The organism is Botrimarina hoheduenensis, assembly GCF_007859815.1.
Lineage (GTDB): Bacteria > Planctomycetota > Planctomycetia > Pirellulales > Lacipirellulaceae > Botrimarina > Botrimarina hoheduenensis.
Genome location: NZ_SJPH01000011.1, coordinates 1 through 110,110, shown reverse-complemented (window position 1 = coordinate 110,110; position 110,110 = coordinate 1). Strand labels below are relative to the sequence as shown.

The window sequence follows — 110,110 nt, the reverse complement described above, 5'->3', positions numbered from 1 at the left end:
TCTCGATGATCTGCTCCGTCGAATGCTTCGTTCGCTTCATCAAAGAACCTCCATGCCGGGGGACCGCCCAGCTCGGGATTCTCTCATTCAGCATGGCTCAGTTTCAGGGGGGAAGACCAGTCCCGTCGCCCACTCGCCATCGGCCTGCTCTCCAATCGAGAAAGCCAAAAGCTTCCGCCGCTAGCGATCGCGTGGCGAGGTGCGGTTCACCGGTCGGACACGCCGCGGTGGCCTACGTGGCGACGCTCCGCGCCCTGGGGCTCAACATCCGCCGCGTCGCCGCCTATCGAGCGGCGATTGGGTAAGCGGGGCGGTGTGCGTTGCAATCGACCCACTCATCGCCCCCAACGCCGCCACCCGCCTTGTAAGGTCATGCCAACACCAACCACAATCGCGATCGACCCAGGGCAGAATCGTTGTCGATCGGCTTCCGAACCGGCCCTTTTTGCCGACGCATCAACTCTTGACGATATCTCCTAGCCGAACGCAGAAGCTCGGCCCGGACTTCTCTTTTCGCACGATTTTGCTGCGACAGGTTCTATCGATCGTTATGGCCACGCGATGATTGCCTCACGGCAGCCATTAGGCCGAGGACAGCTAGCACGACCGTTGAAGGCTCCGGTACGCCCGCCGATCCACTAACCGGAGCAACGGCGCCGAAACGGTTCCTCCAGTGCTGGTAGTCGAACTGGAACTCGGTCCCCGACAGATCGCGGATGACGGTGTAATCGGCGGCATCAACCGCGCCATCGCCATTGAAGTCGCCAGTCGGCGTCGCGACCCCCCGAAGCTGCTCTGACCAGAAGCGGACGTCTTCGGCATCGACCGTGCCGTCGGCGTCTAGGTCGTAACGGCTGCCCGTATCGGCGGGACCGAACTCGCCGAACAGCATCGCGAGATCCTCCCCGTCAAACGCGCCGCTTCTGTTGAAGTCGCCCACGGAGTGCGTAATCTCCAAAGTAGCGGAGATGAGATAACCGCCGGTGCTATCGAAATCGGCAAACACGGTGTTGGCGCCGTTCTTCAGCAAACTCAGGGGGACATCGACCTCTCGAGCGACGTAATGGTTGTCCTTCTCATCGAACTCGAACAATCCGGCAGGCACTGAAAGGACGTTACCATTCACTATCAGAGAGAAGGCCTCTCCCCGTGACGCCCCCGAAACACCTTCTCGGTTGTACGAGACGCGGATCTTCGCGGAGAGAGCGTCTTGGGTGCTGGCGGCGATGTTGATCGCCTTTGACTGTCCGCCGGGAAGGTTTAGCGGCGCAACAACGTCGTCGCCATAATAAGTCCGGATGTCGGTCGCGTAGTCATAGAGAGCAGCCTCGCTGAGGGTTAGCGTCAGCACGGCGCCCTCGTCCGGCATCATCTGCAGCGTGCTCCAATTTGCGGTAATGTCTACGTTCGACTCGTAGACACCTTTGGCACCGTCCCAATAGATGCGATCAATAGATGCTGTGGTAACCGCAGCCGCGCCTGTGACGGCCTGGAGATTGACGGACGTTAGCGCATTCTCAAGATTGTTAAGCATAAGGTAGAGCTTGTTCCCATTGCGAAAGGCATGTGTCTGCACATCAGGATTGCTGCTGTCCACCACGACATACTCGCCGCTCAGGTCGTTGTGCATGCGGTACATTCCGGCGACGATTGTCTCATGCCAGACACCCTGAGCGTCTCTCTCCCAGAAGACGTTGTCTCCGGCAGGACTTGTAGGGGTCTGCAGCTCCCACCAGATGGGCGCGAGGAAAGGCGTCGCGTTGACGATTCGGTCGGGCCTACCCATGAACACCATGAGCTTCTCACGTACGTCGCGGACCAAGTCCCACTGTTGCTCAGCCCGCGTATAAGTGCCATAGTTGTCATCCGCGGTGCCAGGACCATTCTTGATGGCGGTCTGATTGAAGGACCCGTACTCAGTAATGGCGAACGCCTTGGGGTCTCCGAACTTGATGTTGCTGTAGGTCTCGAAGAGGTCCATGGAAGCCCCGACACGACCGGGCGACGTATCAACTTGCTGTTCCCAAGAGCCATCGCTCAAGACGTTGTAACGCTCGTACGGGTGGAGTGTCCAGAAGTCGAGTTCCGCAGGCTGTCCGCTCGGCGTCCGCCAAGTCGCCATGTCGTCCATGAGCGCCTTCGCGCGGTCCCAGTCGTTCAGCGGGTTCTCGTTGAATCCGTCGCAGCACGATGGGCCGCCGAGTTGGGCTTGTGGATGCTCTTCTTTTACCAGTTCAGTCACCACGCGGTGCATAGCGATCACGTCCTGCCATGCGGAGGAGTTCGACGCTTTCCAGTTTGGCTCGTTCATGATCTCGACGTAGAATCGGTCTTTGTCGAACGGTAGGTAACCCTGCCCAGGCCCCTCGCCGTAGACAACCTCTTCGAGAAACACATTTATAAAGTCGGCGTAGCCAGGGAAGTTAATGACCCGATCGGTCCCTCCGTCAATGAAGTCCGGATAGAATCCCCCTTCCCTGCCGCCAGTAACGTAGATCGGATTTGGCGTGTTCCTTAGCGATCTCCAAGCGTCGCTCTGCAATGCACGGTACTTGAAACCCCAGGTGTTTGTGTTGTTCTGGAGCTTGCTCACCAACGCCGCATGGTCGAAGTAGCCCGGTCTGTTGGGGTCTTCTGGGAGATCGACTCCCCATTGCCGATACATACCGATCGTAAAGTCGTTGGTCTCGCGGCCGGAGAACGAGTGCAGATCCGTTGGCGAGTGGACCGCGGTCTGCAGGTCGCCTAGATTGGTGTCCGCGCCGGGGGTCAATTGCCCCCAATGGTTAAAGAATTGAGCTCGGTCCAAGCTCATTGTGCCGCCGATAAGGCGAAGCGTATTCGCGTCAATCTCTACGTTCGTCTGCGCTACTGCAAAGGCGCACAGACTCAAGATGGCGCAACAAGACGGGACACATAGTGGGGCAGTGGTGAGATGCATTGCAATATCCGAGAAAAAGGTCCATCCGGGAATATCGTGGGTGATTTGCCGAGCGATCTCGGCTCGGGCTCGGCAGAAGGGGGGCCGCCCCTGCCGCTCTCACCGTCGCTTCGACCCCCAAGGCGGGGGGAGGGTCGAAGCGACGGCGAAAGCGGAAGGGGCTCGCGTGTCCGGTGTTTTAGGCGTTATTCCAAGCCGCGCGGTGAAGCCCCTCCGCCGTCGCCCTCGCATCGGCCCTCGCCCCACATGGGGCCGGTGCGAGGGCGTCGGCGGGGGGGCGGCCCCCTCTGTCGAGCCCGAGCGGAGGTCGGTTTCCGCCGGCCCCGACGGCTCGACCGACGATAATCCCGGATGGACCCTTTTTTGCCGACGCATCAACTCTTGACGATATCTCCTAGCCGAACGCAGAAGCTCGGCCCGGACTTCTCTTTTCGCACGATTTTGCTGCGACAGGTTCTATCGATCGTTATGGCCACGCGATGATTGCCTCACGGCAGCCATTAGGCCGAGGACAGCTAGCACGACCGTTGAAGGCTCCGGTACGCCCGCCGATCCACTAACCGGAGCAACGGCGCCGAAACGGTTCCTCCAGTGCTGGTAGTCGAACTGGAACTCGGTCCCCGACAGATCGCGGATGACGGTGTAATCGGCGGCATCAACCGCGCCATCGCCATTGAAGTCGCCAGTCGGCGTCGCGACCCCCCGAAGCTGCTCTGACCAGAAGCGGACGTCTTCGGCATCGACCGTGCCGTCGGCGTCTAGGTCGTAACGGCTGCTCGTATCGGCGGGACCGAACTCGCCGAACAGCATCGCGAGATCCTCCCCGTCAAACGCGCCGCTGCCGTTGAAGTCGCCCACGGAGTGGGTGACAACGAGAGTGGCGGTGACAAGGTCGCCGCCGCTCGAACCGAAGTCGACGTACACCTCGTTGCCGACCTCGGTGAGCAGCTTAACCGGGACTTCAATCTCGCGCGAGAAGAGGGACGTGTCGGTCTCGTCAAACCCATTGACTCCCTCCGCGGCGACGAGGTGCGACACGCCGTTCACCACCACGTCGAACGACTCATTGAGGATTCCGGGGCGGTCTGAGATCGCCACGCGGACGACGGCCGACAGCGCGTCTTCGAGGTCCGCGTCGATCGTGATGGCGGCGGAGCGAGAGCCGGCAAGATTGATGGGCGTTTCCGTGATGTCGCCGTAATACGTCTGCCGGTTGGTCGCGAACTCGTAAGCAGCGGCGCCATCCAGGGTGAGCGTCAGCTTCACGGCTTCCCCGCCCGACAGGTTGAGACTCTGCCAGTCTCCAAGAACGTCGAGGTCGTCCTGGAAGACGCCGACCGATCCGTCCCAGAAGACTCGGTCCAAGTTGGCCGCGAGCACGGCCGCGTCACCGAGAATCGCACCCACGTCAACCGTGCGAGTCGATTCCTCCAGGTTGTTGAGCACGACGTGCAGCTTGTCGCCATCGCGGAACGCGGCGGTCTGAAGCGAGGCGTCGCTCGACTCGACGTGGACGTACTGGCCACGCAGGTCGTTCATCATACGGTAGAACCCGGCTGCGATCGTCTCGGTCCACGTTCCGTCAGCGTTGCGGTCCCAGAATGCGTTCGCCGAGCCGTTCGGCTCCGTGGGGGAGCTGCCCGTCCACCATTGCGGCGCGATGTAGGGCGTCGCGTTGATGATCCGATCCGGGCGATCAAGAAACGTCATCATCTTCTTCTTGACATCCGTTAGCTCGTCCCACTGGATCAACCGCCGGTCGTATGGGCTGTAGTCACCACCGGGCAGCCGCGTGTACTGGATTGTTCCGTACTCGGTAATGGCGAACTGCTTCGGATCTCCAAGGCGTTGATAGCTGTACGACTCGAACAGGTCGAGGATCCCGTCGAGGTGGCCCGAGGACTCGGGTGCGTGGGCGATCGACCCATCGCTCTCGACGCCGCGAGCGTCGTATGGATGGAACGTCCAGAAGTCGAACTCCGCTCGCTCTCCCGAATCGGTTTGCCAGTTGACCATGTCGTCCATGAGCCGACGCTTGAAGTCCCAGTCGTAAAGGATCAACCCAGGTGCGGAGACGAAATTCCCTACCGAGGCGCCACCGATCTGCGCTTGTGGGTTTTGGCTCTTAACCCGCTCGGTGACGATGCGATGCATCTCGATCACCCCGTCCCAGTCGAGTCCTCCAGGCCCGAGCTCCCAGGAGGGCTCGTTCATGATCTCGTAGTAGAAGTTCTCTGGCGCGACCGGGAGGTAGGCTTCGCTCTGAGTATTCCCGACGGCCGGGCCATTACCAAAGACGACCTCCTCGAAGTAGGTGTTGATGAACTCCGCGTACGCCTCACCGTTGTGACTCATCGGCAAGTTCGTCCCGTCACGCAGCCAAGACGGCCACCCTGACTCGGCCCGACCCGAATGCACTAGAACGTGGTTCTCGTGCCGCCGGACGGATTCGTAGCGCGTGCTGGTATTCAGATGGGACCGGAAGGTCTGCCCGAACTGGTTCGTCCCGGTCCGTAGGAACGTACGCAGGTCATCCAGGTCGTAGTACCCCGGACGGTTCGGGTCTTCCCCGGCGTTTTTACCGACGAAGCTGTCCGTGATCCAGACATCCCGCCCGGTCGCACTGTTGAGCCCATCCTCGGCCCAAACTTGCGTTGCAAGATCACCGAGGTTGGTTGGGCCTTGGATGACGAACGTACCCCAGTGGTTAAAGTACTTCGTCCGGGAGAGGTCGCGCTCCCCACCAATCAGATTCAGGTGGTGCGGACGTGCAACGACCGTGACTGGCTGCGCCAGCACCGGCGCCTGCAACAGCAGCACGCAGACGAACGCGGTCACTCGTCGCGGAGAGCACTTTCGATCCGGCTGCTTGGCCATTGAATGAACTGTTCCGGGCGAAGAGGAAAGCGGACCGCCGGCGCCGCGTGGAACTTGACTTGCGCAAACAGTGTGGAACCAGTCGCAGCTCACAGCCCCACCGCGTGATGACGCTCCACGGACCGGACTGGCTAACTGCATAGTGTATACAACCGCCGCGGGCGAAGCTAACTCTTGACGGCAGCATCGGCTTGGCACGCGTCGCCCCGAGCGCACGTCACAGCTCGCGCAGCTCTAGCTCCAGTGGCCAGCCGTCGAACTGCCGGTATGGGGTCATCCGGGTCCCAGTCTTGTCTGGCCAGCACTCGAGCGTAATCCGGTCATTGGGGATATCGATCTGAATCACCGCGAATCCCTCCCCCTGGTGGATTCGGCTCTGCGTTCCGACTCCAGCGGCTCGCTGCTGAGGTGACAGGATGTGCCTTCTCGGACTCGTGTTCTCGTAGAGCGGCATTGCCTCACGCGGTCCCGGATTCGCAACGGCAAGAGCCTCGAAGCGATTGCCGAAAGCGTCCACAAACCGGCCCAGGTGCGGTTCATCGCTGCCGGTCGCAACGGACCCACGACGCTGCGCCTCATTTGGGTAAAACCAGCGCCACCAGATGCAACCCCCGGGGGGCTGGCTGAACTGGTAGACGCCGTCTGCGGATGTCGGCGTCTCCATCCGAGTCACCGACGCGAGATGCTGGTCGCCAGTAAACAGCAACGCTCCCGCCTTCTTAAACAACCGAACCGCTTTGTCGCGGGCCGGCCTCGGCCAGCCGTTGGAGTCCTTGTCGGCGAACATGCCACCTTGCTTATTCGTGTTCAACGTGACGTAGTTCGTCTGGCTGACTACTAGGCGTACGGGTGATCGGTCCGATGTCGTAGCCCACTCGGATAGCATCTTGAGTTGGGCGTCGCCGAGCATCGACGGTTCCTCGCCTCGCTCGATGCTGGAGGCAGCCGACTTGAACTTGCGATCTTCGAGCAACGCGAAATCGACACCACCGTAGCGGAACGTGCAGTAGTAATTCGTGATGCCGCTGTCGCTGGGGCCGGGATCGAACGGGTCTGGGTTGTGGCCGCACATCGTGCGCTGGACCAGATTGACGAAATAGCTGCTCTTGATAAACCCACCGCCGCTGTCGCCGCCGGCCGTCATGAGCCGAGGACCGTCACCCCAAAGGTTTGGGTGCCAGACATCGTGATCGTCGGTCTGCAGCAAGCACGGAACCCGCGATGTCACGTCCTTGAACGACCGGTGCCAGATCAGCCATTTGTAGAGGTAATCCTCGAAAGGAATGGCGTCGGTCGGGTCGGTTGGCGTGGGCCACCACTCGTACAGCTGGTCGCCCGTGAAAAATACGATATCCGGATCGCGGTCGATGAGCGGTTCAGTAATGCCGCTAAAGGGCGCCCACTGATTCGCGGGACTCCATAGACCGATGTAAGACTCGCCGGCATTAAGCAGCGACCGATTCGCCAAGCCTTTGCGGCCCATCGTTCCGGTGCATGAAATCCCACCGATCACCAGCTCGCCGTCGTTCGGCTCGGCGGGAACGAGAAACTCGTACGGCACGGCGTCTTTCGGGCCGTTGACCATCACGACCCGGAATTCCCCGGAACGTTCGCTATCGTGCCCTCTTACCCGGATCAAGGCGTAGTAGTCGGGCTCGCTGATGCCGACCGTTTGGCCGACGGGCTCCCAAGAACCGTCTGTTCGCCGCTTCTCAAGACGCACGCCGATACGATTGCCTTCGCCAAGGATCGTCCTGCCGACCGAGAGACACTGGACGCCGACTTTCAGATCACCGTTGGCGACCGAGTACAGAACCCCGGCCACCGGCCCGTACGCACGCTCGGCGTGCGCCGCAACGCGATCGCCTGAAAGCCGCCACCCGGAGAAACGGTGCGGGTCTCGATCCGTAGAACCACGGCTAACGAGTGCGGCGTTGCCAACTAGCCGCTCGGCGTCGACTCGGGTGCGAACCGTGGCCAACTCATCGCCCTGAGCTGTAAGCGTGGCGATCAACAGAAGACTTTGGGTATCGATGCGTTGGGCTTCGACGGCTAGCGTTAGCGGAATTTCAGGGCTGAGCTTATGCCTGAGCATGGCCTCTGCTATCGGCAGTGGTAAAGCGACTTCGGCGTCCGAGCCGAAGTCGCGAATACAGAGCTTGCTCGCCTTGAACGCCACATCGACCAAGTAGCCGCCGCCGAGCCCCGGGGCTCCCTGGATGAGAGACGCCTGCCTGTAGCTGAGCCGTCCCTCGCCGCCACCAAGCAGAACGCCCGCGTGGCCACCAGAAGCCGAGTCTAGGTCAACTTCGACATTGAGGAGATCTCCAGAGCTACCGAGATCATGCGATAGCAGGTGGGCTGTGCGCCAATCGCCTCCCCCTTGCTGATGGACGCATTTCAGCCGACCTTCATTGACCGACCAGTCTTGCAGCCGATTTGCCCAGATCGCCGGTCCCGGCCAGCGTCGGTCTTCGATCCCGTTCCAGTTGATGCGGGCAGTCGCCGCATCCGACGCAACACTGGCTAGCAGGCATCCCAACAACACTCCTGACTTCAACGTGTGCCGACACATCACGCGCTGCTCTTCTAGTCGATCTACCATTGTCTGCTCCTGACGCTCATTGATCCTGTACAGCCCCTCGACGAATACTCGCGAATCAAGCAGGATTCGGATCGTGAGACCTCTAACGGCATACGAAGACCTCGAGATCATGGGGCTCAAAACGCACCCCTATTACCGGTCGCATCACGAATGAACCCCTTGGTGTCGTCAGCACCGTACTGAGGTGCATGCAACTTACAGGCAGTGCGACGAAGCTGGAAGCGCGACGCCGTCGCGCTTCGGCGTGCTTCCAAGCAGGGAGTCCGTTCGCACGGTGGCTGAACGCTTTGGGTTTGATCCGAGCAGCGCGAAACGGTGGCGTAGCGCTTGGCGAGAAGGGGGTGAGGACACCCTGGCAGCCAAGCCGCCCCCCATTGGCAAGTGCATGCTCACCGACGCACAGCTCGACGAGTTGGTCGAACTGGTGGTCGCCGGGCCACACGAAGCACTCTTCCCGACCAACCTGTGGACCTGCACGCCGGTCGCCAAGCTGACCCGCGATTGCCTCAGCGTTGAGTACAACCGCCGGCTCCTCGCGAAGCTGCTCCACCAACTTGGATATCAAGACCGCAGAACCCCCGGAAGGTCGCCCGCGAACAAGACCACGAGGCCATTGAGCCCTGGCGTAGGTCGAGTGGGCGAGGATCAAACAAGAGCCCGCCGAGAGGGAGCGAACATCATCTTTCTCGATGAAACGGGCTTCATGCTCCAGCCGGTCAACCGCCGGAGCCGGACTCCATGTTGCTCCACGCAGGTGCAGAATGCGTGGGACCGAAGTGATAGGCTCAGCGTGATCGGGGCGTCCGTTCTCTCGCCAACAATAACCCGTTTCTTGTGCTGCTTCGACATAGCACGGGCGAATGTGAAGGCCGGCGACGCGGTTGAACTCTTGCGTCCGCTGCGTCGGCTGCGGCGGAAGAATGTCTGTCGACCGCGGATCGTCGTGTCGGTCCGTTGGAGCGTTCATCGCGCGGTCGCGAAGAAGATTGCCAGGCTCGGCTGGAAGCACATTGCGTTCGAATCGCTGCCCGCCTATTGCCTGGAGCTCAACCCTGTCGAGGCGCTGTGGTCTCACGCCAAGTATGCCGACTTGGGTAACATCGTCCCCGACGCCGTTTGGCAACTCGACGAAGCAGTGAACACCTCGCTTAACGCCCAGGCACACAACCATCGCCGCAAACTCTCCTTCTTCCTTGAAGACCGCTCAACCCAGGCTATGCAATCGATCCATTGGCGATGCGACCGGTGAAGGTGCACACCACGCAGTGACCGGCATCGATTTCCTTTACCACATATTATGTAGGTACGGGGTAGGTAGTCCACTGCTCTGTTACTCCAGCCGCCAAACTCGGATCCAGTCGTACTGGGTCGTACGCTGCTCCTGGGTCCCAGTCGCGACGAGCCCGCCGCCCTCGGGCAGCGGGTTCCAGTCGTAGGTCTCGATCGCCATTTGGAGATAGGCTGGCATTTCCCAGGCAACGTCAGGGCGCAGAGAGTATACGTACTCGCCGTTTAAGAAGAACTGCACTTCGGATGACGACTTCCACCATGCCGCGTAAACATAGAATCGTTCGTGATTCTTGGTCGGTGTATTAATGAAGTCTTGGATCTGGACTTTTCCAGGGGCGCCGGTCTCGGTACGAATAAGGTTCGAGTGAAATATTTGATCCCACTCGCGGCCCCACTTCTGAGTCAGATTGCTTGTGTCCCCGACGCACTCCTGGATGTCAAGCTCTTGGCGCATACCCTTCCCAGGCTTGGTAATCAGCCAGAAGGTTGTTGACATACCGGTCGCGTTAGCCTTCATCCGGGTCTCGAAGTACATGCCCGGACCGCCCGGTGAGATCGAACGGATGATGGCTCCTTGATACTTGTATTCTTTGCCCGCGTGAGTAACCGGTTCAGCGAGTACGCCGACGGTCACTTTCATCTTGCCGTCTTCAGCGCGGACGTTCTCAGCGCGGAACAAACCCGGCGCACGCCCGAGCCACTGCCAGCCGTTTCCCACGGGTTCAGTCTGCCACTTAGTGTTGTCGATTTCTGGGCCGTCAAACTCGTCAGACATCGCCTCAACCGGAACCCACCGCTTGCCGGCAGGTCTTGGATCAGCACCCTCCACGAAAAACGGCGAGGCCGGAGGAGTTGTGGCGGACGCACTTGTACCGGCGGCTAGGACACTTGCCAGCAATGCAACGAGTAGAGCGAATCGCGAAGTGGGCATGGATGGGGCTCTTTGGGGAGAACATCGGCGATTGCGTCGATTGGGCGATCGCTAGGTAGTTAGGGACCGCCCGACTCCTCGTAATCTAACCGCAACACCACCGACGCGACCTTACCACCCCCGTCGGGGTAAACGACCTCGACGACGCTTCCCGGCCGCACCAGCTCGGCCGGAGCCGGAACCTCGATGGTCCCGAAGTAGTTCTTCCGGCCCGCTTGGCTGTCGCCTGCCCAGTTGTCGGGAACCTCAAGGGCCTCGCCGTTTAGAAGAACCAGAGTCGGCCTCTTGTGCAGTCCGGGTGGGCGTCCTGTCGAAACGCGGACCGTCGCGTGTCCCCTGCCCGACGGCGCGTCGGGGAAGGTGAATCGCGCAGGACGCTTGGCCCGGATGTCCTGGAGGCACTCCGAGGCGTATACACGCTGTTCTCGTACGGTGCCTCGGGGCGTTATCGGCTCATCTAGCTCGACAATGACCATTGCCGAGGCTCCGGGTCGCAATCTCAACTTGCTCGGCAACTGAGGCAACACACGCTCACCCAGTACCGGCTCGCCGCCGTCGGTGTGCAGGAATCGACCGATCACCCGCTTGGGTTCAATGCCATCGAGCCCTGAGACGACCACACGGTGCTGCGTTTCGTCGAGGTTTGTAAGAAGCAAAAGCAACCGGTTGCCATCGGCCAACAGTTGCACACGGACATCGGGGTTGCTGCTGTGGGCGGCTCGCCACTCGCCTCCCAGGTCGCGGAGAAACTCGTAAAAGAGGAACAAGTCGGTCTTGACGTAGTCGCCGTTGGGTGCACGCCTCCAAAGCAAGAAGACGTTTGCTGCGCCGGGTTCCGTGTCGCTCGCGTAGGTCCACTCCGCCTTGCCAAGGATGAAGGGGATGACTTTGGCAAGCCGGTCCGGGTGGTCCATGAACATGACTAGCTGACCCATCAGACCATACAGCATCTCGGCGCTGCGTCTCGCGCTGTACGGCGCGGGGTTCATGCTCTCGGAGGGGATCTTCCCAAACTCGGTTATAAGAATCGGCTTCGCGACACCGAATCGCTGGTGGCTGTAGCTGTCGATCAGGTCCATGATCGCCTCGGCGTTGCTGCCAGTTCGATTCCTTTCTGTCCCAGTGACGTTCACTCCGTCGTAAATGTGGTAGGACCAAAAGTCCATCTCTGCGCCGGCGATGTCCATAAAGCGCTTCTGACGCGATTCGAAGTGGCCGAAGTTGTTGACTTCCAACTCGACCCAAGCCGCGGAGTAACCGCCGATCAGGACGTCGGGGCAGAGCTCGCGGACACGGCGGGCCACGACGTTGTGCTGCTCCGAGAGTGCATCGATCGTCGTGCCGATTTTCTCCGCCTTGACGAACGGCTCGTTGAACACCTCGAGATAGCGAGGCCGCGAAGCTTCGGTGTAGCACGACCGCAAGAATTGAGCAGTGAACTCCGCGACGCCTTCGAAGTTCCGCGGCCCCCAGGACGTGTGATCATTGCCCGGGATCCCGTGCATCAGCTCGGGGTGCGTGCATAGCACCGTCTGCCGGACATCGGCATTCCATCTCGAAGTGACTTCGCTACGCCCGCTCTTCGGTTTCGCCGCCTTCATAACCTGGATCGCGTCAACACGCGGCATGTCCGCATCTGCAGGGTCCGCAGGCACCTGTTTCGCCTGCCATGAAAGGACCCCGCCGTTGCGGCCGTACCTTACGTCGAGTTCCTCACGCAGCAGGCGGTGGTCCTCGGGAGTCATGTCCGAGCTGTCGGGCCCCTCGTGGATCGTCACGAACTGGTCGCGATCCAACCGGGTGACCCCGCCGATGTCTCGGATAATGTCTGGGCGTAGGTGTACCTGGACGTCTTCACTCGCGCGAGCCATGCCGCCCAGAACGGAGGAGAGCCCAATAATCGCTGAGGATAATGCGGACAGGTACCGCAGCTCAAAGAAGCGACACGCGCGATCCCTATTGCACATTATTCTGTGAGCTCGAAGTTCGCCGCGTTGGTCCCCCTGCGGCTCACAACGCACGTAAGACCGGAAGTCTCAAAAGCGTCGTACTTTTGAGGAACCAAGTAGCGGACTTTCACTTCCTGCCCGATTTGGGCGAGCGAGCCTAGGTCCGATTCAGCTCCCTCTTTGTTAGACGGCTCCGCGACGGCGGTAACTTTGACGCGGTGTTCGCCCACAACTGCGCCTGTATGCCCACCCGCTCCGGAGACGACGAGTTGATAGGTTCCGTCCTCGCTTGTAACGGCGTAGCTAAACTGCCTGCCGTCAACGGGCCTAAAAGTTACTGTCGCGCCGCCGAGCGGCGAACCGTTGTAGGTAACGACGCCACTCACCGGCGCAAAGTCACTCTGCCCACAACCAGCCAGCACAGCAGCGACCAGGCAGTAGAACCAAATGATCTCATGTTTGCTCACGCTGATCGCCATCGTCAGAAGAGGTACTCAGAAAGCACCGATGGGGAACCCATCTGCCTTGTCGCCGAGGTACTGGTAGACGGTCTCGAATTCGATATCATCATTCAAAAGCTTTGCGCTGCCATCTCCAAACCCGAAGTGGGCACCACCCGGATGTGGCGACTTGAATCCCCACTCCGTAACCCAATTGTTCCACTGGGCGCAGTCGTCGGGTGAGTCTGTAGCGCAAGTATCGAAGTTGATCGGAATAGTAGTTCGAGCCAGACCGCAGAGATTGTTCGAGCTGTTCCAGCCAGACGAGACGTGAACAGAGCAACTGGGGCGAACTTCTCCGAAGAAGATAGTTTTCGACAACCCGTCAGTAATCTGCTTCAACTTTACCGGCACGTCGTGCCTAGAAAACACTCCGGAAATGTCGTCCGCCCGCGTCGGAACGTCCGTAGTTGTGTCTAGGGCCACCCTGTTGTACTCCGAGAAGCCAAGCGTACACCTGGCAGCAGGGTTGCCCGATCCCACGAACTTCTCGGACCCCATGGACCCAACGTAGTTGGTCTTGGCCCGGGGGAATCTTACGCCACCATCGTTACCGTCATTGTTGCCGGTAAGCGGAGTATCGTCACTCGGGCAGGCGTACATAGCGATTGGAATCGACGCGATATAGGTCTCCGTGCCCTCGATCTTCTGCAACTCCGTACCGTTCGGATCGTCGAAGTCGAGCAGGCCATGTATTGTTGCGTCTTCCGCGTAGGGGAGGATTTTAGCGAGCAGGCCGACCTTACGCTGGAAGCCAGCGCCGCCCGGCAGCCAATGTATAGCTCCTGCTGGAAGTGTCTGGTTGGTTGCTTCATAGTTTAGGGTGGCGAGCACGATCTGCTTGCAGTTATTTAGGCACTGCGACCTACGCGCTGCTTCGCGGGCCGCTTGAACGGCGGGCAGCAGCAGGGCGACCAGGATCCCAATGATCGCGATGACGACGAGGAGTTCGACGAGCGTGAACGCGCGCCGGTGTGCATTGGCTGGCCGGCCGGCGTCCGTCAGCGAGATATTGGCCATGGGGGGGGCTCTGTGTTAACGATAAGAGAGAGAAAAAGAGCGGCAGCCGGCTCGCTCCAATCGAGCCGGTTGCCACAGTCGCTCTGAATGGCGCCAAAACCGAAATTAACTGCAAAGGTCTATTCAGCCTCGAAGCGACGGGCCACCCCAGCCCGACGCAACGAGGCCGAAGCAAAGCCGACGAGTAGCAGCAGCCCTGAGGCTGGCTCGGGGACAGCGACGCCGGCCGATGCCGGTGCTGCGCCGTAGCCATTGGCCCAAACAAGGTAGTCGTCTTGAGTTACTCCATTCATTCCGTCGCCAGCGAAATTGATGGATCGCTCGCCCGTAAGGTTGATCGCGTCTCCCCGAACGTACGGCTCGGCAGGCGGGGCGGCGCCGAGGTTATCTCGCCATAGCGTGTAATCAGCGGCATCTACCAATCCGTCGTTGTTGTAGTCGCCCTCCAACACCTCGATGGCCTCGAAACGGACGTTATCGATGAACATCCCCGAGCCGAAGGTGTCGGGATCGGCGCCGGGCAAGTCATCGCGGAAGACAACCAGCATGCTGGCCCCGGTGCTGTCGGGGGGAATCGTCCCCGTAATCTCTAGAGTTCTCCACTGGCCGTCGTTGAGGGTGCCGATGTCGGCAAAGCCCGCCGAAACCGTGTTTCCCCCGCCCTGGGGAAGCGATGCGCTGATCGGGTCATTAAAGCCCAGCTGGAGAAAGAAGACATCCTCACCAGGCTCAAGAGCGGTGTCTGCCGGAATCAAATAGTCAAACGAGGCCCGAAACTTCTGCCCTTCGAAGGCTGATACTTGAACCTGCGGACCGATGTTCACATTCGAAAACTTCGCCACGCCGCCGAAGATCACCTCCCCAACATCGTTGGACGCATCCAGAGGATCAACCGCCGGCTCAAACAGAACACCGGACAGGCCCATCGTTGCGCTAGAAGGAGCGTCGTTCTGGTAGAACAACGGGTTTGGCGGCGGCAGCTCGGAGATCGTGTAGCTGAAATTATCGATCAGTGCGAAGGCGCCTGGTCCCGAATCGTTTGGCGTTCCACCAGCAAAACCGCCGTCGGCGATGACAACGCTCACGGCGGCGCGATCGACCGGATTACCGTTGTCCGTCATCGCGGGCACGATCCCGTCGAGGGCAAGTGGCAACCAGGTGTCGCGCGCTGCCGCCTCGGTGTAAAAGCCATTCGTCGACCGGACGAAATTCCCGGCGCCGGCTGCACCAATAGCGTCGTTAAAATAGTCGATCTGCAGGTAGACCGAGTCGCCTGTGTTGATTGTTGAGGAGGCGGGAATAAGGGTCTCCGCGAACCCCGAGAAGGCTTTACCCACGTACGAGCTTACGTCAATCTGTGCTGGGCTGGTCAACAACGACATGAAGGGCGAGGTCCCGGCGCCAACGTCGACTTGGCCGACATTGGGCCGTCCGGCATCAAAAAACAGGTCCGTAATTGTTAACCCGTTCCCGACCGGCGACGTGGCATCGGGATCGAGGTCTTCGTAGGAGAAAAGGACCTGCGAATGTGCGGTGGTCGCTGTCAGCGCGACGACGAGCAGCAAGAGTCGAGCGTGGGTCATTGGGGGTTAGTCCTGAAGGGAAGCGGGGAGGAGTTTCGTGCAACCACATGCCGTCCGACGCGCTTGCCGCGTCGATTCTTTGGCGAAACCAGCACCGATTAGCGAGTCGCTAAGAAGCAGTTGATGAGAGATCTCAGCGCCGACGCGGCCTATTGCCCATTGTCGACAATATCGTCGACAATATCGATGATAGCCGTCCCGACAAGCTCGTCAAGCGATCTTTCGCCGGTTTGTCGAGATTCGCGACGACGCGATCTCGGCGACTCATAATCGCCCAGCCGAGACCCGCCGGTGCGCGGGTCTCGGCGATCGGGCGACAGATCATTTCTTGCGGTCGAGGAACGCGAACAAACCGGTCAGGGCGATCATCGACTCAGTCGTTGGTTCGAGTATCGAGAACTCTCACAGCGATGAAATCGCACTTAGCAACAAGTTGCACCGTACTTCGTTGCTTTAGCGTCGCCGGCATGCGGCCAGGCCGCATGCCACGAGGCCCAAGAGCACAAACGTCGATGGTTCAGGGATTGCACTTGCACTGAATTGCAGGTCGTAGTGACGCGCAACGATACTGCCACCAGTACCGCCCGAGTTGTCGAACCGCACAGTCGGTACCGGCAGAAAATCTAGCGCTGCGATGGGAAACTCGAATCCGGCACCGGTGGTGCTTAGGTTGACGGTCGTGCCATTGATGTCCACGTTTCTGGTGAAAGCAGCTCCAGCCCCCATTCCGGCAGCGGCTCCGGTGAAACCATCGAAAACGATAGGGGCTCCGAAGTCGGTCGTTGTTCCTGACCAGCTGAGCATCGAGACCTCAACATCGTTCAGGTTCCCAAAGCCCGTATCGACACCTTGGTTGAAGGCTCTTAGTGCCCCGCCATCCGTTCCAAACTTTGCCACTCTTAGCGTGAAGGTAACGGTGTCGTTAGGGGTGCTGTCTCCATCCAGGTCCAGGCCCGAGTAAATCACCTGGATGTCGAGGGGATCGGCAGGTATGGCCGCGGCAGTTGGGTTGCCGCCGTTGATCAAGACCGTGCCGCTACCTCCTTGCTGGCTAGCGGCTGTGCCGACGTTGGCATCGTGGCCGAAGACGCCGTTGGAGCGGACATCTAGGGCCGAAATGGTTAGCGTGGCGCCATTGGCAACACAGCCGGCGCCCAAAAGCGCCGCGAAACAGAGAGTACGGGTCATCGCAGTAGTCGCTCCTAGGAAGCAGAGAGAGAAGAACAGGGGTCTGACGAGAGTTGCATACGTAAAACAAGTAGACGCCGACTTGACAGGCGATTGTCTACAATCGACGATAGTCAGTTCATTTTGATGCGTCAAGCAATCAACCGCAGTCCCATCAAAAAAGTTCTCGGATCAGCCGGAAACCTACCGCGCTGCTCGAGCCAAGGGGGCAAGAGCCCAGTTCTGCCCCCCTTCTCCACCTATCAGTCTGCTCATTCTGCCTGCTCTAGCCGGACAAGCCGCTATGCCCACGATCACGTTTACTTCGCAAAACGGCGAGTCAACCACTATCGATGACGCGGAAGGAGACCTGATGAGCCTGGCCGTCAAGCATGGGGTCCAGGGGATTGAGGGAGATTGTGGGGGCGTTTGCTCTTGCGGCACCTGCCACGTTCAAGTCGACCCCGCTTGGATCGACAAAACAGGGCCGGCTACCGATGAAGAACGCGAAGTGCTCGACTTCGAACAAAGCGCCACGGCGAACAGCCGACTCTGCTGCCAGATCGAGATGTCTCCGGAACTCGACGGCCTCGTCGTCCGCGTGGTGCGTTCCTAGCGGCGCACGCCGAATCCATCTTGCAACGATCGAGCGAGTCCATGACCGATCCAGCCGACCCGTTCAGCGAACAACGAAGACACGATGGCGTCAAGCTCGTCCGGGCCGAGGGGCAAGACGTTCCGCTGCTGCTCCGGCTGCGCGACATCAAGGATGTGTGCAACGACACTCAGTCGTTTAGCAACGATAATCCGTTGATGATCATTCTGCACTCAGAGGCCGCCGTCCGCGACGTTCGACAGCTGCCGATCGAGAGCGACCCGCCGGACCACACCGAGTACCGCGCCCTCGTTGAGCCGCGTTTCCGACGCCCTAAGGCGCCCGAGTACCAGGCCGGGATCGGTGCGATCATCGACTCCCTGCTCGACGACTGTTTAGGCTCCGCGGAGGTCGAGGTCGTGCGCGGCTTCGCGTTGCCGCTTCAGTCGCGCGGGCTTGCTCAGTTGCTCGGCGTTGATGAGTCGGAAGCGGATCTGTGGATCAGTTGGGGCATCCATGTCTTCCGCGACAATGAGTTGGGGCCGAAGGGATCGGAACTGGATCGCTACCTGCTCGCCAAGATCGAGGAGGCTCGCGAATCGAAGGGGGACGACTTCTTCAGTGAACTGAACCGCGCCGAGTTCCGCGGACGCAAGCTCACCGTCGAGGAGAAGCACGGGTTCGCCAACATGGCGTTCGCCGGGGGCCGTGATACGGTCATCCACACCGTGAGCGGCGTCATCGCTTACGTCGCCCAGCACCCCGAAGCCCTCGAGTTCCTCCGTGAGGACGCCAACCGCATCAACACGGCAGCCGAAGAGTTCGTACGGTATGTCAGCCCTCTCACCGTGATTACTAGGACCTGTCCGCACGCCACCGAAGTGCTAGGCCACGAGGTCGCTGCGGGCGGGCGGATCGGCCTCTGCTGGCCGTCGGCCAACCGCGACGAGACCGTTTTCAGGTCCCCAGATCAAGTGATTCTCGACCGTAAACCGAACCCGCACATAGGCTTCGGTTTCGGTCCACACAACTGCCTTGGGCAGCACCAAGCCCGGGCTATCCTGCGCGGATTGCTTCGCGCGGTTTGCGATCGCGTGGAGCGTGTAGATCTGATAGCCGCGGAGCCGGAGATTGAGCAGGAGTCGTCGTACTCACGACAGGTGGGATACAAGTCGCTCCGCGTTCGCTTCTGCGGTCGCTAGTTAATTAACTCCAGCGGCCACTCGCACCCGGACGGTGTCCTGGGGGCCTGCTCGGGAGTACTCGGAGCCGCCGCCCGTGGCGACCGGCGCGGCGGCGTCCCATGCGTACGCCGTGACTGTGACCTCGCCCGAAGCGTGGGCGGTAAGGTCGCCGAACTTGTTGACCGAAGCGACGGCGGGGTCGCTCGACTCCCAGATCAGGTTGCGGCGGATAGCGTTGGCGGGGCTCACTTCGGCCCGGAGCGGCCGGGTCTCTCCGACCTTGACGGATGCGATCGACGCCTCGATCCGGACTGTTTCCACGGGCACTAGCGTATTGGCGTCGAGAACCGCGCCCAGTCTTGCGTAGGCCGATCTCTGATCCTTGTTGAGCAGGGCCGGGTCGAGGCCGCTTCTGCGGCGATGCCCCCACGCCACGCGCTCTTCGCGGTTGCCCGCTAGCTCAAGCAGGTCGGTGCGCAGGTCGAAGAACCGCCCCTCTCGGAACCGCTGGTTTTCGGCGTAGCGCTTGAAGCTGCGATCGAACGCGTAGCGCAACAGGTGCTGTGTCTCGGTCCAGGGCGTGTTCGCGTTGTACCAAGCGTAGATGTGGTCGCGGTGCTCGCCACCGCGTCCTTTCACTTGTGGCCAAAAACTGACCCCGTCGATGGACAGCTGCTCAGCAATCGGCACTTCGGCCGCCTCACAGAGCGTCGGCAAAATATCGACCACGTCAACCAAGCCTTTGTAGACGCCTTCCCCTGCCTCGATCTTCGTCCCTAGCGACTTCCCCGGCGCCAAAATCAGCGGTACGTGCGTGCCGTTGTCCTTGGTGTCGCCTTTGCCGCCGGGGTAGACCGTCCCGTCGGCTAAATGATGACTGAATGGCTCTTTGGTGCCGTTGTCCCCCATCACAAGGATCAGCGTGTTGTCCCTTACGCCTAAGCGTTCGAGCTCGTCCACCACTCGCCCGATAAGCTTGTCGGTGTACGCCAGCATGTCGGGGAAGTAACTTCGATCGTCACCGGGGCATGGCTTCTGGTAGCACGGTTTGTCCGAGAACCTGTCGAAGGCAGACGACGGATGGGTGTCAGGAGTTGGGGTGTGTTCATCATGCACCAACAGCATCGGGTAATAGACGAAGAACGGCTCGTCGCGATGCCGTCGGACGAAGTCGAGCAACTGCCGATTGCAAATGTCGGGCCCGTACCATCGCCGCCCCGTATCCGGGTCGATGCTACCTTTCTTGCCGAAGTCGATCACCTCGCCGTTGATGACTAAATTCGGATTGAGATAGCGACTGCCCTGATCAACAACATCGAAGCAGCAGAACTCGTCCCAGCCGAACTCATAGAGGTAGTCCTTGCCGGGGATCGACGCCGTGCCACGCGACTGCTTCCACTTGCCGAAGATGCCGGTTGCGTAGCCGGCCCGTTTGAACAGATCCGAGATCGTGATCTGCGAGGCGTGGAGCGCTTTGGGTTGTACGAAGTTTCGGCTGTTGTACTGGCCCGTGAGTATCGCGACGCGAGTTGGCTCGCACAGCGGGTAGACATGCGCATAGGTGCATCGGAGCCCTTCAGCCGCTAGGCGGTCAATCCGCGGCGTTGAGACGAACTGCTCCTTGAACAGGCCCGTCTCTTCGCTGACGCGATTGGAGCCGTAGGCGGTCACACCGTAGTGGCTCAGGTCGTCAATCAAAATCAGGACGACATTGGGCCGGGTTGGTTGCGCAGCGAAACCCACCAGACCGCTGCACGCCAGCGCTAGCGTTAGAGCGAGTGTCGCCCTTCTGTGGCGGCCGCACCGGATTCGGTCAATCACCGGAGGTCTCCTATCTCAATCGGGTCCATGTCGTCGAAACGTTGGTTCTCACCGCCCATCGCCCAAACGAACGAGTAAGATGAAGTGCCAACGCCACAATGAATCGACCACGGCGGTGACAGAACAGCTTGACAATCGCTCACCCACAGCGGCCGGGTCTCGCTAGGCCTACCCATGAGGTGCATGACGCGTTGGTCGCTCGCTAAGTTGAAGTAGAGGTACGCCTCACACCTACGAAGGTGGGTGTGAGGCGGCATCGTATTCCAGACGCTGCCGTGAGCGATCTGCGTCCACCCCATTACGAGTTGACAACTCTTGACGCCCGCTGGGTGGATCGCCTGATAGATCGTGCGGCGATTGGCCGATTCGTCCGCCCCAAGGTCCAGCCGATTCGCTTCTGCCTTCCGCAGAAGACGTGTCGGATGCTCTCCGTGGGCCGGAAAGCTCACCAGGTAGTAGCGGGCGGGTGCGTCTGTCGATCGGCTCATGAACCGGACATCTTGGCTCCCGCGGCCGACATACAGCGTGTCGTGTTGATCGAGGTCGAACTCTACTCCGTCAACTCCGACACAGCCGGCGCCCCCCAAGTTGAAGACTCCTAACTCTCGCCGATCGCAGAAAGCAGAGCATCGAAGGTCTTCCGGCGGCGAAAGCGGCAATGCGGCATCAAGGGGAATCGCAGACCCGAGAATAAGCCGATCGAGTTCCGTTGAGTGAGCTAAGCGAACGCATCCCGCTTGAAACAAGTCACTAACAAGGAAAGACTCGCGCAGCCCTTCCGAGGTCAGCGCCGGATAGCGCGCTGCGTCGGCGGGACTCTTGAGTTGTAGCGATTTCCGGTCCATGCGTGTCCGTCAGTGCCTGGAATTCGATTCCCGTTCGCTGTGCCAGTCTGCCTCACTTGCCGTCGCGGTGCTCTGGAAGAAGTCGGCTTGCAGGCGTTGGTAGTCGTGAGCGGGCACGATCCTGTTACCCGTGTTGGCCGCGTCCCAAGTCCGCCAACATGCCCGGAGACGAGCAACCTCATGGCCGACTTCAGAAGATCGATCGGTCGTTTCACCGATGTCGTTGGGAAGGTGATAGACCTCAGGGGCTCGCCTCGGATCGTCGACCACGCACTTCGTTCCCTCGCCGGTGAGGATTGCCCACCGAGCCCCGCCAAGGTCGCGCCAGTAGAGCAAATCATGCGGCTTCCCGAGCGATTCGCCTCGCAGAAAGGGCGCCAAGTTGACGCCCTCAAGTGCAGGCTCCGAATCGGCGTCGCCGCCAGCTAATTCGACTGCGGTGCGAGCGATGTCGAGCGCAATGACCGGTTGGTCGAACTTCTTACCTGCCGGCAAACCCACTGGCCACGACGCAACGAACGGCACGCGAATGCCACCATCGTAGAGGTTTGTCTTCCCGCCCCTGAGAGGCGCGTTAGAAGAGCTATTGCCGTAGTTCGGGTTCCAGCTCATCGGCTGGGGGCCGCCGTTGTCGCTGAGAAAGAAGACGAGCGTGTTGTCGCGTACGTGTGTTCGCTCGAGCGAGTCGATCACCATCCCAACGCCGCGGTCCATCTCGTCGACCATCGCTGCGTAGACACGACGCTTCTCATCGACGATATGCCCATACTTGGCGATCGTCTCGGCTGGTGCTTGCAACGGCGAATGCGGTGCGTTGTAGGCCACGTACAGAAAGAATGGCTCACCGCAGTGCCGTTCGATAAACTCGACGGCGTCGCGACTCAACGCGGTTGTGAGGTAGCCCTCGAAACCGGCCGGTTTATTGTTCCGGACGAGGCCGGTGAGGTAAGCCGTGTCGAGCGGTGCACTCAGGTCGATCCGGAAGTAATCGTGACCTCCCCCTAGGAATCCGTAGAAGTAATTGAAGCCGCGATTCAGCGGATTGAAAGGGGCGGCCGCTCCAAGGTGCCACTTGCCGACGCCCCCGGTCGTGTAGCCAACCTCCTGGAGACGCGCTGGAAAGAGCTTCTCGTTCGGGTCGATCCCGAGGTGTGGGTTGCCGGGGTCGTAGTGAGGATTGTGTTCGAAGCCGAATCGATGCTGGTAGCGACCCGCGAGCAACGCCGCGCGGCTCGGTCCGCAGAAGGGATGGTTGCAGTAGCCACTCGTGAAAACCACTCCCGACTCGGCGAGCCGATCGAGGTTTGGGGTCCGGATGTCGGTCGCGCCGTTGAAGCCTGCGTCGGCGTATCCCATGTCGTCCGCGAGGATCACGACGATGTTGGGACGTGTCTCGGCTACGCATTCAGCCACGACACACGCGAGCAGTGAAGCGAGAAGGAACTTCTTGGTCAGAGCTTTCACTAGATTCCTCGGGAGGTGCGATGCGTCTATCGATCGACGCGGGCCGAACCGCCCGCGACTAGCTTTTCTACTTCCGCCAAGGTCGACATGGAGGTGTCACCGGGCGTCGTCATCGCCAGGGCGCCGTGGGCGGCCCCGTACTCGAGCGCCTTAGCGGGCTCGAAGCCCTGGAGCAGCCCAAAGATCAATCCCGACGCAAAGCTGTCCCCGCCGCCAACCCGATCAAGGATCTCAAGGCCTTTCCGGTGAGTGGCCTCATGACACTCTCCCTCTGCCCAGCAGAGTGCGCCCCAGTCGTTCACCGTCGCCGAGTGGACCGTTCGCAGCGTCGTCGCAATCACCTTGAAGTTTGGGTATTCTTCCGAGGCCCGGTCGATCATACGGCGATAGGCCTCAACGGGTAGGTGAGTGAGGTCGCCGTCGACTCCTTCTACCTCAAGTCCAAGACAAGCGGAGAAGTCCTCCTCATTGCCGAACATCACATCGATCAACGGCGCTAGACGACGATTCACCTCGCGGGCTCGATCAGCTCCGCCAATCTCCTTCCACAACGAGGGTCGGTAGTTGAGGTCGTAGGAGGTCACAACGCCATGCCGACGCGCGGCTGTGAGGGCCTCTTCGACGGTGTCGGCGGCCGACTCCGAGAGGGCTGCGAAGATGCCGCCGGTGTGGAGCCACCGGGAACCAAGCCGACCGAAGACGTCATCCCAATCGATATCGCCGGGCTTGAGTTGGCTCGCCGCGGTGTGGCCTCGGTCACTGCATCCGACTGCGCCGCGGACTCCGAATCCGCGCTCGGTGAAGTTGAGGCCGTTTCGTGCGGTGCGACCCACGCCGTCGAAGGGTAGCCAACGGACGTGATCGGTGGCTACGCCACCCTGAAGCATTAAGTCCTCGACTAGGCGTCCGACTTCGTTGTCGACCAGCGCGGTCACGATCGCCGTTCGCTGTCCAAAGCAGCGTCTGAGGCCTCGCGCTACATTGTACTCACCGCCCCCCTCCCAGACGCGGAACTGCCTCGCCGTGCGCACGCGCGTTTCGCCCGGATCGAGACGGAGCATAACTTCGCCTAGGGAGACGAGGTCGTAGCGGCAGCTGTCGGCATCGCGCAGATTGAGATGGGCCATGGAACGACTCGGACGGGAAGACACTAATTCAATTCGGCGACGAGGCGGACCGCTTCGCGGGCTGCGGATTCAACGCGACTGAATCGGCCGTCTTCGTAGAGGCTGGGCGAAACCATCCAACTGCCACCGCACGCGATTACGCAGTGAAGCGCGAGATAGTCCCGAACGTTGCCCGGCGATATTCCGCCAGTTGGCATGAAACGCACCTGTGGGAACGGACCGGAGAGCGCCTTGAGCATGGCGATACCGCCCACCGCCTCTGCGGGAAAGAACTTCAGGTTGGCAACACCGAGCGACAGCGCCGCCTGCACCTCTGTCGGCGTAGCCACTCCAGGGCAAACGGGGAGCTGGAGTTCGAAGCAACGCTTTACGACGACTTCGCTGAGACCCGGTGAAACGATCATCTGGGCGCCCGCATCAGCGGCTTGGTCGACTTGCTCCGCGGTCAGCACTGTGCCGGCGATCGCGATGACGTCTCCACGTCGCGCAATGGCCCGTAGCGCCGCCATGGCCCCTTCGGCTCGAAGGGCGAGCTCGACAACAGGCAACCCCGCACTCACCAAGGCGTCGGCGACTCGCAACGCGGCGTCTGGGTTCGGCTCGGATACGACCGGGACCAACCGTCGCCGTGCGAGTTCCTCGAAGACGCGATCCGCTGAGTCCATGGCTGCCATCCGGGTTACGCCAGTGAGTCCGCGAACGGCGTCTGTTCGTAGCGTATCCCGTTGCTCACGGATCGCCGGCTGACAAGGTGGCTCTCGATCTTCTCCCAGTCGATCACGACACCGTGCCCGATTCGATCCGAGGCATAGGCGTATCCGTCCACAATCTGAAGCGGGTAGACCAAGAAGTCGTCGATTCGGAAGGCGTGGATTTCCAGCAACGAGGCGTTCGGGATCGCCGCGAGGCAGCTGACGTGGAGGTCTTGGATGCCGTGGGTGGTGACAGGCCGATTGAACGCCTCGGCGATGTGGGCGACCTTCACCATCGCCGTGATTCCGCCGACGTTCGAGATGTCCACGTCAGGGAAAGACACGGCGCCGTCGGCGATAAGGCTTTTGAACTCGTAGATCGTGTGCAGATTTTCACCCGAGGCCACCGGCGTCGGGCCTTCGGTCTCGATCCGCCGATTGCCCTCGATGTCGTCGGGGGTTGTCGGTTCCTCGATCCAGTAGACATTGTAGTCCGCGAACGCGCGGGACGCGCGGAGGGCCTGCTCGACACTCCACTTCATGTTCACGTCAACCATAAGCTTCTTATCGTCGCCAATCAAGCTTCTGACGGCGGCTACGCGCTGGCACTCTTCGGCGATCGATTCACGACCAACCTTGATTTTTACTGCCCGAAGACCTTCGTCTAAGAAGCCTTCCGTCTGACGGAGGAGCTCGTCGATCGAAAGGTGAAAGTCGATGCCGCCGCCATAGGCCTCAGCCTTGCTGTCGTAGCCGCCTAAGTAGCGCCAGAGGGGTTCGCGCGCGAGACGTGCCCGCAAGTCCCACAACGCAATGTCGATCGCTGAGATGGCAAATGAAGCAATCCCACCTCGCCCGATGTAATGCGTAGCCCACCACATCTTGTTCCAGAGGTGTTCGGTCCGCCGCGGGTCCTCGCCGATGACGAGCGGCGCGAGGTTGTCTTCCAGCAGCGCGGCGACAGAAGAACCTCCCGTCTGACCTACTGTGTACGTGTACCCCATCCCGGTCGCACCGTCGTCGGTCGTCAGGCTCACGACGATCAAAGAAAAGTCGCGTTGGACGCCGTGGATGGCGTCTTGGAGCGGCTGCTTCAGCGGTACGTGGTACAGCTTGATATCGACTTGTTGAATCTTCATCCCGTGACACCCGGCAGATCTTTGTTCGTTGCAAAACTGAAAAGCAAGTAGCGTTATTGATGGCGCTGCTATCCAAAGTTGACGTACATAGTCTTCTTCTCCAAATAGTTGTCCATGCCGTACCTTCCGTCCTCTCCACCGATCCCGCTGAGCTTGTGTCCGTTGTGGAAACCTTGGCGCTGCTCGCCCATCGGGCGATTCACGTAGATCTCCCCGAACTCAAGCTCGGCCACCGCTCGTTGCACTTTGACTAAGTCTTTGGTGAAGAGAAATGCCGCCAGCCCAAAGTCGCTGTCGTTGGCGAGTGCGAGGGCTTCCTCGAAGCCCGACACACGCATGAACGGGCTCACGACGCCGAAGACCTCGTCACGCATCACCGCCATCTCGTGGGTGCACTCCGTCAAGACGGTTGGTTCGTACCAGTGCCCACGCTCGAATTCCGCTCCGCTTGGTCGTTTGCCGCCAATCGCCACCCGCGCGCCCGCCGCAACAGCGTCATCGACCATCTGCTCCAGCCGCTGGGTCTCTGCCGCGTTCACCTTAGGTCCAATGTCGGTGGTTGGTTTCATGGGGTCGCCTAGACGAAGGGCCCCGACCCGCGCGGAGTACTTCTCTACGAACTCGTCGTAGACAGCATCTTCGATATAGAATCGTTCAGGGCATGTACAGACTTGACCGCTGTTGAGATGGCGGGAGACAACGGCCGCCTCGACCGCCTTGTCGACATGCCCGTCGGCCAGCAGGATGAACGGCGCCTTACCGCCGAGCTCGAGCCGGACGGCGGTAAGCCGTTCAGCGGCCTTGCGAAAGATTTGCTGACCGGTCGAAGTCGACCCGGTCATGCTAATCAGTTTGGTGAGAGGATTGGTCACCAGTTCTTCACCCAGAGTCGATCCGCCGCCGGCGACTAGGTTCAGCACACCCGGAGGAACTCCAGCCTCGAGCGCGAGCTCGCCGAGACAGAGCACCGCGACCGGGGTAACCGTCGGCGGCTTGACCACCATAACGTTGCCCGTCGTCAGCGCCGGTCCTATCTTCCGGCAAGCCAAGGCGAGAGGGAAGTTCCACGCGGCGATACCCACAGTGACGCCATAGGGAACTTTGTGGATCTGGATATGTTCATTCGGTAAGTCAGACGGCAGGATGTCGCCTTCGATCCGTCGTGCCGACTGAGCCGGGAAGTTGATGAAGTCGGCCGAGACATCTACCTCCCCAAGCGCTAGCGTGTACGTCTTGCCCATTTCGCGAACTAGGATTTTGGCGAGTCGCTCGCGGTTCTTGCTGATCAGTCCAGCCAGTCGCGACAAGATCTGCCCCCGCTCAACGGCGGGCGTAGCGGCCCACTGGGCCTTTGCCCTGTCGGCCGACTCAAGCGCCGCGACGGCGTCGGCGACACCGCCGTTGGGAACCGAGTAGATGACCTCCTCGTTCGCCGGGTTCTCGACATCGACGGACTCACCCGAGCGGGCGTCGACGAACTCGCCGTCGATGAACATCCGATGATACTTGCCGTCGTCGCTGAAATTTGTCATGGCTTCGCCTTTGCTATCACTGTTCGCCGTCGTTTAGCGGCCCATCCAGCCGCCATCAATCAGGATGGTGGCCCCGTGCATGTAGTCGGATGCGGCCGATGCAAGGAACACAACGGGGCCCTTGAAATCGTCCGGTGTCCCCCAACGGCCCGCCGGAATGCGGCTGAGTATCTGCGCGCTCCTCACCGGGTCGTCGCGGAGCGCCTGCGTGTTGTCGGTTGCGATGTACCCGGGGGCGATCGCGTTCACGTTGACGCCGCGAGGGGCCCACTCGTTGGCCAAGGCCATCGTGAGCTGCCCAATCCCGCCCTTACTCGCCGCGTAGCCCGGCACGGTAATCCCGCCCTGATACGTCAGGAGTGAAGCGGTAAATATGATCTTGCCGGCCCCACGCTCGACCATCGCCCTTCCGATCTCGCGAGAAAGCACGAACTGTGAGCTCAGGTTGACCTCGACGACCTTGTCCCAGTACTCGTCGGGATGCTCCGCAGCGGGACGGCGGAGGATCGTTCCTGCGTTGTTTACCAGGATGTCGACCTGTGGTCCCGTGTGGAGGACCTCTCTTGCGAAGTCTCGAACGGCTTGGCGATCGGAGAAGTCGCAGGCGAAACCGCGGAACTGGCGGTTGATCCGTCTGATGTCCTTGCCGACGGCCCCTCCATCGGGAGGCAGCGTTGCGGAGACGCCCACGATATCGGCACCGGCTTCGGCGAGACCCAACGCCATCGCGCGACCGATGCCGCGCGAGCACCCCGTGACCAACGCGGTCTTTCCAGCGAGTGAGAACGATTCGAGTGCAGACATTCTCTAGGAGCCTTTCGCGGAAATCGTTGGCACACCAAGACCTTTTGATGTGTTGGGGACTAGCAGAATCTTTCGGAACCGGTTGCTAGCGGCAATCGATGAGGTACTTGACGCCATCTGGGGAAGCGTCGATCGCCTCGAACACGCTTTGCACATCACCGATCGGTGTTATCTGGGTAATCAACCGGTCGAGCCGGAGTTTGCCACTCGCCGCGAGCTGAATTGCCTCGTTGAAGTCTTGCGGCTCGTAGAGCCGCGCTCCGATCAATCGCAGTTCGGACCAGAAGAAGCGGAAGAGGTTAACCGGCTTCGGTTCCGGGTGGACTGCGACCATCACGATTCGCCCACGTCCGCAACCGAGCTCGGTCATGGCTTCGGCGCCCTGGGCCGACCCAGACACCTCAAAGACGCAATCGGCCATCGCACTATCGGTCAGGTCCGTCACCGCACCGACGAGATCGATGGAGCGTGGATCGATCGTTTCAAGGCCGAGTGACTCCGCAAGCCCCCGACGCGCCGAGTTAACCTCTGAGAGGAGGACCCGGGCTCCCTTGTCGGCCGCCACCAACGCGATCAACAGCCCGATCGGCCCGCCCCCGATCACAACAACCGTTTCCCCGGGCGCGACTTCGCCAAGGCGGACATCGTGGCAGGCGACCGCTGCAGGCTCGATCATTGACCCGTGAGTCATTGGCATGGACTCTGGAAGCCTGTGTAGCGTGTAGTCGGGCACCGTCCAGGAGGACTGCATACCCCCCGGTGCGTCAATACCGATGAATTTGAGGTTCTTACCGATGTGCGAGTGTCCGCGGTCGTATGCGGCGGGTCCGCCAAAGAATAGTGGCCGCACAGCAACCCGATCGCCTGGCTTAACCGCAGTGACCCCCTCGCCAACTTCGGCGACAACCCCCGAGGCTTCGTGTCCAATTATCTGCGGCGGCGCCACACGAGCATCCATGGCGCCGTGAAAGATGTGCATGTCCGTGCCACAGACGCCGCAGTACGAAACGTCGATGCGTACCTCTCCTGAGCTCGGCTGGACTGGAACGGTGTCGCAGACTGAGATGGTTCGATTGCCGTCATATCTCGCCGAGGCCATGTGGTGCTCGCTTCTCGCTTCTTGTACTGGGGGTGAGTAGGAGTCGCGTCAAATGATGTTGGCGCGGAGCCCCTCTCGCAGGGCGTCAGCGTCTCGCGACTCCAAGTCGCGGAAAATCTTTTCGTGTTCGGTGTAGACATCTTTGTAGCCCGAAAGTCGCTCGTAAGAAAACGCCATGCGGGAACAGAGCTGCTTCCACGCCGGGATAAGACTCTGGCCGCCACACGCGGTCAAAATCGCTTCGTGGAAAGCGAGGTCGCATCGCCGTACGGCGGCGGTGTCGCCTCGGTTACAAGCGATCTGCAGGTCTACGAGCAAGGAGCGAATATCCTCCAGAGAGGAGTCATCGATGCTCGGCACCCCGCGGGCGGTGACGTGCCCCTCGATCTGGCGACGTAAGGCCGCGATGAACTCACGATCGGCTTGGTCGGGCGGGTGCCGGACCGTTACGCCGCGATTCGGCTGATAGGCGAGATACCCCTCGTTGGATAGCTGCAAGAAGGCGTCACGAATTGGCCCGCGACTCACTCCGAACCGCGCGGCCAGCTCGGCCTCACGGAGCACGGACCCGGGCGCGAGCTGGCCGCCGACGACTTCATCGCGTAGCTGTCCAGTCACTTGTTCGCGGATCGTCCGAGATATCGGCACAGCCTACCCTTGAGACTTTCCGGGCCTGGGAGGAGAGCGATTCAACCACGGATGGCCGAATTGCGTACTGTCGGATGTTAACAATAGACACATCAGGCCTTCGCACGCAAGGGTTCCACACTGCCTTCGAGCCAGAAATTTAGGTCCATCCGGGATAATCGTGGGTAGGGCCCGGAGATGCGAGGTTCCGCACCTCGGCTCGGACAACGGCGAGCGGGGGTTCGCCCCGACGCCGACGCCCTCGCATCGCCCGCGGCCCGAGGGTGGGGGCGAAGCCCCCTCCCGAGGGCTATCTCTGCTTCCCCCGGCGAGCGAGGCGCAAGGAGTGCTAACCGACATGGAGCTGTGGGCCGAGGTCCGTCGCCGCGTGCTGACGGGGGAGCTGAGCCGCCGTCAGGCGGCCAAGGAGTACCAGCTGAACTACCGAACGGTCGAGAAGATCGTTGGGAACGTCGAGCCGCCCGGCTACCGACGCGCCCAGCCGCGTCAGCGGCCCAAGATGGAGGCTTTCTTACGTGCAGGCCTTCCCACGCGAGTGCACGGAGGCGTTCCAAGAGGGCCACAAGCGGGCCTTCGAGTTCTTCGGCGGCGTCCCCAAGAGGGGGGCCGCCCCACCCGACTCCGCCGCCGCGTCGGCCCCAGCGGCGGGCGAGGACCGACGCGACGGCGAAGCCGGGTGGGGCTCACCGAGCCGCTGTTCGTGGGGTTTCTTTCCGATCTAGAGTCCGGTTGAGCCCCGTCGTCGTCGCCCTCGCGTCGGCCGTCACCCCACGGCTAATCAGCTTCCCGCTAACGGCTCACTCGGCACAGCGGCGCGCTGCACAATTCGGGCGCCCCAAGGGGCCCGCCGGGCGCTGCACTTTTCGGCTGCCGATCACAGTACGCCCAATCTCCGCCGCTTCCGCTTTTTCCGAGGCACTTTCAGGCCCTCCTTCCGCCACCGACGCAGCACCCGCGACTCGTTCGCCCGGAAGCCGTCGGCCCTGAGCAACGCCGCGATCCGCCGGTAGCCGTACCGCGGCCGCCTCCGCACCAGCTGCAGCATCCGCTTCACCAGCCGCGGCTCGTCGCCACGCGGCTTCGCCTGGTATCGCTGACTCGATCGCGGCTGGCCGATCGCTCGGCACGCCCTCCGCTCGGAGAGACCCAGCTGCGATCGCACCCGGGTCACCGCCGCCCGCTTCCGGGAAGGGCTCAGAAGTTTCCCTCCGCGACGATCTTCAAGGCCTGGTTGTCCAGCGAGAGGTCCGCCACCAGCTGCTTCAGACGGTTGTTCTCCTCCTCTAGCTTCTTCAGGCGGACCGCCTCCTCGGACTTCATCCCGCCGTAATGCTTCCGCCAGCGGTCGAGCGTCGATTCGCTCACCTCCAGGGCCTGTAGTACGGCCGCTTGGTCCTTGCCCGCCGACAACATCGCGTCCGCGTCACGCGGCTTCCTGACGATCTGCTCAGGCGAATGCCGCTTCCTACGCTTCTCGCTCATCCTTCGGTCTCCGTGCCCTTCGGGCGGTTGAGACCTTCATGAGTGGTGGATCAGCTTTTCGATAGCAGGCCAGGGGGGGGGCGTGCGACTGCCGGCCAAAAAGCTGCCCTACTGAATATTCACCAACAGGGCATCCACCGCTGCCTCTTCGTCTCCGGATCGGATGGCATCGACGATACGGGCGTGCTCCTGATGGCTCTCCAGCATGTTGTTGTGACGCTCGTAATGGAGCATCATCCGACTTACGATCGGTAGCCAAATCGCTAGAAGGTCGGGGTTTCCGGTCGCGTCGATGATCAGGCGGTGCAGAGCCATGTCATTCTCAACGACAGCCCCCAGGTCGTTCGCCACGCAAGCGGCCTCTAGCCGATCGACTGTCCGCTGAAGTCGTTCTACGTGGTGCTCGTCGAACTTCTCGAATGCGTTTCGCAACGCGGTTACCTCAATCTGCCGGCGTAACTCGACTAGGAGCCCTTGGGTCTCTTCCTTGACGGCGGCGACCCGAACGCCGCAGTTTGGCTTGGCGACGAGCAATCCTTCTTGCGTCAGTTGCAGCAAAGCGTCTCGAATCGGCGCGCGACTTACGCTGTACTGCTTCGCCAGGGCATGCTCTCGCAGGCTAGTCCCCTCGGTGATTTTCCCGGAGAGAACGTCGGCTCGGATGCGGTCTGCTACCTGCTCGCGGATCGTGCGAGCAACGGGGATCTCGGTCATCTTGGCTCACCGAAAAGACGGAGCGGCAGTTGTGGCAGCAGCCCAGATTGTCTACAATAGACAGTCGTCTGTAGCTTGTTTACCCATGGCAGTATACCTCCTTCCGTAACCGATGCCACTCGGCAGCGGACGCAGATCTCGTCTCCTGAAACCAACGACTTTGCCCTCCGAAGGTCGCTGGAGCGGCGTGCGTGGGGGGTTCCGTCCAGCTAGAAACAGCTAGGGGCCAACAGGCCGGCTAGCATCAAGTTCGTCTAGAACGGACTCTTAAGCCAACGATCTCCTGGAAACTTCCGATCGCGATTGCCTCTGTGCACTTTTCTCCTTTGATTACCGCTCATCCTCAAAGCGTCGCCATGACCAATAGATTTCTTGTCCCGACCGTGTTTCTGGTCACAGTGTCGGTGCTTGTTCTACCGGTGGCCGCTGAGGAGGCCGCGATCGCTGTGCACTCGTTCGAGGAATCGACGCTCCCGACGGGGGTGGAAGTCGTTGCCGCATCAGCGCGGTTGACCCATGACGGGGGCGTGACCGATGGTCGGCAGGCGCTAGCGGTAACGCTGCCCATCGACACGGGCTGGTCGGGCATCCGAATCACGCCCGACGAGCCATGGGACGTAAGCGAGCTTGGTGACTGCCGTTTCTCTTTCGACGCCGCGAGCACCGGCCCGACCTCGATCAACTTGCAATGCGTCGTCACCAGCGCGAACGGCGGCTCCGTGCGAAGGATGACCGCAGTGCCAGTTGGTAAGACGAAGACCTATTACTACCCCCTATCAGGACCGGATATCGGAGAGGGCAGCGGTCTTCGCGACGACCCGCCATCGCTAGACGGGGTAGGCACTAAGCTAGTAACCAACAACCCTCGATACAAGGTTGACTATTCCCGCATCAAGTCGATCGAATTCTACGTGCAAGATACCGCCGATGAGGACACGTTGGTTATCGACAACTTGCGGTTCGTCTCGAACCCGCCGATCAATGAAGACTACCTCACCAACCTCGTCGATCAGTTCGGCCAAAATGCCAAATGCGACTTTGAACAGAAAGTCCACTCGGAGGAGGAACTGAAGCGGATTGCGAAGGAAGAACTCGCCGAGCTTGCTTCGGAGGGGCCGATGCCCGATCGCAGCCGCTTCGGCGGGTGGAAGAGCGGCCCCCGGTTCGAAGCAACCGGCTATTTTAGACCGCAGAAGCTTGGCGACCGCTGGGCGCTAGTCGATCCGGAGGGCTACCTCTACTTCGCGACCGGCATCGCCAACGCCCGGATGGCTAACACCTCCACCTTTACCGGCGTCGATTTCAAAGACGAGTCGGTCCGCTATCGCGACCCGGAAGAAGTGACGCCCGAGGACTCGCTGGGGATCGTTCCCTCATCCGACGAGGCTCGTAGAACAAGCTACATCGCCTACGACTATCGGCGCCGCTTGTTTGAGTGGCTTCCGGTCTATTCTGACCCACTGGCTAAGTACTACGGATACCGTCGATCCGCCCATATCGGCCCGACACCACACGGCGAAGTATTCAGCTTTTATCTGGCGAATCTCGAACGTCGCTACGGTCTGCCCGAGAGCGGTGATATCCAAGAAACGTGGCGTGCGATCACAACCGATCGGATGCTCAACTGGGGCTTCACGTGCCTCGGAAACTGGGCCGATGCGGCGTTCTACGAAGAGCACCGGATCCCTTTCTTCGCCAACGGTTGGATCATCGGCGACTTCAAGACTCTCAGCGGAGGCTACTGGGGGGCGATGCCCGACGTGTTCGACCCAGAGTTCAAACGGCGAGCCGAGGTTACCACAAAGGTAGTTGCCGATGAGGTGAAGGACAGCCCGTGGTGCGTCGGGGTCTTCATCGATAACGAGAAGGCGTGGGGCAACACCGAGTCAACACGCAAGCGCTATGGAATCGTGCTTCATGCTCTGACACTCGGTGCGGCCGATTCGCCTGCCAAAGCGGCGTTTGTTGAGACGCTCAAACGCAAGTACACCACGATCGAAGAGTTCAACGAGGCTTGGAACAAGCAGTTCAACTCATGGGGAGAATTCGCCTCCGGCTACGAATGGGAAGACGGTGATGAGGGCTCAAAACTCCTCGCAGACCTCTCTTTGCTGAGCGAGCAGTATGCTGAGCAATACTTCCGGATTGTCCACAATGCCCTGCAAAGCGAGCTGCCCAACCACCAGTACCTGGGATGCCGCCTTACCCCATGGGGAGGGACGCCCGAGGTTTGGAAGGCGGCCAGCAAGTTCTGCGACGTGATGAGCTTCAACTTCTACCACGAGGCGATCGGCGAGCGCAATTGGAAGTTCTTGCCGATGATCGATCGGCCGACAATTATCGGCGAGTGGCACATCGGCTCGACCGACTCGGGCTTGCCCAATCCGGGACTGATCCACGCGGTCGATCAGAATGACCGGGCCGAGATGTACAAGAAGTACATGCGGTCGGTGGTCGAAAATCCTTACTTGGTTGGCGCCCACTGGTTCCAGTACATCGATTCGCCGCTCACTGGCAGGGCCCACGATGGAGAGAACTACAACGTTGGTTTTGTGAACGTCGCAGACGTGCCCTACAAGCCGATGGTGGAGGCTGCTAAGTTGATCAACCGCGGCCTCTACCCGGATGCCTACGGCAAGGCCGTGTCAAAGTTCCCTCCATCGCAACCCGACTAGTTCGGCACGAAGGTATTGGTTGCATCTTCCCTTCTGTTGATCGAAGTGTATGACCTCTCTTCCGAAGCGGGCCTTGGCGATAATCGCTGCGCTGATCGCCTCGGTGTCGATTGAGGCCGCCGAAAGATCAATCTACGATCGTCCGGCTATAGATCGTATCGCTTTCGCCCTGTACACCGTCCACAACAAAACACTGAAGCTCACCGCGCAGTTCTATCCGATCCACGACCACGAGCCCTTTCGGGCTGAGCTACAGGTGCTGCGGAATACGGACTGGATCACGGTCGATGCGGCCGATATAGCTTACCCGGGCCTCACGGCTGCTTTCCGCGTCGACGATTGGGACGATCGTCGTTCGCATCCGTACCGCGTACGGCACAACGGGACGGCTTTCTACAAAGGAACCGTCCAAGCCAATCCGCATGAGCAAGACGAGTTTGTCGTTGCTGCGTTGTCGTGCAACTCGACGAAGCCCGCACATGGCGGCGACCTCTCGAAGGCGGACATCGTCGCCAATCTAACCAAGGTGAAGCCGGACCTCTTGTTCTTTGCCGGTGACCAAGTCTACGACCACAGCCTCCACTACTACTATTGGTTGCAGTTCGGCCGCGACTTTGGCGATCTGCTCCGCAACACACCGACCGTCTGCTTGCCTGACGATCACGATGTCGGCCAAGCCAACCTGTGGGGAGCTTCGGGCATTCGGTGCGCCGAACGCGACGGTCAGGCCGGCGGCTACTACATGCCGCCAGAGTACGTGAAGGAAGTCGAGCGCGCCCAAACAAGCCATCTGCCCGACCCCTTCGACCCGACTCCGGTCCACCAGGGCATCGGCGTCTACTACACACATCTCAACTGGGGTGGGGTCAGCTTCGCGATCCTTGAGGACCGGAAGTTCAAGTCGGGGCCCGGGCCTTTCAAAGGCAATCGGAAGGGGCGAGCTGACTCGATCACTGAGCCTGGGTACGAGCCTCGCGACCTCGATGCGGAGGAAGCCGTCTTGCTCGGCGACCGCCAGCTGCGCTTTCTTGAGCACTGGGTAACCGACTGGCGGAACGCCGACATGAAGTGCGTCCTCTCGCAAACGGCGTTCGCCCAGACGTGCAACTACTCGGGCAGCCAAGAACGCGAGCTGCTTGCGGATTTCGACTCAAATGGCTGGCCCCAGTCGGGCCGCAATCGGGCATTGTCCGTTATCCGCAAAGGGTTCGCGTGCCACCTAGCGGGCGACCAGCACCTCGGAACGGTGGTGCAGCACGGCCTCGATGAGTGGGGAGACGCCTCGTACGGATTTGCCACGCCAGCGATCGCCAACTACTGGCTCCGCTGGTGGGACCCGAAGCAGCCTGGAGGCAACCGCCGGCCCGGCGCTCCCTGGCACACGGGTGATTTCCTAGACGGCTTCGGCAACAAGATAACGATGCACGCCGCGGCCAACCCGACGGCCACTGAGCGCCAGGCCGAAGGCAAGGAGCTTTCGACCCGCGCCGCCGGATTTGGGTTGATTCGCTTCAACAAGCCGAAGCGGACCATCACGTTCGAGTGCTGGCCACGCAACGTCGATATCACCGACCCGTCGGCAGAGCCGTACGAGGGCTGGCCGATCACAATTTCACAGGCCGATAACTTCCCGCAGCGAGGCAAGCCGGAGTTGCCCAAGCTGCGCTTCCGTGAGCCGTCGCAGGTGGTGAGCGTCTACGATAAGGCCGGTAGAGTCGTCTCGTCCTTGCGGACCCAGGGCGACACCTACCAGCCCCGAACGCCCGAGGTGGACAGCTACCGTGTGGTCATCGGTGAGGAACCGGACGGGCAGTGGAGCCGCACGCTCACGAGCACGTACGGCAACCGCACCGTGATCGACGTCGTACGAGAGGCCCCGTAGGTCTCCCAGCAATTGTAGCGAACCAGGAAGTGTTTATGGCCCCATCGAACTCAAGAGCCATCGTCTACTCGGCAATCGTTGCCCTGGGAGGGCTGATCTTCGGGCTCGACGCAGTCTTGATCTCCGGCGGCGTGGACTTGATCCGTGAGGAGTTCTCCCTCAGCGACTGGGGGCTCGGCTTTGTCGTCAGCTCACCGGGACTCGGCGTTCTCTTCGCGTTGCTCGCGACCGGCTGGTTCTGCAACGCTCTAGGCCGCAAGAAGACGCTTCTCGGCATTGCGTTCATCTACGTGCTGTCGGCAATCTGGTCGGCCGTCGCTCCGAGCTGGTGGCAGCTCGCCGCCGCTAGGTTCCTCGGCGGTTTGGCGTTCACGTCGCTGTCGCTCGGGCCGATGTATATCGGTGAGATCGCTCCTAGCAGGTGGCGTGGCAAGCTGGTCACGCTCAGCCAGATCAACACGGTGATCGGACTCTCGGGGGCGTACTTCATAAATCTCGGTATCGTGGCCGCGAGCCAGTCCGACGCCCCGTGGATACGCTCGATCGGCCTGGAGCCCGACAACCTGTGGCGCCACATGCTCGGGTCGGAGATCCCCCCCGCATTGCTCTGGTTCGGCTTGCTCTTTTTGATCCCGGAGAGCCCTCGGTGGTTGATGTTCCGAGGTCGCGACGCGGAAGCCGAGGCAGCCCTGCGCCGGATTGCTCCGGAGAGCGAGTTTGATGAGCGGCTTGCTGAAATCAAGCAGGGGCTCGACGCGGAAAGCAAGAACCTGCCCGTCCTCGACCAGGTCTACAAGCTGCTGAAGCCTGGCCTGCGCACGGCGGTGATCATCGGTTTGACGATAGCCATCGCCCAGCAAGCGACCGGCATCAACGCGATCTATTTCTACGCCCCGACCGTCTTCAAGCAGCTCGGATTCGATACGAATGCGGCGTTCGTCCAGGCGGCAGTTATGGGCGTGATCAGCGCCGTCTTCGCGGTACTTGCTCTGTTTGTCGTCGATCGGCTCGGCCGGAGACCGGTCGTCTTGCTAGGTTTCTTCTGGATCATCGCGAGCCTTGGACTCTGCGCCTACGGCTTCAGCCAAGCGAAGTACCGGCTGACCGAGACGGGCGTCGCGACCCTACCGGCGGGGCTGGATGTCACTCTGTTGAGCCCGCTGCTCGGAAAGCCGTTTGATAGCGACATGGCATTCAAGTCGGCGCTGGCGGAAGCGATCGGCGAAACAGAAGCCCGCCGGCACGAAAACCTGCTTCTAGAGAGTTCCGTGGACCTGCCAGCCGGACTGATCGTCGGCGGCATCCTCAGCTTTATCGCAGCGTTCCAGTTCTCGGTCGGGCCCGTGATGTGGATCCTGCTGTCGGAGATATTCCCGACTTCGGTGCGTGGAGTCGCGATCCCGATCTTTCATTTTGTCACGGGGATGACAAGCTACGTTGTGCAGTTCCTCTTCCCGGTCGCGCTCTCGACCTTCGGTGCGGCAGCGGTCTTCGGTTCTTTTATCGCGATCCCGCTGCTCGGCTTGATCGTCCTCCACTTCTGCTTGCCTGAAACGAAGAATCTGTCGATCGAAGAGATCCAAGCCGCCTTCGCGGGCAAGTCGGCAATTCGGTCTGTTCAGGCCTAGCCGCGGTTTGTATCGGTCCTCAATAAAGGTATTTCGTCGGTGCCTAAGAAAGAAAGTGCCGCCACCAAGCGGGCCAAGAACTATCTGAAGGGGCCCGAGTGGTACTGCGAGATCATATCCAAGCCCATCACCGGCGACCTCGCTGAAGAGCGCAATGGGATCGTTCGGCGTGACCCGAGCGCCGTGATCTACGCCGGCGGCAAGTATCACGTCTGGTACAGCCGCTCGACCGGGGTGAGCCACGGTTTCGGTTCGGGCGACCTCGACGCAAAAACCTTCCCGTGGGACCACTGCGACGTGTGGCACGCCACGAGCGACGACGGATGGCATTGGACCGAACAGTGTGTCGCGATTGCACGCGGCGAGTCGGGGACCTACGACGACCGCAGCGTCTTCACACCCGAGGTGCTCGCCCACGACGGCAAATACTACCTAGTCTATCAGGTGGTACAGTCGCCTTACCTGAGGCGTTCGTACGAGAACGTGTCGATCGCCGTGGCCAACAGCCCCGACGGGCCATGGGAGAAGCTCCCCGGGCCAGTGCTCTCGGCGGCCCAGGACGGCGAGTGGGACGGCGACTTCGACAACCGGTTTCTCGTAAAGGCCAAGGGGAGCTTCGACAGCCACAAGACCCACGACCCGACCCTGATGGCGTACCGTGGCAAGTTCTACTTGTACTACAAGGGCGAACCGATGGGTGAGGAGATGTTTATGGGCGGCCGCGAGACGAAGTGGGGCGTCGCGATCGCCGATCGGCCCGAAGGCCCGTACGTCCGCAGTGATTACAACCCGATCACGAACTCGGGCCACGAGGTGTGCGTTTGGCACTACGACGGCGGGATCGCCGCAATGCTGACAACCGACGGCCCGGAGCGGAACACGCTTCAGTGGGCGCCCGACGGTCTGAACTTCGAGATCATGGCGTACATCAAAGGCGCGCCTGAAGCGAACGGCCTCTTTCGCACGCCCGACCACGATAAGGGGCCGCTGGAGGGTTTACGCTGGGGTCTCTGCCACGAAGTCGCCGAGCACTCCGGGTACATACGGCGTTTCGAGGTCGACGAGAGCCTGAAGGGCTACTTCCTTCGCCGCGAGACGTACGAGTGATCTGCGGAGCCGGGTCAGCCCGGAGTTTTATATGATCACCACCAAGGCGGCGATCAGTGACACCGAGGGCGGCTTCTCGATCCGCGAGATCGAAGTCGGCGAGCCCGGACCGGGTGAGGTCTTGGTCGCGCTGAAGGCCTCGGGCGTTTGCCACACCGATCACGACTCGCTCCGCTGGGACCGGCAAGTGGTCGTCGGCCACGAGGGAGCGGGTGTCGTCGCCGCGATCGGTGACGGCGTAACTGCGTGCGCGGTCGGCGATCGAGTTCTCCTGAACTGGGCGATCCCGTGCCTAGCATGTCCGATGTGCCTGCGCGGCCACCAGAACCTCTGCCAAAGAAACAACACGGTCACCGCCCCCGCCCCTGCGGGCGGACACGCCCACGATTCGGCGACCCGACTCAACGGTGTTCCGATCGAGCGCTCATTCGCGCTCGGGACCATGAGTGGCGCGACCGTCGTCCGTGAAGCCGCGATCGTACCGATCACAATCGACATCCCTTGGGCGTCTGCCTGCGTGATCGGGTGTGGCGTCATGACCGGTTTCGGGTCCGCCGTCAAAGCGGGCGGAGTGCGTCCGGGTGACAACACGGTCGTGATCGGCTGCGGAGGGGTCGGGCTCAACGCCGTGCAGGGCTGCCGGATCGCCGGCGCCCGCCGGGTTATCGCGATCGACCTGAGCGAGACCAGGCTAGAGTTGGCGCGGCGATTCGGCGCTACCCACACGATCCTCGCTGAGCGTGACGATCGCGGCTTACTTCGCGCCGCCGCCGAGGTGGAGCGGCTGTGTGGGGGTCTTGGTGCTGATGTGGCGATCGAAGCGACCGCTGTCCCGGAGCTTGGCGCCTCGCCTCTAGCTATGATCCGTTCCGGGGGCACCGCCGTTCAGGCGTCGGGGATCGAGCAAGAGATCTCGATCGACATGAATCTGTTCGAGTGGGACAAGACCTATATCAACCCGCTCTACGGTGGATGCCGACCCGCGATTGATCTGCCCGTTCTTCTCGACCTCTACGCCAGCGGACGACTCCTCCTCGACGAGCTGATCAGCCGCGAGTACGCGTTGGAGGACCTCGGCGCCGCCTTCGATGACATGCTCAACGGCCGCATCGCCAAGGGCGTCTTGCGCTTAGATTGAACCCCGACGCCACACTAGTGTCACGATTCCGCACCATCGAAGTCTCCGATCCGGCCTACGAGTCGGCCGGTCTGCGTTTCTTGACCGTCAAGACGCCGAGCCTGCAAGGCCGCGGTGACATCTGCGTCTTCGTGCCGCGAGGTGTTCGGTCCGATGAGGTCCTTCCGATCGTGATCCTGCTGCACGGCGTCTACGGCAGCCACTGGTCTTGGTCACAGAAGGCGGGGGTTCACCTCACCGCCCAGCGGATGATCGACGCCGGGCAGCTCCCGCGGATGCTCCTGGCGATGCCGTCGGACGGACTCATGTTTGACGGGACCGCGTACTTGCCGCACAACGGGCGCCGTTTCGACGACTGGATTGTCCGCGACGTCCCGGCCGCAATGGTCGAAGCCGGACTGCCAACGTCGCTTGACGCGATGCGCTTCATCGCCGGCCTGTCGATGGGAGGCTACGGCGCCCTGCGGCTGGCTGCCAAGCATCCCGAGTACTTTGCCGCCTTCGCCGCCCACTCGGCGATTACCGAATTCGTGCAGATGGGCGAGTTCGTTGAAGAAGACCTCGACGACTATGGGTGTGGCGACGATGAGCGATCGGCCTTCGGCGCACTTGCCGCCAGCGCGATTCGATTGCCCCCCTTTCGATTCGATTGCGGAATCGACGACACGCTGATCGACGCGAATCGAGCGCTCCACCAACGACTACTCGACATAAACCTACCACACATCTACGTGGAGCACCCCGGCGGCCACGACTGGGCGTACTGGGCAACGCACGTCGCCACGACGCTGCGTTTCTTCGGCGACCAGCTAAAAGCCTAAAACCACGAAGGGAGCTTCGCACCAGCTTGGTTCTCAACTCACTTGGAGAACGCTGAGGAGCCGGCGGACTACTTGCGTCGGGTGAACCCGCTGAGTAGACTGATTTTGTCGACAAAATACAATAGGGTTTCGAGACGCACTGCTTCCCAGGCACCCGCCCGCTGGCCGATGCTGGCCATTGGTTCTCGCCAGGGCGGATCGCCGCCGGCTCGATGGTTCGATCCAAACCTCATCATGTCCGCGTTGGCCACCATGAGCCGCATCAGACTGAACGCTGACTCGGCCGCCGGCCATTCGCCACTCGTGTCGGTTCCAAGCCTCGCAGCGACTGTTGTGCTCGCCGTGACGGCCGCGGCGTGCGCGGACGAGGCGATCGACTTCAACCGCGACGTCCGACCGATCCTGTCGGACAAATGCTTCTTCTGCCATGGGCCAGCTGAAGACAGCCGCGAAGCGGGGCTTCGACTGGACCTCCGCGACGAGGCGATCGACTACGGGGCAATCGTTGAGGGGGACGCCGAGTCGAGTCTCGTGATCGAGAGGATCCATGAGGCCGACCCGGAGTTGCTGATGCCGCCGCCGGAGGCCAAGAAGCCTCTCACCGAAGCGGAGAAAGAGACCCTACGCAGGTGGATCGAGTCGGGCGCGGCCTACGCCCAGCACTGGTCTTTCCGCCCACTTCCTGCCGAAGTCGAGACGCCCAAATCGGGCGACGACTGGGCCCGCTCGCCCATCGATCGCTTTGTGCATCGGCGTCTCCAATCCGCGAAGCTACGCCCCAATCGTGAGGCGGACCGCCGCACTTGGCTCCGCCGCGTGACCCTGGATCTGACCGGACTGCCACCTGCACTCGACGAAATCGATGCTTTTCTAGTCGATAAGTCTCCCGACGCGTACGAGCGAGTTGTCGACAGACTCCTCGAATCCGACGCCCACGCCGAGCGGATAGCGAGCGAGTGGCTCGACGTTGCCCGTTACTCGGACTCGTACGGGTTCCAACGAGACGACGAACGCTTTGTGTGGCCTTACCGAGACTGGGTCATCGAGGCGTTCCGCCGCAACCAGCCTTACGACGAGTTCGTGACCTGGCAGTTGGCCGGCGACCTGCTGCCGGAGCCGACGCGTGAGCAACGCCTGGCGACGGTCTTCTGCCGGCTACACTCGCACAAGAAAGAGGGCGGTAGCGTGGTCGAGGAGTTCCGTGTCGAGAACGTCGCGGACAGGACACACACCTTCGCGTCGGCGTTCCTCGGCCTGACGATGGAGTGCGCGCGGTGCCACGACCACAAGTTCGACCCCATCACGATGAAGGATTATTACGGCCTAACGTCGTTCTTTGCGAATGTGGACGAACGCGGGCTGATCTCATACTTCACTGACGCGACGCCCACACCGGCGATGCCTCTGCCGTCGGTGGAGCAGGAAGCCGCGCTCTCCGTGGCTGAGCGCGGCGTTCGCAAGGCGGAAGAGAAGCTGAAGGAAGCCGAACATAAGGCCTCCCAACGCTTCGTCGCGTGGGAGGCGAACGTCGTCCCGGGCGAACTGTCGATCCCAGGAATCGTTGCTCGGATCGACTTCGACGAGCAGGACCCCTCGCCCCCCGAGGAGCTCTTGTTCGAGGAGGACGGCGGCTTCGTCGAGACGAACCAGAAGCCACTCAAGCCTGATACGGTAAGGGCCTTCGTCAATCGAATAGATCAGTCGCGGCCGGCAATCACTAACAAGTTGAACGAAGTCGTTGAGGGTGTCGCCGGTAACGGGGTTCGGCTTACTGGCGACGACTCCGTCGTTGTGCCGGGTGTGGGTCATATCGAGCGACACGAACCGATCAGTGTCTCGATCTGGGTTCGGCCAAATGAGGTCGACGAGCGCGGCGTAATCTGGCGTCGCTCACGCGGCTGGGACGACGCGGGGAGCATCGGCTACGCCCTGGTCCAACGGGGCGCCCACCTGAGGGCGAATATCGCCCACTTCTGGCCCGGCAACGCGATCGCTATCGAGACGGGCGATGTCCTCTCGTCAGGACAGTGGACGCACATCACCGTCACTTACGACGGCTCCAGCCGAGCGGATGGACTACGCATTTATGTCGATGGCGAAGCAGCCGAGACAAGTGTTGTCCAGGACTCGCTGACGCGAACGATCAATGACTGGCGGGCGGGTTACTATGACCTCGCGATCGGTTCGCGATTCCGCGACCGTGGGTTCAAGGGCGGCGTTGTCGATGACTTCCGAGTGTACGACCGGACACTGACGCCGATCGAGGTTCGACACGGGTTCGACGGCGAGGCGCTGGCGTTCGCAGACGAGGGCGACCTCCTCTCTTACTACGTTTCCGCGATCGATCCAGCGGTTCGCGCAGCCAGGGACGAGCTACGCGACGCGCGGACACGCTGGAACGAAGTGATGGACGGCATACCGGCCATCACCGTGATGCACGAGCGATCGGAGCCCCGGCCGGCGTACATCCTTGAACGCGGCGCTTACGACAATCACGGTGAGAAGGTCGTGGCCTGCTCTCCCCACTTCCTGCCCGCCTTTCCAGAGGACCAGCCGGCCGATCGACTCGGGCTAGCGCGCTGGCTCTTCGAGCCCAATCACCCGCTCACCGCCCGCGTGGCAGTTAATCGCTACTGGCAGATGCTCTTCGGCGCCGGACTCGTGCGGACCCCCGAGGACTTCGGAAGCCAGAGCGAGCCGCCGAGCCATCCCGAGCTTCTCGACTGGCTGGCGAGAGACTTCGTCAACGGCGGCTGGGATGTCCGCCGGCTGCTTCGAACGATGGTGCTGTCAGCGACCTACCGGCAGAGCAGCGTAGTCAGTCCTGAGGTGCGAGAGATCGACCCGGAGAACCGCTTACTGAGCCGTGGGCCGAGCAATCGCCTGTCGGCGGAGATGGTCCGCGATAACGCACTAGCTGTCAGTGGGCTGTTGGTCAATCGCGTCGGTGGTCCACCGGTGAAGCCGTATGACCTCGCGCTTGCCTACACCCCGCTCGACACGGGCAGCGGTGAGGAATTGTACCGGCGGAGCCTCTACACGTTCTGGAAGCGCACGTCGCCCTCGCCGGTGATGATGACGATGAACGCGAATCGTCGTGAGGTGTGCTTGCTGAAGCGCGACATGGTCAGCTCGCCGCTTCAGGCGCTCGTGCTGCTCAACGGCACGCAGTTTGTCGAAGCCGCTCGCGTGTACGCTCAGCGGCTGATTCAAGAGCACGGGCACGAAATCGAGCCGCTGATCGGTGAAGCGTTCGAGTCGCTCACGGGCCGCCCCGCCGAGACCGAGGAGATCGGTGTGCTCGTTGCGGCGTACGAAGAGCAACTGGCGGTATTCCGTGCTGACGCACAAGCCGCCGAAGAGTTCCTCACCGTCGGGGCTGCTACCTACAGCGACTCGGTCGATTGCGCCCAGCTCGCCGCGGCGACCGTGCTGATTAACTCCATCATGAACCTCGATGAGGCGATCCGATGTCGGTAAGCCACTCTTGCGGCGCCTCCGCGCTGTGCACGGGTCACGAAGCTCCCGAAGATTTCAGCCGCCGCGAGTTCCTCTCGCGATTCGGCCACGGCGTCGGAGCAATAGCGCTCGGGCACCTGATGGGACAAAGCGCGAGGGCGGCCGCTTCGCCGCTCGACTCGGGGCTCCACCACGCGGCGCGGGCCAAGCGGGTCATCTTCCTGTTCCAATCCGGCGGGCCCTCGCAGATGGACCTGTGGGACTACAAGCCGCGTCTCAACAAAGACCACGGCCAGGAACTGCCCGACTCGGTCCGCGGCGGTCAGCGGCTCACCGGGATGAGCGGAAGCCAGTCGAGCCTCCCGCTGGTCGGGTCGCCGTTCAAGTTCGATCGGCACGGCCAGTCCGGCGCTTGGGTGAGCGACCTTCTCCCGCACACGGCCGGCGTCGTCGATGACCTCTGCGTGATCAAGTCGGTCTACACCGAGGCGATCAATCACGGCCCTGGCGTCACGATGATGCAGACCGGGTCCCAGTTTCCCGGCCGGCCGAGCATGGGGGCGTGGGCCTCCTACGGGCTCGGCAGTGAAAACGAGAACCTGCCGGCGTTCGTCGTGCTGGTCTCGAACGACCGTGAGGGTCAGCCACTGGTCTCTAGCTACTGGGGCAGCGGGTTCTTGCCGGGACGCTACGACGGAGTGCTGCTGCGCGCCGACAAGGACGCGGTGCTTTACCTCAACAGCCCTCCTGGCGTCTCGCGGGAAGCTCGGCGGAAGGCGATCGATCGCATCCAGCGGCTCAACCAGATGCAGCTCGCCCAGACCAAGGACCCCGAACTCGAGACCCGGATCGCCCAGTACGAGATGGCGTTCCGGATGCAGGCCTCGGTGCCGGAGGTGACCGATCTCTCTGACGAGTCCGAAGCGACCCTCGCTCGCTACGGTGAAGACGTCAACACGCCCGGCACGTACGCCGCCAACTGCCTCCGCGCCCGCCGGCTCGCGGAGCGAGGGGTTCGCTTCATCCAGGTGTATCACCCAGACTGGGACCATCACTCCAGCCTGCCCAGCGGCATCAGGGCAAAGTGCAAGCAGACCGACCAACCGACAGCGGCCCTGCTGACCGACCTGAAGGAACGCGGCCTGCTCGACGACACGCTCGTGATCTGGGGCGGCGAGTTCGGCCGCACCAGCTACTGCCAGGGCAAGCTCGAGGGCGAGAATTTCGGGCGCGATCACCACCCACGCTGCTTCACTATGTGGATGGCCGGTGGCGGCGTCAAAGCGGGCCACACGCACGGCGAGACCGACGAGTACAGCTACAACGTCGCCTCCGACGGAGTCCACATCCACGACCTACACGCGACGATCTTGCACCTCTTGGGCGTCGACCACGAGCGGCTCACCTACCACTACCAGGGCCGTGAGTTCCGCCTGACCGACGTGCACGGATCGGTGGTCAGCCCGATCCTCGCGTAGCGTGCTATACAACAAGGTTGTCAAACGATTTCGACCGGCATTTGCTGATCGATCGCAACTTGCAGCCCTGTGTCCGAGTGTTGGATTGTCACATAACGCGTATGGTCTGTGATCGGCAGCCGAAAAGTGCAGCGCCCGGCGGGCCCCTTGGGGCGCCCGAATCGTGCAGCGCGCCGCTGTGCCGAGTGCGGTAGCCCAGTACTTTCGGACAGCGGGCGGGTCGAGCTAATCTATCGCCAGGAGGTCCGAGATGATCGAATCGAAGAAGCGTCGGAGTTACGACGAGGCGTTCAAGCGAGAGGCGGTGCGTCTGGTCGTTGAAGAGAAGTACTCGTTCGCCCGGGCGGCCGAAGCGGTTGGGGTGAGCGAGCAGTCGCTGCGTGAGTGGCGTACCAGCCGCAGGTCCGACTCGATGAGCGATCGTTGGTCCGTCGGCAATTCGCAGTCGGCCAACCACAATAATCCGGCCTGGCTGAACAGCGTCTTCACCGGGACCGGAACGAGGCGGCCCGCCAGCACACTCTGGACACGGTTCTTCAGCCGCGTTCGCTCGGAGACGAGCCGCTCGCGGCGACTGGTCAGCTGGCGGAGCGACCGGGTCGCCGGGTCGGGGACCCAGACGCTGGGCAGGTAGTCGCATCGCAGGAGCTGGGCCAGCACCTCGGCGTCGACCTTGTCGGTCTTCGCCTTCGCTTCGGCGATCGCCTTGGTCTTCATTGGGTTGCTGACAACGAGCCGGCCAACCAGCGGCTGGAGCAGGTCGGCCACGGCCCAGGCGTTGGTGGTGACTTCCAACGCGACGCTGTCTTCCGGCGTCAATTCCTGTCCGAGCCGCAGCAAGGCTTCGCGGGTGCACTCGATCCGGCGTCGGAAGAGTCGCTTGCCTCCCGCGTCGATCACGCACGCCTCGACGACCGTCTTGTGGACGTCCAGGCCGATGAACCGCTTCATGGCTTGGTCCTCGGGATGCGTGACGGACGAGCCGGGCCGCTCGGCAACTACCTCTTCGGGCTCGGAGCCCATCCGGGTGGGCCGTGGGGGCGGCCAGGTAAAAAAGCGGGCTCAAGGCCCATAGGATCTCTCGGCCGGCCCCGGAATGAGTGGCCCGTCGCGTCACTGGGATTCCGTGGATCAACATTCCGTCCCCTGACCCGGTCCCGCTATCGGACCACGGCCAGCAGACCGACTCAACGACCCCCATCCATACCCGATAAAAAAAGCAACCGCGTACTTCGCGAAGGAGTCGCAGTGAAGTACGCCTGGATCGCAGCGAACCGCGACTCGTTCCCGATCGCCCTGATGTGCGAGGTGCTCGACGTTTCGAGGTCGGGCTACTACGACTCCGTGGACAGGCCGCCGAGCCCGCGTGCTCAGCGGCGGGCTCGGATCGACGCGTCGGTGCGGCAGGTCCACGCTGATTCGCATGGGGTCTACGGCAGCGGCAAGGTCGCCAAGAAGCTGGCCGAATGCGAAGGGCTCGAGCGGGCGTGCCGCAACACGGTGGCGCGTTCGATGCGAGAAATGGGCCTGAGAAGCCGGGTTTCGAAGGGTTTCACGCCGACCACCACGCAGGCCGACCCGTTGAAGCAAGCGGCGCCCAACCTGCTGGACCGTGACTTCGACGCGACGCGTCCCAACCAGAAGTGGGTCACCGACATCACCTACCTGGCGACCGCACAAGGCTGGGTCTACCTGGCCGTGGTGCTGGACCTCTTCAGCCGCAAGGTGGTTGGCTGGTCGATCAGCGAGTCGCTGGCGACGCCGCTGGTCGGTGAGGCGCTACGGCGTGCGATCGAGTCGCGGAGGCCGGCCGGCGAGGGGCTGCTGCTCCACAGCGACCGCGGCTGCCAGTACACCTCCGACGCGTACCAGAAGACGCTCCGAGGGCTGGGGGTCACCTGCTCGATGAGCCGGCCTGGCGAGTGCTACGACAACGCGGTGGCCGAGCGGTTCTTCTGGTCGCTCAAGCACGAATGGACGGGCCACGAGAGCTACGCCGACCTTGAGGCGGCTCGCCTGAGCGTGTTCAAGTACATCGAGACGTTCTACAATCGCGAGCGGCTTCATCAAGCGATTGGCTACAAGAGTCCCGATCAGTTCGAAACCGAATACGCCCCGGTCCTAGCGGCGTAGAGCCCCGCCCCGCCGCTGTCCGAAAGTCGTGGGCTATCGCACTTGGTGAGCGAAGCGTTGCACGACGCAGTGAAGAAGCGGCGTCCCGGGCGAAGCGAGCTGCTGCACCACAGCGACCGGGGCTGCCAGTACACCAGCGACGACTACCAACGCACGCTCGCGACGCTCGACATCAAGGTCTCGATGAGTCGGACCGGGAACTGCTACGACAACGCCGTGGTCGAGCGCTTCTTCTGTGAGCCTCAAGCACGAGTGGACCAACCACCGGGCGTACGCGAGCTTGGGCGAGGCGCGTCTCAGCGTCTTCCGCTACATCGAGACGTTCTACAACCCACGACGCCGGCACCAGACGCTCGGCTACAAGAGCCCCGAGCAGTTCGAAGCCGAACACGCCCCGGCGCAAGCGGCGTGATTCAACAACGCCCCGCCGCTGTCCGAAAGTACTGGGCTACCGCACTCGGCACAGCGGCGCGCTGCACGATTCGGGCGCCCCAAGGGGCCCGCCGGGCGCTGCACTTTTCGGCTGCCGATCACAGACCATACGCGTTATGTGACAATCCAACACTCGGACACAGGGCTGCAAGTTGCGATCGATCAGCAAATGCCGGTCGAAATCGTTTGACAACCTTGTTGTATAGCACGCTACGCGAGGATCGGGCTGACCACCGATCCGTGTACGTCCGTCAAGCGGAAGCGGCGGCCTTGGTATTTGTGCGTGAGCCGCTCGTGGTCGATGCCGAGCAGGTGCAGCACCGTCGCGTTGAAGTCGTGCACGTGCACGCCGTCCGAGACGACGTTGTACCCGAACTCGTCGGTGGCTCCGTGCGTGACGCCCGGCTTGACGCCGCCGCCCGCCAGCCAGGTGGTGAAGCACCGCGGGTGGTGGTCGCGGCCGTAGTTGTCGGCGGTCAGCAGGCCCTGCGTGTACGAGGTCCGGCCGAACTCGCCGCCCCAGATGACGAGCGTGTCGTCGAGCATGCCGCGTTGCTTGAGGTCGCGCACGAGCGCCGCGGAGGCTTGGTCGGTCTCCTTCGCTTGCCCGCGGATCTGTTCCGGCAGGTTGGCGTGCTGGTCCCACCCCTGGTGGTAGAGCTGGATGAAGCGGACGTCACGCTCCGCGAGCCGCCGCGCCAGCAAGCAGTTGGCGGCGAACGTCCCCGGCTTGCGGGCGTCTTCGCCGTACAGCTCGAAGGTCGATTCGGGCTCGTCCGCGAGGTCGGTCACCTCCGGCACGCTGGTCTGCATGCGGAAGGCCATCTCGTACTGGGCGATGCGCGACTCGATCTCCGGGTCGAGCTCGTTCTCGAACTGGCGTCGGTTGAGGTCGTTGATCGTGTCGAGCTGCGCGCGGCGCCGCGAGCTGCAGACGCCGTCGGGGTTCGACAGGTAGAGGACCGGGTCGGCGCCCGAGCGGAGGCGGACCCCTTGGTGACGCGAGTCGAGGAAGCCGCTCCCCCAGAGCCGGGCGTAGAGCGGCTGGCCGCCCTGGCCGGCCGACGCCAACACGATGAACGACGGCAGGTCGGCGTTCGCGCTGCCCAGCCCATACGAGAGCCACGCGCCCAACGACGGCCGGCCCGCCATCTGCGAGCCGGTCTGGAACATCGTGATCGCCGGGTCGTGGTTGATCGCCTCGGTGTTCATCGACTTGATGAAGCAGATGTCGTCGACGATCTCTTGGTGGTACGGGAGCAGGTCGCTGAGCCACGCCCCCGATTCGCCGTGCTGGGCGAACTTGAAGCGCGAGCCGGCCAACGGCAGCGACGACTGGTTGGCCGACATGCCGGTGAGCCGTTGCTCACCCCGGATGCCGGGCGGCAGCTCCTCGCTGTTGCGCTCGTTGAGCAGCGGCTTGTAGTCGAAGAGGTCTTGCTGTGCGGGGCCGCCCGATTGGAACAGGTAGATGACCCGCTTCGCCTTCGGGGCGAAGTGCGTGCCCAGCGCGTGGGACTTGTCGCCCAGCAGCAACGACAGCGCCGCGGCGCCGACGCCCGCGCTGCTCTGCTTCAAGAAGTGCCGGCGGTTGACGCCCAGCAGTCGTTCGGTCGCTTCTGCGTTGAGTCGTTTCATCGCTTCCACACCGTGGCGTCGAGGTTCATGACGGCTTGGCAGACGACGGTCATCGCCGCGAGCCGGTTCGTGTCGAGCTCCGCCGGGGCGTCGCTTTCGCCGATGCTCAGCAGCCCGGCGGCCGCGTCGGGGTCGTCCGCGTAGTGGGCGGTCTCGGCGTCGAGCAGGGCGATCAACGCCGCTCGCTCTCGGTCGTCAGGCGCGCGGCCGGTCAAGGACCGGAAGGCCCACGCGATCTGGTCGCCGGCGTCGCCGCCGCGCCGCATCGAGTGCTCGGCCAACGAGCGGGCCGCCTCGACGAACTGCGGGTCGTTCAGCAGCACCAACGCCTGCAGCGGCGTGTTGGTGCGCGGGCGCGCGACCGTGCAGACCTCGCGTGACTGCGTGTCGAACGCCATCATGTTCGGCAGCGGGGCGGTCCGTTTCCAAACCGAGTACAACGATCGGCGGTACAGATCGACGCCGACCGACTGCTGGTACGACGGCGACATCGAGTTGGACTCCTTCCACAGGTCGTCGCCCGGCTGGTAGGGCGAAACGGGCGGGCCGCCGATCGCGCGGTTCATCCGCCCCGAAACAGCCAACGCCAGGTCCCGAATCTCCTCCGCGTCGAGCCGGTACGCCGGGCCCCGCGCCAGCAAGCGGTTCTCAGGGTCCGCTTCGGCCAACTCGGGCGACGGCTTCGAGTCCTGGCGGTAGGTCGCCGACAGTACGATCTGCTCGCACAGCCGTTTGATATCCCACCCGTGTTCGACGAAGTCCCGCGCGAGCCAGTCGAGCAGCTCCGGGTGGGTCGGCAGTTCGCCCTGGAGGCCGAAGTTCTCGGGCGTGCGGACGAGGCCGGCGCCGAAGAAGTTGGCCCACATCCGATTGACGAACACGCGCGCCGTAAGCGGGTGCTCCGGGTCGGTCGCCCAGCGGGCAAGACCCAGTCGGTCGAGCGGCTCGTCGGCCGGGAACCGCGGTCCGAAGTCGCTGAAGACCGCCCGCTCGACGAGCGTGTCCGGGCCCGTCTCGGCGTCGTATGCGCCGCGGGCCAGCACGTGCGCTTCGCGCGGCTCGGCGGCCTCTTCCATGATGGGGACTTCTTGGATCAACTCCTCGGCCCGGATCAGCGCTTCGCGGGCTTCGGTCAGCCGCGCGAGCGCCGCGCGGGCGTCGGCGTCGAACGCGCTGGCGTACTGCGCCGCGGTCGGCTCGACGGGCTCGCCCGTCGCGAGGTGGGTCGCCTCGGCGGGCGTCAGGGCCCGCTTGTAGACGCGGACGTCGTCGACCAGCCCGCCATCGAAACCGACGTCGCGGAACCGTTGGCCGATCGTGACGGCGCCGCCGTGCATGACCTCGACCATCGCTCGCTTCTTGATCGCGTCGCGGAGGACCCGGGTCTCGAGTTCCTCGCCGTTCAGGTAGAGCCTCAGCCCGGCCGCTTTCGACGAACCGTCGTAGGTCGCCGTGACCTGATGCCACGCGTCGGCCGGGATCGGCTCCTTGGTGCGGACGCCGATCGCGTTGCCGGGCCAGACGCGGTACATCCGCGATTCGAGGTAGCCGTCGGTGATCGTGAGGTCCCAGCCGTTGAACGCGAGTTGGCCGTGGCTGCACTGCGCGATCACCGACCGCGTCGGGGTGCGTTTCGTGTCGCGGAGCGAGAGCACGATCGAGAACGGCTTCCAGCGGTCGGGCGGCTCGACGCCCGGCATCACGACGCCCCGCTCGCCGTCGAGCCCGACCGCCAGCCGCGGGGCCGTCGCTTCGGCGGACGACGCCCGTCCGTCGGCCGACCGCTCCGGCGCCAAGCGAGGCAGCGGGCTGTCCTGCACTTCAATCGTGGCGAGGGGCGCCGCGAGGGCTCGGTCGCCCGACGCGGGGTAGTAGACCTCTTCCTTCAACGTCTTGTCGTACGGGACATCGAAGCTGAGGGCGCGCTCGAGGTCGGGGACCTCGTGGAGCGTCGCGTCGGACGGCTTCCAGGCTTGGAACCGTTGTTCCGCGTCGTCGCACGACCGCTGGTAAGCCGCTTCGGCCGCTTCGACGGCGCGGCTGAGCGATTCCAGTTCAGCGGCTTGCTCGTCGGTCGGCAGTAACAGTGACGGCGCCGGCACCTTCTCTGAATTGTCGTAGACTCCGTTCTCATCAATGGAGTTGAAGAAGGCGGAAAGCGCGTAGTAGTCCTTCGCGGGGATTGGATCGTACTTGTGGTCGTGGCAGCGACAGCACTCGAGCGTCAGCCCCAAGACGGCGGTCCCGAACGTGTGAACCCGGTCGGCGACGTTCTCGAGGCGCCACTCCTCGAAGACGGCGCCCCCTTCGTTATTCAAGCGGTGCAGCCGGTTGAATGCCGTCGCCAGGCGTTGATCGGTCGTTGGCGACGCGAGCAGGTCGCCCGCCAGCTGCCAGGTCAGGAACTGGTCGTACGGCAGGTTCTCGTTGAACGCGCGGATGACCCAATCGCGGTACGGCCACTGCGTGTTGAGCTTGTCCGACTGATAGCCGTACGAATCCGCATAGCGGGCGGCGTCTAGCCAAGGAATCGCCAGATTCTCGCCGTACGCGGGCGAGTCGATCAGCCGACGCACGGCGTCCGTGTACGCCCGCTCGCGTTGGTCGGGCTTCGCTGCATCGGCGAGGAAGGCGTCGAGCTCGTCCAACGTCGGCGGAAGGCCCGTTAGGTCGAAGCTCACGCGACGAAGCCAACGGGCCGGCGCCGCTTCCTCGGTCGGCTCGAAGCCCACTTCGACAGCCTTGCGGCGGACGAAGCGGTCAATCGGTCCGCGCGACCAACCGTCATCGGGATCGACCGGCGGCTCGATCTCCTCCGGGAGTGGCTCGAAGGCCCAGTGGGCTTCGTACTCGCCGCCTTCGGCGATCCAAGCTTCGAGCACCTCGCGCTCGGCTTCGGTCAGCGCGTGCTTCGCTTCCGGGGGCGGCATCTGCTCGTACTCGTCGTCACTCTGGATGCGTCGGAGCAACTCGCCCGAGTCTATCGCTTCGCGAGCCGTCTCCGAGAGGTCTAGCCGCAGGTCGGCGGCCCGGTTCTCCTCGTCGGGGCCGTGGCAGAAGTAGCACTTGTCCGAAAGGATAGGGCGCACCTCTTCGCCGAACCTCACCCGGTTGTCCGGGGCGTCGGGGTTAGCATCGGCCCGCGCCTCGGGGCCTTCCATCGTGACCAACAGACACGTCGAAGCGGCTAGCAACGCCAGGGTCGCGCGCCGCGGGCTTCGGCTAGAAGGGCAGAACGACACGTGACGCGACTCCTTGAGGACGACCGACCGGCCGTTGGGATGGCTCCGGCGATGCCGGCGATGCCGGCGCGGTCCGCCGCTACGGCCGGAAAGCGACCGAGCTCTTGGCAGCGCTCCGCTGCTCGCCGGTGCGGATGACGACGCTCCCGATGACGCCGGGCTCGCCGTCCGGGAATGAGACGCCGATTCGGTTCGTCGCCCGCAACAACGCTGGGTCGAGCGCGACGAGCTTCGTCGAGGCGTACTCCTTCTCCCCATCATCGTAACGACCGGCGGCGTCTTCAACTGGGACGCGTACCCGCTTACCGTTGACCCGCACCGACACCTCCGGCGAGGCGTTGGTCGGCCGCGAGACCGCGATCCGGAGCTCGGCGTACACTACCGAGTCGGGGTCGGGAGTATTGACAACGAACCGCACCGCCTTGCCGTTCTCGGCGGCTTGGGCGGTTTGCTGACTGTAGCGGGGGGTCTCGCTCATCAGCTTTCGTGTGGGGACCGGCCGCCCGTAGTCGGCGACCACGACAACCGCCTCGCGCCCGGCCAGATCGATCGGCTCGTTCGGATCGGCCTCCGCCTCGCGCAGGTAGGGCGTGAAGTCGTCGTTGCGTCCGTATCGCCGCACCGAGAACGATTCCGCCACCGGCATCGCAAGCCGCACCGTGTGGGCCGCGTCAGAGACGTTGTTCATGACTACCCGGACGGTCGAGCCGTCGACGAAAGCTCGGACCTGGAGGTCGGGGTCTCCGTTGCGTGCGTAGACCCGGTGCCCCGACACGTCGCGGAAGAACTTGAAGAAGTCGCTGTTAGCGGTTTCGATCCAACGCGAGCGGTCCTCGAACCCGTGCGGGACGTACATCGTCGAGTAGTACTCGGGATCCCAGGCCATCGACTCGGGCAGAATGAATGGTACGGCCTTCTTCACGACGTGCGGGTGCTCCATGAAGGCGAGCGTGTTGCCGATCGCCGCGCTGACCAGCACATGGCTCGCGACCCCCCGTTGCCGCATGGTCAGCTCGAAGCCTTCGAGCCCGTCGCGCTCGCCGACGAGAAGCTTCCCCAACGCCTCGGAGTCGGGCCGACCGCGCGAGCCGGAGATGTAGCCGCCGTGTTCGGAGACCACGAGGTCGAGCGATTTGCCGTGCACGTTGTTCGCGTACGTTTGGACGAAGTCGAGCACGCCCTCGATCGGCAGGCCGCTCGTGACCCGGCCGACGAGGTTGGACCCGTCCCAGTTGACGTAGTCGTAGACGTGGAACGAGTAGAAATCGAGTCCGGCGTCGGTCTTCTCGATGAACTGCTGCAGGCCGTCGAAAGCCCGGAAGCCGTTGCGATAAAAGTAGGCGACCGAAAGGCACGGCCCGCCGACCCGCACCGGCACGCCACGATCCTTCATCGCGGCGTGCGTCTTGGTGTGCCAGTCCGCTAGCTGGTCGGTCGTGATGAAAGACCAGTGCGGCTCGTTGATCGGTTCGTAGTAAGCCGGGCGATCGAAGTCGCTGTAGCCGGCGTCCAACGCGACGACCGACAACTCGGCGGCGGCGTCGAGGTTCTTCGGGAGCCGGTGCCTGTGCTTCTTGTTGTCTCGGTCACCCTGGGTGGTCGTGTACTCCCCGAGGAACTCCGGGAACTCGTGCGCGCGGCCGTGCGAGGCGACGTTCAGCCGCCCGTTCATCAAGCGGGCGTAGTCGTCGCTCGGCGTCCAACGGCGCGCCGAACAGGCCTCCCGCAAACGATCGAGATCGACGAAGCCCGGCCGGTTGGGGTCTTCGCGAACCGCCTCGCCGCGGGTGACCGTCGAGATCGGCCCGAGGGAACGCCCGAAGGTCGCGTTCAGCTCGGTGAGCAGGTAGTCGGAGATCCCGTCGGGCCGCATCCGCTTCGGAAAGTTGCGGCCGTCGTCGCACATCGCGAAGTAACGGTTCCGGTCGAGTTCGCCGACCCCCGCGATGGTCCGCCGCACCGCCGGGTAGACCCGGACCTCGACCGGCTCGGCTGCCGTCGCCTGGAAGCCCGTCTCGACGCCGGCCGTCACGAAGATCGCGGCGAGCGCCCTCAGGGCCGTTGCTCGGAGACGTTCCGCTACCATCGAATCGCTTGGGGTGGAACCGGTTGATGAGCCGCGGCGAGCCGGGTTCGCGAGAGCGCTACGCTCATGCGGCTCAACGCACGTGGCAGAAAGCGTATTGACTTCCCCCGGGAGACGGCCGCCGCCGCGTGATTGTTGCGTGGGCCTAGCTTTATTGAATTAATGTCGAGACAGCGGTGGTCTGCCTCGGATTCGTCCAGCAAGTGTAAATCGCCGGTTCTCGTGAGATTCTGTGCTGTCTCACTGGCTTCGACTCCCGATCGGCGACATTGTCCGCATGGAGGCCATCCGGGGCGCCCAGCGGCGGTCTTTGCGCAGTCGTTTCATTTTCCTTCTGGATTGCCATGAGTCGATCGCCCGTTCTGCTGCTGCTTGCCTTCACCGCCTTGGGAGGGATCGCCTGCGAGGCCGTCGCGGTGGGCTCGTCCGCCGAGTCACGCCGCGAGGTGATCGACCTCAATCGGGGCTGGCGTTGCCACGCCGGCCCCGCCGCCGGCGACCCGACCGCCGCGGACTACGACGCCGACGGGTGGGAGACCGTCGTCGTTCCGCACGCGTATCGGCTGACTTCGTTGAACCTCGACGACTCGCGTGACGACCCGTCGCAGCCGACGTTTCATCGCGACATCAGCTGGTACCGCCGCGTCCTGCCGGCGTTCGCTAAGGCGGAACGGCGTGTGTTCCTCGAGTTCGAGGGCGCCCATCAGGTCACCGACCTGTGGGTCAACGGTCGTCACGTCGGCCGGCACGCGGTCGGTGGCTACACGCCGTTTCACTTCGACATGACCGACTTCGTCCGGGGCGACGGCCGCGACGTGCTCGCCCTCCGGCTCGACAACCGCCCCGACGAGACCATCCCGCCCGACGGCCACACGCGCGACTACGTCTTGTTCGGCGGCCTCTATCGCGACGTGCGCCTGGTCGTGACCGACGCGTTGCACGTGACGTTCCCTTGGGAAGCCCGCGAAGCGGGCGTCCGGATCACGACGCCTTCGGTGTCGCGTGAGAACGCGACCTTCACGGTCGAGACCGCCATCCGCAACGCCGGCGCCGGGCCGCGCTCGGGCCGCGTCGTGACGCTCATCGCCGACGCCGAGGGCGAAGTCGTCGAGCGGCTGTCGACTGAGTTCACGGTCCCGGCCGGAGCCGACGCCACGGTCGTCCAGACCGGCGGCTTCGACGAGGACGTTCGGCTCTGGTCGTGCGACGACCCCTATCTCTACCGAGTGCACACCCTCGTCGAGGAGGGGGACGCGTTGATCGACCACGTCGTCAATCCGCTCGGGCTACGTTGGTTCGACCTGCGGCCCGAGGCCGGCTTTCTGCTCAACGGCGAGCCGATCGAACTGATCGGGGCGAACCGGCACCAGCAGTACCCGTACCTCGGCGACGCGGTCCCGAACAACCTGCACCGTGGCGACGCGATCCGCTTCAAGCGCGCCGGGCTGAACGTCGTCCGCCTCGCGCACTACCCGCACGACAACGCGTTCCTCGCCGCCTGCGACGAGCTCGGGATACTCGTTTGCGAAGAACCGCCGCCCTGGATCGACTTCGGCCCGCCGCTCTGGTGGGACCGCTTGGAGCGGGCGCAACGCGTCATGATCCGCAACCACCGGAACCACCCGTGCGTCTTCGGCTGGGCGGGTGGCGTCAATCATCGCGGCCCGGTCCGCCGCCTGCACTACGCGGCGAAGGAGGAAGACCCGACCCGCCTTACCATGAACAACGGCACGCTCTGGACCGGGCCAAGGCACCGCGGCGTAACAGACCTTTACTCGGTGATGGATTACCGCGGCGCGACGCCGCCAGAGGGTGCGCTGATGTTCGGGATGGAGCACAGCGGCTCGCTCGACGCCACGGCACATCAGCGGATCGTGTCGCTCTACCGCGGCGATCCCCAGCGGATCGGGCTGACGCTCTGGTCCGCCCACGACGGCTTCTCGTTCAAGAAACGCGGCGAGGAACGCCCCAATCTCTCGGTCTGGAAGGCGAGCCTGTGGGACCCGTTCCGCCTCCCCAAGCCCGCCTTTCACTGGTACCGATCGGAACTTACCGACGAGCCGATGGTCTGGGTCCCCGATGATCGCGCACAGCGCCAGGGGAGCCTCACGGTCTTCAGCAACTGCGAAGCGGTTGCGATCCAGCACGCCGGCGGCGTCACCGAGCCCCGGCCCGCGGAACGCGACGACTCGACGCGCCACCTGGCATCGCCTCCCTTCGTTTTCGATCTCGAGCCAACGGAAGGGCCGATCACCGCGATCGGCTATCGCGACGGCGTGCCCGTCGCGTGGCACACGTTCCGGCAGCCCGGGCCTCCGGATCACCTCGAGTTAGCGATCGATACGGACGGCTTCGCCGGCGTCGCCGACGGTACGAGCGTCTTGCTCGCCTACGCCCGCCTGTGCGACGCCAAGGGAACGACCGTCCGCGAGCCGACGCCGCCCGTGCGGTTCCGGGTCGAAGGCCCCGGCGAGGTCGTTGGCGACGGGCGGAGCGGCGCCAACCAGGTCGTCTGGCAGCGAGGAGTCGCCCCCGCGCTGATCCGCGTCGGCGACATCGCGGGGCGGCTCGAGCTGACCGCCGAGGCGCCCGGTTACAGGCCGGCCGTCGCCTCGATCGACCTGGTCGCGCGGTCGGGCGAGCGGCTGCTCGTCGAGTTGCCGAGGCGGCGTTCTCGCTTTCGTATCGACCTCGGTGGGATTGGGCAGCACGTCGAAGAAGGCTGGACCGCTTGGTCCGCCGAGGGAGGCCCGGGCGAACTCGTCCTTCGTCGCGGGGTCGCCGACCCGGTCACGGTCTCCGTCCGAGGCGTCGGCCCGGCCGAATGGACGACCACATGGGGGGTCCCCGGCGATAAGAGCTTCCTGATCGAGGACGGGGTCGAATCGGCCGGCGGCCTCGACCTCACCCTCTCAGGGTTGGCCGACGGCCGGTACACGCTCAAGACCTGGCACCACCGTGTCGCCGACACCCGCGAAGAGACGCCGCCGCTACGAGTCCGCGTCACCGACGCCGATGGCAAGGGCCGCGTCTCGTCACACCGCTATCTGCCGACCTTCGGTCGAGAGATACAGGTCTCCGCCGCTGGGGGCGGCAGCGCCGGCGACGGCGGATCGAACCACGCCGCGGGTCGACCCGCAACGCACACACTGCGTGTCGCCGGCGGGTCCGCCGTCACGGTCCGGATCGTCGCGGAGGGGGGAGCGGGCGCGGTCACGCTCAACGGCATCGAGCTGACCGGTGAGCCCGAGGCCTACCGGCCCGCGAAGGCCGCCGCGGCGTCTCAGGATTCGCTGCCGAGCGAGGCGAACGCTTCGCCTAACGAGACCGACGCTTCGCTCGGCTCGCCGCATTCGTCCATCGGCGCGGTGTCGGGCGCCGGTTCGACGGCGCTGAGCGCCTCGTTGTCGTCGAGCAGCAGCAGGTGAGCCGAGTCAATCGCGTGATTGGCTTCGGCAAGCTCGATCGGTCCGTTGGTCGTCGTCGCTGCCGGAGCGAAGCGGGCCCGTGCGGGGATCGCGTACCGCGGTCGCTCAACCGTTTCGCTGGCGACCGCCGCCGCGGTGGCGGCTGAAGCCGAGCCGGACGCTGCCGCGCGGGTGACGATCGGGGCGGCAGCCTCCACGACGGGCGACGAGACGCTTGCGGCGTTCTGATCGAACGCGTCACGCCACAGTGTGTAGTCGGCGGCGTTAACGACCCCGTCGCCGTTGCCGTCGGCGAGGAGACCATCGCCGGCGGTCGCGCCGTAGCTGATCCGCCAGAAGGCACCGTCGTCGGCATCGACCGCGCCGTCCCGGTCGTAGTCGCCCACGACCGAGATATCGGCCCGGCTCGCGACGAGCAGCGGCGGCGAGCCCCCCTCCTTCGAGCTGAACCAGACGTCGTTGCCGTTCGCTTGCTTGAGCACGAACGTGTACGGGCCATCGCCGGTCACGACCGAGCTGACGTCGAACTCCACGACCTTGCCGACCGGGTGCGTGCCGTCGACCGAATCGACGAGGACGCCCGTGGCGGGCGCGTTGGCCGCGTTGATCGTTTCCTCGGTCCAGCTGTTGCTTGTCCCCGTGTAGAGGTCGAGCTTGCCGGAGCCGGCGTCTTGCGCCACGACCAGGCGCAGCCGCACGTCGGTCGCGCCGGCCGCGTTCAGGCCCGAGGCGTCGAACTTGAAGTAGCCGGTCCGCGCCGGCCCACTGAGCTGCGCCTTGATGACGTTGTTGTTCTGCCCGTTCACGCCTTCGACGGTGGCGTCGTCGAGCGGGCCGACGCTCGCCTCGCTGGGGATGACCTCGATCGGCGGCGCGACGATCACGCGGACATCGCTGGTCTCGAACTCCCTGTCGTCGGCGGTCAGACGCACGCGGTAGACGCCGGGCGTCGAGAACGTGACTTGCGTCGACTGGCTGTCGGGGTCGCTGAACAGCGCCGTCCCCGGGCCGGCATCGAGCGTCCAGCTCAGGGTTGGCGTGGGCGATTGCTTGCCGTCATCCTCGACGATCGCCGACAAGTCGAACGTCAGGTCGCCGGTCGCGACGCCGGTCGAAGACGTCGGCGTGTTCAGGTTCAGCGCGACCCCGGAGCCGGTTAACGACGTGTTGTAGAGGGCGACCCGATCGATTCGGAAGCCGGTCGAACGCCCCGAGATCGTGAAGGTGTGTTCCCCAGCGGCGAGGTTGTAGCTCGCGCTGGGGCGGTTGCCTTCGCCGAAGTCGAAGTTGCTCGCCCAGTTCCACTGGCCTTGGGTGCCGGAGAAGACCTTGACCCATTGGCCGTTGTCCATCCGCGTCCAGACGTCGTTCTCTTGGTCGAACGGGATCCCGCCGTTGCGGTGGTTGTGGAAACGCATCTGGTACGTGCCCGGGTTGGTCACGTTGAAGCGGTACTGCGTCACGCCTTGCGCGCCGGGGTTGCCGAACAGGTTGGGTCCTTCCCAGCGGTAATACCCCGACCCCGTGAAACCGGGCACGGAGGACTGCAGCTCCCAGCCGCCCGCCGCCGGCTGCGACTCGAGCTCGAAGAGGACTAGGCCGTTCTCTTCTTGGAAGACGCCGTCCGACGTGGCGACCGGCGTCGCGTCCGTGATCGAAACGCCCGGCGGCGTGTTGGGGGCGTCCGGATCGAAGGGGCGGACGAGGATCACCCAGTCCTGGTTCACATCGCTCGGCGGCGTGCCGAGCGATCGCCAGTCGAGGCCGGTCACGCGCAGCGTGCTGCCCGTTTGCAGGCCGCCCCCGTTCCGCGGGTCGTACCAGCGGACGTCGTACAGCCCGGTCTCGCCGCGCAGGTCGAGGTTCGTCGTGCCGCCGTCCTTCAGATAGACGACGTACGTGCCGCCCGCGTCGTAGAAGCCGTAGTCGTTCGCCGCGCTGCTGATCGCATTGTCGTTCTCCATGTTCCAGAACGGCACCTCGTTCCGGTCGAAGAACTCCAAAGCGTAGCGGGCGTAGTCCCACCATGCGTCGCGGCTGCGGAAGTCTTGGAGCGTCAGGTCGGAGTCGTTGAAGCCGTAGCCGAAGTAGTACTCGTTGCCCCAGCCGCCCGCCATCAGCGTGCCCCACAACGCGTTCTTGCGCCCGTCGATGTGCGAGTTGCCGGCGTTGCTGTCGGGCCGCAACGCGTTTTGGGCGTCGCCGGGCTCGTCGACCGCGACCGCCCACGGTTTGCCGGCCGCCGCCGAGTCGCGGACCCAACGGGCCGTGTCGGAGTGGACGCGTCGGAAGTCGGTGAAGGTCGTCTGCAGCGAGGCGCCGGTCAGCTCGCTCGCGGCGCCGAGCAGCGGGTCGTAGACGGCGTCTTGTTGGCCCGGGAACGTGTGGATCACCACGTGGTGGTTGTACGGGTCGTTGTCCCGGAAGAACTGCGCGAAGTCTTTCTGCTGCTGCGTCGTGTTGGTGTTCTCCTCGCCGAGGTTCCAGTTCAACGCGAGGTGGTGCCCGAAACGAGCGATCAGCTCACGGTAGTAGAGCTTCCGCTGTGTGCCGAGGGCGCCGCCGTCGAGCAGTTGGTCGTTCTCCGTTTCCTGCGTCTTGAAGTGCAGGAACATGCCCTCGTGGTCAGCGTGCTCGAAGACCACTTCCCACTGGGCGAGCCGCGACACGTCCATGCGGAGCCGCTCGGTGTAGGTCGTGTACGGGAAGACGTTCTTGTCGTCGCCCGCGATGTTCATTGGCAGGAACGAGAAGGCGTTGAGGCCCTCGCTTGCGAGGTAGTTGACCGCGCCGATCAGCCCCTTGCCGCGGTCGTCGCCCCAAGTCGGATCGCCCGGTCGCCAGTCCCCGACGTGCGGTTGCCAGCTCTTCACGAAGTTGTCGCCCTGGCCGTCGTTGGCGAACGGCCCGTCGAATTCGTCGTACGCCAGCAGGTTCTCGGGGGAGTCGGCGCCCTGCTTTAGGAAGTAATCGCCCGTGCCGGCGAAGCGCAGGTAACGCTCTCCGACGTACTCCAGCCGCCCCTTGCCGCGCAGGTCGCGGCCGGTCTTGTCGGTGTCTTCGATGACGAGCGTGCCCGTGTCGCCGTCGAAGAAACCGGCCGACGCGCCCGCCAAGGGCGACTCGCTCACGGCGACGTTGCCGCCCGTGCGGAACGACACGCTGTAGTCCCAGGCGCCGATCTCGTCCGGAGCGAAGTGGACACGCCACACGGCGCCGGAAGTCGCGCTCGTGTTCGCCGCGTCGCCGTCGGCGGCGTAGTAGCCGGGCACGCGGTACGTCTTGCCCGATCCGGCGTGCGAGAACGTGACGTCGAGCCGGTAGTCGGTGAACGGGTTGGGCGTCGCCGACTCGCTGGTCTGCGGTCCTTCGAAGTCGAGCGTCACCTTGTGCCAGAGCTTCAGCTCGCCCGTGGTCGCCGAAGCGATCGCGCCCGCGGGGGCGATAGCGGTGGTCGCGCCCCCTTCGCCAGCCGGCGCAGCGACCTCAACGGCTTGAGCCCCCGACGCTTCCTCGCTGCCGATGGGCCCCAGCACCGGGTCGGCGTTCAGGAGCTCGCGTCTCTCGAGCGGTTCATGTCCCAGGCGCGTCGCGACGCGCTCACGGAGCGGTTTTCGCCGTTGCATGATCGGGTGGTTCCGTTGGGCCGCCGCGATGAATCGGTACCGGGGTGGTGGCTTTCGCCTGGGCCCGCACGCGAGACAACGATTCGAACAACGCTGAGCACCCGGTGCTCAGCGTGTCGGTAGCAGCTTGAACTAGAAAAGAGGGATTAATGAGCCAGCTGAACGAACGTCGCGATTCGATTGCCAACAATCTACCAAGTTGATGTCGCCAGCTACCTGGATTCGCCGTTCGTGACGCGATTTCGCCCTTGTACACCCCATGGTAAGTAGCTTTCGCTAACGGTTGAGTTTCTCGACGCCGCCAAGACTCACCACGGAGTCACGGAGGGCACGGAGCAGGCTGGCGAGTATCAAAGCCAGACCCGCTTGTTGAGGTTCTGTTGGACAAGGGGTAAGCGAAGCAGAGTTGGGCTCGGTAGATGGCATACGGGCGAATGACAGCTCTTGCATTCGCGTTGATTCGTGTCATTTACGGGCACTCTTATTCTCTTTTCTTTCCTCCGCGCTCTCCGTGACTCTATGGTGCATCTTCTCTGCAGCGACAGGAGAGTGACCTCAAAAAAGGCGTGCTAGTCGTTCGAGCGAATCGCCCGCCAGGGGGGGATGCCGCCGTCGCGGACTTGCTGCCGGTAGGCTTCGTGGAAGGGCCGCTTTGGGGCGAGCGGCTTCTTCTCGTTGACCATCAGCGGTCGGGTGGCGTCCCACCATTGCCTGTAGGCGGCGGTCATCGAGGCGACCGCCTCTGGATGCTGGTCGATCACGTTGCGTTTCTGATCGGGGTCGGCTTGCATGTCGTACAGGCGATCGGCGCCGACCAGGCGGAACCGCGGGCCGCGGATCGCATAGCCCTTGTCGCGGTGATCGTTCGGCTCGTCGCCCAACGGCCATCGACCGACGTGGTTGAACAAGTAGCGATCCGGCCAGGGAGCGTCGGGCTCTTCGATCAGCGGCAGCAGGCTGTGCCCCTCGACCTGATCGCCCGGGAACTCAACGCCCGCGACTTGGGCGAGCGTCGGCGCGAGGTCGAGGTGAGCGGTGACCGCGTCGATCGTCCGGCCGTCGCGCGAGGCGCCCGGCCCGCGCCAGAAGAACGGCACGCGGACGCCCCCCTCTTCGACGCTCCCCTTGTAGCCTCGCATCCGACCGTTGAAGGCCGCGAGCGGTGCGCCGGACGCGTCACGCCCCAGCTCGGCGCCCGCTTCGCCAGCGCCGTTGTAAACGGTCCCGTTGTCCGACATGAAGATCAGCACGGTCTCGTCGGCGATGCCGAGGCGATCGATCTCGGCCATCAGCCGCCCGAGGTTCTCGTCGAGGTTCTCGATCATGCCGTAGAACCCGGCGTGGCTCTCCTCCATACCGAGGGCACGGAACCGGTCGGCGTTGGCGTCCGGTGCCAGGAACGGCCCGTGCGGCGCGTTCGTCGCGACGTAAGCGAAGAACGGGCGATCTTCCTCGGCCTGGGCGCGGACCCAGTCGATCGCCGCGGTGAAGAAGACGTCCGTGCAGAAACCCTCGGTCCGCACGAACTGTCCGTTGTGGCGCACGGTCGGGTCGAAGTACCGGTTGCCGGGCGCGTCGGCACAGGAGCCGCCGTACGCTTGACCGATGCCGCCCGCGCCGTGGATGAAGGCCTCGTCGAAACCGCGGTTCTGTGGCTGATAGGCGTCTTCGTCTCCCAGGTGCCACTTGCCGAAGATGCCCGAGCGGTAACCGGCCTTGCCCAGCACCTCCGGCAGGGTGACCGCATCGATTGCGAGCCGTTCCCTGTCGAGGATCGTGTGCGTGATGCCGTTCCGCATCGGGTGCCGCCCGGTCATCAGCGCCGCCCGGGTCGGGGCACAGGTCGGGCTGACGAGGAACCGGTCGAACCGGACGCTCTGGTCGTGCAGCCGATCCATGCTCGGCGTCCGCAGCCACGGGTGGCCGTGCCGCCCGAGTTGGGCGTAGCCCTGGTCGTCGGTGATCACGAGGACGATGTTCGCGCGCGACCCGCTAAGCGAAGCGCCGGCGTCAGCACTGGTGTCCGCGTCGGCGTCGCCAAAGCCGTTGCACGACAACGCCGCAGCGAACGCCGCCGTGAATCGCACGAGGCGTCGAGGGGGTGCATCGATCATCAGGCGTTGATCTCGAACCCTTCGCGCGGCGCCCGCTCGAGCATCGCGTCGGCTTGTTCGTCCCCGACGAACCGCTCGGCGGCCGGGTCGAACGTGAGCGTCCGTCCGAGACGAATCGCGAGGTTCGCCACGTGGCAGACTGTCAGGTGCTGGTGATGCGACGCGACGTCGGAGATCGGCGTCGTCTCGCCACGCACGCTGCGGAAGAAATTATCCATGTGCCAAAGCCCACCGGGCTGGGCGTCCAGGTGGAGCGCCTTGTATGCCGATTCCGGTAGCGGGGCGCTCTCGAGCTCCTCGACCGGCTTGCCGACGAGCTTCGAGCGGTTGACGAGGAAGCGGCCCGCGTCGCCTTGGACCATGACGCCGTTGCGGAAGCCGAGGTCATCGACCGCCGAGTTGCGAATGTCGAGTTCGGTCCCGTCGCCGAACGTGACGCGGATCTTGAACTCGGTCGCCGTGTTGAAGCGGTCGTCTTGGGCGGGCATGCCGTCGACAAACTCGACCGGGTGCTCCGCCATCATCGGCTCGACGCGATATGGACCGAGGTCGCAGCCCTGCTTGTTGAGCGCCCACATCGCGATGTCGACGTGGTGCGCGCCCCAGTCGGTCAGCTTGCCGCCAGAGTACTCGTACCACCAGCGGAAGTGGGCGTGGGCGCGGCTGCGGGGAAACTGCCCGCCGTAACCGCCGTTGGGCGCTTCGCCTTGGCGGTAGGGGACGTAGGGCGCCGGCCCCAGCCAGCGGTTCCAGTTGAGTTCCGCGGGGGGCGAAGCGACCGGCAAGACCGGCGAGCCCGGCGCCCCGTCGAGGCTGCACGTTACACGGCTGATCTTGCCGACGCGCCCGTCGCGGACCATCGCCGCGGCGGTTTGGAAGCCCTTGCCCGAACGCTGTTGCGTGCCGACCTGCATGACGCGGCCGGTCGCTTCGAGCGCGTCGAGGATCTGGCGGCCCTCGGCGACGGTCAGCGTGAGCGGCTTCTCGCAGTAGACGTCCTTGCCGGCGTGCAGGGCCTCGATGACGATCTTCGTGTGCCAGTGGTCGGGGGTCGCGATCACGACCACGTCGATGTCGCGACGGTCCAAGACCCGCCGGTAGTCCTCGCACAAGTCGGGCCGGGGTGCCGCGAGCTTCTTCTCGCGGTAGTGGTCGCTCAGGTTCTTCTCCGCGACCCGCAGGTGCGAGGCGTCGGCGTCGCAGATCGCGGCGCAGGTGGCGAAGTAGGCGGCCCCACGCATCAAGCCCTTGCCTTGCAGCCCGACGCCGATCGACGCGTAGGTCAACCCGTCGCGACGGGCCCGCGTCGCCGAGCGAGAGGCCTCGGCCGCTGCATGGCGCGTCATCCCTAACGAAGCGAGGCCAACGCCCGCCCCGAGGAAACCACGTCGATTGGTTGCGAAGTTGCTCATGGTGCTCATGGGTTGAGGAGACGATGGATTCGAGAAGGATCGGCCCAAGGTTCGCTGGGAGCCGACCCGCTAATCCGACCCTTGGTCGGACTGCTTGGATTCGCTGGTTCGGTTGTTACCAGAATAGTTGTGACTCGATGACCACGCGAATCGCCAGCCCGCAAACGACCGGAGTCACGACGCGGCGACACGCACGTGGACCTTGGTGACTTCGCCGGGAGCGGCGCTCCAATCCTCCAAAGCCTTTGGCGCGTCGGCGAGCGTGGTCTCGTGCGTGACGATCTCGGTCGTCGGGACGCGGCCCGCGCGGAGCATCTCGATGACGCTCTGGAAGTCGGCCGCCAACGCGTTGCGGGAGCCGCGGATATCGAGTTCCTTCATGACGAACCACTTGGTCTCGTACTCGACGGGCTGCTTCGCGTAGCCGACGTAAACCACGCGCCCGGCGAACGAGACCAGTTCAACCGCGGCCCGGAAGGTCTCGGGGAGACCGACCGCTTCGATGACGACCGAGGGCCCGTGGTCCTGGGTCGCGTCGCTCAAGCGGGCCGCGAGGTCGTCCTTCGAAGAGTTGACGCTGATCGCGGCGCCGCACGCCTCGGCGATCGACAGCTTGCGATCATCGACGTCGATTGCAACGACCGTCGCGCCCAGGTTAGCCGCCGCCGCGACGGCCCCCAGGCCGATGGCGCCGCACCCGAACACCGCGACGACCTCGCCCTCGGCGACCGCCCCGCGGGCCGCGGCGTGGGCGCCGACCGTGAGCGGCTCGACCAGGGCCAGCTCCCGGGCGGACAAGCCTTCGGCCCGCATCAGCTTTGCGTGCGGCACAACGGCTTGCTCAGCGAGCAAGCCGTCGCGTTGGACGCCCAGCGTCTGGTTGTGCTGGCAGCAGTTGGGCCGGCCCGCGAAGCACGACGCGCAGGCGCCGCACTCGGTGTACGGGAAGACGAGGACCGACTCGCCCGCCTTCCAATCGCCGGCTTCGCCGCCGTCGCCGAGCACGGTGGCGGCAACTTCGTGGCCCGGGACGCGGGGATAGGTGACCAACGGGTTGCGGCCGCGGAACGTGCTCAGGTCGGTCCCGCAGTAACCAACCGTGTCGATCTGCAACAGCACCTCCCCGGGTCCGGGGGTGGGATCGGGCCGCTCGATGATCCGGACGGCGTTCGGCTCGGTGATTTCGATCGCCTTCACGCTGAGGCCTCGTTTAGTTGGTAGGCGGCAGTCGCGGCGCCCGAGAAGAACGACTCGCGCTGGCTCTCGGACCAGTCGGCGACCCAGGCTTGCGTCAGCCGGAGCCAACGCGGGTAGTCAGTCGCTAGCAAGCAGACCGGCCAGTCGGAGCCGTACATCAGCCGCTCGGGGCCGAAGGCCTCGAGCGCCGCGTCCAGGTAGGGCCGCACCTGGGTTTCCGTCCAATCGTTCCAGTCGGCTTCGGTGACGACGCCCGACACCTTGCAGGTGACGTTCGGTCGGCGAGCCAGCTCGGTGAGCTGGGCCCGCCAGTCCTGGATCAAGCCTTCCTTGATCGAAGGCTTCGCGATGTGGTCCAGCACGATGCGGCCCTCCGGGTGCCGATCGACGAACCGCAATGCCGCGGGCAGTTGCTTCGCGAAGATCAACAGGTCGTAGGTCAGCCCGCGCCGCAGCACCTCCGCGACGCCCCGGTTGAAGTCGGGCCGATCGAGGAACGCGTCGTCGGGTTCGTCCTGCACGACGTGGCGGATGCCACGGAGCTTGGGCCGGCCGGCCCAGCCGTCGAGCGTCTCCGCGATCGCGGGGTCCGCGAGCGGCGCCCAGCCGACCACGCCCCGGATGAACGATCCGCTCTCGGCGATCGTGAGGAGGGCACCGGTTTCTTCGACGGTCTGCCGCGCCTGGACCGCGACCGAGCCGACCACGCCGTACGACGCGGCGGCCGCTTCAAGGTCCGCGACCCCAAAGTCGCGCGCCAGCACGCTCATCTCTGCGGAGATCCAGCCGTACTCCGCGGGGCTGTACCGCCAGAGGTGGTGGTGGGAATCGAGGATCATGCGGACTCCAGGACCACGTTTGCGTACTGGGTCGTGTCGCCGGTGCGGATCAGGCCGATCGCCCCCGGCACGCGTTGCTTCAGCGCGACGTGCGGCTCGTGCGTCAGCTCGGTGCTGGCGAGCGCCGCGGCGAACGCTTCGCGTGTCGGCTGATCGTTGGCGGTCAGGAACTCGTTCGCCATCCAAGCCGGCCCAACCACGAAATTCTCGCGCAACGCGTCGAGCACCTGGAGCACCGTCGGCACGTCATCGACGAGGCTGAGGTCGATCGTCTCGACGCCTGGCCACGAGGGGAAGCCGCGGTCGGCGATCACCAGCGTGTTGGTGTGCCGCACCCGTCGCAGCAGCGACGCGATGGCCGGGTTGAGGATGCCGTGGCGGATCATCGAACGGTGGGGGGCTCTTGTCGGGGGCGGTTCGCAGCGGCACGCATTCTAAACGTGAGTGTAGTCGTCGGAGATCAGCTCCGCCGCGCGGGCGTCGTCCCAGAACGACCGGGGCAACGCGGTCGAGGCGAACCGAAGGTTCTCCGCGACCCGATCGGGGTTCGTCGTGTTCAAAGCGACCGACACGACGCCGGGCGGGGACAGACCGAAGCGGATGCAGGCGTGCGACGGCGCGACGTCGTGCCGCTCGCAAAGCGCGAAGAACGCTTCACGCCAGCGGAACAAGGCGGCGTCTTCGGTCGCGCTCGGCAACCGGTAGTCGAAGTAGTCGCCGCCCACCAAGAACCCAGCGTTGAAGACGCCCGAGTTGATCACCGGCACGCCTCGCTCGGCGAGGCCCGCGATAAACTCGAGCGCGGCGGGTTCGTGCGTGTACGCAGTGACGCAGTTGGCGAGCATGACCCAGTCGAGGGCGACCTCGGTGTCGAGCTGCTGGGCGACGCGCCAGTCTTTCGTACCGACACCGATCGTTCCGCCGGGGGTCGTTTCACGGATCTTGGCGAGTTCTTGGTAGGCTTCGAGGACGTCGCTGAGCCGCTTTTCGCGGTCGGCTTTGTCCGACGCGGCGTCGAGGTACTCGTCGGGGTCGTGGACGGAGACCATGCCGGGCCGGTAGGGCTCGCCGAGCAGCTCAAGGCTCTGCTCGTAGCACGCGCGGATGCCGGACGCGCTGATGCACTGCTCCGCGTCGTGCGTCAGTCCGACCCAGGCGCCGGACTCGAAGGTCGGCTCGTCGGTGGTCAACGGTACGCGTCGCCAACCGAGCTTCACCCCGATACGCACCGAATCGGCGGGTGCGTCGAGGCGGCGGAGGCAGGTCCCGAGCACCTCGAGCGCCATCCCGGCACCGTACTTGCCGGCCGAGTCGATCACCGCTGGTTGGTCGCCGGTGGAGAGCCACGCGCGGACGATGTCGATCTTGTGCTCGTCGGGCAACGCTCTGAAGAGGTTGCCCAGCGCACTCGACCCATAAACAACGAGCGGCAGCCGGTTCAGTCCGCGCCCGCTCTTCACGTCGGTCGTTTCCGAAACTTCGCTCATGGATCGCTCAGCGAAGGGCTTCGAGATGTCGCGAGAAGTGCTCGCACAGTACGGCCGTGTAGGAGCCCAGGTTGCTCTCCAAGCACTCCCTTAGCGCGGGGCCCAGCAGCTCATCGGTAAGCGTCGAGCCGAACGTGCAGTGGAGGATCTGGCGACCCGCCGCCGTGAAGCCGGCGCCGCCGGGGACCGTCTCCCAATTCTCGAGGTACGCGTCCTGCAGCTGCTGGTCGCTGACATCGGACGACGGCTCGGGCGCCGACGCGAGCGTGGCGTGGACGTGGTAGGTGGCCCGATCGGTGTCGTAGCGCTCCCGCGCGAAACGGATGAGGTCGCGGAACAGCTCGGGCTCTTCGAGCGCCGCGACGCGGACCGCTTCGAGGTACGAGGTGCCGGCCGTCTTCACGTGGAAGCGGCCCTCGGTCGCGCGCGCCAGGGCCGGGTACATCGACAGCTTGTCCGAGCCCGAGTGCAGGCTCAGCTTGTACGGGCCGAGGCTCTTGGCGATCGCCGCGTGGTCGGCGAGCGACGCTTCGAGGGCAGACACGTCGCCGATGTAGTCGACGCCCTTCTCGAGCTTGCCGACGAATCGCGGGGCAAGCGAAACCAGCTTCATCCCCTGGGAGAGGCATAGCTCGGCGATGATGTAGTGCTCGACGAGCGTTGTCGGCTGGTCCGTCTCATCGACGCTCAACTCGATCTCGTAGGGCCGACCGGCCGCCTCCTGCACCTTTGCGACGTGAGCCCCCAGTGCGACGGCCGTATCGATCGCGGCGCCGTATTTCACGGCGGCCCGCTTGACTGAGGCTTCGTCGAATTCGAGGCGTGTCCCGTTCGGTAGCGTGACGTCTCGCCCGACGTAATCGGGGACCCATCGGGCTGACTCTCTGAGTGTCGCGAACTTCTCGTCGACATCCGACGCGCTATAGTCGTCCGCCCGCTGATCGACGTCGCCTGACGGATCGAGCGTGAAGAACGTGAAGCCGACATCGGCCGTCATGTCGATGTCGGCAAGAGTCTTCAGATGGTCCGCGTCGGCGGCGTGCGGCCGCTGCCAATTCGCGCCGAGCAGGGCGCTCATCGCGTCGCCCATGACCCGGTCGGGAGACCGGCCGGTCCGCGTCATCTCGCGGATCGACTGCTGCGCGAACATCGCGGTGACGCCCTCGCCCGCTTGTCGCATCGCCGCGACGTGGCCCGGCGTCGCCAAGCCGATTCGGTCGCCGAATCCGAACGACGGAGCGAGGCCGATCGTGGTGGGATAGGGGGTGCTCATCCGATTGGGGTCAGGGGTAGGGGTCCGGTCGAATGCCAAGCCGTCTTTCGGCCAGGACTACTCAGCTTTCGGTTTGCTTGCGACAGCGAATCCGTACGCCGCAATCACGAAGAAGCAGACCAACGGGAGGGCGAACGACGCCCGGACCGGCTCGCTGCTGAGGAAGCCGAGCGGGACGGCGAGCGGCCCAATAGAGAGCGTGCCGGTGTCGATGACGCCCCCCTGCAGGGGCGGCATCAAAGCCCCGCCGACGATGGCGAAGATTAGCCCCGCGGAGCCGAGCTTCGCGTCATTCGGCGTGAGGTTTGATAGCGCGAGGCCGTAGATCGTTGGGAACATAACGGACATGAACAGCGAGATCGCGACCACGCAGACGATGCCCGGCAGCCCCGGCGTGAAGATTGCGCCGAGCGTCGCCACGGCGCCCCCGACGGCGAGCAGCCCCAACGCTTTGCCGGCGTCGACGTGCCTCAGCAAGAAGATCGTGCCGAGCCAGCGGCCGACGAGGAACGTCAGCATCGCGGCGATGTTCCAGTTCTGGGCCATCGCGGCCGGCAGCCCGAGCAGGGTCACCCCGTAGTGGATGATGAAGGTCCAGCACATGATCTGGGCGCCGACGTAGAAGGCCTGGGCGATCACCCCGCCAACGTAGCGGAACGTCGCTAGGCGGCCCAGCAACTCCGTCAAGCGGATCGGGTCCTCTTCGTGGCCCGTGTCGGGCAGCTTCGACAGCAGGAACACCAACAGCACGCCGATCACGACCATCGCGATCACGACGTAAGGCGTCCGCACGACTCGGAGGTCGTGCGATTGCATCTCGCCGTGCGCCTCGGGCTCGTTCTCGGCGTACGCCTCGAGGGCCTCGGTGACCTTGCCGTCGACCTCGCCGGGGAGCATGGTCGCGTACTCGGGGTGGGCGTCCATCTGCTGCTGGCGGAAGTCGCCGACTTGCAGCCCCGCGAGCACGACGTTGCTCGCCACGATCATGCCGATCAGCGAACCGATCGGGTTGAACGCCTGAGCGAAGTTCAACCGACGCGTCGCGGTTTCCGGCGGGCCCATCGACAGGATGTACGGGTTCGCGGCGGTCTCCAAGAACGCCAGCCCGAAGGTCAGCACGTAGAGGGCGACCAAGAACAGCCCGAAGGCCATGTTGTTGCTCGCCGGGATGAAGAGCAACGCGCCGATCGCGTAGAGGCTCAGCCCGAGCAAGATGCCCGTCTTGTACGAGAATTTCCGGATCACCAACGCGGCGGGGATCGCCATGGTCGCGTACCCGCCGTAGAAGGCGGTTTGGACCAGGCTGCTCTGCTGGTTGGTGATCAAGAAGATCTCTTTGAACGCCTTCACCAACGGGTTGGTGATGTCGTTCGCAAAGCCCCACAGCGCGAAGAGCGTGGTGACCAACGCGAAGGGGTACCAAAACTCGCGCGGCACGACGCTCGCGAAGGAGCCGCCCGGCTGAGCTTCGTTGTCCGTGCCTGATTGTCCGTCCATCGATCCGTCCGAAGAGTCGTAGAAGAGAAGCGAGCCGGTGCGGCGGCCCGGTCTCAGGGCAAGCTCGCGGTTCGCTTGAACACCTTTAAGCTTCGGTTGCGGCGCGGCCGGCGTCCATGGATCATAGTAGGCACCTGCCAATCCTTGACATCGGCTCGCCCCGTCCATGCCCGACCGCGCCTCGCCCTCGTTCTTTTCCGCGGCGGTCACCAGCGCGCGCCGCTTCTACCTGGACCTCGCGCCGCCGGCGAACACGCCCCTGGTGGTGGTTTGCGGGGGCTACGAGGAGTCGCAGCCCGACTACGAGATCGTGCGGGAGACCTTCCCTTATTACTCGATCGAGTTGGTCGCTCGCGGCCGGGGCGAGCTTGTGCTGCGTGGCGAGCAACACGCGCTGCGGCAGGGGACGGTCTTCAGCTACGGTCCCGGCGTGTCGCACACGATCACGACCAGCCGGCAATCGCGTTTGGGGAAGTACTTCGTCGACTTTGTCGGCGTCGAAGCGCCGCACGTCTTCGCCGCCGCGGGGATCACGCTCGGGGGCGTCGGTCGGGTCGGCTCGCTGCCCGAGGTCGTGTTGATCTTCAACGAACTGATCCGCGACGGAATGCGGGGCGACGACTTCTCGGCGGAGCTCGGCGTCGCGCTGCTGCGTTGCCTCGCCCTGAGGATCGCGGCGAACCGGGTTACGCAGCCTTCGGGCGGGGGCACGCCGTACGAGACCTACCTCCGCTGTGTCGAGTACATCGACGCGCACGCCGCGACGCTCGTCTCGCAGCAGCAGGCGGCCGCTGAATGCGGCGTGTCGCCCGCCTACCTGAGCCGGTTGTTCAAGCAGCACGGTCGCCAGTCGGCGCATCAGCACCTGACGCGGCTCCGCATGAACCTGGCCGCGGAGCTGCTGAGGGAGACCAACGATCAGGTCCAAGCGATCGCGGGTGGGCTCGGCTACAGCGACCCGTTCCACTTCTCGCGGACCTTCAAGGCGACGTTCGGCATCTCGCCGCGCGCGTTCAGGGCCCTGCGTTGAAGCTCACTTACCGGCCGAACCGAATTGCAATGGGACGGTCGCCGGCGGGGCGTCGAGGTCGCCTTTGGCTTCCCGCGCCATGGCGAGACAGCGGCGCCGCATCGCGTCGAGCACGTCGGCGTGTTCCGGCGCCGAGGTGAGGTTCGTGGTCTCGTCCGGGTCGGCTTCGAGGTCGAACAGTTCCTCGTAGTCCGGCGACTCGCCGCGCAGCGAAGAGGTCAGCCATCGCCGGTAGTTGGTGGCGTTCAGTTCGTTGTTCAGGTATACCGTCGACAGGTCGAAGTCCTTGTAGAGTTCGCGGTCGTTGGCGAAGTAGCGGATGTACTTCCAACGCTGGCCCCGCACGCTCTCGCAGCGCGGGTTGCCGAAGTAGGTCGACCAGAGGTTCTCGGAGAACGCGTGGGTCCGCCAGCCGGAGGGATCGCCCTCGAGGAGCGGTTGGAGGCTGCTCCCTTGCATCGACTCGGGCGGGGTGACGTCGGCCAGGTCGAGCAGCGTCGGCGCGACGTCGATCGATTGAACCAGGGCGGGCTCTCGCCGGCCGCGGCGCTCCGCGGGCTGACGCGGGTCGTGCACGATCATCGGGATCGCCAGGCAGGGCTCGTAGTTCAACGCCTTGCCGCCGAGGCCGTGCTCGCCGAACAGCAGACCGTGGTCCGAGGCAAAGACGATGACCGTGTTGTCGGCGACGCCTTGCTCGCGGAGCACGTCGCGGAGCCGCCCCAGGAACCGGTCGATCCCGGTGACGGTCTGGTAGTGCCGGACGACGCGTTCGCGGAGCGACGCCTCCTGATCGACCCAGTCGTAGCCGTGCTGACGGAACTCGACGTGCGCCACGTCGGGCGGGAGCTTCGGCTCGTCGATCTCGGCCCGTTCGACGTAGGTCGAGGGGATCGGCAGCGTGTCGAGCCGGTCGCGGTAAGCCGTTCGGTACAGGGCGTCGTCTTCGGGACGCAGCTCCATCCGGCTCGTGCTCGCCCCGTGCGGCAGGTTGAAGGCGACCATCAAGAGGAACGGTTGGTCCTCGGGGCGTTGGTCAACGAACGCGGCGGTCCCTTCGAGATAGTCGGCGTCGCGATCGAGGAAGACGCTCGCGCCCTCCGTCAGGACCTCGACCTGGGTGTCGCTCTGCGCCGCACGGAACACGTCGTGCGTCTCCTTCGGATAGAAGTGCAGGTGGCCGTGGGCGCCGTACCAGTAGTCGAAGCTCTGTTCGATCAGGCCCGTGTCGTAACCGTGTGCGCCGATCGCGACGTGGTTCTTGCCGACGTACCCGGTGAAGTAGCCCGCTTCGCGCAGCAGGACCGGGAAACTGCCCGCCCAGGCCCGCATCGACATGGCCGTGCCCGAGTTGAAGTTGACGCCGTGCCGGCGTTCGTACTGACCCAGGAAGTAGCTGGCGCGGCTGGGCGTGCAGATCGCGCTGGTGACCGAGGCGTTCTCGAACAACACGCCGTCGGCCGCCAACGCGTCGAGGTGCGGCGTCTCGATCGCCGTGTTGCCGTAGCAGCCGAGGAAGTCCCGACGGTGGTCGTCCGTGAGGACGAAAACCAGGTTCGGGCGCGACGTCTCGGCCGGAGCGACGTTCGCCAGCCAAACGAACCCGAGCAAGGGTAAGACGGAGCGGATCACCATGTCGCCTCGCGGACCTTCATCAACGCGGGATGGCCCTCATCGGTGTCGCCGACTTCCTCTTTGAGTTCGAGCAGACGCGCTTTCAAGCGATCGGCGACGTCACGGTAGGCCGGGTCGTCGATGACGTTCCGCTCCTCGTCCGGGTCGCTGCGGAGGTCGTACAACTCCCAGTGGGCGGGCGTCGGGTCGGGCAGGGCGCCGGGGGCGTCGAGCGGCAGCCCGTAGAAGTAGACCAGCTTGTGGTCGGCGGTCCGCACGCCGTAGTGCGCGGGGACGTCGTGGTGGGTCATGTGCATCCAGTAACGGTAGTAGACCGCGTCGCGCCATTCCGGCGGATCGCCGCCGCCCAGCAGCGGGACGAGGCTCTCGCCCTGGTGCTCGATCGGCGAAGCGTCGCCGCCGACCATCTCGACGAGCGTCGGCAAGAAGTCGACGTTCGTGACCAACTCGTCTCGGACCTCGCCCTCCGAGAACCGCCCGGGCCGCCAAACGATCAGCGGCATCCGCATCGACTCCTCGTAGCCCCATCGCTTGTCGATGTAATCGTGCTCGCCCAGCATGAAGCCTTGATCGGACGTGTAGACGACGATCGTGTTCTCGAGTTGCCCCAGGCCGTCGAGGCACTCGAGCAGGCGGGCGATGTTGTCGTCGACGCCACGCACGCAGCGGAGGTACTTCTTCAAGTAGCGTTGATAGGTCTCGGCGGTGTACTCGCGATCCGAGAGCGACTCGGGCGTCGCCATGTGATGGCCCATGTTGCGGCGTGTGTTCCGCCGCGACACGCTGGTGCCGTAGGCTGCTCGACCGGCGGGGCCGTGTTCGCCCCGTTCGTACAGGGTCGGCGGCTCCGGGATCGTCGCGTCGTTGAAAAGCCAGTCGTAACGCTCCGCGTTCTCGAAGTTATCGTGGGGCGCCTTGAAGTGGTGCATCAGGAAGAACGGTTTCTCGCTCTTCCGGCCGCGCAACCAAGCGATCGACTGGTCGGTGATCGCGTCCGACGAGTGGATCGAGTCGTACGCCCGGTCCGAGGGCCGGATCGTGTTCTCGGGCCAGGGGTTGGGCCCACGGACCCGGAACGTGGGGTTGAAGTACTTCCCCTGGCCCTTGAGGACACAGTAGTGGTTGAACGCCCCCGGCTCGGCCTTGAGGTGCCACTTGCCGATCATCGCCGTGTCGTAGCCGGCCGCGTTGACGGCGTGGGCGAGCGCCTGACGGGGCGCCGGCAGCGCGCCGTTGAGCGTCAAGACGCCGTTGCGGTGCGAGTACTGCCCCGTGAGCAGCGTCGCGCGGCTCGGGACACAGATCGAGTTGCTGTTGAAGCAGTTCGAGAATCGTACGCCTTCGGCGGCCAGCCGGTCGAGCGTCGGGGTGGGATCGAGCGCCGAAAGCCTGCCGCCGTACGCCCCGACCGCCTGGGCGGCGTGGTCGTCCGACATGATGAACAGCACGTTGGGCTGCTCGGCAGCGCGGCAGGCGACCGCCCCCGCGGTCAAAGCAACCAGCGTTGAGAAGACTCGTAGGGCGTGGCGGGTGAATGCTGAGGGATTCATCATGCTAGTTGTCCGTCAAACGAATCTTTTCGGTAGCCGGCAAGCCGAAACGCCTTTCCTCGGAGATGGTCTGGTTCTCTAGTCACCCCAAGCGTTCGGCTTGACGCAGCACTAGCGGGCTCAGGCCGAAGGCTTCGTCGACGGCGCTCGTGGGGGCGCCGGCTTCCCCAGCGTACTCGCTGGCGAACGCGATATCTTCGGGGCTCTCGTCCGCGAGCTGGTCGGGTGACAGCAGCAACAAGCTGGCGTCGCGAGCCGTCGCCACGACGGCGGCCGGTTCGGGGGTGACCGAGGATGGGAAAGCGGACCCCGTTGCGGCGTCAACGGTCCGGGCGAAAGCGACAGGCGTGGCCGATGGGATCGGGGTATTCGTCGCGGGAGTCGTGACAACGCTTCCAGATGCTTCGGCTGCCGCGGTCGGCGCCGCTGTCGAGCGACCCAGGGCGGCGCTCGCGGCGGCGACCTGGCCGTAGTTCTCGGCCCAGACGCGGTGGTCGTCGAGATCGACCTCGCCGTCGCGATCGCCGTCGGCCGGCAGGGACTCGCCCGTCTGGCCGAACGCGTCACGCCAGATCGTGTAGTCGGCGGCGTTGACCGTGCCGTCGGCGTTGTAGTCGCCCGCGATCGCCGAGCCGGGGTCGATCGTTTGGTAGGCGAACCGATCGATTCGAAAGACGCTCTGCGAGGCGTTCTGCAAGGTCCTGACGCCCGCGAATAGCCCGGTCGAGGCGTCATAGACGCCATCGTCGTCGACCGTGACCGCTTGCTCACCGAGGCGCTGGCCCGTCGCTAGGTTCTCGACGGCCAGCGTCACGTCCCATTGGCCGCTTGTTTCGGACTTGGTCGCTTCCCACGTGGCTCGGAGCGGGTCGGTCTGGTTGTCCCCCGCGCCGCGGTCGATGCCGATCAGGGCCCCGGGGAGGGAGATTGCGGTCCCGGAGTCTTCTTCGGGGAACAGCTCGAGGCCGCCGTCGCCGGCTGCGTAGCGCACCTTGGCCGACAAGAACGAACCGCCATTGTTGCCGACTGCCGGGACGAAGTTCCCGCTCGCGTCGAGCGTCGTGACGCCGAAGCGGAACTGATCGGAGGTCGTGTCTTGCGTGACCTCGATATCGAAGTCGATCTCGACCCGCAGGGTTTCGCCGGCGTCGGCTCGGCCGATCGTGTTATTGGTGACGCCCTGGAAGGCGGTGCTTGACGAGGTCGCGTAGCCGAAGCCGGAGGCGTCGATGACGGACCACCCGTTCTGCGCGGTCCAACCTTGCTGGCCGCGGAGGTCCGCGGCGTTTGAGAAGACCGGCGCCGCGAAGTCGTGATCAAACAGCCTCTTCACGGTTGCGAACGGCGACACAACCGTCACAAGGACCTCGGTCGAGCCGACCTCGGAGCCGTCGGTCGCTTCGACGGTGAGCGTGTAGCTCGACTGGGTAGCGAACGCGATCGGTCCCGCGACGGTCAGCACGCCCGATTCGTCGATTGCAAAGGCGCCGCCCGGGTTGCCGGCAACGATCTCGAACGTGAGGGCCGCGACGTCCGCGTTGAGCGGTGTCACGACACCGACGGGCGACCCGATCGGGGCGCCGTCCGGCACGCTGACCAGCGGGGCCGACAAGACAATCCCGGTGACTTGGTTGAACTCGGCGTCGAGGTCCGCGAGCAGCTGGACGGCGTTGACCGCGTTGTTCCTGCCGCCGGCGGTCGGGAGGAACGTCAACCACTCGGCGTCGAAGAAGAAGTTCGTCGATTGCCCGGCCCCGAATCCGCGGTTGGCCCAGAAGTAGGTCGGGCCCTTGCCGGCGTTCTCCTTCGCGAAGTAGTCGCCGCCTGACTGCGGGACGTTGCCCTCGGTGAAGACGACATTGTCAATGAAGTAGTTGTGCTCGGTCCACTCGGACGGGTTCGGATTGTTGCTGACGAAGTTCTGGGACGAGCCGTTATCCGCCCAGCCGAGCATGAATCCGCGGTTGGGGTTGCCGAAGTCGGCGATCATCGCGAGCCCGCGGATGAAGTAGCTGTCCTCGGTCCCCTCCTCGACGAAGCCCGCGAAGCGGCCCGCCCCGATCGAGACGTTCTCGTACCCGATCGCGTCGTTCGTGAAGGCGTCCCAGTCGAGGCTGTCGATCCCCGTGTTCTCGACGAAGTTGTGCGCCGCCCGCAGGTTGGTCGTGCCGAGCGACCAGATGCCGCGATCGAGCGTGTCGTGGATGTAGTTGTTCGTGATCGTGACGTCGCGGATGTTGAACGGGTGGGCGGCGACCCCGTTCCAGACGTACGCCATCTCGAAGCCGTCGACCTCGACGTTGTGCGATCCGCCGCCGATGAAGACGGCCGTCGTGTGCGGCGAGTTGACGTCCAGATTCGGCGTGCTGTGAAGCAGCGCGTCGTTGACGCCGATCAGCTTGACGTTGTCCGAGCCGTTGAGCCGGAAGATGGCGTCGGCGTTCGTGCCGGTGTTCTCGACGCTGTGCACGCCGCCCGGCGCGACGAACGAGCCCTGCCTGAAGAGGCTGCCATCGACGTAGATGTGGACGTTGCTCGGGACCGCGATCGTGTTGGTGAGCGTCAGGTCGCCCTGGATCAAGTAGACGTTCGGGTTGGCGACCGTCCCCGCGGTGATCTGCGCAAGGTCCGCGACGCTGTCGAGGACCGTGGCGTCCTGCGGCGCCGTCTGGGTCGAACGCAGCCCGATCAGCGTGTTTGCCAGCGTGTCGTCGCCCAGGATCTGCGATTCGTAGGTGCTCGTGTCGATGTAATCGACGACGCGTTGCGAGATGCCCGCCGCGGTCAGGTCGCCGAGCGTGACCGAGAGGACGCAACGCGTCTCGAGCGACTCGAAACGACGCCGGCTGCGGACTCTCGGTGTGCGGATCATGGGCGGGGAATCCCGGTTGGAAGAATAGGAGGAGGATCTGACGCGAAGCGGCGGCTACGTCCCGGTCGTGACCCGCAACGCGTAGGCGGGTTGCGGCGGGGCGTCGGCCGGCAGGTCGACAACCAGGGCGCCATCTTCTTGGCGCCACGAGACCGGTTGGTCGCTCCCGAGCAACTCGACCGAGGCGACGCCGCTGTCGAGCAGGCCCGCGCCGGCGCCCATCGATTCGATCTCGATGTGTCCGTCGGTCGGCCAGGCGAGGCCGATCGCGTAGAGCGTGTCGCCGTTGCGGGTGAAGCGGATGTCTTGCGACGTGAACGCGCTGTTCTTGCCCTCGGTGTGGTGCCCGGTGGCGACCTCGGTCGGCCCCTCGCCGAACTTGGTCCAGGGCCGCGTGGCGTAGATCGCCTCGCCATTGACGGCGAGCCAGTCGCCGATCTCTAGCAGCACCCGGCGGCCCGCCTCGGGGATGGTCCCGTCGGCGCGGGGGCCGACGTTCAGCAGCAGGCAGCCGTTCTTGCTGACGATGTCGATGAGGTCGTCGATGAGCGAGTCGCTCGATTTGAACGTGTCCCCTTCGATGTAGCCCCAAGACTTGGTGCTGATCGAGGTGTCGGTCTGCCACGGCAACTCGCGGATGTCGGCGAGCTTCCCTCGCTCGACGTCGAGCAGCCCAGCCCCCGGCGGGAACGGGGTGCCGTGAAGGCCTTCCTTGTACTGCAAGACGACTTCCTGCCCGTTCGCGAGCCCGCGGTTGTAATAGTGAGCGGCGACCTTCTTGCGGGCGTCGTCGAACTCGGGGTAGTTGAACCCGAAGTCGAACCAGAGCACCTCGGGCTGGTACTTGTCGATGATCTCGGTGGTGCGTGCGCTCCAAAGCTTGAGGAACGCCTCGTCCGCCGGGGCGTCGGGCGCGTGGCGGCGTCCGTAGAGTTCGGCGTTTTTGGGATCGACCGTGTCGAAGCGATCCTCGTAGGTGTAGTACCGCCAATTGAAAGCGTAGTGCGATGAGACGCCGAAACGCATATCCGCCTCGCGACAAGCGGCCGCCAGTTCGCCGAGGCAGTCCCGCATCGGGCCGCGATCGACCGAGTTCCAAGGCGTCAGCGACGAGTCGTACATCGCGAAGCCGTCGTGGTGCTCGGCGACCGGCACCACGTATCGGGCGCCGGCCTTCTTGAAGAGCTCGACCCAGGCTGCCGGGTTCCAGCTCTCGGCTTGGAAAGACGGGATGAAGTCCTTGTAGCCGAACTCTTTCTGATCGCCCCAAGCTTCACGGTGATGGGTGAAGACGGGCTCTTTCTTGTCGCTCACAACGCCCTTCGGCGAGGTCCGATACTCCTGGTACATCTTCCGCGGGTACCACTCGCTGGCGTGCGCCGGGACCGCGTAGGGGCCCCAGTGGATGAAGATGCCGAGCTTCGCGTTGCGGAACCACTCGGGCGTTCGCCAGTTCTGGAGCGACTCTATGGTTGGCTCGTACGGGCCGTCTTGCGGCGCCACGGCGGGCCGCACGGCCGGACCAAGCGGGATCGGTCCCAGCTCGCCGGATGCGGTCGGGGACGCCAACGTGAGGGCAGTGACAAGGAGGCAAGCGGTGCGCATCGTGGGACCAGAGCGTGTGTTGCGGGGGGCGTGGTTAGCCGACCAACCCAGTGTAATGCGGCGACGCTAACGCGTGGCGTTTCCGCCTGGACGGCTCAGGCCGGCCTGTCGTTTAACGGGCTTGCGCCAGACCCGGAGGTAGTCGATCTCGTAGACCGAAGGGAGGTCGTCGTCTTCGGGCGTCCCGAGCCAATCGGGCATCGTTTCGGAGTCGAAGATCGTGTAGATCGGCTGATGCCAGTAGCCGTTGTCGACCCATCGGACGGGCGAGCCATCGACGTAGTAGGTGATCCGTTCGGGTGTCCACGCGAGGCCGTAGACGTGGAAGTCGTCGGCGAGCGGTCGCGGCGCCTTCCAAACACCGCCCCAGTTGCGGTGGGAGCGATCTTCGGGCGTCCAGAACACGTGCAGGTTCATGTTGACTCGGTTCTCGTGTCCCTCCGCCTTGCCGCCGAGTTCGAAGACGTCGATCTCGGTGCGCCAGCCATCGGACGTGCCGGCGAACCAGAACGAACTCGACCCGGCCGAAGCCATCGGCTTGGCCCGCACTTCGTAGTAGCCGTAGAGCGTCCGCTTCTTGGCGTGCACCGCGGCGGACGTGTAGGTGTGGTAATCGGGGTTCGCGTCGCCACGCGGCGCGCCGTTCTTTCGCATCCAGAGCCGGAGGCGCCCGTCGCGGACCTCGACGTTCTCTTCGGAAAAGAGCGCCGGGGCGCGGCCGCGCCACGAGCGATGCCGCGGCATCCAGAGTTCGTCGTTCAGCGTGTCGCCGTTGAACTCGTCCGAGGTGGCGGCATCGAGAACCCACCCCTCAGAGCCGGCTTGGTCCGACAGCGGCAGGTCGTCTGTCGCTCGCGAGACGGCTCCCGGCAGCGGGCCTTTGAGCGTCCACTGCGCGAGGGTCGCATCGCCCGCGGCGCCGGGTTCGGCGTCCGACTCGGCTGCGGCCGTGTTGGCGACCGATAGGGCGGTGACCAGGGCGATCGTCGCCACCCAAGCCGGCGCGCAGATCAATCCCCGCAGCCGTCGCGGCGCTGATGTCATGGCGCCCCCAGGTCGTGCATCTCTTGGATTTCACGCCCCGAGAGCGCGCGGCCGATGGCGACAAACTCGTCCATCCGGCCCATCAGGTTTCGCATGGCGAACTCGGTGCCTTCGGCCCAGTTCTTGTAGGGCCAGTTGCCGAGGTCGCCCGACCCGATCGCGAGCTTCCTTGGATGCTTGATCGGTTGCCAGCCGACCAGAACCCCGTTCCGATAGTGAGCGACTCTCCGCAGGTCGGTGTCGTAGACAACGGCCAGGTGGACCCAACGCCCGAGGTCGCTGTTGAACATCCCTTGGCCGACCGAGCTGTAGTGCTTCCGTTGCGACCGGTCGAGGGGGTTGTCCGACTCGGCGAAGTGGAGGACCGCGCCAGCCGGCACGCGGTCGAGCGTCCAGAACATGGCGCGGTCTTGGTTGATCTCGGGGTGAAGCAGGGCGACCCGGTTGGTCGCGTGAAAGCGATCGATGGCGATCCATGTGCTCAGCGTCAGCGAGTCGAACTCGCCGGGCAAGCTGATCGAGACCCGGTGGCTAGGGTTGTTGAAACGGAGCGCCTTGTGGCCCGGCCAGCGGCCCTGCACCCACTCGGCGCCAACCACCGAACCGTGCGTGTCGTCGCCTGCGTTCGGGGCGAAGTTGCGGAACAAGCGACTCCACTCCGGCTCAGAACTGTACCCGTACAGGGCGATCAGATCGGGGTCCTGCAGGAGCCGTTGCTTCAAATCGTCGGCCTGCTTCTGTCGAGTGTCGGAGTGGCGGCGTGCTAGGGTCTCGACTTCGGTCGGGCCGACGAAACCCCCGGCATCCACCGCTGGCGGGGCCGTGTTCTCTTCGTCGCCTAGCCAGACTGCTTCCCCCTCACGCAAGCTCACCGAGGCCTTGTCGCTGTCGAGAGCCGGTTGGTAACGCACCTCGCCGTCGATGACGTGCAACTGCCCGGGGGCGTCACCGTCGGGCGCCTCGACCGCGAACTCGGTCCCAAGGTCGACGACCTCGCCCGACGCCGTTGCGATCGTGAACCCGCGGGCGCGCGTCGGGACCCGCGCCCGGAGTTTCCCGGAGGTCAGCTCCGCGCGGTTGGCGGAGATCAGTTCGAGCTGCGCCGGGCCTTCGAGCACCGCGATGGCGCCGCTATAAAAATCGACCTGCACCAAGCCAGATTCGATCGAGAGCGAACCGACGGGCAACGGGGCGCCCTTGCGGTGGCTCTCTGCCCCCTCAGACCAGGTCACGTCGACGAGCCGAGAGAGTACCGCCACGCCGTTGAGGCTGGCGGCGTCCGCCAACTCGTCAGGCGACGCCGCCTTGCTGCCGAACGGCCGGAGGATAATCGGGCTCATCACGACGCCGGCTATCGAAGCGGCCATTGCCAAGGCGAGGGTCAGCCAGGTTCGACTCAGCGAAGCACGCCCCGCCGGCCTTGTCGGCTGCGCTTTATCGACGCGTGCACTGTCCTCGTCGTCGCCTTCGAGTTCCGGGCAGAGGTAGCGCCTCCGCAGCCCGGCGTGGATATCGATGTAGTCGAGGTACAACGATCGGGCCGATTCCTCGCGTTCCAGAATCACCTCGAGCCGGCGCACCTGATCGGCAGTCGCCTCGTTATTAACGATCGACTCGGCGAGAGAGAGCACCTCGAGGTTCCACTTGTGTGATGCGTCGGTAGACATCAGGAAGAGGCCTCCAACCTGAGGGTCTGTTGGACACACAACAGGAGCGTCCGTCGGACACGGTTGAGCTGCTTGCTTACGGCGTTCGGGGTCCGCCCCTCCTCTTCAGCGTACTTCTTGATCGTCGAGCCCTCGGCGTAGCACGACGACAGGAGGCTCCGTTCCCCCTCTTCAAGCTTAGCGATACAGTGCTCGAGCGTGCGTCGCCGAGCTTCGCGGTCGCTCTGCTCACGCTCGGCATGCTCGGCAAGCAGCATCATCACGTTCTCGCTGAACCGATGCCGGTCGCGGGCTAGCTTGCGGACGAAGTTAAACGCTGTGTACTTCGCGACCTGGAAGGCCCAATTGCGGAAGCTGGTGCCGGACTGATACTGATCAAACCGCCGCCACATCGTCATGCTCGCCTCCTGGAGTACCTCCTCGGCGTCGGCCATGGAGGGGACGAGCGTCATGATGAACGAGTGCACCGCGGCCTCGTGGCGCACGAATAGCGCGACAAACTGCTCGTGCCGAGTCGGATTCGTGGGTGTGGTCATCGCAATCCAGGCTTGCGGGCGGTGGCACGCATTCGGTGGCGAACGCTTACTTGCCGCCGGTGGGGACATCGATATCGTAGCTGCCGGAACTCTCGGTAAGATCGGCTTCCATGGTGTAAGGGCGGAACAGCTGTGGAGCGAATTCTCTTGCGCTCACATAGCCGATCACCTTGATCCGAACCGCACCGGGGACCGGCCCCTTGTCTTCGTTGCGTGTGTCGTACTCGCCATCGACGATCGTGGCGTAGCCGGCCGGGCCTGACGCTCCTTTGCTGGCGTTGGGCTCGAAGCGGAGTTCACCCGCGGGGACGGGTTGACCGTCGTAGGTGACGGTTCCGCTCAGGTCGAGCCGCTGGACGCCGGACCCGCCGCACCCGAGGACCATCGCGGTCGATGCAACGATCAGGCAGCCCGCTGCCGCTCGCCGGTTTCTGTTAACAAGTGTCATGCCCGGAACTCTCGGTAAGAACAGCAAGGCTGGTTCGGCAACGCGAGCCGCCCTTAATCAACGAGGCTCTCACTCACGCGGACGATGTTCGCGCCGTCGAGGACGTCACCGCCGTTGTTTCGCATGCCGATCGATTGGTAGAGCTTCACGTCGAGGTCTTCGCTCAAGAAGTGAGCCGAGCCGTCGGCAAACGCGAAGCTGGCGCCTCCCGGGTGGAAGCTTCCGAAGTTGACCGAACTCCAGGAATGGTGAATCCAGTTCCGGTAGTAGACGTTATTCCCCAGAGGCCCGGGACCAGTCCGGTTGTCGCCGTTGATGCCAAATTCGGTCGCTGCCGCAGCTTGAGCCGGACCGCGGTGCATCGTTCCTTCGTTTTCTGACGAAGACCAGAGGTTGCCTCGCTCGGGGATGCTCGTGTTCTCGCCAAGCTCCATGTGCAAGCGGTTTTCACCAACCATCAGCGTGTGCGAGGTGCCGTCGGTGACCATCGCGACCGAGATCTTCGAGTTCGCGTGGGCGATCCCGTTCATGTAGAACGAACTCGTGCCGGGAGGCAGCGTCGCGCACGAGGTGAGGCCGTTGTAGGACGAACTGGCAGCGGAGTACACGATCTGCCCGCCTCCCTGGCACAGGTGGTAGTTGCAGACCGCGTCTTGCTCGGCCCCCACCGGGTCAGTCGGGCACATGAAGGCCGAATTCCGCACCATTTGCGCCGCTGCGTTCTCGGTGCCCAAAGAGCACCCGGGGCCTGTCCCGTTGACCGGGTCGAAAGCCCTGTCTCGGACGCCCGCGAACGGCTTGTCGAGGTCAAACTGGTCGAAGAGCGAGTTCTCTTCGAGGTACGGCAGGATTAGCACGGTCCACGGCGGGCCCGAGCAGTCGCCACCGTACTTCTTGGTCAGCCCAGTGACGCCGAGTATGGCGTTGAGGTTGTTTTCTGAAGTCCTGGCGACCCGCGACGAGTCGCTTGGGTCCGCGATGCACGGCGGATAACCCTTGAAGTTGGTGATTGCCGTCGGCGGGAAGTTGCCGTTCGTCGCGTGATAGTTGTGCAGGGCCAGACCGATCTGCTTGATCTGGTTTAGGCATTGCATCCGTCGGGCTGACTCGCGTGCCGCCTGGACGGCCGGGAGCAACATCGCGACCAAGATGCCGATGATCGCGATCACGACGAGCAGCTCAACGAGCGTAAAGCCGTTGGGTCGCCCCGTCCGTGGCGTTCGATCGGTCGTCATCATCTTGGGCATCGCTTGGTACCTCGGGCAAAAGGTTCACACCGCTATCACAACGCTTCGGGGAGACCGCGGGCCGTACGCTTGGTGCGTTCACGGCCCGCGGTGTGCGACTCCCCTACCACCCCGCAGGTCGGACTCGATCAAAGCTTGCTGGAACGGCCCCGCGCCAACGTGAGGCCGGCGCCGAGGGCGAGCATGGCCAGCGTGCCCGGCTCGGGGATCCCGACGGCCGAGCCGAAGACGGTCGATCCATAGTTCGCGACCCAGAAGTCGTAGTCGAAGCTGTCGACGTCGCCGTCGGGTACGCCGAGGAGATCGTCGCCGGTCCCGTCCGCGGCGAGCCCGCCGCCGATCGAGCCGTCCTCGTCACGCCAGATGGTGTAGTCGGCCGCGTCGACGGCGCCGTCGCCGTTGTAGTCGCCATCGAGGTCCGGGATGTTGGGCAGGTACTCGAAGAAGACGCTGCTGACTGTTGTTGTTTGACCCGCGTTGTTCGAGGGAACCCACTGGCCCGCGAACCACATGTCCGTCCCGGTCGAGGCGGCGACGCCCATCGGGGTGCTCTCGTTCTCTTCGGTGAACGGGTCGTCCGGAAGGCCCGGTTCCTGGTTCCACCGGAACGACTCGAGCGCAGCGGGGTTATCGATCGACGCGTCTGCGATGACCGTCGCGGTGTCGAGGTTCGTGACGATGATCTTCGTCGCGGTCCACGTATCGGTTGCGGCGTCGGTCAACTCGGCTTCGTACTCGATCCGTAGGTTGTCAGAAACGAGGTCCAACGTTTCACCAGTCGGATTGTTGTCAGTGTCCTTTCCGTTGATGATCCCCATGTCAGGGCCCGCCACGAATGTGGCGAACGCGTTGTCGGCCCCGTCGAACACCTCTCGGCCCAAAAATTGGGTGAAGATTTTCAGATTGCCCGCTCCGAAGTCGCTGTACGCCGCTGCCACCCCAGCGGTCGGGGCCGCGTTGAAGCCGCAGGTTGCGAAACAGTCGCGGACGCCGAAGTTGTAGATCCCGACGTTGTTGAGGACCGAGGGGCCGAAATCGAACCGGAAGTCGGTCGAGATTCTGATGACGTCGCCTTCGAAGAACCCGTTGCCGAGTTCGTCGGAGCTTCCACCGAGAACGCCGCCGGTGGCCCCGAGGCTCCAGATGTTCCGCCGAAATCCGATCCCGGCGCTCGTGAGCGTGCCGGCGGTCGAATCGACGTTGGCGAGGTCTTGCCCGAGCCAGATGCCGTTGCCGGCGCCATTCGGTTGCTGGAACCGGAGGTCTCCGTCTACATATCCTTCCGCGGCGGTGAAGTTGTCGTCGATCAGCACGACGGCGCTGGCCGGCTGGCTGGTCAGGGCCAGGGCGGCGAGGGCCGCGAGGCCAGAGCTTTGCAAGAATCGCGTCATTTTCGTGCTACCTAAAAGAGAAGAGCGGGGTGGCCGCTAGACCGGCTCTGGCGAGTCGGGTCGGGCAGTGGGTCAAGATGCCAAATCAGTTGGGAACAGAGCTTGGAGCAGAGCGTCGAATGGCCGCCTCAGCGTGCCGAAACGGCTGATTTCGGGCTAGGTAGATCGGACGCGGAAGGGAAAAGGCGGGTGAATCGCCGGTCTGGCTCGACCGGTGACTCACCAGCTGTGCGTTAAACGAATGTTGGCGGTGGGACGAATCCGCCATTTTCTCTCGGAAGCTTTTCTCGGGGGCTACAAAACGGGGCCGCTAGGCCTCCGTTCGTGAGTCGGCTCGGCGGCCCGCCAACCAAGCGAGCCCCGTGATCGCCGCAACCAGGGCCGCCCCGCCCGGCTCGGGGACGGCGGTCGCCGACCCCGCGGAGGCGCCGTAGTTCGCGATCCACTGCTGGTAGTCCGCTTCGGTGATTCGCCCGTCGCGGTTGGCGTCGGCTCGCAGGTCCGTGGTGCTCGCCAAGGTATCGCGGTAAACCGTATAGTCGGCCGAGTCAACGACGCCGTCGTCGTTGAAGTCGCCCGGCAAGGCGGCCGTGAGCACCAGGTCGAGCGACCCGCCGAAGCCGTCGCCGGCCCAGACGGCCGAATCGAGAGAGGCTGTCAGGCCCGCCAGGTCGAGCCCGGCGGGGAGCAGCAGGCCGAGGTCGTAGAGCTCGTACTCGCCGGCCCCTTGGCCCGATGTCGCGAGTCCACTGACCCAGCCCTTCTGCCCGTCGGCGTCGTCGATCAGCGCGACGCCCGCATCGACCGCGGCGTTGAGGTCCGTCGGATCGATCTCGCCGGTAAACGCGCCGGCGAGGCTGATCGCGAGCACCTCGATGCCGGTCGCGGCGAGCTGGACCCGGCCGGTGGCCGGGTCGTAGACCAGGTCGGGGTTGTCCGCCTGCGGGTCGAAGCCGATCTCGTCGGTCGCGCCGCCCCGGTCGCCGGTGTAGCCGAGCAGGACGGCCGCGACATCGTCGATGTCGATGTCGGCGTCGGCGTCGAAGTTGCCGCGGGTCCAGTCGGGCCGCGCGCCGGTGGCGCCGCGGTTGGCCAGCACTACGACGGCGTCGCGGGTGTCACGGTCGCCGTCGATGTCGACGTCGCCGGGCGACGCGTTGCGGATCCCGAGCCACTCCGTGACATCGGCGAAGTCGATTTGGCCGTCGGCGGTGAGGTCGTGCTTGTCGCCCTCGGCGGCCGCGCCGAAGCGGGCGTAGAGCGCGTCGAGGTCCTTGCCGTCCAAGCGGCCGCTCTGGCTGTAGTCGCCGACCGAGCGGGTCACCTCGAGCACCGCCGAGACGATCTGGCCGTTCGCGCCCGAGGCGCCAAAGAAGAAGGCGAGGTCGTTGGCGCCGTCTTGCAACTGGCTTAATGGGATCTCGAGCTCGCGAGAGAACAAGCTCTCATCGCCGTCGTCGAAGGCCGTGTCGAAGTCGTAGCCGGGGACGGTCGTCGCGTTGTTGTTGACGCGGACGGTGAACGTCGGCAGCGATCCGAACGGCGTCGTGTAGCCGACGCGTAGCTTCGCGGAGACGGCGTCTTCGGTGTCGGCGTCGAGGCCCATCGAGAGGAAGTCCCCGGTTGTGAAGTCGATCTGCGTCTGATCGGCGTAGAACGTTTCGGTGTCGTACGCGTGGTCGAAGACGGTCGAGCCGTCCAACTGCAGCGTGAGGACCGCGGCGCCCTCGCCCTCGAGCGTGAGCGAATCCCACGATGAGGAGACATCGACTCCGCTCGAGTAGGTGTTCTGCCCGGCGTCGCGGTAGACGCGGCTCCAGCTGGCCGAATCGATGTTGAACGCCGCGGCCAGGCCGTCGAGGTCGACGGCTTGTGGTTGCTGCAGCAGGTTGTTCAGCAGCACGTGCAGCTCGGCGCCGTCGCGGAAGGCGACCGCTTGCAGGTCGGTGCTCCCGCTCTCGATGGCGACATACGAGCCCGAGACCGGCGCCATCAGCCGGAAGAGGCCGGCGACGATCGTCTCTTGCCACTGCCCGCTAGCGTTCTGCTCCCAGAAGACGTTGTCGCCAGCCGGGTTGGTGGGGATCGCGTTCTGCCAGTGCCGCGGCGAGACGAAGGGCGTCGCGTTGATGATGCGGTCGGGCCGGTCGAAGAAGACGAACATCTTCTCTTTGACATCCCGAACAAGGTCCCACTGCTGCAGGTCGCGGGCGTAGTTGCCGTAGCTCCCGTCCGCCATGTCGGTGCGGTTCCAGGACCCGTACTCGGTGATCGCGAACTGCTTCGGATCGCCTAACACGTTGAAGCTGTACGATTCGTACAGGTCCATGATCGCGTTGAGGTGACCGGGTGAGTGGTCGATCTTGCGGAAGTGCGAGCCGTCGGGTCGAACGTCGTACCGCTCGTAGGGGTGGATCGTGTAGAAGTCGAGCTCGGCCTTGGCGCCGCTGGCGGTGCGCCAGGTGGCCATGTCGTCGATGACTTGCTTGGCGAGCTCGAAGGAGTTCGCGCCGGCTTCGACGTCGTCGCAGCACGAGACCCCACCGATGCGGGCCTGCGGGAAGACCTCTTTGACCCGCTCGGCCATGACGCGGTGCATCTCGATGATGCCGCCCCACTGGTTCGAGTCCGACCAGTTCGGCTCGTTCATGACTTCGAAGTAGAAGCGATCGGCGTCGACCGGAAGGAACGCGTTTTGCCCGTAGACCGCTTCGTCGAGGTAGACCGTCATGAAGTCGGCGAAGGCTTCGTAGTTGGTCGGCATCGGGCCGCCGCCGTCCAGGTAGTCGGGGAAGAAGCCGCCGTTTCGCCCCGACTGGACAAAAACCGGGTTGGGCTGCTCGCGGAGGGCTTCCCAGCGCGCGCTGGTCAGCACAAAGTTGCGATAGTCGCCTTGGATCTTCGCCTGCAACGCGGTCGGATCGACGTGCCCCGGACGCGTGGGGTCCTCGGGCAAGTTGCTCGAGATAAACTGGTCGAGTTCGGTCGCGACCCGTCCGGTCGAGGCATTGAGCCCGTCCTCGGCCCAGATGCTCTGCCGCAGGCTGGTCACCGGCGGGGCGAGCGTGCCGGAGTAGTTGAAGTACTTCGCACGGTCGAGCTCGCCGACCCCGCCGACGAGTCGCCTGGCCGAGGCGTCGATCGTGACCGTTGTTTGGGCCGTCGCGAGCGACGGCGAGAGAACCGACGCCAGAGCGGCGGTCACCGCGACGCCCGACAAGCGGCCACCAGCGGATCGAGGGGCTTGGGACCGACGGTTATCCATGGTCGAACGAGTCCGGGGCGATGTCGGCGTTTCCGCGGAGGCGCCTCCGAGCGAGGAGGCGGGCGTCTGGCCGCGGTCAATGCGTGGGTGAGAGCCGCTGTTGAGGCGGATAAGCCGCGCCGGACGGCCGATTCGGCCGGTTCGGGCATGTCCGAGATGAGTTCTGTCAAAGCGTGGCCCGAAGCCGAAACCAGCGGCGCTTTTCGGGCTTGGCGACGCCGTTCCTCGAACCGACCACGGCGGCACGAGTGCGGTGGCGCAGCGTGGTTGCTCCTACTGTTTATGTTCGGGAGGTGCGTGGTCCGCCTGGAAAAAGCGGGCTTTGCACCGATTCGGGGTGCGGCTGTCCGCAGCTCTGCCGAGTGGCCGAGGTACGGCGAGCTGGAACGCAGGCATTCAGAGGAATCCTTGCGAATTATTGGGCGGAAGCGGCGGCTTCTTACATTAGTGCTGTGCTGGAGTGATCCGGCCCAACTCGTCTCCGCGTAACTCGTCCTCTGCCGTCCGGCAGCAGCGGGTTCCACCGACGCAGCCCAAGTGACTGGTTGTGCTCGGATGAGGGCAGACGCCGGGCGAGCCGTTCGTTCGCTCTAGCCGGTTCATCCTACACCTCGTGATTGCGTCTTCTCTGGAGGGTCTCATGCGTCGCTACGGTCCGCTCTTTCTCTCTTTGCTGGTGCTCGGCATCAGTGCGCCCGTCGCTCCCGGCGCGGTGATCTACGAAACTGACTACACCCTCCGCAGCGACAACGGCAATCCGTTCATCGACGGTGGCGAGCTGCGGTTCCAGGACGGTTGGCTCGGCCAGACGGGCTACACTGTCGATTCTGACGCCCCGGGCACAGTCACGTCTTCGGGCACCTTCCTGCGGACGCTCAACAACCGCGGCGCGACAGGCGGCGTCGCGGGCGGCGATGGCTCGGGTGAGGTTGGCGCCGGCTTCAACGACGGCGACACGATCCGCATCGTCACGTCGTTGCAGTACGAGTTGGCTCCAGGAACCACGACCCCATCGGCTCCGAACCAGGAGCTTGCGAACATCGGCATCCGCAGCAACTTCGTGAACGGTGGGTTCAACGCAGCGCCGACGCACGGATTCGAAGTGGCGTACAACAGCTTCGGGGACGGCAGCCTGAAGGTGTTCACCAACTTCGCCCGGGCGGGTTCCGTTGGCGCCGATAACGCTTTTGCTTTATTCGTTGACGCGGCTGACGGCGGATTCAACTCGGGCGAGAACGGCGGCGACGCCGATCTTTCAACCGATAACCTGGAGTTCGACTACACGGCCGAGTTCCAGGCCGGTGCATGGGCTGCGACTGAGTTGATCGTGACGAACCTCGACACGAACATGGTCGTTGCTCAGGCCTCGATCGATAAGCCGGCCGCTTTGGAAGCCGTGGCTTACACCGGCACCGAGGCCTTCTTCGGGCAACGGTTCTTGGGCAACGCTTCCGGCGCCGTCGGAACCTCTGACGGCATGCGGTTCGAGTTCACGGCCGCGATTCCCGAGCCGACGTCGTTCGCCCTGGTTTGGCTGCTGTCGCTTGGCGTCGCCGCTCGCCGGCGTAGCTAATCGGTTGCAGCGACGTTCCTCTGATTGCCCAAAGCACGCGGGGGTCACCGACGACCCCCGCGTGCTGTTCTTGCGCCGAGCACACGATGACAAACTTACGATTCGGGCCGGCGATCGCCCTGGCTCTCGGCATGGCCTGCGTCTCGACGGCCGCGTCCGAGCGTCGATCGTTCAACGACGCCTGGCGGTTCCACAAGGGGACAGCCGAAGGGGCCGAAGCCGCGGACTACGACGCCGGCGACTGGCGGCGGGTCACCCTGCCGCACGACTGGGCGATCGAGGGCCCGTTCGACCCGAAGTACAACGCCCGCACCGGCGGCTTGCCGGTCCACGGGACCGGCTGGTACCGCAAGGCGTTCCCGACCCCCGCGGGCGACGCCGGGCAACGCGTGGCGATCGCTTTCGACGGGGCGATGTACGACGCCCACGTCTGGGTCAACGGCCAGTTCGTCGGCAATCGTCCCTATGGCTACATCGGGTTCGAATTGGACGTGACCGACGCCCTCCGGCGTGACGGCGGCGACAACCTCGTGGCGGTCCGGCTGCAGCCGAAGCATCTCGCTTCGCGTTGGTACCCGGGCGCGGGGCTCTACCGCAACGTGTGGCTGAACGTCCGCCCCGCGGTGCACGTGCCCCAGTGGGGTGTCGCGATCACGACGCCCAGCGTGACCGACGACCTCGCGAGCGTCGCGACGGCTACCGAGGTCGCCAACCACCGCGGCGACGCGATCGACGTCCGGGTCCGACAGACGGTCCTGTCGTCCGACGGCGAGCCGCTGACGACCAACACCCAGCCGCTAGAGATCGCCGCCGGCGAGACAGCCGAGGTCCGCCAGCGTTTGGCGATCGAGGAGCCGAGCCGCTGGGACGTCGAGAGCCCGTATCTCTACCGCTTGAAGACCGAGGTGCTGTCCGGCGAACTAGTTATTGACTCGATGACTAGCCGGTTCGGCGTCCGGACCGTGGAGTTCGGGTCCGAGTTCGGTTTCAAGCTCAACGGCCGACCGCTGCGGATGCAGGGCGTCTGCCTCCACCACGACCTCGGCCCGCTGGGCGCCGCCGTGAACCGGCGGGCGACCGAGCGCCAGCTCGAGATCATGAAGGCGATGGGCGTCAACGCGATCCGCACTTCGCACAACCCGCCGTCGCCGGAGCAGCTCGAGCTGTGCGACGAGCTGGGCCTGCTCGTGCTCGACGAGGCGTTCGACTGCTGGCGCAAGCCGAAGGTGCCCAACGGCTACAACGTCTTCTTCGACGAGTGGCACGAGCGCGACCTGCGCGACATGATCCGGCGCGACCGCAACCACCCGTCGGTCGTCCTCTGGAGCATCGGCAACGAGATCCTCGAGCAGTGGACCAAGGACGGTTGGAAGCTGGCCCGCCAGCTCACCGCGATCTGCCACGATGAGGACCCGAGCCGGCTGGTGACCGCCGGGTTCAACGGCTATCCCCAGTCGTACGACAACAAGCTGGCTCACGAGATCGACGTCGTCGGCTTGAACTACAAGCCGATGTTCTATCCTGACGCGATCGGCCGCGAGCCGGGGTTCGTGATCTACGGCTCGGAGACCTCGAGCTGCGTGAGCAGCCGCGGCGTCTACCACCTGCCGATCGAGGCCTACGAGACGCACCCCTCGCTCCAGGTGACCAGCTACGACCTGATCGGACCGAAGTGGGCCTACCCGCCCGACATCGAGTTCCAGCAGCTCGACTCCCACCCGAGCGTCTTCGGTGAGTTCGTCTGGACCGGCTTCGACTACCTGGGCGAGCCGACTCCTTACTCGGGGCGTGACAACGAGACCGACGGCTACTGGAACAAGCACTGGCCGGCCCGCAGCTCGTACTTCGGATGCGTCGATCTCTGTGGCCTGCCGAAGGATCGCTTCTACCTCTACCAGAGCCAGTGGACCGAGGCACCGATGGCGCACCTGGCGCCGCATTGGAACTGGGAAGACCGGGCCGGCGAGCCGATCCCCGTCTACTGCTACACCAACGGCGACGAAGCGGAGCTGTTCCTCAACGGGCGCTTGCTCGGCCGCCTGACGAAGGGCGTCGATCGGACGCCCGTGAAGGTCGACTGCTACAACTGGCCGGGCGGCGACCTCGAGTCGCGTTTCCGGCTCCGTTGGGACGTGCCTTACGAGCCGGGCGAGCTCCGCGTGGTCGCCTACCGCGGCGGCGAAGCGGTCGCCGAAGACGTTGTCCACACGGCGGGCCCGCCCGCGGCGCTCGTGCTGAAGGCCGACCGGGCCAGCCTGACGGGGAGCGACGACCTGTCGTTCGTGACGTTCCAGATCATCGACGCCGAAGGGAACGTTTGCCCCGAGGCCGCCAACCGGGTTGATTTCACGGTCGAGGGGCCGGGCCGTGTCGTGGCGGTCGGCAACGGCGACGCGACCTCGATGGCGCCGTTCCAGGCGACGACCCGCAAAGCGTTCAGCGGCATGGGAATGGCGATTGTCGGTCCCGCCGAAGAGGGTTCGGGCGCCTTCACGTTGCAAGCCGTCTCGGAAGGCTTGGCGCCGGCTTCGGTGAAGATCGAGTGCCGACTACGCTAAGAATGGAACGACTCTCTCCCCAACGGCGAAACACCATGCGACGACCCGATCGACTCCTCTGCCTGGCGTTATCGTTGGCCTTCTTGGCGTTCTCTAGCGCCGGCGCCGCGGAGCCGGCGATGAACATCGTGCTGGTGATGGCGGACGATGTCGGTTTGGGAGACATCGGGCTGTACCACAAAGAACGAACGGGGACCGAGCCGCTCGCGCCGACGCCGCACCTGGACGCCCTCGCGCGGGCCGGGATGCGTTTCTCCGACGCGCACTCCACGACGGCCCTTTGCTCGCCGACACGCTACAGCGTGATGAGCGGCAACCTGACCTACCGGTGCTACGCGCCGTGGGGCGTTTGGGGCTCGTTCCGGCCGACGCCCTTCAAGGCGACCGACGCGACCGTCGGCCGCGTCGGACAGGGCGCGGGGATGACGACCGCCTTCTTGGGCAAGTGGCACCTCGGCGGAGATTACCTGCAGAAGGACGGGAAGGCCGTCTACCGGGGCGCCGATCGGGGTGACGAACCACTGCCGGTCGACGCGACGCGGTGCGTCGGCGGGGGACCCCGGTCGGTAGGCTTCGACTACAGCTACACGCTGCCCTGCGGCATCCAGGGGCCGCTCTATGTCGCTTACGAGAACGGCCGCTGGAGCCCGTTCGCCGACGACTCGGAGTTGATCCACTACGACAAGCAGTCGGCCAGCGACCCGCTGTTCGTCTCCGACAAGGGGCCGGGCGTCGGCGACTCGGCCTGGGACACGCGGCGGATCGGCCCGCTGCTATCGTCCAAGGCGGTCGATTTCATGCGCGAGAGCACCGACGCCGGGCGGCCGTTCTTGCTCTACTACTGCAGCCCGATGGTGCACGTGCCGCACGCCCCGCCCGAGGAGTTCGACGGGCGGCCCGTTCGCGGGCAAACGCCGTCGCGTCACCTCGACATGATGATCGACCTCGATCAGCAGGTCGGGCGGATGGTGGCGGAGCTGAAGCGGTCGGGTCAGTTCGATAACACGCTGTTCGTCTTCACGTCGGACAACGGCGGCCTGCTCGACGGACGCGCCAAGAAGCGGGGCCACGACTCGAGCAACGGGCTCCGCGGCTCGAAGAACCTGCCGTACGAAGGCGGGCACCGCGTGCCGCTCTTCGTGGTCTGGCCAGGCAGGGTCGAGGCCGGTTCGACGTGCGACCGCCCAGTCGCCGCCCACGACTTGGTCGCGACGTTCGCCGCCGCGACCGGGCAGACGCTCGGCGAAGAGCAAGCGATGGACTCGCTGAACCTGTTGCCGCTATTGCTCGGGGAAGGCGACCCGACGGAGCGACGCCCCGATTTCTTGCTGCAAGGGGGCAGCCACCACGAAGTGATCTACCGCAGCGGGTCTTGGAAGCTGATCATTCAGTCGAATTACAAGGCGGACCGCTGGGAGCCGATCGCCCTGTTCGACCTCGAAGCGAACCCGACCGAGCACGAGGCGGAGAACCTGATCGACCGTCCCGAGCACGCTTCGCAGGTCGATAAGATGTTCTCTCGGTACCGCGAGCTGCGTGAGAGCGGCGCCCGGACCGCTCCGCTAGGCGCTTGACGAGTTAGCGCACAACCGAGGAGCTCGAGGTTATGAGAGCCTCTTTTCCAAGTCGCTACTGCCATACTAGGGAAGGACTTACGGCATCGTAGTACCGCCTTAAACCGTTTGCAATCGCGCGCAAATTGTCGCGTTTCCTAGCAACCCCACGCAGAAATGCGAACGCAAAAGCGGTAACGGCGCGGCGAGCACTCGGGGGTCGGCCAGGCGCAGACACGGCTAACTTGATTGGGAGAGCCAACCAGAGAGAATCGAGGCCAACGCTAGGGGTTCGCGAAGGTTGTCACCGCGCGAACGCCGCGAAACACGCAAGGAGCGCGTCGCCGTGTCGCACTGGTTCTCCCCGCTGCTGTTCCTCTTGGCCGGCTCGACCGAGCAGCAGCTCCGCCGCCACGTCGAGTTCCTCAAGGCGGAGAACGAGATGCTCCGCAAGCGCGTCGAGAAGTCGCGCGTCTTCCTCACCAATGAGGAGCGAGAGCGGCTGCTGACCCTAGGAGAGGCCATCGGTAAAGGAGTGCTCGACCTGATCACGATCGTCAGCCCCCGAACCTACCAGCGGTGGCGCCGGCGGGTAAGCCAGGGAGAGAAGCCGGCCAGGAAGATGGGCCGCAAGGGAACGCCCGAGACGCTGCGTCAGCTCGTCGTGCGGCTCGCCAAAGAGAACACGTGGGAATACGGGAATCCATGTTCCTACTGCCTGCCTTTGCGATTTCTACGACGAGCTAGCATCGGCGTCGCGTGAAGTTGGTGTGGTTAGTGCTTGTGGGTAGGGGCAGTCGGACCAGCGTCGGCGGGTTGCTCTTAGCTGCTTGAGTCGCTGGAGTTCGGCGTTGTCGGCCCACAGGATCCATCGTCCACGCAAGCCGGGCAGCTTGCGGCCTTTGACCCAGCCTGCGATTCGCCAGTGGTTGTGTGAGGTGGACGGCATCCCGATCTGCTCGGCAAGATCGGTGAGCCACCACTCGTTCTCACCGAGCGCGTCGGAGTTGCGAGCCGAGCGGCACGGAAGACTGACGCCTTGCTTACGCAGCAGCCGGCTGAGCATTCCCGCTGTGAACGGACATCGCCGGACCGAGCGATAACCTTCTTGGTTGAGCTGCTCGGCGACCTGGCCGAGGGTCTTGTTGGTCTTCTTCAGCTCGACGATGCGAGCAACCAAGTCGTCGAGGCCCGATAGCTGGGCGTAGCGGATCACCGTGCGGTTGTGCCGATGGCGGCTGGTGAAGCCGCCCGCCCACGTCAGGGTGATATCGGTGCGTTCGGAGTCGCCATCGACGTCGATCTCGATGCGGTCGATTAGCTGCCGCACGATCTTCTGCCGATCCTGGGGCGTCGTGGTCGGAGCTTCCCAGAACGCGGGGATGTCCTGCGAGAGCTGCTTGACGAGCTCGCGTTGTTCGTCCGTCAGCCGTGACGGCTGAGCCCGCTTGAAGTCGTCGTACTCCGCTTCGCAACGCTCGTGATCACGCAACGCCGCTTCCCACTTCTTCTCAAGCGTTCGGGCGACGAGACGGTTCTCGGGTTCGACCGCTTGGAACTGACGCTCGGCGCGGTCCGCTTCGTATGCTGATCGCTCAAGGCGTTGCCGCCAGTGTTGATCGAGCCGCTGGCGTTCTTGCTCCAGGTCATCGGTGGCGGTAAGGCAGAGTTCGAGCGACGCCGGTTGCAGGACGGCGAACACCCGTTCGGTGACGAAGCGGTCCAGGTCGCGACCGACGATCCCCAGGCAGAGCGGCTCGCCATGGTTCTGGGCGCCACGGCCGCACTGATAACGAAGTCGCTGTGCTCGCCCGCTGTAGGTCACCATCAGCCGGGCCCCGCAGCGGCCGCAGTAGACCAGGCCGCCCAGCAGCGACGGGCCTTCACGCGGGGCGCCCATCGACTTGGCTCGATTCTGGTTGTTCTCCAGCTGCTGCTGGTTCTTCTCGAACTGCTCCCACGAGAGGTACGCCGGGAAGCGGTCCTTGATCAGCACGAGGCTCTCTTCAAGCGGCACGCGCACCGCGCCCGTTCGCCGGCGACCGGCGATCTTCTTGCGTGGATCGGTGCGGTGCTGGCCGTAGCGGTACGCGCCGGCGTAGGTCGGGTGATGCAGCATGCCGGCCAGCGTATTCCGATTCGGACGATGCCACTCGAGCTGATTCCGATTCGGACCGTATCGTGGTCGCACCGGGATACGGATGTCGTTCTGCGCGAGGTACTTCAATAGCGAGTAGATCGTCCCCTGCCGATTGAACTCGGCGAAGATCAGCCGGATGACCTCCTGGTCTTGGCTATCGGGATCGAACTCGAAGCTCGTCTTGTCGGCGTTGAGCACGTAGCCGATCGGCGGGTGCACCAGCAGCTCGCCCCGCTGGGCCTTGTTGATCCGGCCCTGATACATGCGGCCTTTCAGGACGTGCAACTCGGCTTCGCTCATCGTCCCCTTGAGCCCCAGCAGCAACCGGTCGTTGAACTCTGTCGGATCGTACAGCCCGTCCTGATCGCCCAGCAGCGTCCGGAAGATGCCGCACAGCTCCAGCAGCTGATGCCAGTCCTTGCAGGAGCGGGCCAGCCGGCTCATCTCTAGGCCTAGCACTAGGCCGACCCGATCGAGGCTCACCTCCGCAAGCAACCGCTGGAAGCCGAGCCGGCCGTCAACGCTCTGCCCACTCATGCCTTGGTCGTCGTCGATCACGTCAACTTGGTCTCGCGACCAGCCGAAGGCGACCGCTCGATCGACCAAGGCGTACTGACGTTCGGTCGACTCCCGGTTCTCCAGAACCTGCTGCGGCGTCGATTGGCGAACGTAAACGATCGCCTTGCGTTCCAGATGCCACGACTGCAGCTTCGGCGACGCCAGGCTGGCGGCGATGGTTGCGTTACTCATCGCTCTCCTCCTTCCCCCGAGGAGAGGGCGCTAGAGGAGAGGGCATCGTCGCCGCAATCTGCTTGGCGATCATCTGAGCGAGCGTCGCTCCGATCGCCTCCTGACGCTCCGCCGGCAGATGCCGCCAAAGCTGATCCAGCCGAACCGGCCAGAACGTGAGCTGCGTTACGGGTGGGGGGGAGCTTGCTCGCCTCGCATGAATCACCTCCGTGTGCTGGCTGCTCGCGTTGCTGGCGCCAGAGCGCCAACTCCAACAACGCCGTAACGCTCACCCTAATCCGCGGCGGATCCTCGACCAAGACGGACTTGTGATCAGCGCACTGGGGTGCAGTACGCGTGGGGTTCGGGTCGGATCGTCGGCGAGCTCAAAAAGCTCCGCATCCAGTGCGTCGGCAGCACGACGGTCCGGACGATCCTCAAGGAGGAGGGCATCCACTCCGGCCCGCAACGGGGCAAAGGGACCTGGGACGAGTTCATCAAGATCCACGCCGAGACGCTCTGGCAGGTCGATTTCTTTACCAAGCCGGTCATTACCGCGACCGGGCTGACGCAGGCGTACGTCCTAGCGTTCCTGCACGTCCGGAGCCGCAGGGTGATCTGCACACCGGCCACGTTCCACCCGGACGACGCCTGGATGAAGACGCAAGCCGTGGCGATGCTGCAACAAGCCGAGACGGCCGAACTTCCGATCAAGCACCTCGTGCGCGACAAGGACGTCAAGTACCGCGACGCGTTCGACGGCGTCTTCGAAGCGGCCGAAGTCGCGGTGCAGCCGACGGCGCCGCGGGCGCCGAACCAGAACGCCTTCATCGAGCGGTGGATCGGCTCGATCAAGCACGAGGAGGTCTACCTGAAGGGCTACGAGACGGTCGCCGACGCGGAGCGTGGCCTGGCGTCGTACTTCGCGTTCTACAACGGCCGGAGGCGTCACCAGTCGCTCGGCCGGCGAACGCCCGAGGCGGTCTACGCCGAAGGACTCAAGCTGGCGGCCGGCTGAGGGCGAAGATTCAGAAGTCGGCGAAATCAAATGAGGACAATCCAACCGATGGCGACGCGGCCCCGCGGGGCCGCGTCCGCGCGAGCCCTGGGAGGGGGCTCGCGGGCCGCCAAGGCGGCTACCTACTAAACCACCCTTCGGGTGGTCCGGAAGATGGGGTCCACTTCATCCTGCCCGGCAGCGACGTCGATGTAGGGTCCGTTTGCTGCTCGACCGGGCCCGAACTCGCATCGGTGTCGTCGTCGGGACGCGACCTCTGCGAGTTGCGAACGATCGCTATACTCAGCGACTGGTCCAACACCAGCGGATTGGAAGCGTGTACAATCTGCAGAGGTCTCGTCCGAACGGGCTGCTAGTCGTATCCAAAGTTAGCGCTGGCCCTCGATTAGCGCCCAGGGCGGGTCACCATCGTATCGGTTCAGCCCATCCACAACGCAGCAGTTCGCGAGCCTTGAGGCTGCACAGAACACCCGCCGGTGCCGTCCATATGAAGTCTTGTTGCCTGCCAAGCGTGACTCGGAGCCTGACGCCGCTTGTCACGCTGGAATCGCTTGGCGTCCTCGCGATGGTAGGTCTTTGCGTCTCGATCGCGCCGGTTTCCGCGCAGGACCGGACGCCTAGCTTCGCTCACGAAGTGCGGCCAATCCTGTCGGACCGCTGCTTCGGGTGTCATGGACCGGCGGACCAGGAGTCGGAACTGCGACTCGACACCTTTGAGGGGGCAACCGATTGGGCGATTGTGCCCGGCGACGCCGACGGAAGCGAAGTAATCACCCGCGCTCTGCTACCCGACGACGACGAACTGCGGATGCCACCCGTCCACTCGGGCAAGGACCGGCTGACCACGACGGAGATCGACATCCTGCGTCGTTGGATCACGGCGGGGGCCGAATACGAAGAGCACTGGGCGTTTACTCCGATCACTCGATCGGAGCTACCAGCCGAAGAAAACGGCCCGACGATGATTGATCGATTCGTTGCCGAACGGCTCGCCGACGAGCAGCTTGGCTTCCTCCCGGAAGCCAATCGGGCGACCCTGCTGCGCCGTGTCGCCTTCGACCTGACCGGACTCCCCCCCTCGCCCGAGATGGCCCAAGCTTTTCTGGCCGACGAGTCGGCCGACGCTTACGAGACTCTCGTCGATCGTTTGCTTGCCTCGCCACGCTACGGCGAGCACATGGCGCGTTTCTGGCTTGACGCGGTGCGTTACGCCGACACTCACGGCAAGCACTTCGACAACTACCGGGCAATCTGGCCGTACCGCGACTGGATCATCCGTTCGTTCAACGCCAACAAGCCCTACGATGAGTTCTTGGTGGAGCAGCTGGCGGGCGATCTGTTGCCAGACGCGGGGGCCGAGGAGCTTGTTGCCAGCGGTTACAACCGCTGCAATCTGACGACCGCCGAAGGGGGCGTGATCGAGAAAGAAATTTACACCGACAATGTCCGTGATCGGACCGACACCTTCGGCACCGTCGTATTGGGGCTCACCGTGGCTTGCGCGAAGTGCCACGACCACAAGTATGACCCGATCACACAGAAGGACTACTACTCGCTCTTCGCGTTCTTCAACAGCCTTGACGGGGGACCCAACGATGGCAACCAAGCCGACCACGCCCCCGCAATGCGTGTGCCTCAACCGAATCAATCAAAGAAGCTTGCCTCCTTGCAGGGAGAGCGAGCCGACCTGCGTCGGCGACTGCTACGCAGCGACGCGGCGATGAACGCCGCCCAGGCGCGTTGGGAGGCGACCCTCGCGGGACTCGGCGATGCCGATCTCGCCGACATCACGCTTAATACACCCCGAGTGCTCGCGACGGACTGGCTATGGGCGGGACCGTTCCCATCGGTGATCAGCGACGTCAATAACGCCCACACACCCGCCGAGACCTCAGCTTTCGACCGCGATCAAAAGTTCGCGCTCCGCGATGGCCGCACCGTTTCATGGAGACCGCGGCCCGACTGGATCGACGGGAGGACGCACTACGTCTTGCCGGGCGGCGTCGGCAGCAACATCTTGCGACGAACCGTCACCGTCACCGAGCCGACCGAGATCGAGATCGCCCTCGGCTCTGACGACTCGGTGAGGGTCTACCTAAATCGCCAAGAAGTCCACAAGAGACACGAGTCGCGAGCGGTCCAACCGGGTGAGGACCGTCTCACACTGTCGCTGAAGGCTGGGGAAAACGAGTTACTCATCGGCATCGGCAATCACGGCGGCCCAGCCGGGTTCCACTTCGAATTCCTACGGGGGGCCGTAACGCTGCCCGCCGAGGCGATCGAGCTGGCATCGATCCCTGCCGAGTCGCGTACCGACGAGCAGGAACAGTTGCTCCGAGAGCTTTTCCGATGGCGTTCCCAAGCGTTCCCCGAGTTGGTCGAGCTACGCTCACAGATCGCGGCCTCAGAGATCCAGGCGGCCCAAATCGACCGCGATACGCCGGTCACGCTGATCTATCGTGAGCGGAGTGAGCCTCGCGAGGCCTTCGTTCTGAATCGTGGCGAGTATGATAGCCCGGGCGAGCGAGTCGATCGCGCGACACCCGGCTTTCTGCCACCGATGGACGAGCGACTCCCTCTCGATCGTCTCGGTCTGGCGAAATGGGCCGTGTCGCCAGAGAACCCACTCACCGCGCGGGTGGCTGTCAACCGGTTCTGGCTGCAGGTGTTCGGAGTCGGGCTCGTAAAAACTGCCGACGACTTCGGTTCGCAGGCCGACCCCCCGAGCCATCCCGAACTGCTCGATTGGCTCGGGGCGGAGTTCGTCGAGAGTGGTTGGAACGTCAAGGGGATGATGCGTCGACTCGTGATGACCCGAGCCTACCGCCAGCAGTCCGCCGCTACTGCCGATCGTTGGGACCAAGACCCGGAGAACCGCCTGCTAGCCCGCGGGCCGCGATTCCGGCTCGACGCGGAAGCCCTGCGTGACCAGGCCCTCGCTGTGAGCGGCCTGCTGGTGAACCGACTTGGCGGACCGCCCGTCCGCCCGCCGCAGCCGGTGGGGCTTTGGGAGGCGGTGGCCTATACCGGGAGCAACACAGCGCGGTTCGTCGCCGACACCGAGCGTGAGAAGATCCATCGCCGCAGCATCTACACATTCCACAAGCGAACCGCTCCCCCACCGCAACTGCTAGTGTTCGACGGGCCGACCCGGGAATCGTGCACCGTCCGTCGCGAGCGGACCAACACACCCCTGCAAGCGCTGCTGCTGATGAATGACCCGCAGTTCTTCGAAGCGGCTCGTGCGCTGGCCGAGGAGCTATTGGACCGTTATCTGGACGATACCGATCGAGCTGCCTGGCTCGTCGAACGTTGCACGGGGCGGTCGGCAACCGACGAAGAGGTGGCCGAGATCGCTGCCGCAGTCGCCGACGAGAAAGCCCGGTACGCTCAAGCCCCCGGCGCGGCCGAGGCGTTGCTATCCGTCGGCGATGTCGAGAGAACCCCTCATGATAACACCGTCGAGGCCGCCGCTTGGACGCTCATGGCCAACCTCGCCCTGAACCTTGACGAAGTAGTCACTAAGAACTGAGCCCGACCCTAGCAGTTCGGAATGCTCTATGGATCAGCAAGCCTACAACCAAGTTCGCACCGCGATGACGCGGCGCCACTTCTTCTCGCAGGGCGCGATGGGGATCGGCGCCGCGGCTTTGGCGACCATGGCGCCTCAGGCATCGCACGGCGGGGCCGTCACCGCGGCGGCTGGTGGTTTGCCCGGCTTGCCGCACTTCGCCCCGAAGGCGAAGCGAGCGATCTACCTCTTCATGGCCGGCGCTCCCAGCCAAATCGACTTGTTCGACTACAAGCCAGGACTCGCCGATCGATTCGATCAAGACCTGCCCGAGAGCATCCGTGCTGGCCAGCGCATCACCACGATGACCTCCGGCCAGGATCGGCTTCCGATCGCCCCATCCAAGTACGCCTTCTCGCAACACGGCCAGAGCGGGGCTTGGGTGAGCGAGCTCTTGCCGCACACGGCCAAGATGGTGGACGACCTGGCGATCATCAAGTCGCTCCACACCGAAGCGATCAACCACGACCCGGCCATCACGTTCATCTGCACAGGCGACCAGCAGCCGGGCCGGGCGAGCCTGGGCTCATGGCTCTCGTATGGCCTCGGGACGACGAATCAAGACCTGCCCGGATTTGTCGTGCTCACACCGAAGTGGTCCGCGAAGCGGGACGCCCAAGCGCTCTTCAGCCGCCTCTGGGGCAGCGGCTTCCTGCCCGGCAAGCACCAGGGCGTCTCGCTCCGCGCCCAAGGCGATCCGGTGCTGTTCCTCTCCGACCCCCCCGGCGTCGATCGGGCCGCGCGTCGACGCATGCTCGACCGACTCGCGGTTTTCAACGAGCGGACCCTCGCAGCGATCGGCGATCCCGAGACACAGACACGCATCGAACAGTACGAAATGGCGTTCCGGATGCAATCTTCGGTCCCGGAACTCACAGAGATCTCGGACGAACCCCAGTCGGTGCTCGACATGTACGGGCCCGAGGCCACCGAGCCGGGCACGTTCGCGGCGAGCTGCCTCCTCGCGCGGCGGATGGCGGAACGCGACGTCCGTTTCACTCAGATCTTCCACCGCGGTTGGGACCAACACGGCGACGTCGCCGGCGACCTGCCCCGCCAGTGCAAGGACATGGACCAAGCGTGCTGGGCCTTGGTCCAGGACTTGAAACAACGTGGCCTGCTCGACGAGACGCTCGTCATCTGGGGCGGTGAGTTTGGTCGCACCGCCTATTGCCAAGGCGCGCTTACTCGCGAGAACTACGGACGCGATCACCACCCCCGTTGCTTCACCATGTGGATGGCCGGCGGCGGCGTGAAGCCAGGCGTCGTCTACGGCGAGACCGACGAGTTCAGCTACAACGTGATCGATAAGCCGGTCCACATCCACGAGCTGAACGCCACGATCCTGCACGCCCTTGGTGTCGATCACCAGCGGCTCACCTACCGATCGCAGGGCCTCGACATGAGGCTCACGGGCGTCGAAAACGTCGAGCCGGTGCTCGGCTTGCTGCAAGGCAACCCGTAGCGCGCGGGCTGGTTGGCCGTTGCGATCCTGTGGGAGGCGGGCGTTGCCGCGAGATGAGTATTGCGAGTTGCGACAGCGGGCTTGCAGCTCGATATGGAAGGAGGCAGGTGCTCTCAACGCGTTGCGGGAATTCCGGAAATCGCACGCCGATTCGCATCCCGCAGTCTCGTGTTGCTCGGGCCAAATAGGGCATTACCCTTGCAGTGAGTCGTACCGGTGAGGTGGTCGGGCAGCAGCCGCCTGCCGCCCAAAGCTCCGAAGAGCTCTTGCTGAGGTTGCCTCAGCCGCTGCGACTTCGGGGCGGTACCGAAAAGCGAAGCACTCGGCTGCAGTCCGGGGAGCTCATCAAGAACAGCTGCCGGTCGCGTCCGAGCGTGTCAGCCGGAGCGGTGTCGCTGACGATGCGGCTGAGAAGCCGCGTCGGCTCGCAAGAAGCTCGGAGAGGAACTATACTCGCATTGCATGCTATCGGCAACAGTAGCCACGCGAGTTGGTGCTTCCTATCCCGGAACCGTTGGGACTTCTTACAATGACGCATCCGTCGCGATTAGTCGCTGCCGGCAACTTGTTAGCGCTCGTCCTGGCGGCGCCTAGCGTGGCGGCGCCGCCGGTCGGTCAGGGCGTCGCCTGGTTGCCGATCGAGTCGCTCTCGGACGAGTTCAACACGCTTCACCCAAACCCACGCGGCGATGGGATCGATGACTCGAAGTGGTGGGATGACCATCCGCGTTGGAGCGGTCGGATGCCCAGTCAGTTCTCGGCCGCTAACTCCTGGGTGGCCGACGGCGCCCTCAACCTCCGGGCGACACCCGTCGCCGGGGTGTCGACCGTTCCGAGCGGCACCGACGAACAGCGGAACACCCACTGGATCGACACCGCCGCCGTTGTGTCGAAGACTCAAGCGACGGCGGGCAGTTACTTCGAAGCCTCGATCAAGACGGCCGACATCTCCCTGCCGTCGTCATTCTGGTTCCGGATGAACTCGAAGTCCGAGATCGACGTCATCGAGAACATCGGAAACCCCTCGCGGCCAGGGCTCGAGCATCGTCGGTCGGAGATGTCATTCAACACCCACTTCTACAATCCCCCGCCTGACATTGCCATCGGCGGCAACGCTCAGATGACCGACGAGAGCGGCGATCCGCTACTGTCGGCAGAGAACTTCATCACCTACGCGGTTTGGTGGAAGAGCCCCAACGAGATTGTCTTCTACTACAACGACGTCGAAGTAGCGAGCGTCGCGCCGGGCGGCCCATTCGATGAGGGTCTGCACATGATCTTCGACATGGAGGCGTTCCACTGGGTTGGCTTTCCTTCCATCACCGACCTGTTAGACCCGTCGAAGAACACGATGCAGGTCGATTGGGTGCGAGCTTACCTCGCCGTCGACCTCCTGCCGGGTGACTACGACTCGAATGGCTCGGTCGACTCGCGCGACTACGCACAATGGAGAACGGACTTCGGTCTCACCGGCGGGGAGCTGGCGTCAGACGGCAATGGAGATGGGGTTGTCGATGCCGCCGACTACGTGGTCTGGCGAGACGCGGTCGTCGGGGGAGTAGGCCCGGCATCCACCCCCGAGCCGGCCGGCGTGAGCCTCGCGGCCGTCTTGATTGCAAGCAGCTGCTGCACGAGGCGCCGCTCGCGACAGCTCAACGCCAGTGCTCGCCGGGGGCATCGCCGCCCTACTGATGTCGCGAGCAGCCGTGTGCTCGTAGGGAACGATGAAACGGAATCTGCCCGGGCTCCGGCTGGTTGATGCCGTACATCTACTTAGGCGGGTCTTCGCCGCCGCCGAGGATCAAGCTTCTATGCCTAGCAAGACCGTATCCGCAACGGCCCTTACTCTGTGCCTTTCGCTTCTAGCGGCGGAGTTGATGGGCCAGGAGTTCCGCTACCAGGCAGACTGGGACTCAATACGCAGCCATTATCGCTGCCCAACGTGGTTCCGCGACGCAAAGTTCGGTGTCTTCGTGTTCTGGGGTCCGGCATCCGTGCCTCAAGTCGGCAACGACAAGTACGGCAAGTGGATGTACACGAAGAACTACGTCCCCAATGGGGTCGACTGCCGCCGCTACCACGAGGCTCACTTCGGTCACCAATCGGTGTTCGGCTACAAGGACTTCTTCCCGCTGTTCAGGATGGAGAAGTTCGATGCCGATGAGTGGGCTGCCTTGTTCGAGGAGTCCGGCGCACGCTACATCGTGCCTGTTGCCGAGATGCACGACGGGTACGCCATGTACGCCTCTCGGCACACGCGTTGGAACGTCGTTGATGTTGGGCCGGAACGCGACGTGATGCGGCTCTTGGTCGATGCGGCCCGAGCGCGGGATATCAAGGTCGGAATGTCCTCGCACTTCGCCTGGAACCGGGCATTCTACCCCAAATGGGACCCTTCGTTCGACACCAACGACCCGGAGTTCCGCGACCTGTACGGGGAGGCGGTTCGCAGCGACGACCCACCGACTCAAGCGTTCCTCGACCGCTGGTGGGATCGAACGACGGACATTGTCGATCAGTACGAACCCGACATCCTCTGGTTCGACTTCGGGCTCGACTCTCCTGGTTTCGAGTCCGTCCACAAGAAGATCATGGCTTACTACTACAACAGGGGTCTTGAGTGGGACAGAGGCGTCGTGCTGCAAGACAAGAACATGCGCTACGAGTCTTTTCCGGAAGACCTGATGGTGCTCGATATCGAGCGTGGCCGGCGCAGCGAGGCCAGTGAACATCCATGGCAGACCGATACGGCCGTCGGCAAGGTCTCGTGGACTTGGATCATCAATGAGAACTACAAGTCGTCCGAGTTCTTGATCGACGAACTCGTCGACATCGTCAGCAAGAACGGCAACCTGCTGCTCTCAATCGGTCCGAAGCCCGACGGGACGATCGGCGAGGCCGAGGCATCGATCTTACGAGATATCGGTTCTTGGCTCCGGCTCAACGGCGAGGCCATCTACGGCACCCGGCCGTGGAAGATCTACGGCGAGGGACCCGCGAAGTTCGCTCAGGGTGAAACCGAGTTCAAGAACAAGCACCACACCGAACACACGGATGTCGCGTCAACCGCCGCCGATATCCGCTTCACTGCGAAAGGCGACAGGCTCTACGCGACTTCGCTGGCCTGGCCCGATGACGGCGTTTTTCGGATCAAGACGCTCCGTACGGGCAATCTCTACGAGCAACGACCGGTCGCTACGGTTGCGTTCCTAAGTGGCACGGAGGAGGTCGACTGGACGCAATCGGAAGAGGAGCTTTCGATCAGGGTGGCCAGCGACCCACCTTGCGAAGCCGCCTACGTGTTTCGTATCACTTTTGCGGCTGAGTAGTCTTCCCCAGGACGCCGAGGCTGCCTCAACCGACGTCTGGTCGAGGCGAGGAGGGCCGCTCCCAGAACGAAGCAGCCCGGCCTCTGAGGGGCATCTAGTGTACCGCGGCGATGTTCCCTGACCGTATTGCGCTGACTGTTCGGGGGTGGTAGAACGCGGAGCGTTCTAACCCCACGGAGGCCGTCATGCGGGTAGCGGTCGCGATTGAGTTGACGGATGAAGAGCGGGCGGAGCTGACGTCGTACGTCCGTGGAGCGACCACGCCGCAGAGGCTGGTGAAGCGAGCCCAAGTGGTGTTGCTGGCGGCCCAGGGGATGGCCAACCAAGACATCGCCAAGCAAGTCGGCATGGCCCGCGGTCCGGTGGGAACGTGGCGGAGACGCTTCGCTGAGCAACGCTTGGCGGGCATCGAGAAGGACGCCCCGCGGCCGGGCAACCCGAGCCCCGATCGGGCCGAGTTGACCGAGCTGATTCTTGAGGCAACGACGCAGACCGAGCCGGAGCACGCCACGCACTGGAGCACGCGGACGCTGGCGGAAGCACTCGGCGTGAGCGACACGCGGGTCGCCCGCGTCTGGCGGGCCCACGGCCTCCAGCCGCACCGGGTGAAGACGTTCAAGGTCTCCAATGACCCGCACTTCGCCGAGAAGGTCCGCGACGTGGTCGGCTTGTACCTCGACCCGCCCGAACGGGCGATCGTCCTCTCGGTCGATGAGAAGACGCAGGTCCAAGCCCTCGACCGGACGCAGAAGGGCTTGCCGATCCATCCGGGCAAGTGCGGGACGAGGACCCACGACTACAAGCGGAACGGCACGACGACCCTGTTCGCGGCGTTGAACGTGGCCGAGGGAATCGTCATCGACAAGTGCATGAAGCGGCATCGGCATCAGGAGTGGATCAAGTTCCTCAAGGAGATCGACGCCCGCACGCCTCCCGAGTTGGACCTGCACCTGATCGCGGACAACTACGCGACGCACAAGCATCCGGCGGTGAAGCGATGGCTGAAGCGTCACCCGCGGTTCCACATGCACTTCATCCCGACCAGCAGCAGTTGGCTGAACCTGGTCGAACGCTTCTTCGCCGACCTCACGACCAAGCGGCTGCGCCGTGGCTCGTTCCGCAACGTGCCCCAACTCGTCAAAGCGATCCGTGGCTACGTCGAGCACCACAACGACACCACCGAGGGCTTCACCTGGACCAAAACCGCCAACGCCATCCTAGAGAAAGTCGCCCGGGCAAAAGCCACCCTCGATAAGATCAGGGATTAGCGACGCGGTACACTA

Annotated in this window: 71 protein-coding genes and 4 pseudogenes; 28 read left to right on the top strand and 47 right to left on the bottom strand. The window is 64.1% G+C overall.

Features of this window, described 5'->3' with window-relative positions:
- On the top strand, positions 1–305 hold a 305-nt coding region (locus Pla111_RS17540), incomplete at its 5' end, for a hypothetical protein (RefSeq protein WP_231931110.1).
- 233 nt (positions 306–538) lie between these two features.
- On the opposite strand, the gene Pla111_RS16345 is transcribed toward Pla111_RS17540, so the two are convergent.
- The 3 genes from Pla111_RS16345 to Pla111_RS16335 form a co-directional block, all read right to left on the bottom strand.
- A complete protein-coding gene (locus tag Pla111_RS16345) occupies positions 539–2,815 on the bottom strand; it encodes a hypothetical protein (protein ID WP_146575524.1) in 2,277 nt (758 codons plus the stop codon).
- A gap of 582 nt (positions 2,816–3,397) precedes the next feature.
- Positions 3,398–5,818, bottom strand: coding sequence for a hypothetical protein (locus Pla111_RS16340; RefSeq protein WP_146575523.1), 2,421 nt, complete (start codon positions 5,816–5,818; stop codon positions 3,398–3,400).
- A 217-nt stretch (positions 5,819–6,035) separates the two neighbouring features.
- The gene (locus tag Pla111_RS16335) at positions 6,036–8,423 is read right to left on the bottom strand and encodes an alkaline phosphatase D family protein (RefSeq protein WP_231931107.1); all 2,388 of its coding nucleotides are present in this window, start codon (positions 8,421–8,423) and stop codon (positions 6,036–6,038) included.
- Between the two features lie 184 nt (positions 8,424–8,607).
- Here Pla111_RS16335 and Pla111_RS16330 point away from each other — a divergent pair, with 184 nt between their 5' ends.
- Entirely contained in the window at positions 8,608–9,672 is a 1,065-nt protein-coding gene (locus tag Pla111_RS16330) for a transposase (protein ID WP_146575522.1), read from the top strand.
- Positions 9,673–9,753: 81 nt separating this feature from the next.
- Here Pla111_RS16330 and Pla111_RS16325 read toward each other — a convergent pair whose 3' ends face one another.
- From Pla111_RS16325 to Pla111_RS16300, 6 genes are all read right to left on the bottom strand, one after another.
- Positions 9,754–10,488, bottom strand: coding sequence for a glycosyl hydrolase (locus Pla111_RS16325; protein WP_231931106.1), 735 nt, complete (start codon positions 10,486–10,488; stop codon positions 9,754–9,756).
- A gap of 215 nt (positions 10,489–10,703) precedes the next feature.
- On the bottom strand, positions 10,704–12,515 hold the full coding sequence (locus Pla111_RS16320) for a beta-agarase (protein WP_146575520.1): 1,812 nt from the start codon (positions 12,513–12,515) through the stop codon (positions 10,704–10,706).
- Between the two features lie 95 nt (positions 12,516–12,610).
- The gene (locus tag Pla111_RS16315; protein WP_146575519.1) at positions 12,611–13,072 is read right to left on the bottom strand and encodes a carboxypeptidase-like regulatory domain-containing protein; all 462 of its coding nucleotides are present in this window, start codon (positions 13,070–13,072) and stop codon (positions 12,611–12,613) included.
- A gap of 15 nt (positions 13,073–13,087) precedes the next feature.
- Positions 13,088–14,113: a DUF1559 domain-containing protein gene (locus Pla111_RS16310; protein ID WP_146575532.1), complete on the bottom strand. Its 1,026-nt coding sequence runs from the start codon at positions 14,111–14,113 to the stop codon at positions 13,088–13,090.
- A gap of 119 nt (positions 14,114–14,232) precedes the next feature.
- Positions 14,233–15,696, bottom strand: a complete 1,464-nt coding sequence (locus tag Pla111_RS16305) for a hypothetical protein (protein ID WP_231931105.1) — start codon at positions 15,694–15,696, stop codon at positions 14,233–14,235.
- Between the two features lie 453 nt (positions 15,697–16,149).
- A complete protein-coding gene (locus tag Pla111_RS16300) occupies positions 16,150–16,884 on the bottom strand; it encodes a PEP-CTERM sorting domain-containing protein (RefSeq protein ID WP_146575517.1) in 735 nt (244 codons plus the stop codon).
- Between the two features lie 283 nt (positions 16,885–17,167).
- On the opposite strand from Pla111_RS16300, the gene Pla111_RS16295 reads away from it, so the two are divergent.
- Both Pla111_RS16295 and Pla111_RS16290 read left to right on the top strand, forming a co-directional pair.
- A complete protein-coding gene (locus tag Pla111_RS16295) occupies positions 17,168–17,479 on the top strand; it encodes a 2Fe-2S iron-sulfur cluster-binding protein (protein ID WP_146575516.1) in 312 nt (103 codons plus the stop codon).
- 41 nt (positions 17,480–17,520) lie between these two features.
- Positions 17,521–18,660, top strand: a complete 1,140-nt coding sequence (locus Pla111_RS16290) for a cytochrome P450 (protein ID WP_146575515.1) — start codon at positions 17,521–17,523, stop codon at positions 18,658–18,660.
- Here the strand turns inward: Pla111_RS16290 and Pla111_RS16285 are convergent, their stop codons facing one another.
- The 13 genes from Pla111_RS16285 to Pla111_RS16225 form a co-directional block, all read right to left on the bottom strand.
- Positions 18,661–20,463: a sulfatase-like hydrolase/transferase gene (locus tag Pla111_RS16285; protein ID WP_146575514.1), complete on the bottom strand. Its 1,803-nt coding sequence runs from the start codon at positions 20,461–20,463 to the stop codon at positions 18,661–18,663.
- Entirely contained in the window at positions 20,460–21,308 is an 849-nt protein-coding gene (gene kduI / locus Pla111_RS16280; protein WP_146575513.1) for a 5-dehydro-4-deoxy-D-glucuronate isomerase, read from the bottom strand. Before kduI ends, Pla111_RS16285 begins: the two co-directional genes overlap by 4 nt.
- Before the next feature lie 9 nt (positions 21,309–21,317).
- Positions 21,318–22,772 carry a sulfatase family protein gene (locus tag Pla111_RS16275; protein WP_231931104.1) on the bottom strand — a complete coding sequence of 485 codons (1,455 nt, stop codon included), beginning with the start codon at positions 22,770–22,772 and terminating at the stop codon, positions 21,318–21,320.
- 26 nt (positions 22,773–22,798) lie between these two features.
- Positions 22,799–23,899: a sugar kinase gene (locus Pla111_RS16270; RefSeq protein ID WP_146575512.1), complete on the bottom strand. Its 1,101-nt coding sequence runs from the start codon at positions 23,897–23,899 to the stop codon at positions 22,799–22,801.
- 23 nt (positions 23,900–23,922) lie between these two features.
- Positions 23,923–24,564: a bifunctional 4-hydroxy-2-oxoglutarate aldolase/2-dehydro-3-deoxy-phosphogluconate aldolase gene (eda, locus tag Pla111_RS16265; protein WP_146575511.1), complete on the bottom strand. Its 642-nt coding sequence runs from the start codon at positions 24,562–24,564 to the stop codon at positions 23,923–23,925.
- A gap of 14 nt (positions 24,565–24,578) precedes the next feature.
- Complete coding sequence (locus tag Pla111_RS16260; protein ID WP_146575510.1) at positions 24,579–25,730, bottom strand: mandelate racemase/muconate lactonizing enzyme family protein; 1,152 nt, start codon at positions 25,728–25,730, stop codon at positions 24,579–24,581.
- A 68-nt stretch (positions 25,731–25,798) separates the two neighbouring features.
- On the bottom strand, positions 25,799–27,262 hold the full coding sequence (gene aldA, locus Pla111_RS16255) for an aldehyde dehydrogenase (protein ID WP_146575509.1): 1,464 nt from the start codon (positions 27,260–27,262) through the stop codon (positions 25,799–25,801).
- A 33-nt stretch (positions 27,263–27,295) separates the two neighbouring features.
- Positions 27,296–28,066, bottom strand: coding sequence for an SDR family NAD(P)-dependent oxidoreductase (locus Pla111_RS16250; RefSeq protein ID WP_146575508.1), 771 nt, complete (start codon positions 28,064–28,066; stop codon positions 27,296–27,298).
- Positions 28,067–28,151: 85 nt separating this feature from the next.
- Entirely contained in the window at positions 28,152–29,165 is a 1,014-nt protein-coding gene (locus Pla111_RS16245) for a zinc-dependent alcohol dehydrogenase (protein ID WP_146575507.1), read from the bottom strand.
- 48 nt (positions 29,166–29,213) lie between these two features.
- Entirely contained in the window at positions 29,214–29,813 is a 600-nt protein-coding gene (locus Pla111_RS16240) for a GntR family transcriptional regulator (protein ID WP_146575506.1), read from the bottom strand.
- 874 nt (positions 29,814–30,687) lie between these two features.
- Positions 30,688–30,975: an IS3 family transposase gene (locus Pla111_RS16235; RefSeq protein WP_231931103.1), complete on the bottom strand. Its 288-nt coding sequence runs from the start codon at positions 30,973–30,975 to the stop codon at positions 30,688–30,690.
- A 32-nt stretch (positions 30,976–31,007) separates the two neighbouring features.
- Positions 31,008–31,295 carry a transposase gene (locus Pla111_RS16230; RefSeq protein WP_146575504.1) on the bottom strand — a complete coding sequence of 96 codons (288 nt, stop codon included), beginning with the start codon at positions 31,293–31,295 and terminating at the stop codon, positions 31,008–31,010.
- A 108-nt stretch (positions 31,296–31,403) separates the two neighbouring features.
- Positions 31,404–32,009, bottom strand: coding sequence for a GntR family transcriptional regulator (locus tag Pla111_RS16225; protein ID WP_146575503.1), 606 nt, complete (start codon positions 32,007–32,009; stop codon positions 31,404–31,406).
- A gap of 356 nt (positions 32,010–32,365) precedes the next feature.
- On the opposite strand from Pla111_RS16225, the gene Pla111_RS16220 reads away from it, so the two are divergent.
- The 9 genes from Pla111_RS16220 (at position 32,366) to Pla111_RS17735 (ending at position 46,831) form a co-directional block, all read left to right on the top strand.
- Positions 32,366–34,684 (top strand): hypothetical protein, encoded by a 2,319-nt coding sequence (locus Pla111_RS16220; RefSeq protein WP_197525100.1) that lies wholly within the window; start codon positions 32,366–32,368, stop codon positions 34,682–34,684.
- A gap of 49 nt (positions 34,685–34,733) precedes the next feature.
- A complete protein-coding gene (locus Pla111_RS16215; protein ID WP_146575502.1) occupies positions 34,734–36,566 on the top strand; it encodes a hypothetical protein in 1,833 nt (610 codons plus the stop codon).
- Positions 36,567–36,601: 35 nt separating this feature from the next.
- Entirely contained in the window at positions 36,602–38,194 is a 1,593-nt protein-coding gene (locus tag Pla111_RS16210; protein ID WP_146575501.1) for an MFS transporter, read from the top strand.
- A 39-nt stretch (positions 38,195–38,233) separates the two neighbouring features.
- Positions 38,234–39,301 carry a glycoside hydrolase family 117 protein gene (locus tag Pla111_RS16205; protein ID WP_146575500.1) on the top strand — a complete coding sequence of 356 codons (1,068 nt, stop codon included), beginning with the start codon at positions 38,234–38,236 and terminating at the stop codon, positions 39,299–39,301.
- Positions 39,302–39,332: 31 nt separating this feature from the next.
- Positions 39,333–40,439 carry a zinc-binding dehydrogenase gene (locus tag Pla111_RS16200; RefSeq protein WP_197525099.1) on the top strand — a complete coding sequence of 369 codons (1,107 nt, stop codon included), beginning with the start codon at positions 39,333–39,335 and terminating at the stop codon, positions 40,437–40,439.
- Between the two features lie 17 nt (positions 40,440–40,456).
- Positions 40,457–41,260, top strand: coding sequence for an alpha/beta hydrolase (locus Pla111_RS16195; protein ID WP_146575499.1), 804 nt, complete (start codon positions 40,457–40,459; stop codon positions 41,258–41,260).
- Between the two features lie 252 nt (positions 41,261–41,512).
- Positions 41,513–44,740, top strand: a complete 3,228-nt coding sequence (locus tag Pla111_RS16190; protein WP_231931102.1) for a DUF1553 domain-containing protein — start codon at positions 41,513–41,515, stop codon at positions 44,738–44,740.
- Positions 44,731–46,197, top strand: coding sequence for a DUF1501 domain-containing protein (locus Pla111_RS16185; RefSeq protein ID WP_146575497.1), 1,467 nt, complete (start codon positions 44,731–44,733; stop codon positions 46,195–46,197). The genes Pla111_RS16190 and Pla111_RS16185 overlap by 10 nt, the downstream gene beginning before the upstream one ends.
- Before the next feature lie 250 nt (positions 46,198–46,447).
- Positions 46,448–46,831: a transposase gene (locus Pla111_RS17735; RefSeq protein ID WP_391581031.1), complete on the top strand. Its 384-nt coding sequence runs from the start codon at positions 46,448–46,450 to the stop codon at positions 46,829–46,831.
- Here Pla111_RS17735 and Pla111_RS17730 read toward each other — a convergent pair.
- A pseudogene (locus tag Pla111_RS17730) lies at positions 46,720–47,148 on the bottom strand (IS110 family transposase); the annotation flags it as partial. The gene Pla111_RS17735 and the pseudogene Pla111_RS17730 sit on opposite strands and share 112 nt — an antisense overlap.
- 15 nt (positions 47,149–47,163) lie before the next feature.
- Here Pla111_RS17730 and Pla111_RS16175 point away from each other — a divergent pair.
- From Pla111_RS16175 to Pla111_RS16165, 3 genes and pseudogenes are all read left to right on the top strand, one after another.
- Complete coding sequence (locus Pla111_RS16175; RefSeq protein WP_146575495.1) at positions 47,164–48,330, top strand: IS3 family transposase; 1,167 nt, start codon at positions 47,164–47,166, stop codon at positions 48,328–48,330.
- A gap of 45 nt (positions 48,331–48,375) precedes the next feature.
- A pseudogene (locus Pla111_RS17725) lies at positions 48,376–48,522 on the top strand (hypothetical protein); the annotation flags it as partial.
- Between the two features lie 13 nt (positions 48,523–48,535).
- Positions 48,536–48,742 (top strand): annotated as a pseudogene (locus Pla111_RS16165) (IS3 family transposase); the annotation flags it as partial.
- A 230-nt stretch (positions 48,743–48,972) separates the two neighbouring features.
- Here the strand turns inward: Pla111_RS16165 and Pla111_RS16160 are convergent.
- The 3 genes from Pla111_RS16160 to Pla111_RS16150 all read right to left on the bottom strand — a co-directional run bounded on the left by Pla111_RS16160 (position 48,973) and on the right by Pla111_RS16150 (position 55,728).
- The gene (locus Pla111_RS16160) at positions 48,973–50,400 is read right to left on the bottom strand and encodes a DUF1501 domain-containing protein (RefSeq protein ID WP_146575493.1); all 1,428 of its coding nucleotides are present in this window, start codon (positions 50,398–50,400) and stop codon (positions 48,973–48,975) included.
- On the bottom strand, positions 50,397–53,642 hold the full coding sequence (locus tag Pla111_RS16155; RefSeq protein WP_231931101.1) for a DUF1553 domain-containing protein: 3,246 nt from the start codon (positions 53,640–53,642) through the stop codon (positions 50,397–50,399). The genes Pla111_RS16160 and Pla111_RS16155 overlap by 4 nt, the downstream gene beginning before the upstream one ends.
- Positions 53,643–53,721: 79 nt before the next feature.
- Positions 53,722–55,728, bottom strand: a complete 2,007-nt coding sequence (locus Pla111_RS16150; RefSeq protein ID WP_146575492.1) for a beta-agarase — start codon at positions 55,726–55,728, stop codon at positions 53,722–53,724.
- A gap of 344 nt (positions 55,729–56,072) precedes the next feature.
- On the opposite strand from Pla111_RS16150, the pseudogene Pla111_RS16145 reads away from it, so the two are divergent.
- Positions 56,073–58,322: pseudogene (locus tag Pla111_RS16145) on the top strand (glycoside hydrolase family 2 TIM barrel-domain containing protein); the annotation flags it as partial.
- A gap of 689 nt (positions 58,323–59,011) precedes the next feature.
- Here Pla111_RS16145 and Pla111_RS17535 read toward each other — a convergent pair.
- The 9 genes from Pla111_RS17535 to fucP all read right to left on the bottom strand — a co-directional run bounded on the left by Pla111_RS17535 (position 59,012) and on the right by fucP (position 72,601).
- Positions 59,012–62,782: a DUF5060 domain-containing protein gene (locus Pla111_RS17535; protein ID WP_231931100.1), complete on the bottom strand. Its 3,771-nt coding sequence runs from the start codon at positions 62,780–62,782 to the stop codon at positions 59,012–59,014.
- Between the two features lie 569 nt (positions 62,783–63,351).
- Positions 63,352–64,896: an arylsulfatase gene (locus Pla111_RS16135; protein WP_146575490.1), complete on the bottom strand. Its 1,545-nt coding sequence runs from the start codon at positions 64,894–64,896 to the stop codon at positions 63,352–63,354.
- Positions 64,896–66,308: a Gfo/Idh/MocA family protein gene (locus Pla111_RS16130; protein WP_197525097.1), complete on the bottom strand. Its 1,413-nt coding sequence runs from the start codon at positions 66,306–66,308 to the stop codon at positions 64,896–64,898. Before Pla111_RS16130 ends, Pla111_RS16135 begins: the two co-directional genes overlap by 1 nt.
- A gap of 174 nt (positions 66,309–66,482) precedes the next feature.
- Positions 66,483–67,505, bottom strand: coding sequence for a zinc-binding dehydrogenase (locus tag Pla111_RS16125; RefSeq protein WP_146575488.1), 1,023 nt, complete (start codon positions 67,503–67,505; stop codon positions 66,483–66,485).
- On the bottom strand, positions 67,502–68,344 hold the full coding sequence (locus tag Pla111_RS16120; protein ID WP_146575487.1) for an amidohydrolase family protein: 843 nt from the start codon (positions 68,342–68,344) through the stop codon (positions 67,502–67,504). The genes Pla111_RS16125 and Pla111_RS16120 overlap by 4 nt, the downstream gene beginning before the upstream one ends.
- The gene (locus Pla111_RS16115) at positions 68,341–68,730 is read right to left on the bottom strand and encodes an RbsD/FucU domain-containing protein (protein WP_146575486.1); all 390 of its coding nucleotides are present in this window, start codon (positions 68,728–68,730) and stop codon (positions 68,341–68,343) included. The genes Pla111_RS16120 and Pla111_RS16115 overlap by 4 nt, the downstream gene beginning before the upstream one ends.
- Positions 68,731–68,778: 48 nt before the next feature.
- Entirely contained in the window at positions 68,779–69,831 is a 1,053-nt protein-coding gene (locus tag Pla111_RS16110) for an aldo/keto reductase (RefSeq protein ID WP_146575485.1), read from the bottom strand.
- Between the two features lie 7 nt (positions 69,832–69,838).
- Positions 69,839–71,104 carry a tagaturonate epimerase family protein gene (locus Pla111_RS16105; RefSeq protein ID WP_146575484.1) on the bottom strand — a complete coding sequence of 422 codons (1,266 nt, stop codon included), beginning with the start codon at positions 71,102–71,104 and terminating at the stop codon, positions 69,839–69,841.
- 57 nt (positions 71,105–71,161) lie between these two features.
- Complete coding sequence (fucP, locus tag Pla111_RS16100; protein ID WP_146575483.1) at positions 71,162–72,601, bottom strand: L-fucose:H+ symporter permease; 1,440 nt, start codon at positions 72,599–72,601, stop codon at positions 71,162–71,164.
- A 166-nt stretch (positions 72,602–72,767) separates the two neighbouring features.
- On the opposite strand from fucP, the gene Pla111_RS16095 reads away from it, so the two are divergent.
- The gene (locus Pla111_RS16095) at positions 72,768–73,631 is read left to right on the top strand and encodes a helix-turn-helix transcriptional regulator (protein WP_146575482.1); all 864 of its coding nucleotides are present in this window, start codon (positions 72,768–72,770) and stop codon (positions 73,629–73,631) included.
- Between the two features lie 3 nt (positions 73,632–73,634).
- Here the strand turns inward: Pla111_RS16095 and Pla111_RS16090 are convergent, their stop codons facing one another.
- From Pla111_RS16090 to Pla111_RS16040, 11 genes are all read right to left on the bottom strand, one after another.
- The gene (locus Pla111_RS16090) at positions 73,635–75,266 is read right to left on the bottom strand and encodes a sulfatase-like hydrolase/transferase (protein ID WP_197525096.1); all 1,632 of its coding nucleotides are present in this window, start codon (positions 75,264–75,266) and stop codon (positions 73,635–73,637) included.
- A complete protein-coding gene (locus Pla111_RS16085) occupies positions 75,260–76,819 on the bottom strand; it encodes a sulfatase family protein (protein WP_197525095.1) in 1,560 nt (519 codons plus the stop codon). Before Pla111_RS16085 ends, Pla111_RS16090 begins: the two co-directional genes overlap by 7 nt.
- 79 nt (positions 76,820–76,898) lie before the next feature.
- Positions 76,899–79,688: a cadherin domain-containing protein gene (locus Pla111_RS16080; protein ID WP_146575481.1), complete on the bottom strand. Its 2,790-nt coding sequence runs from the start codon at positions 79,686–79,688 to the stop codon at positions 76,899–76,901.
- A gap of 54 nt (positions 79,689–79,742) precedes the next feature.
- The gene (locus Pla111_RS16075) at positions 79,743–81,257 is read right to left on the bottom strand and encodes an alpha-L-fucosidase (RefSeq protein ID WP_197525094.1); all 1,515 of its coding nucleotides are present in this window, start codon (positions 81,255–81,257) and stop codon (positions 79,743–79,745) included.
- Positions 81,258–81,359: 102 nt separating this feature from the next.
- Positions 81,360–82,337, bottom strand: a complete 978-nt coding sequence (locus Pla111_RS16070; RefSeq protein ID WP_146575479.1) for a family 16 glycosylhydrolase — start codon at positions 82,335–82,337, stop codon at positions 81,360–81,362.
- Entirely contained in the window at positions 82,334–84,004 is a 1,671-nt protein-coding gene (locus Pla111_RS16065; protein ID WP_146575478.1) for a LamG-like jellyroll fold domain-containing protein, read from the bottom strand. Before Pla111_RS16065 ends, Pla111_RS16070 begins: the two co-directional genes overlap by 4 nt.
- Complete coding sequence (locus tag Pla111_RS16060; RefSeq protein WP_197525093.1) at positions 84,004–84,540, bottom strand: sigma-70 family RNA polymerase sigma factor; 537 nt, start codon at positions 84,538–84,540, stop codon at positions 84,004–84,006. Before Pla111_RS16060 ends, Pla111_RS16065 begins: the two co-directional genes overlap by 1 nt.
- A gap of 46 nt (positions 84,541–84,586) precedes the next feature.
- Positions 84,587–84,988: a hypothetical protein gene (locus tag Pla111_RS16055; RefSeq protein WP_146575476.1), complete on the bottom strand. Its 402-nt coding sequence runs from the start codon at positions 84,986–84,988 to the stop codon at positions 84,587–84,589.
- Positions 84,989–85,041: 53 nt separating this feature from the next.
- Positions 85,042–86,235: a DUF1559 domain-containing protein gene (locus Pla111_RS16050; protein ID WP_146575475.1), complete on the bottom strand. Its 1,194-nt coding sequence runs from the start codon at positions 86,233–86,235 to the stop codon at positions 85,042–85,044.
- A 128-nt stretch (positions 86,236–86,363) separates the two neighbouring features.
- On the bottom strand, positions 86,364–87,626 hold the full coding sequence (locus Pla111_RS16045; protein ID WP_146575474.1) for a PEP-CTERM sorting domain-containing protein: 1,263 nt from the start codon (positions 87,624–87,626) through the stop codon (positions 86,364–86,366).
- A 310-nt stretch (positions 87,627–87,936) separates the two neighbouring features.
- Complete coding sequence (locus tag Pla111_RS16040) at positions 87,937–90,891, bottom strand: dockerin type I domain-containing protein (protein ID WP_146575473.1); 2,955 nt, start codon at positions 90,889–90,891, stop codon at positions 87,937–87,939.
- Positions 90,892–91,531: 640 nt separating this feature from the next.
- Here Pla111_RS16040 and Pla111_RS16035 point away from each other — a divergent pair.
- The 4 genes from Pla111_RS16035 to Pla111_RS16020 all read left to right on the top strand — a co-directional run bounded on the left by Pla111_RS16035 (position 91,532) and on the right by Pla111_RS16020 (position 97,338).
- Entirely contained in the window at positions 91,532–92,464 is a 933-nt protein-coding gene (locus Pla111_RS16035; RefSeq protein ID WP_146575472.1) for a hypothetical protein, read from the top strand.
- Positions 92,465–92,550: 86 nt separating this feature from the next.
- Positions 92,551–95,022 (top strand): glycoside hydrolase family 2 TIM barrel-domain containing protein, encoded by a 2,472-nt coding sequence (locus Pla111_RS16030; RefSeq protein WP_197525092.1) that lies wholly within the window; start codon positions 92,551–92,553, stop codon positions 95,020–95,022.
- A gap of 35 nt (positions 95,023–95,057) precedes the next feature.
- Complete coding sequence (locus Pla111_RS16025; RefSeq protein ID WP_146575471.1) at positions 95,058–96,596, top strand: sulfatase family protein; 1,539 nt, start codon at positions 95,058–95,060, stop codon at positions 96,594–96,596.
- A gap of 325 nt (positions 96,597–96,921) precedes the next feature.
- A complete protein-coding gene (locus Pla111_RS16020; protein WP_146575470.1) occupies positions 96,922–97,338 on the top strand; it encodes a hypothetical protein in 417 nt (138 codons plus the stop codon).
- Here Pla111_RS16020 and Pla111_RS16015 read toward each other — a convergent pair.
- A complete protein-coding gene (locus Pla111_RS16015) occupies positions 97,309–99,465 on the bottom strand; it encodes a recombinase family protein (protein WP_146575469.1) in 2,157 nt (718 codons plus the stop codon). The genes Pla111_RS16020 and Pla111_RS16015 overlap by 30 nt on opposite strands.
- Before the next feature lie 325 nt (positions 99,466–99,790).
- On the opposite strand from Pla111_RS16015, the gene Pla111_RS16010 reads away from it, so the two are divergent.
- The 6 genes from Pla111_RS16010 (at position 99,791) to Pla111_RS15985 (ending at position 110,095) form a co-directional block, all read left to right on the top strand.
- Positions 99,791–100,462: an integrase core domain-containing protein gene (locus Pla111_RS16010; protein WP_146575468.1), complete on the top strand. Its 672-nt coding sequence runs from the start codon at positions 99,791–99,793 to the stop codon at positions 100,460–100,462.
- A 511-nt stretch (positions 100,463–100,973) separates the two neighbouring features.
- On the top strand, positions 100,974–103,994 hold the full coding sequence (locus tag Pla111_RS16005) for a PSD1 and planctomycete cytochrome C domain-containing protein (RefSeq protein ID WP_197525091.1): 3,021 nt from the start codon (positions 100,974–100,976) through the stop codon (positions 103,992–103,994).
- A gap of 28 nt (positions 103,995–104,022) precedes the next feature.
- A complete protein-coding gene (locus Pla111_RS16000; protein WP_146575466.1) occupies positions 104,023–105,498 on the top strand; it encodes a DUF1501 domain-containing protein in 1,476 nt (491 codons plus the stop codon).
- 529 nt (positions 105,499–106,027) lie between these two features.
- Positions 106,028–107,257, top strand: coding sequence for a hypothetical protein (locus tag Pla111_RS15995; RefSeq protein WP_146575465.1), 1,230 nt, complete (start codon positions 106,028–106,030; stop codon positions 107,255–107,257).
- 52 nt (positions 107,258–107,309) lie between these two features.
- Positions 107,310–108,827 carry an alpha-L-fucosidase gene (locus Pla111_RS15990; protein ID WP_146575464.1) on the top strand — a complete coding sequence of 506 codons (1,518 nt, stop codon included), beginning with the start codon at positions 107,310–107,312 and terminating at the stop codon, positions 108,825–108,827.
- A gap of 185 nt (positions 108,828–109,012) precedes the next feature.
- Complete coding sequence (locus tag Pla111_RS15985; protein WP_146575463.1) at positions 109,013–110,095, top strand: IS630 family transposase; 1,083 nt, start codon at positions 109,013–109,015, stop codon at positions 110,093–110,095.
- Positions 110,096–110,110 lie beyond the last annotated feature (15 nt).

Coding starts and splice junctions, on each gene's coding strand:
- Pla111_RS15990 (WP_146575464.1), top strand. CDS start 107,310: ATGCCTAGCAAGACCGTATCCGCAACGGCCCTTACTCTGTGCCTTTCG.
- Pla111_RS16160 (WP_146575493.1), bottom strand. CDS start 50,400: ATGAAACGACTCAACGCAGAAGCGACCGAACGACTGCTGGGCGTCAAC.
- Pla111_RS16030 (WP_197525092.1), top strand. CDS start 92,551: ATGACAAACTTACGATTCGGGCCGGCGATCGCCCTGGCTCTCGGCATG.
- Pla111_RS16135 (WP_146575490.1), bottom strand. CDS start 64,896: ATGATCGATGCACCCCCTCGACGCCTCGTGCGATTCACGGCGGCGTTC.
- Pla111_RS16150 (WP_146575492.1), bottom strand. CDS start 55,728: ATGGTAGCGGAACGTCTCCGAGCAACGGCCCTGAGGGCGCTCGCCGCG.
- Pla111_RS16315 (WP_146575519.1), bottom strand. CDS start 13,072: ATGGCGATCAGCGTGAGCAAACATGAGATCATTTGGTTCTACTGCCTG.
- Pla111_RS16295 (WP_146575516.1), top strand. CDS start 17,168: ATGCCCACGATCACGTTTACTTCGCAAAACGGCGAGTCAACCACTATC.
- Pla111_RS16130 (WP_197525097.1), bottom strand. CDS start 66,308: ATGAGCAACTTCGCAACCAATCGACGTGGTTTCCTCGGGGCGGGCGTT.
- Pla111_RS16035 (WP_146575472.1), top strand. CDS start 91,532: ATGCGTCGCTACGGTCCGCTCTTTCTCTCTTTGCTGGTGCTCGGCATC.
- Pla111_RS16210 (WP_146575501.1), top strand. CDS start 36,602: ATGGCCCCATCGAACTCAAGAGCCATCGTCTACTCGGCAATCGTTGCC.
- Pla111_RS16115 (WP_146575486.1), bottom strand. CDS start 68,730: ATGATCCGCCACGGCATCCTCAACCCGGCCATCGCGTCGCTGCTGCGA.
- Pla111_RS16175 (WP_146575495.1), top strand. CDS start 47,164: ATGCGTGACGGACGAGCCGGGCCGCTCGGCAACTACCTCTTCGGGCTC.
- kduI (WP_146575513.1), bottom strand. CDS start 21,308: ATGGACCGGAAATCGCTACAACTCAAGAGTCCCGCCGACGCAGCGCGC.
- Pla111_RS16290 (WP_146575515.1), top strand. CDS start 17,521: ATGACCGATCCAGCCGACCCGTTCAGCGAACAACGAAGACACGATGGC.
- Pla111_RS16095 (WP_146575482.1), top strand. CDS start 72,768: ATGCCCGACCGCGCCTCGCCCTCGTTCTTTTCCGCGGCGGTCACCAGC.
- Pla111_RS16045 (WP_146575474.1), bottom strand. CDS start 87,626: ATGACGCGATTCTTGCAAAGCTCTGGCCTCGCGGCCCTCGCCGCCCTG.
- Pla111_RS16000 (WP_146575466.1), top strand. CDS start 104,023: ATGGATCAGCAAGCCTACAACCAAGTTCGCACCGCGATGACGCGGCGC.
- Pla111_RS16250 (WP_146575508.1), bottom strand. CDS start 28,066: ATGTCTGCACTCGAATCGTTCTCACTCGCTGGAAAGACCGCGTTGGTC.
- eda (WP_146575511.1), bottom strand. CDS start 24,564: ATGGACTCAGCGGATCGCGTCTTCGAGGAACTCGCACGGCGACGGTTG.
- Pla111_RS16310 (WP_146575532.1), bottom strand. CDS start 14,113: ATGGCCAATATCTCGCTGACGGACGCCGGCCGGCCAGCCAATGCACAC.
- Pla111_RS16120 (WP_146575487.1), bottom strand. CDS start 68,344: ATGATCCTCGATTCCCACCACCACCTCTGGCGGTACAGCCCCGCGGAG.
- Pla111_RS16070 (WP_146575479.1), bottom strand. CDS start 82,337: ATGACATCAGCGCCGCGACGGCTGCGGGGATTGATCTGCGCGCCGGCT.
- Pla111_RS16065 (WP_146575478.1), bottom strand. CDS start 84,004: ATGTCTACCGACGCATCACACAAGTGGAACCTCGAGGTGCTCTCTCTC.
- Pla111_RS16080 (WP_146575481.1), bottom strand. CDS start 79,688: ATGATCCGCACACCGAGAGTCCGCAGCCGGCGTCGTTTCGAGTCGCTC.
- Pla111_RS16185 (WP_146575497.1), top strand. CDS start 44,731: ATGTCGGTAAGCCACTCTTGCGGCGCCTCCGCGCTGTGCACGGGTCAC.
- Pla111_RS16305 (WP_231931105.1), bottom strand. CDS start 15,696: ATGACCCACGCTCGACTCTTGCTGCTCGTCGTCGCGCTGACAGCGACC.
- Pla111_RS16060 (WP_197525093.1), bottom strand. CDS start 84,540: ATGACCACACCCACGAATCCGACTCGGCACGAGCAGTTTGTCGCGCTA.
- Pla111_RS16245 (WP_146575507.1), bottom strand. CDS start 29,165: ATGGCCTCGGCGAGATATGACGGCAATCGAACCATCTCAGTCTGCGAC.
- Pla111_RS15995 (WP_146575465.1), top strand. CDS start 106,028: ATGACGCATCCGTCGCGATTAGTCGCTGCCGGCAACTTGTTAGCGCTC.
- Pla111_RS16215 (WP_146575502.1), top strand. CDS start 34,734: ATGACCTCTCTTCCGAAGCGGGCCTTGGCGATAATCGCTGCGCTGATC.
- Pla111_RS16225 (WP_146575503.1), bottom strand. CDS start 32,009: ATGACCGAGATCCCCGTTGCTCGCACGATCCGCGAGCAGGTAGCAGAC.
- Pla111_RS17735 (WP_391581031.1), top strand. CDS start 46,448: ATGATCGAATCGAAGAAGCGTCGGAGTTACGACGAGGCGTTCAAGCGA.
- aldA (WP_146575509.1), bottom strand. CDS start 27,262: ATGACAAATTTCAGCGACGACGGCAAGTATCATCGGATGTTCATCGAC.
- Pla111_RS16050 (WP_146575475.1), bottom strand. CDS start 86,235: ATGCCCAAGATGATGACGACCGATCGAACGCCACGGACGGGGCGACCC.
- Pla111_RS16190 (WP_231931102.1), top strand. CDS start 41,513: ATGAGCCGCATCAGACTGAACGCTGACTCGGCCGCCGGCCATTCGCCA.
- Pla111_RS16055 (WP_146575476.1), bottom strand. CDS start 84,988: ATGACACTTGTTAACAGAAACCGGCGAGCGGCAGCGGGCTGCCTGATC.
- Pla111_RS16260 (WP_146575510.1), bottom strand. CDS start 25,730: ATGAAGATTCAACAAGTCGATATCAAGCTGTACCACGTACCGCTGAAG.
- Pla111_RS16220 (WP_197525100.1), top strand. CDS start 32,366: ATGACCAATAGATTTCTTGTCCCGACCGTGTTTCTGGTCACAGTGTCG.
- Pla111_RS16090 (WP_197525096.1), bottom strand. CDS start 75,266: ATGGTGATCCGCTCCGTCTTACCCTTGCTCGGGTTCGTTTGGCTGGCG.
- Pla111_RS17535 (WP_231931100.1), bottom strand. CDS start 62,782: ATGCAACGGCGAAAACCGCTCCGTGAGCGCGTCGCGACGCGCCTGGGA.
- Pla111_RS16110 (WP_146575485.1), bottom strand. CDS start 69,831: ATGAGCGAAGTTTCGGAAACGACCGACGTGAAGAGCGGGCGCGGACTG.
- fucP (WP_146575483.1), bottom strand. CDS start 72,601: ATGGACGGACAATCAGGCACGGACAACGAAGCTCAGCCGGGCGGCTCC.
- Pla111_RS16345 (WP_146575524.1), bottom strand. CDS start 2,815: ATGAGCTTGGACCGAGCTCAATTCTTTAACCATTGGGGGCAATTGACC.
- Pla111_RS16325 (WP_231931106.1), bottom strand. CDS start 10,488: ATGTCTGACGAGTTTGACGGCCCAGAAATCGACAACACTAAGTGGCAG.
- Pla111_RS16025 (WP_146575471.1), top strand. CDS start 95,058: ATGCGACGACCCGATCGACTCCTCTGCCTGGCGTTATCGTTGGCCTTC.
- Pla111_RS16335 (WP_231931107.1), bottom strand. CDS start 8,423: ATGGTAGATCGACTAGAAGAGCAGCGCGTGATGTGTCGGCACACGTTG.
- Pla111_RS16270 (WP_146575512.1), bottom strand. CDS start 23,899: ATGGCCCATCTCAATCTGCGCGATGCCGACAGCTGCCGCTACGACCTC.
- Pla111_RS16300 (WP_146575517.1), bottom strand. CDS start 16,884: ATGACCCGTACTCTCTGTTTCGCGGCGCTTTTGGGCGCCGGCTGTGTT.
- Pla111_RS15985 (WP_146575463.1), top strand. CDS start 109,013: ATGCGGGTAGCGGTCGCGATTGAGTTGACGGATGAAGAGCGGGCGGAG.
- Pla111_RS16340 (WP_146575523.1), bottom strand. CDS start 5,818: ATGGCCAAGCAGCCGGATCGAAAGTGCTCTCCGCGACGAGTGACCGCG.
- Pla111_RS16105 (WP_146575484.1), bottom strand. CDS start 71,104: ATGAGCACCCCCTATCCCACCACGATCGGCCTCGCTCCGTCGTTCGGA.
- Pla111_RS16015 (WP_146575469.1), bottom strand. CDS start 99,465: ATGAGTAACGCAACCATCGCCGCCAGCCTGGCGTCGCCGAAGCTGCAG.
- Pla111_RS16085 (WP_197525095.1), bottom strand. CDS start 76,819: ATGATGAATCCCTCAGCATTCACCCGCCACGCCCTACGAGTCTTCTCA.
- Pla111_RS16320 (WP_146575520.1), bottom strand. CDS start 12,515: ATGGCTCGCGCGAGTGAAGACGTCCAGGTACACCTACGCCCAGACATT.
- Pla111_RS16230 (WP_146575504.1), bottom strand. CDS start 31,295: ATGAGCGAGAAGCGTAGGAAGCGGCATTCGCCTGAGCAGATCGTCAGG.
- Pla111_RS16040 (WP_146575473.1), bottom strand. CDS start 90,891: ATGGATAACCGTCGGTCCCAAGCCCCTCGATCCGCTGGTGGCCGCTTG.
- Pla111_RS16200 (WP_197525099.1), top strand. CDS start 39,333: ATGATCACCACCAAGGCGGCGATCAGTGACACCGAGGGCGGCTTCTCG.